This is a genomic window from Allobosea sp. CCNWLY174 (assembly GCF_037120455.1).
GTDB classification, from domain to species: Bacteria; Pseudomonadota; Alphaproteobacteria; order Rhizobiales; family Beijerinckiaceae; genus Allobosea; species Allobosea lupini.
The window spans coordinates 1-111104 of the sequence record NZ_JBBBBQ010000005.1 but is presented as its reverse complement, the minus strand read 5'-3'; the positions used below and the strand labels follow the sequence as shown (position 1 = coordinate 111104).

At 66.4% G+C, this 111104-nt stretch carries 115 protein-coding genes, 3 tRNA genes and 1 riboswitch; of the genes, 86 read left to right on the top strand and 32 right to left on the bottom strand.

Annotated features, from left to right (window positions below):
- Positions 1-50: 50 nt before the first annotated feature.
- The 8 genes from V7S63_RS16675 to V7S63_RS16640 all read right to left on the bottom strand — a co-directional run bounded on the left by V7S63_RS16675 (position 51) and on the right by V7S63_RS16640 (position 6562).
- Positions 51-377, bottom strand: a complete 327-nt coding sequence (locus V7S63_RS16675) for an NIPSNAP family protein (protein WP_091841192.1) — start codon at positions 375-377, stop codon at positions 51-53.
- A 92-nt stretch (positions 378-469) separates the two neighbouring features.
- Positions 470-1693, bottom strand: coding sequence for an MFS transporter (locus V7S63_RS16670; protein ID WP_336531017.1), 1224 nt, complete (start codon positions 1691-1693; stop codon positions 470-472).
- A 178-nt stretch (positions 1694-1871) separates the two neighbouring features.
- Positions 1872-2831, bottom strand: a complete 960-nt coding sequence (locus tag V7S63_RS16665; RefSeq protein WP_336531016.1) for an ABC transporter substrate-binding protein — start codon at positions 2829-2831, stop codon at positions 1872-1874.
- A gap of 43 nt (positions 2832-2874) precedes the next feature.
- Positions 2875-3618: an ABC transporter permease gene (locus V7S63_RS16660; protein WP_336531015.1), complete on the bottom strand. Its 744-nt coding sequence runs from the start codon at positions 3616-3618 to the stop codon at positions 2875-2877.
- 101 nt (positions 3619-3719) lie between these two features.
- Positions 3720-3816, bottom strand: a riboswitch (TPP riboswitch).
- 59 nt (positions 3817-3875) lie between these two features.
- Positions 3876-4523 (bottom strand): TenA family protein, encoded by a 648-nt coding sequence (locus V7S63_RS16655; protein WP_336531014.1) that lies wholly within the window; start codon positions 4521-4523, stop codon positions 3876-3878.
- 58 nt (positions 4524-4581) lie between these two features.
- Complete coding sequence (locus V7S63_RS16650) at positions 4582-5754, bottom strand: hypothetical protein (protein WP_336531013.1); 1173 nt, start codon at positions 5752-5754, stop codon at positions 4582-4584.
- A 246-nt stretch (positions 5755-6000) separates the two neighbouring features.
- The gene (locus V7S63_RS16645; RefSeq protein WP_336531012.1) at positions 6001-6372 is read right to left on the bottom strand and encodes a VanZ family protein; all 372 of its coding nucleotides are present in this window, start codon (positions 6370-6372) and stop codon (positions 6001-6003) included.
- 115 nt (positions 6373-6487) lie between these two features.
- Positions 6488-6562 (bottom strand) — tRNA-Asn (locus tag V7S63_RS16640).
- Positions 6563-6754: 192 nt separating this feature from the next.
- Here V7S63_RS16640 and V7S63_RS16635 point away from each other — a divergent pair.
- A tRNA-Cys gene (locus V7S63_RS16635) sits at positions 6755-6828 on the top strand.
- A 115-nt stretch (positions 6829-6943) separates the two neighbouring features.
- Here V7S63_RS16635 and V7S63_RS16630 read toward each other — a convergent pair.
- The 4 genes from V7S63_RS16630 to V7S63_RS16615 form a co-directional block, all read right to left on the bottom strand.
- The gene (locus tag V7S63_RS16630) at positions 6944-7435 is read right to left on the bottom strand and encodes a hypothetical protein (protein ID WP_336531011.1); all 492 of its coding nucleotides are present in this window, start codon (positions 7433-7435) and stop codon (positions 6944-6946) included.
- 434 nt (positions 7436-7869) lie between these two features.
- Positions 7870-8379 (bottom strand): hypothetical protein, encoded by a 510-nt coding sequence (locus V7S63_RS16625; protein WP_336531010.1) that lies wholly within the window; start codon positions 8377-8379, stop codon positions 7870-7872.
- Between the two features lie 246 nt (positions 8380-8625).
- Positions 8626-9216, bottom strand: a complete 591-nt coding sequence (locus V7S63_RS16620) for an acyloxyacyl hydrolase (RefSeq protein WP_091841248.1) — start codon at positions 9214-9216, stop codon at positions 8626-8628.
- 136 nt (positions 9217-9352) lie between these two features.
- The gene (locus V7S63_RS16615; protein ID WP_336531009.1) at positions 9353-9664 is read right to left on the bottom strand and encodes a hypothetical protein; all 312 of its coding nucleotides are present in this window, start codon (positions 9662-9664) and stop codon (positions 9353-9355) included.
- A gap of 350 nt (positions 9665-10014) precedes the next feature.
- Between V7S63_RS16615 and V7S63_RS16610 the strand changes: the two genes are divergently transcribed.
- From V7S63_RS16610 to V7S63_RS16595, 4 genes are all read left to right on the top strand, one after another.
- Positions 10015-11139 (top strand): helix-turn-helix transcriptional regulator, encoded by a 1125-nt coding sequence (locus V7S63_RS16610; RefSeq protein ID WP_336531008.1) that lies wholly within the window; start codon positions 10015-10017, stop codon positions 11137-11139.
- 130 nt (positions 11140-11269) lie between these two features.
- On the top strand, positions 11270-11911 hold the full coding sequence (locus tag V7S63_RS16605) for a protein-L-isoaspartate O-methyltransferase family protein (RefSeq protein ID WP_336531007.1): 642 nt from the start codon (positions 11270-11272) through the stop codon (positions 11909-11911).
- A gap of 240 nt (positions 11912-12151) precedes the next feature.
- Positions 12152-13543 (top strand): TolC family outer membrane protein, encoded by a 1392-nt coding sequence (locus V7S63_RS16600; protein ID WP_336531006.1) that lies wholly within the window; start codon positions 12152-12154, stop codon positions 13541-13543.
- A 267-nt stretch (positions 13544-13810) separates the two neighbouring features.
- Positions 13811-14410, top strand: a complete 600-nt coding sequence (locus V7S63_RS16595) for a PopZ family protein (protein WP_336531005.1) — start codon at positions 13811-13813, stop codon at positions 14408-14410.
- Between the two features lie 162 nt (positions 14411-14572).
- Here the strand turns inward: V7S63_RS16595 and V7S63_RS16590 are convergent, their stop codons facing one another.
- Positions 14573-14788, bottom strand: a complete 216-nt coding sequence (locus V7S63_RS16590) for a hypothetical protein (protein WP_091841260.1) — start codon at positions 14786-14788, stop codon at positions 14573-14575.
- Positions 14789-14798: 10 nt separating this feature from the next.
- On the bottom strand, positions 14799-15284 hold the full coding sequence (locus V7S63_RS16585; RefSeq protein ID WP_336531004.1) for a pyridoxamine 5'-phosphate oxidase family protein: 486 nt from the start codon (positions 15282-15284) through the stop codon (positions 14799-14801).
- Positions 15285-15416: 132 nt separating this feature from the next.
- On the opposite strand from V7S63_RS16585, the gene dps reads away from it, so the two are divergent.
- From dps to V7S63_RS16555, 6 genes are all read left to right on the top strand, one after another.
- Positions 15417-15896 (top strand): DNA starvation/stationary phase protection protein Dps, encoded by a 480-nt coding sequence (gene dps, locus V7S63_RS16580; protein ID WP_091841266.1) that lies wholly within the window; start codon positions 15417-15419, stop codon positions 15894-15896.
- A gap of 135 nt (positions 15897-16031) precedes the next feature.
- Complete coding sequence (locus V7S63_RS16575; RefSeq protein ID WP_336531003.1) at positions 16032-18860, top strand: valine--tRNA ligase; 2829 nt, start codon at positions 16032-16034, stop codon at positions 18858-18860.
- Between the two features lie 69 nt (positions 18861-18929).
- On the top strand, positions 18930-20558 hold the full coding sequence (locus V7S63_RS16570; RefSeq protein ID WP_336531002.1) for an alkaline phosphatase D family protein: 1629 nt from the start codon (positions 18930-18932) through the stop codon (positions 20556-20558).
- Positions 20559-20729: 171 nt separating this feature from the next.
- Positions 20730-21311 (top strand): YqaA family protein, encoded by a 582-nt coding sequence (locus V7S63_RS16565; protein WP_091841274.1) that lies wholly within the window; start codon positions 20730-20732, stop codon positions 21309-21311.
- A 148-nt stretch (positions 21312-21459) separates the two neighbouring features.
- The gene (locus V7S63_RS16560) at positions 21460-22404 is read left to right on the top strand and encodes a hypothetical protein (protein ID WP_336531001.1); all 945 of its coding nucleotides are present in this window, start codon (positions 21460-21462) and stop codon (positions 22402-22404) included.
- Positions 22391-23065 carry an SH3 domain-containing protein gene (locus V7S63_RS16555; RefSeq protein ID WP_336531000.1) on the top strand — a complete coding sequence of 225 codons (675 nt, stop codon included), beginning with the start codon at positions 22391-22393 and terminating at the stop codon, positions 23063-23065. The genes V7S63_RS16560 and V7S63_RS16555 overlap by 14 nt, the downstream gene beginning before the upstream one ends.
- Positions 23066-23069: 4 nt before the next feature.
- Here V7S63_RS16555 and V7S63_RS16550 read toward each other — a convergent pair whose 3' ends face one another.
- Entirely contained in the window at positions 23070-23693 is a 624-nt protein-coding gene (locus tag V7S63_RS16550) for a DUF938 domain-containing protein (RefSeq protein ID WP_336530999.1), read from the bottom strand.
- 93 nt (positions 23694-23786) lie between these two features.
- Here V7S63_RS16550 and V7S63_RS16545 point away from each other — a divergent pair, with 93 nt between their 5' ends.
- From V7S63_RS16545 to V7S63_RS16530, 4 genes are all read left to right on the top strand, one after another.
- A complete protein-coding gene (locus tag V7S63_RS16545) occupies positions 23787-25064 on the top strand; it encodes a hemolysin family protein (protein ID WP_100964871.1) in 1278 nt (425 codons plus the stop codon).
- A 329-nt stretch (positions 25065-25393) separates the two neighbouring features.
- On the top strand, positions 25394-26212 hold the full coding sequence (locus V7S63_RS16540) for a sulfurtransferase/chromate resistance protein (RefSeq protein ID WP_336530998.1): 819 nt from the start codon (positions 25394-25396) through the stop codon (positions 26210-26212).
- A gap of 10 nt (positions 26213-26222) precedes the next feature.
- Entirely contained in the window at positions 26223-27620 is a 1398-nt protein-coding gene (chrA, locus tag V7S63_RS16535; RefSeq protein WP_336530997.1) for a chromate efflux transporter, read from the top strand.
- A 95-nt stretch (positions 27621-27715) separates the two neighbouring features.
- The gene (locus V7S63_RS16530; protein ID WP_336530996.1) at positions 27716-28348 is read left to right on the top strand and encodes a pyridoxamine 5'-phosphate oxidase family protein; all 633 of its coding nucleotides are present in this window, start codon (positions 27716-27718) and stop codon (positions 28346-28348) included.
- Here V7S63_RS16530 and V7S63_RS16525 read toward each other — a convergent pair.
- The 4 genes from V7S63_RS16525 to V7S63_RS16510 form a co-directional block, all read right to left on the bottom strand.
- Positions 28345-28656: a hypothetical protein gene (locus V7S63_RS16525; RefSeq protein WP_336530995.1), complete on the bottom strand. Its 312-nt coding sequence runs from the start codon at positions 28654-28656 to the stop codon at positions 28345-28347. The two genes, V7S63_RS16530 and V7S63_RS16525, sit on opposite strands and share 4 nt — an antisense overlap.
- Positions 28657-28747: 91 nt before the next feature.
- Positions 28748-29944, bottom strand: a complete 1197-nt coding sequence (locus V7S63_RS16520; protein ID WP_336530994.1) for an FAD-dependent monooxygenase — start codon at positions 29942-29944, stop codon at positions 28748-28750.
- Between the two features lie 36 nt (positions 29945-29980).
- Positions 29981-30235 (bottom strand): zinc-finger domain-containing protein, encoded by a 255-nt coding sequence (locus V7S63_RS16515; RefSeq protein ID WP_100964863.1) that lies wholly within the window; start codon positions 30233-30235, stop codon positions 29981-29983.
- A 121-nt stretch (positions 30236-30356) separates the two neighbouring features.
- The gene (locus V7S63_RS16510; protein WP_336530993.1) at positions 30357-31331 is read right to left on the bottom strand and encodes an acetyltransferase domain-containing protein; all 975 of its coding nucleotides are present in this window, start codon (positions 31329-31331) and stop codon (positions 30357-30359) included.
- A 256-nt stretch (positions 31332-31587) separates the two neighbouring features.
- On the opposite strand from V7S63_RS16510, the gene V7S63_RS16505 reads away from it, so the two are divergent.
- Positions 31588-32355, top strand: coding sequence for an alpha/beta fold hydrolase (locus V7S63_RS16505; RefSeq protein WP_336530992.1), 768 nt, complete (start codon positions 31588-31590; stop codon positions 32353-32355).
- A 173-nt stretch (positions 32356-32528) separates the two neighbouring features.
- Positions 32529-33377, top strand: a complete 849-nt coding sequence (cysE, locus tag V7S63_RS16500) for a serine O-acetyltransferase (RefSeq protein WP_100964857.1) — start codon at positions 32529-32531, stop codon at positions 33375-33377.
- Between the two features lie 153 nt (positions 33378-33530).
- Here the strand turns inward: cysE and V7S63_RS16495 are convergent, their stop codons facing one another.
- The gene (locus tag V7S63_RS16495) at positions 33531-33842 is read right to left on the bottom strand and encodes an Rdx family protein (protein WP_336530991.1); all 312 of its coding nucleotides are present in this window, start codon (positions 33840-33842) and stop codon (positions 33531-33533) included.
- Positions 33843-34041: 199 nt separating this feature from the next.
- On the opposite strand from V7S63_RS16495, the gene tuf (V7S63_RS16490) reads away from it, so the two are divergent.
- The 10 genes from tuf (V7S63_RS16490) to V7S63_RS16445 all read left to right on the top strand — a co-directional run bounded on the left by tuf (V7S63_RS16490) (position 34042) and on the right by V7S63_RS16445 (position 42540).
- Positions 34042-35232 carry an elongation factor Tu gene (gene tuf / locus V7S63_RS16490; RefSeq protein WP_100962336.1) on the top strand — a complete coding sequence of 397 codons (1191 nt, stop codon included), beginning with the start codon at positions 34042-34044 and terminating at the stop codon, positions 35230-35232.
- Positions 35233-35374: 142 nt separating this feature from the next.
- Positions 35375-36211 carry an isocitrate lyase/PEP mutase family protein gene (locus V7S63_RS16485; RefSeq protein ID WP_336530990.1) on the top strand — a complete coding sequence of 279 codons (837 nt, stop codon included), beginning with the start codon at positions 35375-35377 and terminating at the stop codon, positions 36209-36211.
- A complete protein-coding gene (locus V7S63_RS16480) occupies positions 36204-36881 on the top strand; it encodes a GntR family transcriptional regulator (RefSeq protein WP_336530989.1) in 678 nt (225 codons plus the stop codon). The genes V7S63_RS16485 and V7S63_RS16480 overlap by 8 nt, the downstream gene beginning before the upstream one ends.
- A 100-nt stretch (positions 36882-36981) precedes the next feature.
- Positions 36982-38109 (top strand): ABC transporter substrate-binding protein, encoded by a 1128-nt coding sequence (locus V7S63_RS16475; RefSeq protein ID WP_336530988.1) that lies wholly within the window; start codon positions 36982-36984, stop codon positions 38107-38109.
- A 212-nt stretch (positions 38110-38321) separates the two neighbouring features.
- Positions 38322-38397 (top strand) — tRNA-Trp (locus tag V7S63_RS16470).
- A 203-nt stretch (positions 38398-38600) separates the two neighbouring features.
- Positions 38601-39374: a molybdate ABC transporter substrate-binding protein gene (locus V7S63_RS16465; protein WP_336530987.1), complete on the top strand. Its 774-nt coding sequence runs from the start codon at positions 38601-38603 to the stop codon at positions 39372-39374.
- A gap of 180 nt (positions 39375-39554) precedes the next feature.
- Positions 39555-39746 carry a preprotein translocase subunit SecE gene (gene secE, locus V7S63_RS16460; protein ID WP_091843803.1) on the top strand — a complete coding sequence of 64 codons (192 nt, stop codon included), beginning with the start codon at positions 39555-39557 and terminating at the stop codon, positions 39744-39746.
- A gap of 14 nt (positions 39747-39760) precedes the next feature.
- Positions 39761-40294, top strand: coding sequence for a transcription termination/antitermination protein NusG (nusG, locus tag V7S63_RS16455; protein WP_091843800.1), 534 nt, complete (start codon positions 39761-39763; stop codon positions 40292-40294).
- Between the two features lie 123 nt (positions 40295-40417).
- Entirely contained in the window at positions 40418-42013 is a 1596-nt protein-coding gene (locus tag V7S63_RS16450) for a methyl-accepting chemotaxis protein (protein ID WP_336530986.1), read from the top strand.
- Complete coding sequence (locus V7S63_RS16445; RefSeq protein WP_336530985.1) at positions 42010-42540, top strand: cytochrome b; 531 nt, start codon at positions 42010-42012, stop codon at positions 42538-42540. Before V7S63_RS16450 ends, V7S63_RS16445 begins: the two co-directional genes overlap by 4 nt.
- Positions 42541-42548: 8 nt before the next feature.
- On the opposite strand, the gene V7S63_RS16440 is transcribed toward V7S63_RS16445, so the two are convergent.
- Positions 42549-43223, bottom strand: a complete 675-nt coding sequence (locus V7S63_RS16440; protein ID WP_336530984.1) for a hypothetical protein — start codon at positions 43221-43223, stop codon at positions 42549-42551.
- Between the two features lie 360 nt (positions 43224-43583).
- On the opposite strand from V7S63_RS16440, the gene rplK reads away from it, so the two are divergent.
- From rplK to V7S63_RS16250, 38 genes are all read left to right on the top strand, one after another.
- The gene (gene rplK, locus V7S63_RS16435; RefSeq protein ID WP_091843786.1) at positions 43584-44015 is read left to right on the top strand and encodes a 50S ribosomal protein L11; all 432 of its coding nucleotides are present in this window, start codon (positions 43584-43586) and stop codon (positions 44013-44015) included.
- Positions 44016-44028: 13 nt separating this feature from the next.
- Positions 44029-44727, top strand: coding sequence for a 50S ribosomal protein L1 (gene rplA, locus V7S63_RS16430; RefSeq protein ID WP_091843782.1), 699 nt, complete (start codon positions 44029-44031; stop codon positions 44725-44727).
- A 505-nt stretch (positions 44728-45232) separates the two neighbouring features.
- Positions 45233-45748 carry a 50S ribosomal protein L10 gene (gene rplJ, locus V7S63_RS16425; RefSeq protein ID WP_091843777.1) on the top strand — a complete coding sequence of 172 codons (516 nt, stop codon included), beginning with the start codon at positions 45233-45235 and terminating at the stop codon, positions 45746-45748.
- A 51-nt stretch (positions 45749-45799) separates the two neighbouring features.
- Complete coding sequence (gene rplL, locus V7S63_RS16420) at positions 45800-46180, top strand: 50S ribosomal protein L7/L12 (RefSeq protein WP_091843773.1); 381 nt, start codon at positions 45800-45802, stop codon at positions 46178-46180.
- A 242-nt stretch (positions 46181-46422) separates the two neighbouring features.
- Entirely contained in the window at positions 46423-50571 is a 4149-nt protein-coding gene (rpoB, locus tag V7S63_RS16415) for a DNA-directed RNA polymerase subunit beta (protein ID WP_091843821.1), read from the top strand.
- Between the two features lie 128 nt (positions 50572-50699).
- Positions 50700-54884, top strand: a complete 4185-nt coding sequence (gene rpoC, locus V7S63_RS16410; protein ID WP_091843768.1) for a DNA-directed RNA polymerase subunit beta' — start codon at positions 50700-50702, stop codon at positions 54882-54884.
- A 258-nt stretch (positions 54885-55142) separates the two neighbouring features.
- Positions 55143-56249, top strand: coding sequence for a helix-turn-helix transcriptional regulator (locus V7S63_RS16405; protein ID WP_336530983.1), 1107 nt, complete (start codon positions 55143-55145; stop codon positions 56247-56249).
- Positions 56246-57412: a helix-turn-helix transcriptional regulator gene (locus V7S63_RS16400; RefSeq protein ID WP_336530982.1), complete on the top strand. Its 1167-nt coding sequence runs from the start codon at positions 56246-56248 to the stop codon at positions 57410-57412. Before V7S63_RS16405 ends, V7S63_RS16400 begins: the two co-directional genes overlap by 4 nt.
- A 207-nt stretch (positions 57413-57619) precedes the next feature.
- A complete protein-coding gene (locus tag V7S63_RS16395) occupies positions 57620-59707 on the top strand; it encodes an FAD-dependent oxidoreductase (RefSeq protein WP_336530981.1) in 2088 nt (695 codons plus the stop codon).
- A 55-nt stretch (positions 59708-59762) separates the two neighbouring features.
- Positions 59763-61763 carry an ABC transporter ATP-binding protein gene (locus tag V7S63_RS16390; RefSeq protein ID WP_336530980.1) on the top strand — a complete coding sequence of 667 codons (2001 nt, stop codon included), beginning with the start codon at positions 59763-59765 and terminating at the stop codon, positions 61761-61763.
- 396 nt (positions 61764-62159) lie between these two features.
- Positions 62160-62531, top strand: coding sequence for a 30S ribosomal protein S12 (rpsL, locus tag V7S63_RS16385; protein ID WP_057189964.1), 372 nt, complete (start codon positions 62160-62162; stop codon positions 62529-62531).
- Between the two features lie 74 nt (positions 62532-62605).
- On the top strand, positions 62606-63076 hold the full coding sequence (rpsG, locus tag V7S63_RS16380; RefSeq protein ID WP_091843752.1) for a 30S ribosomal protein S7: 471 nt from the start codon (positions 62606-62608) through the stop codon (positions 63074-63076).
- 36 nt (positions 63077-63112) lie between these two features.
- Positions 63113-65188 carry an elongation factor G gene (gene fusA, locus V7S63_RS16375; RefSeq protein WP_091843749.1) on the top strand — a complete coding sequence of 692 codons (2076 nt, stop codon included), beginning with the start codon at positions 63113-63115 and terminating at the stop codon, positions 65186-65188.
- Positions 65189-65238: 50 nt separating this feature from the next.
- Entirely contained in the window at positions 65239-66429 is a 1191-nt protein-coding gene (gene tuf / locus V7S63_RS16370; RefSeq protein WP_100962336.1) for an elongation factor Tu, read from the top strand.
- A 66-nt stretch (positions 66430-66495) separates the two neighbouring features.
- Complete coding sequence (gene rpsJ / locus V7S63_RS16365; RefSeq protein WP_043237115.1) at positions 66496-66804, top strand: 30S ribosomal protein S10; 309 nt, start codon at positions 66496-66498, stop codon at positions 66802-66804.
- A gap of 69 nt (positions 66805-66873) precedes the next feature.
- The gene (gene rplC / locus V7S63_RS16360; RefSeq protein ID WP_091842277.1) at positions 66874-67608 is read left to right on the top strand and encodes a 50S ribosomal protein L3; all 735 of its coding nucleotides are present in this window, start codon (positions 66874-66876) and stop codon (positions 67606-67608) included.
- A complete protein-coding gene (rplD, locus tag V7S63_RS16355; protein WP_091842274.1) occupies positions 67608-68228 on the top strand; it encodes a 50S ribosomal protein L4 in 621 nt (206 codons plus the stop codon). Before rplC ends, rplD begins: the two co-directional genes overlap by 1 nt.
- On the top strand, positions 68225-68533 hold the full coding sequence (locus tag V7S63_RS16350; protein WP_091842271.1) for a 50S ribosomal protein L23: 309 nt from the start codon (positions 68225-68227) through the stop codon (positions 68531-68533). Before rplD ends, V7S63_RS16350 begins: the two co-directional genes overlap by 4 nt.
- Before the next feature lie 16 nt (positions 68534-68549).
- A complete protein-coding gene (gene rplB, locus V7S63_RS16345; RefSeq protein WP_091842268.1) occupies positions 68550-69392 on the top strand; it encodes a 50S ribosomal protein L2 in 843 nt (280 codons plus the stop codon).
- Between the two features lie 8 nt (positions 69393-69400).
- On the top strand, positions 69401-69679 hold the full coding sequence (gene rpsS, locus V7S63_RS16340) for a 30S ribosomal protein S19 (RefSeq protein ID WP_091842265.1): 279 nt from the start codon (positions 69401-69403) through the stop codon (positions 69677-69679).
- A gap of 3 nt (positions 69680-69682) precedes the next feature.
- Complete coding sequence (rplV, locus tag V7S63_RS16335; RefSeq protein ID WP_091842262.1) at positions 69683-70066, top strand: 50S ribosomal protein L22; 384 nt, start codon at positions 69683-69685, stop codon at positions 70064-70066.
- 10 nt (positions 70067-70076) lie between these two features.
- Positions 70077-70793, top strand: coding sequence for a 30S ribosomal protein S3 (gene rpsC / locus V7S63_RS16330; protein WP_091842260.1), 717 nt, complete (start codon positions 70077-70079; stop codon positions 70791-70793).
- A gap of 18 nt (positions 70794-70811) precedes the next feature.
- On the top strand, positions 70812-71225 hold the full coding sequence (gene rplP / locus V7S63_RS16325) for a 50S ribosomal protein L16 (RefSeq protein WP_057193262.1): 414 nt from the start codon (positions 70812-70814) through the stop codon (positions 71223-71225).
- Positions 71226-71235: 10 nt separating this feature from the next.
- Positions 71236-71448 (top strand): 50S ribosomal protein L29, encoded by a 213-nt coding sequence (gene rpmC, locus V7S63_RS16320; RefSeq protein WP_091842257.1) that lies wholly within the window; start codon positions 71236-71238, stop codon positions 71446-71448.
- A gap of 13 nt (positions 71449-71461) precedes the next feature.
- A complete protein-coding gene (gene rpsQ / locus V7S63_RS16315; RefSeq protein WP_091842255.1) occupies positions 71462-71704 on the top strand; it encodes a 30S ribosomal protein S17 in 243 nt (80 codons plus the stop codon).
- A 111-nt stretch (positions 71705-71815) separates the two neighbouring features.
- Positions 71816-72184 carry a 50S ribosomal protein L14 gene (rplN, locus tag V7S63_RS16310; protein ID WP_091842252.1) on the top strand — a complete coding sequence of 123 codons (369 nt, stop codon included), beginning with the start codon at positions 71816-71818 and terminating at the stop codon, positions 72182-72184.
- On the top strand, positions 72184-72501 hold the full coding sequence (gene rplX, locus V7S63_RS16305) for a 50S ribosomal protein L24 (protein ID WP_057193254.1): 318 nt from the start codon (positions 72184-72186) through the stop codon (positions 72499-72501). The genes rplN and rplX overlap by 1 nt, the downstream gene beginning before the upstream one ends.
- The gene (gene rplE / locus V7S63_RS16300) at positions 72494-73060 is read left to right on the top strand and encodes a 50S ribosomal protein L5 (protein ID WP_091842249.1); all 567 of its coding nucleotides are present in this window, start codon (positions 72494-72496) and stop codon (positions 73058-73060) included. Before rplX ends, rplE begins: the two co-directional genes overlap by 8 nt.
- A gap of 36 nt (positions 73061-73096) precedes the next feature.
- A complete protein-coding gene (gene rpsN / locus V7S63_RS16295) occupies positions 73097-73402 on the top strand; it encodes a 30S ribosomal protein S14 (protein ID WP_057193250.1) in 306 nt (101 codons plus the stop codon).
- A 12-nt stretch (positions 73403-73414) separates the two neighbouring features.
- Entirely contained in the window at positions 73415-73813 is a 399-nt protein-coding gene (rpsH, locus tag V7S63_RS16290; protein ID WP_057193248.1) for a 30S ribosomal protein S8, read from the top strand.
- Positions 73814-73848: 35 nt separating this feature from the next.
- Complete coding sequence (gene rplF / locus V7S63_RS16285) at positions 73849-74382, top strand: 50S ribosomal protein L6 (protein ID WP_091842246.1); 534 nt, start codon at positions 73849-73851, stop codon at positions 74380-74382.
- Positions 74383-74393: 11 nt separating this feature from the next.
- Complete coding sequence (rplR, locus tag V7S63_RS16280) at positions 74394-74756, top strand: 50S ribosomal protein L18 (protein ID WP_336530979.1); 363 nt, start codon at positions 74394-74396, stop codon at positions 74754-74756.
- Between the two features lie 134 nt (positions 74757-74890).
- On the top strand, positions 74891-75454 hold the full coding sequence (gene rpsE, locus V7S63_RS16275) for a 30S ribosomal protein S5 (RefSeq protein WP_091842240.1): 564 nt from the start codon (positions 74891-74893) through the stop codon (positions 75452-75454).
- A gap of 10 nt (positions 75455-75464) precedes the next feature.
- Positions 75465-75659, top strand: a complete 195-nt coding sequence (gene rpmD, locus V7S63_RS16270; RefSeq protein ID WP_091842304.1) for a 50S ribosomal protein L30 — start codon at positions 75465-75467, stop codon at positions 75657-75659.
- A 13-nt stretch (positions 75660-75672) separates the two neighbouring features.
- Positions 75673-76152 (top strand): 50S ribosomal protein L15, encoded by a 480-nt coding sequence (gene rplO, locus V7S63_RS16265; protein ID WP_091842237.1) that lies wholly within the window; start codon positions 75673-75675, stop codon positions 76150-76152.
- Between the two features lie 98 nt (positions 76153-76250).
- The gene (gene secY, locus V7S63_RS16260; RefSeq protein WP_091842235.1) at positions 76251-77588 is read left to right on the top strand and encodes a preprotein translocase subunit SecY; all 1338 of its coding nucleotides are present in this window, start codon (positions 76251-76253) and stop codon (positions 77586-77588) included.
- Positions 77588-78169 (top strand): adenylate kinase, encoded by a 582-nt coding sequence (locus V7S63_RS16255; RefSeq protein WP_091842232.1) that lies wholly within the window; start codon positions 77588-77590, stop codon positions 78167-78169. The genes secY and V7S63_RS16255 overlap by 1 nt, the downstream gene beginning before the upstream one ends.
- A 76-nt stretch (positions 78170-78245) precedes the next feature.
- Positions 78246-78548: an alkylphosphonate utilization protein gene (locus tag V7S63_RS16250; RefSeq protein WP_091842230.1), complete on the top strand. Its 303-nt coding sequence runs from the start codon at positions 78246-78248 to the stop codon at positions 78546-78548.
- An 11-nt stretch (positions 78549-78559) separates the two neighbouring features.
- Here the strand turns inward: V7S63_RS16250 and V7S63_RS16245 are convergent, their stop codons facing one another.
- Both V7S63_RS16245 and V7S63_RS16240 read right to left on the bottom strand, forming a co-directional pair.
- The gene (locus V7S63_RS16245; protein ID WP_091842228.1) at positions 78560-78961 is read right to left on the bottom strand and encodes a type II toxin-antitoxin system VapC family toxin; all 402 of its coding nucleotides are present in this window, start codon (positions 78959-78961) and stop codon (positions 78560-78562) included.
- Positions 78958-79194 (bottom strand): antitoxin, encoded by a 237-nt coding sequence (locus V7S63_RS16240; protein ID WP_091842225.1) that lies wholly within the window; start codon positions 79192-79194, stop codon positions 78958-78960. Before V7S63_RS16240 ends, V7S63_RS16245 begins: the two co-directional genes overlap by 4 nt.
- A gap of 278 nt (positions 79195-79472) precedes the next feature.
- Between V7S63_RS16240 and V7S63_RS16235 the strand changes: the two genes are divergently transcribed.
- From V7S63_RS16235 to V7S63_RS16210, 6 genes are all read left to right on the top strand, one after another.
- Positions 79473-80669 carry an ABC transporter substrate-binding protein gene (locus V7S63_RS16235; RefSeq protein ID WP_100962333.1) on the top strand — a complete coding sequence of 399 codons (1197 nt, stop codon included), beginning with the start codon at positions 79473-79475 and terminating at the stop codon, positions 80667-80669.
- A 227-nt stretch (positions 80670-80896) separates the two neighbouring features.
- Positions 80897-81265, top strand: a complete 369-nt coding sequence (gene rpsM, locus V7S63_RS16230; protein ID WP_091842220.1) for a 30S ribosomal protein S13 — start codon at positions 80897-80899, stop codon at positions 81263-81265.
- A gap of 122 nt (positions 81266-81387) precedes the next feature.
- Positions 81388-81777: a 30S ribosomal protein S11 gene (gene rpsK, locus V7S63_RS16225; protein WP_043237079.1), complete on the top strand. Its 390-nt coding sequence runs from the start codon at positions 81388-81390 to the stop codon at positions 81775-81777.
- Positions 81778-81868: 91 nt separating this feature from the next.
- Complete coding sequence (locus tag V7S63_RS16220) at positions 81869-82885, top strand: DNA-directed RNA polymerase subunit alpha (RefSeq protein ID WP_091842218.1); 1017 nt, start codon at positions 81869-81871, stop codon at positions 82883-82885.
- A gap of 113 nt (positions 82886-82998) precedes the next feature.
- A complete protein-coding gene (gene rplQ / locus V7S63_RS16215; RefSeq protein WP_100962331.1) occupies positions 82999-83418 on the top strand; it encodes a 50S ribosomal protein L17 in 420 nt (139 codons plus the stop codon).
- Positions 83419-83634: 216 nt separating this feature from the next.
- Positions 83635-84591 carry a tripartite tricarboxylate transporter substrate-binding protein gene (locus tag V7S63_RS16210; RefSeq protein WP_336530978.1) on the top strand — a complete coding sequence of 319 codons (957 nt, stop codon included), beginning with the start codon at positions 83635-83637 and terminating at the stop codon, positions 84589-84591.
- A gap of 4 nt (positions 84592-84595) precedes the next feature.
- On the opposite strand, the gene V7S63_RS16205 is transcribed toward V7S63_RS16210, so the two are convergent.
- Positions 84596-85015 (bottom strand): BLUF domain-containing protein, encoded by a 420-nt coding sequence (locus tag V7S63_RS16205; RefSeq protein WP_158673445.1) that lies wholly within the window; start codon positions 85013-85015, stop codon positions 84596-84598.
- Between the two features lie 156 nt (positions 85016-85171).
- On the opposite strand from V7S63_RS16205, the gene V7S63_RS16200 reads away from it, so the two are divergent.
- Together V7S63_RS16200 and V7S63_RS16195 are read left to right on the top strand one after the other, a co-directional pair.
- Positions 85172-86605, top strand: coding sequence for a DegQ family serine endoprotease (locus tag V7S63_RS16200; protein ID WP_100962329.1), 1434 nt, complete (start codon positions 85172-85174; stop codon positions 86603-86605).
- Position 86606: 1 nt separating this feature from the next.
- Entirely contained in the window at positions 86607-87914 is a 1308-nt protein-coding gene (locus tag V7S63_RS16195) for a replication-associated recombination protein A (protein WP_336530977.1), read from the top strand.
- 165 nt (positions 87915-88079) lie between these two features.
- On the opposite strand, the gene V7S63_RS16190 is transcribed toward V7S63_RS16195, so the two are convergent.
- A complete protein-coding gene (locus V7S63_RS16190) occupies positions 88080-89342 on the bottom strand; it encodes a hypothetical protein (protein ID WP_336530976.1) in 1263 nt (420 codons plus the stop codon).
- Between the two features lie 237 nt (positions 89343-89579).
- On the opposite strand from V7S63_RS16190, the gene crcB reads away from it, so the two are divergent.
- From crcB to V7S63_RS16170, 4 genes are all read left to right on the top strand, one after another.
- Positions 89580-89963, top strand: coding sequence for a fluoride efflux transporter CrcB (crcB, locus tag V7S63_RS16185; RefSeq protein ID WP_442896480.1), 384 nt, complete (start codon positions 89580-89582; stop codon positions 89961-89963).
- Complete coding sequence (locus tag V7S63_RS16180; RefSeq protein WP_442896479.1) at positions 89960-91276, top strand: RluA family pseudouridine synthase; 1317 nt, start codon at positions 89960-89962, stop codon at positions 91274-91276. The genes crcB and V7S63_RS16180 overlap by 4 nt, the downstream gene beginning before the upstream one ends.
- 106 nt (positions 91277-91382) lie before the next feature.
- Positions 91383-91880, top strand: coding sequence for a hypothetical protein (locus V7S63_RS16175; RefSeq protein ID WP_336530973.1), 498 nt, complete (start codon positions 91383-91385; stop codon positions 91878-91880).
- Positions 91881-91952: 72 nt separating this feature from the next.
- A complete protein-coding gene (locus V7S63_RS16170) occupies positions 91953-92633 on the top strand; it encodes an HAD-IA family hydrolase (RefSeq protein ID WP_336530972.1) in 681 nt (226 codons plus the stop codon).
- Between the two features lie 23 nt (positions 92634-92656).
- On the opposite strand, the gene V7S63_RS16165 is transcribed toward V7S63_RS16170, so the two are convergent.
- The gene (locus V7S63_RS16165) at positions 92657-94033 is read right to left on the bottom strand and encodes a M20/M25/M40 family metallo-hydrolase (protein WP_336530971.1); all 1377 of its coding nucleotides are present in this window, start codon (positions 94031-94033) and stop codon (positions 92657-92659) included.
- A 323-nt stretch (positions 94034-94356) separates the two neighbouring features.
- Here V7S63_RS16165 and V7S63_RS16160 point away from each other — a divergent pair, with 323 nt between their 5' ends.
- The 5 genes from V7S63_RS16160 to V7S63_RS16140 all read left to right on the top strand — a co-directional run bounded on the left by V7S63_RS16160 (position 94357) and on the right by V7S63_RS16140 (position 99310).
- Positions 94357-94746, top strand: a complete 390-nt coding sequence (locus V7S63_RS16160; protein WP_336530970.1) for a hypothetical protein — start codon at positions 94357-94359, stop codon at positions 94744-94746.
- Positions 94747-95007: 261 nt separating this feature from the next.
- Positions 95008-97008, top strand: coding sequence for an acetyl/propionyl/methylcrotonyl-CoA carboxylase subunit alpha (locus V7S63_RS16155; RefSeq protein ID WP_336530969.1), 2001 nt, complete (start codon positions 95008-95010; stop codon positions 97006-97008).
- Positions 97009-97071: 63 nt separating this feature from the next.
- A complete protein-coding gene (locus V7S63_RS16150) occupies positions 97072-97692 on the top strand; it encodes a glutathione S-transferase family protein (RefSeq protein ID WP_336530968.1) in 621 nt (206 codons plus the stop codon).
- A 51-nt stretch (positions 97693-97743) separates the two neighbouring features.
- The gene (locus V7S63_RS16145) at positions 97744-98259 is read left to right on the top strand and encodes a lysozyme inhibitor LprI family protein (protein ID WP_336530967.1); all 516 of its coding nucleotides are present in this window, start codon (positions 97744-97746) and stop codon (positions 98257-98259) included.
- Positions 98260-98500: 241 nt separating this feature from the next.
- Positions 98501-99310, top strand: a complete 810-nt coding sequence (locus tag V7S63_RS16140; RefSeq protein ID WP_336530966.1) for a YdcF family protein — start codon at positions 98501-98503, stop codon at positions 99308-99310.
- Between the two features lie 38 nt (positions 99311-99348).
- Here the strand turns inward: V7S63_RS16140 and V7S63_RS16135 are convergent, their stop codons facing one another.
- The 3 genes from V7S63_RS16135 to V7S63_RS16125 form a co-directional block, all read right to left on the bottom strand.
- Entirely contained in the window at positions 99349-100575 is a 1227-nt protein-coding gene (locus V7S63_RS16135) for a glycosyltransferase (RefSeq protein ID WP_336530965.1), read from the bottom strand.
- 180 nt (positions 100576-100755) lie between these two features.
- The gene (locus V7S63_RS16130) at positions 100756-101040 is read right to left on the bottom strand and encodes a DUF3253 domain-containing protein (protein WP_336530964.1); all 285 of its coding nucleotides are present in this window, start codon (positions 101038-101040) and stop codon (positions 100756-100758) included.
- Between the two features lie 30 nt (positions 101041-101070).
- Entirely contained in the window at positions 101071-101766 is a 696-nt protein-coding gene (locus tag V7S63_RS16125; protein WP_336530963.1) for a DUF599 domain-containing protein, read from the bottom strand.
- Positions 101767-101876: 110 nt separating this feature from the next.
- Here V7S63_RS16125 and V7S63_RS16120 point away from each other — a divergent pair, with 110 nt between their 5' ends.
- The 3 genes from V7S63_RS16120 (at position 101877) to V7S63_RS16110 (ending at position 104604) form a co-directional block, all read left to right on the top strand.
- A complete protein-coding gene (locus V7S63_RS16120) occupies positions 101877-102287 on the top strand; it encodes a rhodanese-like domain-containing protein (protein WP_091842171.1) in 411 nt (136 codons plus the stop codon).
- A gap of 9 nt (positions 102288-102296) precedes the next feature.
- On the top strand, positions 102297-102470 hold the full coding sequence (locus V7S63_RS16115; protein WP_158673441.1) for a hypothetical protein: 174 nt from the start codon (positions 102297-102299) through the stop codon (positions 102468-102470).
- 337 nt (positions 102471-102807) lie between these two features.
- Positions 102808-104604, top strand: a complete 1797-nt coding sequence (locus V7S63_RS16110; RefSeq protein WP_336530962.1) for an ABC transporter ATP-binding protein — start codon at positions 102808-102810, stop codon at positions 104602-104604.
- Positions 104605-104672: 68 nt separating this feature from the next.
- On the opposite strand, the gene V7S63_RS16105 is transcribed toward V7S63_RS16110, so the two are convergent.
- The 3 genes from V7S63_RS16105 to V7S63_RS16095 all read right to left on the bottom strand — a co-directional run bounded on the left by V7S63_RS16105 (position 104673) and on the right by V7S63_RS16095 (position 107219).
- Entirely contained in the window at positions 104673-105182 is a 510-nt protein-coding gene (locus V7S63_RS16105) for a DUF3592 domain-containing protein (protein WP_336530961.1), read from the bottom strand.
- A gap of 146 nt (positions 105183-105328) precedes the next feature.
- Positions 105329-105877 carry a gamma-glutamylcyclotransferase family protein gene (locus tag V7S63_RS16100; RefSeq protein ID WP_336530960.1) on the bottom strand — a complete coding sequence of 183 codons (549 nt, stop codon included), beginning with the start codon at positions 105875-105877 and terminating at the stop codon, positions 105329-105331.
- A gap of 169 nt (positions 105878-106046) precedes the next feature.
- The gene (locus tag V7S63_RS16095) at positions 106047-107219 is read right to left on the bottom strand and encodes an isovaleryl-CoA dehydrogenase (protein ID WP_100962313.1); all 1173 of its coding nucleotides are present in this window, start codon (positions 107217-107219) and stop codon (positions 106047-106049) included.
- 223 nt (positions 107220-107442) lie between these two features.
- Between V7S63_RS16095 and V7S63_RS16090 the strand changes: the two genes are divergently transcribed.
- On the top strand, positions 107443-111104 hold a 3662-nt coding region (locus V7S63_RS16090), incomplete at its 3' end, for a beta strand repeat-containing protein (RefSeq protein ID WP_336530959.1).

Genomic DNA, 111104 nt, shown 5'->3' with positions numbered 1-111104 from the left:
TATCGCCCTTGCTGCTTTTGTCCTGGCACTGGCAATCGCCTGTCCGGAGCTTATTTGACCGCGGAGAAGGCCGTCGGCGCCAAAATCTGGCTGACGACGTTTTCGATGATCTGGCCGTCCGCTTCGCTCCTGGTGCGTGCCTCGGTCCACTCCGGATCGGTCGCGAACGCCGTCCATTTCGTCTCGCGCTCGGCGAGCGATTCCCAGGCCAGGAAATAGGTCAGGTCGCGATTGGACTCCCCGATCAGCGTGGTGAAGAATCCGGCTTGCCGGATACCGTGCTTGTCCCACAGCTTCAGCGTGGCCTTGTCAAAGCGGTCGAGCAAAGCCGGAAGCCGACCAGGCAGGCAGCGATACACGCGCATTTCGTAGATCATCGAAAATCACGTCCTGTCATTGGTCTTGCTGAGGGCAACTGGCCGCAAGGTTAGTCTGTCCCGATAGAGTGGCCCAGCCCCGGTCGCGCGGTCTAGCCCCGCTTGTGCTCCACCTTCGGCAGGAACCAGGCCAGGAGGCCGATCGCCGGCAGGAAGGCGCAGATCCGGTAGACCGCTTCGATGCCGATCCAGTCGGCGACCTCGCCGAGGATCGCCGCCGCGAGGCCGCCGAGCCCGAAGGAGAGTCCGTAGAACAGGCCGCCGATCAGGCCGATCCGGCCCGGCATCAGCTCCATCGCGTAGATCAGGATCGCGGCGAAGGAGCTCGCCATGATCAGGTTGATCACCACCGTCAGCACGCCGGTCCAGAACAGGTCGGCAAAGGGCAGGACCAGCGAGAAGGGCAGGGCGCCGAGGATCGAGAACCAGAGGATGCGGTTGCGGCCGATCCGGTCGCCGATGATGCCGCCGGCGAGCGCCCCGACGGCGGCGGCCGCGAGGAAGAGGAACAGCATCAGCTGCGAGCCCTGCACGGAGATGCCGAACTTCCCGATCAGGTAGAAGGTGTAATAGGAGCTGAAGCTCGACGAATAGGCGTTCTTCGAGAACAGCAGGATCACCAGGATGGTGATCGCGAAGGCGATCTGGCCCTTGGTGTGCGCAGGCGCCGCCGGGGCGGGTCCCGCGGCCTTGGCGGGCTTCGCTGCAGCGGCGGCTGCGGCCGCCTTGCTCAGCTCGGCATAGCGGCGCGCCGTCCAGACCATCAGGATCATGGCGAGCAGGGCCGCGGCCGAGAACCAGGCGACGCTGGCCTGGCCGCGCGGGACGATGATGAAGGCGGCGAGCAGCGGGCCGAGGGCGCCGCCGCTCTGGCCGCCGACCTGGAAGATGCCCTGCGCCAGTCCCTGCTGGCCGCCCGAGGCGTTGCGGGCCATGCGGGTCGCCTCGGGATGGAAGATCGACGAGCCGAGGCCGACGCAGGCAGCCGAGATCAGCAGCAGCGCATAGCTGCCGGCATAGGCGAGACCGATCAGCCCGGTCAGGGTGCAGCCCATGCCGACGACCATCGAATAGGGCATCGGGTTCTTGTCGGTGTAATGGCCGACGACCGGCTGCAGCAGCGAGGCGGTGATCTGGAAGGTCAGCGTGATCAGGCCGATCTGGCCGAAATCGAGCGCGTAGGCCGTTTTGATGATCGGGTAGATCGCCGGGATCAGCGACTGGATCATGTCGTTGAGCAGATGCGTCGCGCTGAGCACGAAGAGCACCGGCAGGTCGGCGCGGCGGGTCTGGGCGATCGGCTGGCTGACGTTCATGCGGATGATCGATCCGGGCGCAAGCTTGGATGGCGGGCGAGGGCCGCCCGATAGCTGCAAAGCCGGCTCATACCACCGCGTTCGGCTGAAAACCCAGAGCCCACAGCACAGGTCCGCCCTGATGTGGACGCGGGATCGGGCGCGGCGGCGGTCGAGGGCCGCCGCCGCGATCCGCCCGCTATTTCACTTCGCCGGCGATCTCGGCGAGCGCCGGGGCCTTCTGGATCAGGCCACGCTCGACAAGGAAGGCGCCGAAGCGCTCATAGCGGCCCTGGTCGAGGGCGCGCGGGCGCTTGGCGAAGCGCGGTAGCGTGTCTGTCCAGGCCTGGCGGTTGAGAGCGTCGTCGAGGTCGGGATGGGCGGCGACGAAGAGCTTCCAGGCCTCCTGCGGGTGGTTGGTCAGATAGAGCGCCGCTTTCTCGATCGCGTCGAGGAAACGGGGCAGGCGGCTGTCACCGACGGCGTCGCGGCGGGTGATCAGGATCAATTCGTCATAGGCGGGAACGCCGTGCTCCTCCGGATAGAAGGCGGTGCCGGGATGGCCTTCGAGCTTCATCTGGGTCAGCTCGAAATTGCGGTAGCCGCCGATGGTGGCGTCGACCTTGCCGCCGATCAGCGCGGCCGAGAGTGCGAAGTTGACGTTGACCAGCTTGACGTCGTCGAGCTTGAGGCCGGCCTTGGCCAGCATCTGGCCGAGCAGGGTGGTCTCGGTGCCGGAGACGGCATAGCCGACCGTCTTGCCCTTGAGATCGGCGAGGCTCTTGATCGGGCCATCGGCCTTGACGATGACGCTGTTGAGCGGCGTCTCGACCAATGTACCGACGCGGACGATCGGGATGCCGGCGGCGTGGTCGAGATAGAGATTAGGCTGATAGTGGACGCCGATATCGGCCTGGCCGGCGGCGACGAGGCGCGGCACGGCCGAGGGGTCGGATGGCGGCACCATCGTGACCTCGAGCCCGGCCTCCTTGAACAGCCCAAGCTTGTCGGCGACGACCAGCGGCGCGTGGTCCGGATTGACGAACCATTCGAGCATCACGGTGAGCTCATCGGCGGCGCGGGCCGGGCTGGCGAGGCCGGCGGCCAAAGCGAGGCCGGTGGCGAGCAGAGCGCGTCGGGTGAGGGCGCGGAGGGTCATCGGGCGAAATCCTTCTGCGAGATCGGCTTGAAACGAGGCGGCGTCACGGCTCGCTCGCCCAGGGAATGAGGCGCGGGCCGAGCGCATCGACGAGATGGCGCAGGACGAGGCTGAGCACGGCGAGCACGGTCATCGCGGCGAAGACCGTGTCGGTCTGCATGCGGGCATTGGCCTGGACCATGACGAAGCCGAGCCCGGCCGAGGCACCGACCCATTCGCCGATCACCGCGCCGAGCGGCGCGAGCGGGGCCGCGACCCTGAGGCCGGTGAGCAGGCTCGGCATCGCCAGCGGCAGGCGGACATAGCGCAGCGTCTGCCAGTGCGTCGCCGTGGTCAGCGCCGTGGCGTCGATCAGTTCGGGGTCGGTCCGGCGCAGGCCGTCGGTGAAGGCGGAGGCGACGGGAAAGAAGATGATGATCGTCGCCATGATCACCTTCGAGCCCATGCCGAAGCCGAACCAGACGACCAGCAGCGGCGCGATGACGAAGACCGGGAAGGATTGCAGCACGAGCAGGATCGGCCAGAGCAGGCGCCCGAGCCGCGGCAGCGCCACGATCGCTAGCCCCGTCAGCGCGCCGAACGCCGAGCCGAGCACGAAGCCGAGCGCCATCTCGGCGATGGTCGTTAGGCTATGGCCGAAGAGGAAGCCGGGCTGGCGCTGGAAAGCCAGGGCGACATCGAGCGGCGAGGGCAGGATGTAGCGCGGTGGCTGGAACAGCCAGATCGCACTTTGCCAGACGAGTAGCAGGACGAGAACCGTGCGCAAGGCAGGGGCGAGCGCGGCCATCACCGGTTTCGCGCCGGGAGCCGGCCTTCGCTCTGTCGCGTCCTGCGTCGTCAAAATCCGCCTTTCCGGTGGAAGGCGGGCGCGGGGAGAAGCGCTTGCAAGGGCTGCCCCGAGCGACTCCCTCCGCCAGCATGATCTGGTTCAGGTTCGAAGGGTGCTTCTCAGCCCGCCTTGCGGCGAACGCCCCCGTCTCTCGACCGTCCTTGTGACAGAGCGGCCGGCGGCTGTCACGCCTGTCTCAGAACAGCCGGTGCGGGTCAGGCTTTGCCGTCATAGGCCGAATCGAAGAACGCCTTCTCCAGCGCGACCGCGCGCAGGAAGAAGTCCCGGCTCGTTTCCGCCTCGCTTGGGCCAACGCGATCGAGCTCGCTCCGCAGGAAGCCGACGAAGTCGCGGAAGTCGGGATTGTCGTGCAGGGTGATCCATTCGGCATGAATGAAGCTCGCCGGCAGCGGCTGCGAGGCCTGCTGCGCCCAGTCGAGATAGAGCCATTCGGCGACGACCAGCACGGAGAGGGCGGCGGCGTAGGAGCGCGTCGCGGCGGCCTCGCGCATGATCGCCTTGAAGCCGGCGGTCGCCTTGCTGTCCGGCGGAGCCGTGCGATCCTGCTCGCTCACGCCGAGCGCCTCGAAGGAGCGCAGGAAATAGGTATTCTCCTCGCCGCTGACCATGCCGATGAAGCGGCCGAAGCGGATGCGGGCCTCGAAGCTGTCGGCGCTGGCGAGCGCGCCGCCGAGCAGGGTCAGGAAGCTGTCGATGAAGCGGTGATCCTGCACGAGATAACGGATCATGACCGCGTCGGAGACCGAGCCGTCCAGCAATTCGCGCACGAAGCGATGGCCGACGGATTGCGACCAGGCCGGCTGGCTGGCCTGGCGCAGGGTCTCGGTGAAACGTTCGGTCATGAGCTTGGCCTTTCGCTAATCGGGATTTCCCTATCAGCGTCGCCGCTACTACCGCACGCTATTTCAGCCGCGCCGCGACGATCTTGGCGAGCTCGCCGACGCGCTGCTTCGCCTGATCATGCAAAGCCTGGTCGCGCTCGCCGCCGGAGACGCGGACCTCGACCGTCGTCAGGCCCTTGCGGATATGGATGCGGTTCATGATGTCGAGCGCCGCCTCGTCGCCCAGGCCCGCAACCGGCGTCTTCGCCTCGGACACCTTGATCGCGCTCTGGAACCAGCGCTTCGAGAGATCCTCGTTGGCGGCGACATTGCGGACGCTGACCTGGATCTGGTTGAGCTCGATCGTACGCTTGCCGTCCTTCTCGACGGTGCGCTTGGCGTCGAACTGGCAGCCGATCGGGTTCGGCAGCGCTTCCTGCCGGTTCTCGCGGCTCTCATGGGTGATCTTGCCCATCAGCTTGCGGGCATCGCCGATGGTCATGCCGGGGAAGGTGGCCTTGATCTCCTCGGGCGTCAGCAGCGCGCAGGCATCCGGCCACTGCTCGACCGGGGCGACGGAAGAGGGGCGGGTGTCCGCCGGCACGGTCACGGCACTGTTCGTCGCCACCTGCTGGGTCGTGTCGACCATGCCGGTGCCGCCCTGCCAGCGTGCAGCGGCCTGCTTCGCCAAAGCGAGCGCGTTCGGCGCGGTCTGCTCGGAATAGAGGTCGACCGAGACAGCGTAGATCAGGTCGTCCTTGCGGGCGCGGATCACCACGCTCGAGGAGTTGGTTTCCTGGAAAGCCTCGTCGCCGATGCCGCTCACCGGCTCGAGCTTGAGCGTGATCTTGGGATCGGCCGCGACCTTCTCGCGCGTTCCCCTGATCGAGGCGAAGGCCTGGGCCGGCGTCTCGCGGCCCCTGGCGATGCCATCCCAGCGGATCACCGTGACCGAGGCGAAGCGGGCATGGTCGAGCTTCGAGGTCGGGCTCGGCAGCTTCACAGAATACATGCAGCTCTCGGCATATTGCGGGCCGCGGCTGATCGGGCTCAGCGTCGGCCCCTTGGCGGTTATCGGTCGGCCGGGAAAGAGCGCCTCCAGATCGGCCTGCGGCAGCAGGCGGCAGGCGTCGGGCGCCTTGCCCGCAGCAGTGGCCGGTTCGGTGGCGGGTGCCGTCGTGGTGGTCTGGGCGAGGGCGGGGCCGGCGAGCGCCAGCAGCAGCGGGGTCACGAGCACGGAACGGGCGAGCATCGGATCAGGTCTCCAGGGACGGGCGCGCCACGGTCGATCGCGGCTGCGCCGTTCGGGGACGCGTCAATCTAGGGGGAGGGTGGCGCGATCATGGCGCCGCACGGGCCGCGACAATGGTTGCTGACAAGGACTGTCAGCCGGAAGGACAGCCCGGCCGAGCCTGCGGCACGCCGGACATCCGATCGAATCTTCGGCCCAGGGTGTGCTGTTTTGCGAGCGCTGCGCCGTGCGCGGACGCGCCGGGATTCAGTTCGGCCGGCGGGCCAGCGCCAGGGCGGCGCGCTTCGACCAGAGCCGCTCGCACAGGCTCACGACGGCAAGCCCGCTGACGCCGCCCATGATCTTGACCAGCGCATCCAGCCCGCGGGCATGCCGGCTCGCCTCGAAATGCTGGGCGATCTCGAGGCCGGCGGCGCCGGCGACGATGGACAGGAGAATCGCGCCCTTGCGGGCCGGATAGGCGATAGCGAGCGCCGCCGCGGCGACCAGATAGGCGATGAAGCGTTCGAGCTGCGGACCCATATGCGCAAGATGCGGGCGCGCGCCGATCGGTGACAGCGTCGCGAACACGACGAGGGCGACGGCGCCCCAGCCGATCAGCGCAGCCCAGCGGCGCATGGAACGCTCGTCCCCGAAGAATCGCATCGCCGCCTTCTGCGTCTGCCGTTGCACCATTCCGTCCCCGGAAAGCAGAAAGGGCCCAAGCGGTCATCGCTCAAGCCCTCGAAAATGCTGGCTCCCGGAGCAGGATTCGAACCTGCGACCAATCGATTAACAGTCGATTGCTCTACCGCTGAGCTATCCGGGATCGGTGGGCGGCGTATACCGACGCTGCCGGGAACACGCAACCCCTTTGCTGGCATCCGACCGGAGAAAATCGTGGGAAGACGATCTGCCCTATCGTCAATTCACAGTGGCGCGAGAGTTTCGGTTGCGGCGCGCCGCGGCATGTGGTTATAGGCCCAGCCGTGGAGCGCGCCTTTGGTCACGCTCCCTGGATGGCCTCGTGGCGGAGTGGTTACGCAGAGGACTGCAAATCCTTGCACCCCGGTTCGATTCCGGGCGAGGCCTCCAAATTTCCTTTCATGATCATGCTCTAGTCTCGCAGAGTGCGACCGGGAGCCGGCGCGTCAACCCGGGCGGTCCGGCGGGACACCCTGCCGCAGCCGCCCAGATCGGCCTCCGCCGGCTAATTGATCGGCTTGATGCTGCCGAAGATCGCGTCCAGCGCCTTGCCGTTGGCCTCGCGCTCCGCATCGTTGCCCCAGACCGTCAGCATCATCACGCGGCCGTTGCCGGCCGGCATCAGGATCAGATCGACGGTCGTCGGCCCGTTCTCGTCGCTCGTCCGGAACTGGAAGACCGTCGAATCGATGCCGCTGATCTTCATGTCGGCCTTGATCGGCTCGACGGCCTTGATCTCGTTGTCGCGCATCCATGTCTTGGTGTCGGCCAGCATCTTGTCGATCTGGCGTGCCTCCGCGGATTCTACCGAGAAGAAGACACCCTCGTCCTTCGGGCGCGCCTGGAAGCCGTATTCGATGTCCTCGCTCGACCAGTCGTTCGGCAGCGTGATGGTGATCGAGGGGTTCTTGGCCGGGACGGCGAAGTTCTTGGCGAAAGCGGGCACCACGAAGAGGCCGAGCGCAAGGGCGCCGGCGGCAATGCGGGAGAAGAGCATCTGGAACGGTCTCTCGTGCCAAACCAAGGTGATGGTTTGCAACACGTGACGAAAATACCACCCCTGCGATTTGACGCAACGGCAAGTCCCAGAAGCCTTCATCCTCAGTGGCATCACGGGCTCGATCAGCGCCGCCTGATGCATTCGACCAATCCCAGGCACCAGTGGGCGAAACATGCCATCGGCCGCTGCAGCGGCGGTACGTCGGCCGTCGACGCTCCGGCCTCCTGCTCCCTCAGCATCCCGATGACCTGCCCTTCCGTAAATCGTGAGGGGCGCATCGTCCGTCTCCGTGAGTGACGGACTCTAGTCAAATCTGGAGGAAGATCAGGGGCTCAGGTCACACGCTAAACCATTGGCGTATCGTGGTTATTGCCTTTCGTCCGAGGCCTCAAAATTCCATCGCGGCGACGGCAGATGCGCTGCGTTGATGCTCAGACTCCGTAGACGAGATAGAGTACCGCCAGGGCCCCGCCCGAGAGCAGGCTGAGCTTGCCTGCACGGCTGCGCAGGAACGCTTCCACCGCACGGGCGAGCGCCGCAAGGGCGAAGGCCGCGGCGATGAACGATCCAACCGCGAGCGCGGTGAAGGCGATGACCTTCCAGGCGGGGGCGGCACCACCGGCGATCAGCAGCCAGTCCACCACGATGCAGAGCGCCAGCAGTTTCAGCGCGGCCTGCCAGCGCTCGGCCCGGGTCGGCGGCTTGCGTATCGTGGTCCGTTCGCGGGCGCGTGAGGAGGCGCTGCGAGCAGGAGAGCCGAAGGCGGGCAACGCTGCGGGCGCCCTGTCGGGGATGGCCCGAATATCCCGGGCCCAGCTCTCGGACATGCGGGCCTGATCGCGGAGGATCTGGTCGTTGACCCGGTTCAGGTCGTCGAAGAAGCGATCCTGCCGGTTGATCTCCGGGCTCTTGTAGGGATCTTCGCCAGGCGCATACCACATGCTCGGCCCCCGTCGTTCGGTTCTGTCGCGAATCCTCGATATCGGCAGTCGAACGCGGCTTGCGGGCCGCAGAGGCGGTTTCGCACGTTTCGCGCTGCGGCTATTCCCGACGCTGTCCGCCGATGCCGGCGCGCTCGCAGATGGGGCTGGCCGGATCGACCGGGCGTAGATGGGAAACTCCGGCTCGCGGCGGCCGGCTTGCCCGCCGAGGTGACATGCTTCCCGCCTACTAGCCTCGGCCTGCTGTCAGAAGGTATAGCCGATGCGGATGCCGTAATTGGTCAGACCCTGGTTTGCATGGCAGGTGTTCGCATTGGAGATATGCTCCACCGTCGCCATGATCGACCAGTTCGCGTCTAAACGGTAGCCGAGCGACCCCGTCGCGCGGATGAGCGGCGAGCAGCCGAGGCTCAAGCGGTCGAACCGCGGGAAACGGCCGGTCTCGCCGTTGTGCAGGGCGCCGCCGAGACTGCCCTCGACGAAGACGGAGCGCGTGATGTCGTAGGTCCAGGTGAAACCGGCATAGAGCTGGCTGGTGTCACCGGCCGTATTCAGCGTTCCGCCGAGATGCAGACGCGGGACCAGGAAAGCCATCAACGGATCGGCGGGCTGGAACGGCTTCGAAAACAGCAGCTCGCCATTGATGTCGACCGAGCCGCTTTCCCGCGTTCCTGGCCCATGTGCGAAGACGCCGCCCCGGATTTCGGAAACCAGCGATCGAGCGACGGCCGGCGGAGCGTAGGCAAGCGGGTTCGCCAAATCCGCGGCGGAGACGTCGAAAGACAGACCAGTCAGCAGGCAAAGACAGACCACAAGGCAAGTGAGCGCATGGCGCATCGGCAGAATCCCGGTGAGCCCCCCGAGGGAAGGTTAACGCGGCTTCCGGCCAAGGGAATCCTCGTAGGGGCTGGCAGATCCTATTGCGCTCACCTGTTGCCGATTTGCCGCGCCGGCGGTGGCCGGACACAACTGCTTAACTTTGGCGCCGCCGCCTGACGCGCTCCAGCAACCCAAGGCACCAGTGGGCGAAACGTGCCATCGGCCGCTGCAGCGGCGGTATGTCGGCCGCCAGCAGCATCAGGCCGAGCGGCAGCATCCAGGCGCCGAGAATCGGCAGGAACGAGAAGACGCCGCCGATCATCAGCGCGAGCCCGGCCGGAATCCTGATCAGGCGTGAATCGGGATGGCGGAGCCAGCGCATCGCCCCGGCGAGGCGGGGAGGAAGCTCGGCCTCGATCCGCCTGAAGGCGATCCGCAGTTCCTGCCGCGCGGTTGGAAAACTCATGTCACCTCGGTCATGCCGCCACCCGACGCAAACGCGCGGCCGAGGCGATGGTTCGTCGCTTACCATCATGCAGGGGATTTGGCTCGGCGACACGATCGACGCCCCGAAGGTTCATGACTTCGCGCTTGCGATGGGCGGCCGACACGTGAAGACGGGGCGGGGGCCGGTCCGAGACGGGAGGTCTCGCCAGACCGGTGACTTTGGGGAAGATTTGGGCTTTGCCTTGCGGGATCGCGAGGTTAGCCTTGCTATCCGGCCAGCATTCTGTGGTCGGTGCCGTAGCGGACGATGCCCGGCCGGGGGGAAGGCCGGGGCGCGCCGGCAAATCGCGTGGCTGGCCGAGGACTTTGATGGCGCGGGCGAATCTCGACACGGTGACCAGCGCTGTCGATGGACTTTTGGATGCGGCGCTCGATTTCGAGCAGATGCCCGGCGCGATCGAGCAGGTTCGCAAGCTGTTCAACGGCTCGAAGGCTTGTCTTGGCCACTTTGGCCCAGACACCCACCCAGCGGACTCGATCACCAACAATTCCGATCCGGAGCTCGATGCGTTCTGCTACCGCGAACTGATGACTGAAGCGCAGTCCTTCATCGCTCAAGTGGCAGGGGTGCCTGTAGGGACCGTCTATCGGGATCATGCCCTGTTCGGTGATGAGCTTCGCTCAAACCGCTTCTGGCGGGAATGGATGGCGCCGCAGGACATGTATGGCGGGATGGCCAGCCGCGTGCTGGAGGCCGGTCCCTCCTTCTGGCTTTGTGACGTGCAGCGTGGGCGCGGGCAAGAGCCCTTCGATGCCGCCGACATCGCGCTGTTCGAGCGACTGATGCCGGTGATGCGGCGTGTGACGCAGCTGCGCCAGCAACTCGGTCGCCTCAGCATCGAGCGTGACATGGCGCGGCGGGCGCTCGACGAGCTGTCGCTCGCCATCATCATCGTCGATCGCAGCCTGCAATTGGCCTATGCGAACGCCGTTGGCGAAGAGTTGCTGGCCACTCCCGACAGCCCGCTCGGTCTGCGCGGCGGCAAGCTGCATGCGCGTGCGCCCTCCGAGCAAGGTCGCCTGAAGGATCTGGTAACCGAGGCAGGCGACCGCACTGCCATGCGGGGGCAGATGCTGCTGACGGCGCGCAATCCGGACGCGCGCGACGTTTCCCTCGCGGTGACGCCGCTGTCCCCGGCTTACGCCCTGTCCGGGCGCGTGAACGATGTGATGATCGTGGCGCGCGCGGTCGAGCCGGCCAGCGGCGGTCTCATCGCGGCAAGGCAGATGTTCGACCTGACGGAGGCCGAGGCCAAGCTGGCGCTGGGGCTGGCCTCAGGACTGTCATTGGCCGAGGTCGCACAGGGACAGGGCATCAGGATGACGACGGCGCGCACCCATCTGGCGCGAGTCTTCTCAAAGACGGGGACTCGGCAGCAAAGTCAGGTCGCCGCCCTGCTGCGTGCGGCGGAGCTGCCGCTTCGCAGGCCATAGGGCGGGGCCTCCACCGCGGCTGAGGCCGGCTTGCGCTACCGCGGCGACTTGCCTTTTGCCGCCGCCTCGCCCAAAACCCGCGGGCAGGGTCGAGGCGTTCGTTCGGGCGCCTTCCTCCGGAGATTTGAGCATGAGCAGCTTCGCCGAACTGCGGCGCATGATGGTCGATTGCCAGTTGCGCACCTATGACGTGACCGATCGGGCCGTGCTCGCCGCGGCCGACACGGTGCCGCGCGAGGCATTCCTGCCTGGCGAGCTCTCGCATCTGGCCTATCTCGACCGTCAGGAGCCGCTGCCGGGCACGAGCCGGGCCTTGCCGGCGCCGATGGTGACGGCGCGGATGATCCAGGTGCTCGACCTGCAGCCGGGCGAGGAAGCCCTCGAATACGGCGGTGGCTCGGGCTATGGCGCGGCGCTGATGGCGGCGATGGGCGCCAAGACGACGCTGCTGGAGCCGGACGAGGCTGCCCTGGCACTGGCGCGCGCCGCTTTCGCGCAGCCTGGCGTGCCGGCTGTCGAACTGCTCGCGAAGCTACCGGAGCACAGGCAGTTCGACGCGGTGCTGGTCAGCGGTGCCTGCGAGACGCAGCCAGAGGCGCTCTTCCGTCATGTCCGCCAGGACGGACGGCTGATCGTCGTCGAAGGGGTGGGGCGCGCGGCGCGCGTCACGCTCCACCGCAAGGTGGGCGAATCGCTCTCCGGCAGGCCGGTCTTCGACGCGGCAGTGCCGATTCTTCGCGAGTTCCGCAAGGCTGAGGTGTTCGCGCTGTGAGGGCAAGGCCGGCCTCGAGGCCGGTTTTCCCCAGAAGGGCTAGCCCGTCGGTACTAATCCCGGCGGGAGTGTCGCATTTTTGCGGCAGTTGCGAATTGAAAAGCGGCCGGTTCCTCTCGCATCATTGGCGAGACGGGCTGCGAAGCTTATGATTTTAAATCGAGTGCCGAGGCTGGGGCGATGCCTGGGCGTGACTAGAGTCCGCACAAGAGGCGTCCAGTGATTGTAACGCGACCGACCTTGAAGAAGACCGCGAGCCGGCTGCTGCTCGCCGGCATGCTGGGAGCCGTGACGGGCTCGCCGGCGCTGGCGCAGACGATGGAAGCGGCGCTGGGGCGTGCCTACGCGTCCAATCCGACGCTGAACGCACAGCGCGCCGCAGTGCGCGCCACCAACGAGAACGTGCCGCAGGCGCTCTCCGGTTACCGGCCGCGCATCACCGCATCCGCCGATATCGGCGCCAGCATCACCGAGAGCGACACGCCGGCCGGCGCCCAGAGCAGCACGCACAGCCGCAATCTCTCCCGCCTCAACCCGCGTGGCGCCGGCGTCCAGATCGACCAGAACATTTTCGACAGCGGCAAGACCCGCAGCTCCGTCAGCCAGGCCGAATCGCAGGTGCTGGCGGCGCGCGCGACGCTGCGCAACACGGAGCAGAACGTCCTGCTCGACGCGGCGACGTCCTATATGAACGTGCTGCGCGACACGGCGATCCTCAACCTCAACCGGAACAACGTCGAGGTTCTGGAGGAGCAGCTGCGTCAGACCAGGGATCGCTTCCAGGTCGGCGAGGTGACGCGTACCGACGTAGCCCAGGCCGAGGCACGCCTGTCCTCGGCGCAGTCGCAGGCGATCCTGGCCGAATCCAATCTCAAGACCTCGATCGCGCGCTTCCGCCAGAATGTCGGTACCGAGCCCAGGCAGCTCGCGCCCGGCCGTCCGGTCGAGAACCTGCTGCCGAAGTCGCTGCCGGCCGCGCTGAACGGCGCCTTGCAGGCGCATCCGGCGATCATCGCGGCGCTGCACGGCGTCGATGCGGCAGAGCTGCAGGTCAAGGTCACCGAGGCGGATCTCGGTCCCACGGTCGGCGTACGCGGCCTGGTGACGCAGCGCTACGACAACCAGTTCTTCGGCGACAACCGCACCTCGGCCAGCGCGGTCGCGACCCTGACCATCCCGATCTACGAGGGCGGGCAGGTCTATTCGCGCACCCGGCAGGCCAAGGAGACGGCCGGTCAGCGCCGGATCGAGGTCGACACCTCGCGCGACACAGTTCGTGCCGCCGTCGTCTCGGCCTGGGGCGCGCATGATGCGGCCAAGGCGCAGATCACCGCCGCGCAGGCACAGGTGCAGGCTGCCGAGACCGCACTCGCCGGCGTGCGCGAAGAGGCCAAGGTCGGCCAGCGCACCACGCTCGACGTGCTGAACGCCCAGCAGGAACTGGTCAGCGCTCGCTCGACGCTGGTCACGGCACAGCGCGACCGGGTCGTGGCGTCCTATGCCGTCCTCTCCGCGATCGGCAAACTTTCGTCCGAAACGTTGAAGCTCAGGGCCGAGCACTACGATGCGCGCAAGCACTATGATCAGGTCAAGGGCCTGCTCTGGGGCACGCAGACGCCGGACGGACGCTGAGCCGGCGCGCTCGAGCATGTCCGCGCGTCTTCGAAACGCGGACATGATTCCGCGCTTTGCAGCGCCGTATCCTCTGCGCGCGACCGGGTATCCGCTTCGCTCGACCATGCTTTGAAGCCGGCGCGGCGCAGCGCCGGAGCAACACTCCGGATTTCTCCTGTGGGCCGGCCTCCAGGCGCCTTGCCTGCCGGTTTTCCGATGAAATACTCATGCAGCGGGGCGCACTGATTCCTGAGGCGTCTCTTGCGTCGAGTGACCGGAATCAGCATGAGCGCGCAGCCCAAGGCCAATGAACCTTCGATGGAGGAGATTCTCGCCTCCATCCGGCGGATCATCGCCGATGACGAGAAGCCTGCCGCGCCGCCGGAGGAAGCTGCTCCGGAGCCGGTCGCACTGGCGCCGCAGCCCGAGCCGGAACCCGAACCAGAGCCGGAGCTGATCGAGGACGACGTGCTCGACCTCGGTGCCGAGGCCGAGCGCATCGTCGAAGAGCCGGTCGCGGCAGCTGCGGACGACATCGACTTCGTCGAGCCGCAGGCAGCGGCATTGCCCGAGCCCGAACCGGAGCCGCCTCAGCCCCAGGCCTTCGTGCCGCCGCCGATCCAGCAGCCGCCGTTCCAGCAGCAGCCGGCACCGCCGATGGACATGGCAGCGCTGATTTCCGACCAGACCGGCGCAGCCGTGCACAACGCCTTCGGCGCGCTCGCCAACACCGTGCTCAGCAACAATGCGCGCACGCTGGAGGATCTGGTCAAGGACATGCTCAAGCCGATGCTCAAGACCTGGCTCGACGACAACCTGCCGGCCATGGTCGAGCGGCTGGTGCGTGCGGAGATCGAGCGCGTCGCCCGCGGCGGGCGACGCTGAGGCTTCTTGAGAATTGCCGCGCCTCTCCGAAGCACTGCAATTCTCCCGGTCTTTGCTTTATCGAAGTTTCTTCACGCGAGCCAGTGCCGCTTCGTTCGAAAATCCGACGCGATAAAGACGTGATAGATCATCGTGATCGCGTCGGATCAGACGTGCGATGATCTAGCGGCGCCCTTTCCGGACGGGTGCCCGGCGCGGCCCGAAGGCCCCGCCTTCGTTGAGACTCTGGATAGCGTAGCCGGCGAGCGCCATCAGCGCGGTCTGAGGGCCGAGCCGCGAGACCAGAAGCTGCATGCCGAGCGACAGGGGACGGGGGTAGCGGCCGGACGCCGCTTCCGACGCGACCCAGGCGCCGACCAGGTGAACGAGAAGTCTCATTATCGCCCCCTCAGAGCAGGACTTTGCGGTTGCTGCCGAGATCGGGCCGCGAGCCGGTGATCGCCGCGCCCGCCATCTTGACCGACGTCACGATCTTGCCGGGACTGTCCCAGAATTCAGCCAAGGTGGGCCGCACCTTGAGCACGCGAATGTTGGGATCGTCCTTGCTTTCCCAGAAGGCACGGGCAGCCGGCGACCAGAGCTCGGCCACGCGCTCGCGGTCATCCAGCAGGTTGCCCGTGCCGGTGACGGAGACATATTTGTACGATCCGTTGTCGCCGAAGCAGAGGCAGACATTCTCGTTGATCTCGATCTCGTCGTCCTTGTGAGAGCGCAGATCGGTGAGGAAATAGATCGCATCCTCGTCGCGGTGGGCGTGGGCGCTCATCGGGCGGGCGCGCAGCTGGTCGCCATTGCCGTCATGGCTGACGAGCATGCACAGGCCGATCTCCTCGATCAGCTCCCAGGCGCGGTCCTGGTCGGTCTTCCTGGTCATCGGGGCCTCCTTACATTGGTTCTATGCCCAACTGGCGTCGGGCCGGTCTGTTCCCGCGGAACGCTTGGGCAGGATCCGCGTTCGAGAGGGCATGCGGCGCCAAAGCGCGCGCCTCGTCTGGAGTGTCCCCCAATGAAGAAGCCCGCCTCGCGGATCGACATGCCGTCGAACGCCAAGAATGAAGTGATCGCCATTCTCAACGAGCGCCTGCAGGACGGCATCGATCTGGCGCTCGCCACCAAGCAGGCGCACTGGAACCTGAAGGGGCCTGGCTTCATCGGCGTGCATCTGATGCTCGACGGCTTTCGCAAGGAACTGGACGAGCATGTCGACACCGTCGCCGAGCGCGTGGCCCAGCTTGGCGGCACCGCCCTTGGCACGACCCAGACGGTGGCGTCCGGCAGTAGCCTGAAGCCCTATCCGACGGACATCCTTTCCGTGAAGGATCATCTCGATGCGCTGATCGAGCGCTACGCCGGCGCGGCGAACAGCGTTCGCGATGCGATCGACAAGACCGACGAGGCGGGGGATGCCGGCACCGCCGATCTGCTCACCGCCTACTCGCAGAGCCTCGACAAGGCGCTGTGGTTCCTGCAATCGAGCGCCGCCTGAACACCGACAAGGCCGCCATGCATCGAAATCGTTGACGGGACGCCCGTCGGTGCGCTCTTAAGACCGCAGACCTTTTTGGCTTTCGTTTTCGCGGCCGGGGCAGGTTCCCCGGCCGTTTGGCGTTCGAGCAGAGCGATGATGGACAAGACATTCGAGCCGGCCTCCGTCGAGGCGCGCATCAACAAGGCCTGGGAGGAGGCGGACGCCTTCAAGGCGGGTCGCGGGGCTGCGCCCGGGGCCGAGCCCTATTGCATCGTGATCCCGCCTCCGAACGTCACCGGCTCGCTGCATATGGGCCATGCGCTCAACAACACGCTGCAGGACCTCCTTTGCCGCTTCGAGCGCCTGCGCGGCAAGGACGTGCTTTGGCAGCCCGGCACCGACCATGCCGGCATCGCGACGCAGATGGTGGTCGAGCGCAAGCTCGCGGCCGAGAACAAGACCGATCGTCGGACCATGGGCCGCGAGGCCTTCCTGGCCGAGGTCTGGAAGTGGAAGGAGGAGTCGGGCGGGACGATCGTCAACCAGCTCAAGCGCCTCGGCGCCTCCTGCGACTGGTCGCGCGAGCGCTTCACCATGGACGAGGGGCTCTCTGCCGCCGTCCTCAAGGTCTTCGTCGGCCTGCATAAGCAGGGGCTGATCTACCGCGCCAAGCGGCTGGTGAACTGGGATCCGAAATTCCAGACGGCGATCTCCGACATCGAAGTGCTGCAGCTCGAGAAGACCGGCTCGTTCAAGTGGCAACGCGGCGGCGAGGAGGCGTTCGACGCCGGCAAGCTGGAAAAGGCGCTGGCCAAGGACCCGAACGGCCACCTCTATTATTTCGACTATCCGATCGAGGGCGCCGCCTACGATCCGGAGAATCCTGCGACCTATATCACCGTCGCGACGACCCGGCCGGAGACGATGCTGGGCGACACCGGCGTCGCGGTGCATCCGGAGAACGACAAGCTCAAGGGGCTGATCGGCAAGAACGCCGTCCTGCCGCTGGTCGGCCGCGTCATCCCGATCTTCGGCGACGAATATGCCGATCCGGAGAAGGGCACCGGCGCGGTCAAGATCACCCCGGCGCACGACTTCAACGACTTCGACGTCGGCAAGCGCAATTCGCTGAGGGTCGTCAATATCCTGGACGGGGAAGCTCGCATCCTGATTCAGGACAATGCCGACTTCCTGGAAGGCGCTGCGCCCGAAGCCGAGACGCTGGCGCTGCACGGTCGTGACCGCTTCGCGGCGCGCAAGGCCGTGGTCGGGCTGATGGAGGCGCGCGGCCTGCTGCGCAAGGTCGAGCCGAACACCCACACCGTGCCGCATGGCGACCGCTCGGACGTTGTGATCGAACCCTGGCTGACCGACCAGTGGTATGTCGACGTCCAGCCGCTGGCGCAGCGCGCGCTCGCGGCGGTCAGGGACGGCAAGACCCGGATCACGCCGGAAAGCTGGACCAAGACCTACAATGACTGGCTTGAGAACATCGAGCCCTGGTGCGTCTCGCGCCAGCTCTGGTGGGGCCACCAGATCCCGGCTTGGTACGGGCCGGACGGCGAATGCTTCGTCGCCGAGTCGGAGGCAGCGGCGCAGGCGCTGGCGCTTAGCCATTATGGCGGGCCGGTCGAGCTCAAGCGCGACGACGACGTGCTCGACACCTGGTTCTCGTCGGCGCTGTGGCCGTTCTCGACGCTGGGCTGGCCGGAGGAGACGCCGGAGCTCAAGCGCTACTATCCGACTGCCACCCTGGTCACCGGCTTCGACATCATCTTCTTCTGGGTCGCCCGGATGATGATGATGGGCCTCAATTTCATGGACGAGGTGCCGTTCCGCGACGTCTATCTCCACGCGATGGTTCGCGACGAGAAGGGCGCGAAGATGTCGAAGTCGAAAGGCAACGTCATCGACCCGCTGGTGCTCATCGACACCTATGGCGCGGATGCGCTGCGCTTCACTTTCGCGGCGATGGCGGCGCAGGGGCGCGACATCAAGCTGGCGACTTCGCGCGTCGAGGGCTACCGCAATTTCGCGACCAAGATCTGGAACGCGGCCCGCTTCGCCGAGATCAATGGCTGCCTGCGGGCGGAGGGCTTCGACCCGGCGACGGCGACGCTGCCGCTGAACCGCTGGATCCTGTCCGAGGCGGCGCGTACCGCCGAGACGGTCGCCGCCGGCATCGAGAGCTTCAAGTTCAACGAGGGGGCCGATGCGGCCTATCGCTTCGTCTGGGGCCAGTTCTGCGACTGGTATCTCGAACTGTCGAAGCCGGTGCTTCAGGCCGAGGAACTGGACGCGGCCGGCACTGCGGCGCGGGCGGAGACGCAGGCGACGGTGGCGCATGTCATCGACCTGATCTGCCAGCTGCTGCACCCGTTCATGCCGTTCCTGACCGAGGAGCTCTGGGCGCAGAAGGCCCATGCCGGTGCGGCGCGTGCAGTGCCGGCCGGCGAGGCGGGTCTGGTCTGCCTGACGCGCTGGCCGGAGTTGTCGGCGCTGGTCGACGAGACGGCCGAGGCCGAGATCGGCTTCGTCGTCGATCTCATCTCAGACATCCGCTCGATCCGCTCGGAGACCAATGTGCCGGGTGGGACGCAGGTGCCGTTGGTGCTGGTCAAGGCGAGCGCCGCGACGAAGGCGGCTGTCCAGGCCTGGGCGCCGATGATCGAGCGGCTGGCGCGGCTTTCCGCGATCGAGTTCGCCGATGAGGCGCCCGGCCAGTCGGCGCAGATCATCGTGCGCGGCGAGGTCGCGGCGCTGCCGCTGGCCGGGATCATCGATCTCGACGCCGAGCGCGGGCGTCTCAACAAGGAGCTCGCCAAGCTCGACCAGGACATCGTTGCGGTCGAGAGGAAGCTCGGCAATCCCGACTTCATGGCGCGCGCGCCGGAGGAGATCGTCGAGGAGAACCGTGAGCGCAAGGCAGCGGCGGAAGCGCGCAAGCTCAAAATCGCGGAGGCACTGGAACGGCTCGCCTGAGCGGCCACTGTCACGTGCGCGTCAGGCGAAACTTGGTATGGTTCCAGGCAACGAGCCTGGAGCCCTGCCATGTTCCGCCGCAACGCCTTCGGTCAGTTCAGCGTCGATGATTTCCTGACCGAGGCCGGCACGCCGTCGCGGCGGCGCTTCCTGACCGGGCTCGCGGCCTCCGGCCTCCTGCTGACGAGCGGTGGCGTCATCGACCAGCGCGTCTGGGCCAATCCGGTCTTCGCTGCCTATCCGTTCGGGCTCGGCATTGCCTCGGGCGACCCTTCCGCCGATGGGTTTGTGATCTGGACCAAGCTGGCGCCGCTTCCGCTCGCCCGCAATGGCGGCATGCCGATGAAGGCGGTCGAGGTCGCCTATGAGATCGCGACCGAAGCCAATATGCGCGGCAATGTCCAGCGCGGTACGGCACTGGCGCGGCCCGAGCTCGGGCATGCGGTCCATGTCGAGATCGCCGGACTCCAACCCAATCGCGACTATTTCTACCGTTTCAGCTGCGGCGGCGAGCGGACCATGATTGGCCGCGCCCGGACGCTGCCGGCTGCCGGCGCGAGCCTCGAGCGCGTCAATTTCGGCGTGCTCGGCTGCCAGCGCTACGAGGACGGCTTCTTCACCGCCTTCCGCCATGTCGCCGACGAGCGCTTCGATTTCGTCTTCCACTATGGCGACTACATCTACGAGTACCGCATGGTGAGGCCGAACGAGCGGCCGCTGCCGGTGGCACGGGTGATGCCGGGCGAACCCGACGAGATCTACACGCTCGCCGACTATCGCCAGCGCTACGCCATCTACAAGATGGACCCCGATCTCCAGCTCGCCCATGCCTCGGCCCCGTGGATCGTCTCGTTCGACGACCACGAGGTCGACAACAACTTCGCCGGGATGGTCTCGGAGGAGAACATCCCGCCGGAGATCTTCGCGCTGCGCCGCGCCGCCGGCTTCCAGGCCTGGTACGAGCACATGCCGCTGCGCCGGACCTCGCTGCCGAACGGGCCGTGGATCCAGGCTTATCGTCGCTTCCAGTTTGGTGATCTCGCCCAGATGGACGTGCTCGACACCCGCCAGTTCCGCAGCGACCAGCCTTGCGGCGACGGCTCGCACGCAGCCTGCGCCGACGCGCTGAAGCCCGAGAACACCATGCTCGGCGAGAAGCAGGAGGCCTGGCTCGGCGAAGGCCTGCGCGCCTCGCAGGCGCGTTGGAACGTTCTGGCGCAGCAGGTCATGCTCATGCGCCACGACCGCGATCCGGACCCGGAGAAGACCGGCTACAGCATGGACAAGTGGGACGGCGCCGTTGCGGCGCGCAAGCGGCTGTTCGACACGCTGGAAAGCGCCGGGATCGGCAATGCCGTGGTGCTGACCGGCGACATCCACCAGAACTGGGCGGGCGAGCTCAAAGCCGATTTCGATGATCCGAGATCGAAGACGCTCGGCGTCGAGTTCGTGTCGACCTCGATCACCTCGGGCGGTGATGGCGCCGACATGACCAAGGCGGGGCAGGCGGGGCTGAAGAAGAACCCGCATATCGGCTTTTTCAACAACCAGCGCGGCTATATGCGCCACAGCCTGTCGAAGGATCGCTGGCAGGCGGATTACCGCGTTCTCGACAAGGTCACAGTGGCCGGCGCTGCGGTTTCGACCCGGGCGAGCTTCGTCGTCGAGACGGGGCAGCCGGGTATGAAGCCGGCTTAGTGAACCGCTTGCGAGGCGCGGCAACCATCATGCCTCTGCGACGCCATGAACCTGTCGTCATATTGACTCTAGCCCAAGAGATTAGTGGCCTGACCGCGACAATTGAATTAATGCATGGGACGCAGGGCAGCCCTGCAACCGGCGCGAGAACCCAGGAACGGTTTCCCCTACATGCTCAAGCGTGCTTACGACTGGTGCGTTTCCTACGCGTCTCACCCTGCCGCGCCCTGGCTGCTCTTCGCCATCACCTTCGTCGAAAGTTCGGTGAGCCCGCTGCCACCGCTCCCGTTGCTGATCCCGATGTGCATCGCGCGGCCCGACCGCGCCTGGGTCTATGCCGGCGTTTGCTCGCTCGGCGCCGTCACCGGCGGCTATCTCGGCTATGCGATCGGGGCGCTGCTCTATGAATCGGTCGGCGCCTGGCTGATCGGCATCTACGGTCTGCAGGAGAAGGCGGCCCACCTGATCCACACCTCGCAGGACTACTGGTTCTGGGTGCTGCTGACCAAGGGCCTGACCCCGATCCCGTTCAAGATCGTCACGATCATGTCCGGCTTCCTGCATTTCGACATCTGGAAGTTCACCGTCGGCATGGTGATCTCGCGCGTCACCTTCTTCGCGATGATCGCGGTGGCGCTGCGCTATTACGGCGACGACATCCGCATCTTCATCGAGAAGCACCTGCCGATGACGGCGCTGGCGCTGGTGGTGGTCGTCGTCGGCGGCTTCTTCGTGCTGCCGATGGTGCTCTGAGCGAGCGAAAAACCCCCAGACCTCCACATTCTGCTGACGAACCTGCTGCTCGCCGCCTGCCCTTCGGGCGGCGATGCCTTATGGTCGCCCTGAACGATGCAGCGCTGGAGGGTTCGATGCGCCCACTCCAACGATCGGATGGCGAGGCATGAGCGCCCGCCGCCCGGATCTCGCCGAACTCGATTTCGCCAATTTCGCCCGGCAGTTCGACCGTTGCCTGCGGCAGGACAAGGTCATCGCCTTCTCGCGCTGGCGCGACATCGTCGAAGCGGTGCCGCCTGGCCTGAAGGATTTCTTCTGGCGCGTCGTCGAGGCCCATCTCAGCCCGGCCGCGGAGACGCGGCTGCGCGGCCTGCGCGACTGGCGCGACTTCCATGGCGAGGTCCTCGACACCCGCTTCCGGCGCCCCTCCGCCGAGCCCCCGCAGTTCCGCACGCCGAAGCAGGAATTCGATTCCTATTCGGCGATCTTCTGGCGCTTCGGCTCGACCGATGCGCGCTTCGACCAGAGGTTCGGCCGCCTCGTCCTGCTGGCGTTGCGCAAGGAAAGCAGCACGATCGCCAATCGCGGCAAGGGCTCCTATGACGACCTCGTCGTGGTGATGCGCCGGACCGGGCGCTTTCGCGAGCTCGCGAGCTTCCCGATCTGCACCGAGCCGGGCGCCCAGTACTCGCAGCGCGCCAGCGGCGGCGATGCGCGCTACAAGGGCGTCAAGTTCAGCAAGGCCGACGGCGTCGACATCAACAAGGACGGCATCAAGGATGCCGGGCGCCTGACCGAGGGCACCTACCAGTATTTCGAGAAGAAGGGCGGCTTCCTGGGCGACCGCGCCTTCCAGGTGAAGAGCACGCAGGTCGCCGAGCGCGACACCGACGGCGACGGGCGCTTCACGCAGGACGACAAGAGCCGGATCGACCCGTCGGGGGCGGGGACCAGCATGTACATTCACCGCGGCGGGGCGGACAATGTGCTGGAGCCCAACACCTGGTCGGCCGGCTGCCAGACCATCCCGAAGAATCGCTACCCGACCTTCCTCAAGGCGGTCGGGACCCCCGGCGCCTTCTACTACGTGCTGGTCAATGCTGCGTCCTGAAGCCCTTGCCGCCGGCCTGGCCATCGTCCTGCTCGCCGTTCCTGCCGTGCGGGCGCAGTCGGAGGGCGTCATGCCGGCGCCGGCCGGGCAGGTCGCCTGCTCCTTCGGCGCCTTCGTCAGCGAGACCGACCCGGCGGGGCTGAACGTCCGCGCCGGCCCGGGCACCAATCACAAGGTGGTCGGCACGCTGCCGCCGGTGAAGCTCAGCGGCGACGATCCGCCGGTGCGCGCCATGGTCGAGGTCGAGGTTTCGGCCGGGGCCAATGGCTGGTTCAGGATCGCCAAGGCGCGCGACAACGAGATGCTGACCGACGCGCCGCCCCGGCCGATGTTCAAGGGCTCGGGCTGGGTCAGCGGGCGCAAGCTGACGGTGAAGTCGCAGGCTGCCGCCGGCCGGCTGCGCCCGGACGCCAAGGCGCCGGCTGTCCTCTCCGGCCAGGACGGGCTCAGCCTCGACGGCGACGCCTTCGTCCAGAACGGTCGGCTTCTCGGCTGCAGCGGCAAATGGGTGCTGATCGAGTACGGCCTGCCGGCTGACAGCGAGGTTCTGTCCGGGCTCGAGATCAAGCCTGCCGCGAAAGCCGGAGCGGAGGCGGGCCGGTTCCGTGCCTGGGTCGACCGCATCTGCGCGACGCAGGAGACGAGCTGCGACAGCGGCTGAACGATCAGGCCTTCCGGAACACGACGCTGAGATTGTTCGCCGGCATCGGCGTCACCTGCGGCTCGCCTAAGCCGGCGGCTCGCGCGAGTTCGGCGACGGCCTCGAGCTCGCGCAGGCCCCATTTCGGATTGCGCCGGCGCAGGCTGTCGTCGAAGACGGCGTTGCTCGCCGCCAGCGGCACGTCGTGCTGGCGATAGGGACCGTAGAGATAGAGCGGCCCGCCGGTCGGCAGCAGTTCCGCTGCGTGCCGAATCAGCCCCTCGGCGGCGGCCCAGGGCGAGATATGGATCATGTTGATGCACAAGATCGCATCCGCCTGCGTGACCGGCCAGCGTGGCGCCATCGCATCGAGCCGGATGGCCGGGCGCAGGTTCGGCAGGGTGCTCGTGCGCGCCCAGGCGTCGATGCTGGCCAGCGCAGCCGGATCGGGGTCGCTCGGCTGGAAGCTCAGGCCCGGAAAGGCGGCTGCGAAGTGGACGGCATGCTCGCCGGAGCCGCTGGCGACCTCCAGCACGAGCCCTTGATGCGGAAGCACTTGGCGGAGCACGGCAAGGATCGGCCCGCGGTTGCGCTGCGTCGCCGGGGCCAGCTGGCGGGGATCACGGTGATGGAGATCGTCCTGGGGCATCGTCTTCTCCCATCGCGTTCGGCCGTCAATGCGTTATAAGCGGCAAAGAAGCAGGCCGATAGCGAGCGCGGCCCTGCAGCACCCGAGCTGGTTTTGTTAACGGAGATTCTGGTCGTCATCGTCCTCACCGTCATCAACGGTGTGCTTGCCATGTCGGAGCTTGCGGTCGTCTCATCCCGCCCGGCACGGCTGAAAGTCCTGAGCGATCAAGGCAGCAAAGGCGCCGCGAAGGCGATCCGGCTCGCCGAGAATCCTGGCCGCTTCCTCTCGACGGTGCAGATCGGCATCACGCTGGTCGGCGTGCTGTCCGGCGCCTTCTCGGGCGCAACGCTTGGTGCGCGCCTGTCGGAATGGCTCGGAACGCACGGATTGTCGAGTACGGCTGCCGATGCACTCGGCGTCGGCACCGTCGTCGTCCTTATCACCTATCTCTCGCTGATCATCGGCGAACTGGTGCCCAAGCAGATCGCCTTGCGCGATGCCGAGCGCGTCGCCGCGCGCGTCGCGCCGGCGATGGTGGTGCTGGCCAAGGTTGCCTCGCCACTGGTCTGGTTGCTCGACACGTCGGGCAAGCTGGTGCTCGCGCTGCTCGGCCAGAAGGGCGAGCCGGAGGAGACGGTGACCGAGGAGGAGGTCCGCACCATCATCGCCGAAGCCGAGAATGCCGGCGTGCTGGAGCGCGACGAGCGCGAGATGATCTCCGGGGTCATGCGCTTTGCCGACCGCTCGGCCCGTGCATTGATGACGCCGCGGCGCGAGGTCGAGGTGATCGACCTTGCCGATGCGACCGACGAGATCAAGGCCCAGGTCCGGGCCACCAAGCGCTCGCGCCTGCCGGTGCAGGACGGGGAGGCCGACGCGATCATCGGCGTCGTCACTGTCAAGGACATGTTCGACGCGCTCTCGGACGGTGACGGCCGCGACCTGCGCAGCCTCGTGCATGAGGCCCCGGTGGTGCTCGACACCAGCGGGGCGCTCGACGTGCTGCGCGCCATTCGCGCGTCAAATGTCCATCTCGCGCTGGTCTTCGACGAATACGGCCATTTCGAGGGGATCATCACTTCGAGCGATGTGCTCGAGGCGATCACCGGCGCCTTCCAGGAGGACGAGGCCGACGAGCCGGCGATCGTCCCGCGTGCCGACGGCTCCTTCCTGGTCGCCGGCTGGATGCAGGTTGACGAGTTCTCGCACGAGCTCGGCATCCATGTGCCGCGCGACGCCGACTACCAGACCGTTGCCGGCTTCGTGCTGGCCGAGATGAACCGGCTGCCGAATGTCGGCGAGAGCTTCGAAAAAGGCCATTGGCGCTTCGAGGTGGTCGATCTCGACGGCAGGCGGATCGACAAGCTGCTGGTCAGCCGGATCGATTGAGAAGCTCTCGTAATCCTCATCCTGAGCGCCCAGCCGAAACGAGGTTGGGCTCCGACATTCATCACGGTGTCATCCCGGACAAGCCGCGGAGCGGCGCCGATCCGGGATCCATTCCGGAGCCTATCCGATAAGGGTTCCGGAATGGGTCCCGGGCCTCCCTCCGGTCGCCCCGGGACGACCCGCGTTTATTTTGGCAAGAGGGAAGCGAGCGATTGTTGACCCTGTCTCAATGCAGTGATCTAAACTTTCCGCAGGGGCCAATCGCGACCGCCCCGTGAGGCGTCAGCCCAAGGATCGCGTCCACACTCCTTGCTCAAGGATGGACGCTCATGTCTTCCAACATCCAGATCACGCCTGCGCAATTGTCCCGGCTCGTCGGCCTGCCCGATGCGCCCACCCTGGTCGATGTCCGCATCGACGAGGACGTTGCCGCCGATCCGCGCCTGCTGCCGGCGAGCGAACGGCGCAGCCATCGCGACGTTGCCGCCTGGGCCTCGGCCTATGCCGGCCGCAAGGTCGTCGTCATCTGCCAGCGCGGGCAGAAGCTCAGCGAGGGCGTCGCCGCCTGGCTGAGGCATGAGGGCGTCGCGGCGGAGAATCTCGCGGGGGGCTTCGAGGCCTGGCGCGAGGCGGGCGGGCTGCTCGTCGAGACCGGCAAGCTGCCGCAGCGCGATGCAGCCGGGCGCACGCTCTGGGTGACGCGGGCGCGGCCGAAGGTCGACCGCATCGCCTGTCCCTGGCTGATCCGCCGCTTCGTCGATCCTCACGCCGTCTTCCTGTTCGTCTCGGCCTCGGAAGTCGCGGATGTCGCCGACCGCTTCGGGGCGACGCCGTTCGATATCGACGGCGTGTTCTGGAGCCATCGCGGCGAGCGCTGCAGCTTCGACACGATGATCGAGCAGTTCGGGCTGTCGTCGCCGGCGCTCGACCAGCTCGCCATGATCGTGCGGGCGGCCGATACCGCGCGGCTCGATCTCGTGCCGCAAGCGGCCGGCTTCCTCGCGGCGTCGCTCGGCCTGTCACGGATGTATCGCGACGATCTGGCACAGCTCGAGGCCGGCATGCTGCTCTACGACGCCTTCTATCGCTGGTGCCGCGACGCGGGCGACGAAACCCATAACTGGCCGTCCGCGCCGGGAAAGATCTGAGGACCGGGCGATGACGACTGTGACGAATGAAGGGGCGGCGATGGCCGCCCCCGCCACGCCGACCCTCGCCGAGGCGACGCGGGTCTGGCTCAAGATCGGCCTGCTCTCCTTCGGCGGGCCGGCCGGGCAAATCGCGCTGATGCACAAGGAACTGGTCGACGAGCGCCGCTGGATCGGCGAGCGCCGTTTCCTGCATGCGCTCAACTACTGCATGCTGCTGCCGGGCCCCGAGGCGCAGCAGCTCGCCACCTATATCGGCTGGCTGATGCACCGCACGGTCGGCGGGCTGATCGCCGGCCTGCTCTTCATCCTGCCGGGCGCGCTGGTGATGTGGGGCCTCTCGCTGCTCTATGTGCTCTATCGCCAGGTGCCGCTGGTCGATGCGCTCTTCTTCGGCGTCAAGGCGGCGGTGCTCGCCATCGTCATCGAGGCCGGCCTGAGGATCAGCAAGCGGGCGCTGAAAAACCGGGCGATGATCGTGATCGCGATCGCCGCCTTCCTGGCGCTCTTCCTGCTCAAGGCGCCTTTCCCGCTGGTGATCTTCGGCGCGGGGCTCGTCGGCTGGCTGGGCAACCGCTGGGCGCCGGCCCTGTTCGGTGGCGGTGGCCATGCCGGCAAGGACGGCGCGCCGGAGTTCAAGGGCGTGGTCGACCTGATGTTCGAGCGCGGCGAGCTCACCCATACCGAGCCCTCGGCGGGGAGGGCACTGCGGGTGCTGGCGCTCTGGTTGCCGCTCTGGCTGGGGCCGGTCGCGCTGCTCTGGGTGCTACTCGGCGGCGGCAATGTCTTCACCCAGATCGGCGCCTTCTTCAGCGCCATGGCGGTCGTCACCTTCGGCGGCGCCTATGCCGTGCTCGCCTATGTCGCGCAGGCGGCGGTCGAGACCTATGGCTGGCTCGTCGCCGGCGAGATGGTCGACGGGCTCGGCCTGGCCGAGACGACGCCGGGGCCGCTGATCCTGGTGCTGCAGTTCACCGGCTTCCTCGCCGCCTGGCGCGGGCATGGCGGGCTCGACCCACTGGTCGCCGGCAGCCTGGGCGGCCTGCTGACGGTCTGGGTGACCTTCGCGCCCTGCTTCCTCTGGATTTTCCTCGGCGCGCCCTACATCGAGGCGCTGCGCGGTAACAAGGCACTATCGGCGGCGCTGACGGCGATCACCGCCGCTGTCGTCGGCGTCATCGCCAATCTCGCGCTCTGGTTCGGCCTGCATGTGCTGTTCAAGGCCGTGCGGCCGGTCGTGATCGGCCCGCTCGCGCCGGATCTGCCGGTTTTGGCTTCGCTCGACTGGCGGGCGGCGCTGCTGGCGGCTTTCGCGATGATCGCGCTGCTTCGCTTCAAGCTCGGCATGGTGCCGGTGCTGGCGGCCAGTGCGGCAGCGGGCGCTGTGCTGGTGCGGCTGACGGCGTGATCGGATTGTTGCGCAGGTTGGAATTCTGAACTGCCCGCAGCGGTGATTGCGATCCATCGCTGAAATGGTCATCTCGACCGGCGGAGGCACCCGAGATGACCCACCGTTTCCTAGAGATCGCGACGACACCGGCCGTGAAGGCTGCCCAGGAAGCACAGGGCAGCCGGCGCAGCTATGCAAGGCAGGAGGCGGGCGAGCCGCATCATGACCGGCTCGGTGAGGCCGAGGCCGGTTTCATCGCGGCGCGCGACTCCTTCTACCTGGCGAGCGTGTCGGAGACGGGCTGGCCCTATCTGCAGCATCGCGGCGGTCCGGAGGGCTTTCTGCGCGTGCTCGACGAGACGACGCTCGGCTTCGCCGACCTGCGCGGCAACCGGCAATATCTCAGCCTCGGCAACCTATCGGCCGATGACCGGCTCTGCCTGTTCCTGATGGACTACGGCCATCGGGCGCGATTGAAGATCTTCGGCCGGGCCAGCTTTCACGATCTCGCCGCCGAGCCGGAGCTGGCGCAGCGCCTGATCGTGCCGGGCTATCGCGCCGTGCCGGAGCGCGGCGTCACCATCAAGGTCGAGGCCTTTGACTGGAACTGCCCGCAGCACATCACGCCGCGCTTCAGCGAGGCCGAATTGGCGCCGGCGCTCGCGCCGGTGCGGCAGCGTCTGGAAGAGCTGGAGGCGGAGAATGCCCGGCTGCGGGCCGAATTTGGGGCCCGCGCCGGCGCTTAACGGCGTTCGCCCGGCTCGATCACCCGGTATTCGGCGTCGACGATCTCGCCACGCGCCGTCTCGGGCCGCCTGCGCTCGAATGGGTTCTGCGGATCGATGCCGGCCGCGCGCATACGGCGGCGCATCTGCCAGGCGGCGACGGCACCGCCGGCGATGACGAGCGGCACGAGGATCAGTGCCAGGCTGGCCGCGACCAGGAAAATCAGCACGCCGACGACAAAGGCACCGGCCATGACCAGCCAGCTCGCCCAGCGGGGCAAGCGGACCAGGCGGGCGCTGGCGGCGTTGTTGAGGTCGATACGGATCATTGGCTCGTTTCGTTTCGTGTCACCCGCGGTTAATCTAGGAAGCGAATGCGGCGTTGACGAGATCGGGCGTGCCCGGGCGATGACGATTTCGTCAGGACGGCGCGCGCCAGTCATAGATCCAGGCGTGGCGCTTGCGCATGCCGTCTGGACCCATGCGGCGCATGGCGAAGTCGCGGGCGAAGCTCCAGGGCCGGCCGAGATGATAGGCCTCGCCGTTCTTGCGGCTGGCCTGCTGGACCCGCGTGGCACGTTCGGTCCGCGCCCCGGCATAGGCTGCCAGCGCCGCCGGTACCGCGGCTGATCCTTCGCGCGCCAGCCGCATCGCAAGCTCATGCGCCAGCACGGCAGCGTCCTCGATGGCGAGAGCCGCGCCCTGGGCCAGGAAGGGCAGGATCGGATGGGCGGCGTCGCCGAGCAAAGCGATGCGGCCCTTGGCCATCCTTGCGGGCGCGCGGTCGTAGAGCGACCAGATCCGCCAGTTCGGCGCGCGCTCGATCAGGTCGCGCAGGCCAGGGCCGGCATTGCCGGCGATCTCGGTCAGCTGCGAGGCGTCGCCCTCGCGCGACCAGCCGGGCCGTGCCTCGCGCGCCGCGCGAATCAGGACGAGGTTGATCTCCTTGCCGCCGGAGACAGGGTAATGCACCGCATGGCGGGCCGGGCCGAGATGCAGCGCCACCGCCGGGCGGCGCAGCGCGTCGGGCAAGCTTTCCGCGGGGATCAGCGAGCGCCAGGCCTCCCAGCCGGTGAAGCCGGGCTCGCCCGCATCGCCGACGAGGGCGCGGGCGCGCGACCAGAGCCCGTCGGCGCCGATCAGGGCCATGGCCTCGACCGTCTCGGTTCCACCGCTTTCGCTGCCGAGCGTGACGGATACGCCTTCCTCGGTCTCATGCGCATCGACGAGGCCGCGGCCGATGATCCAGCGGATGTTCGGCAGGGTTCTGGCCGAATCGAGCAGGAGCTGATGCAGATCGGCCCGCTTCAGCGAGCGCGAGGGCGTCGCGCCTTCGACCGGCGGCGCGAAGGGCATGGCGAGCAGCGGCTTGCCGCCGCCCCAATGGCCGATCGCCAGCGCCTCGGGCCGAATCGCGGCGCGGCGCAGCGCCAGGCCGAGATCGAGCGATTCGAGCACGCGCCCGGCATTGGGCGAGACCTGGATGCCGGCGCCGGCCTCGTCGAAACGGGTGCGCTTTTCGGCGATCGCGACGGGAATGCCGCGGCGGGCAAGCGCGATCGCGGCGGTCAAGCCGCCTATGCCGGCGCCCGCGATGAGGATCGGGAGAGTGGCCACGATGTCATGTCCTGCCGCGCCCCCGGCAGGATATCCTCACGCCGCCTTGGCGGCGGTGTCGTGGTATTCGCACTCGGCCGGCTTGCTGTGGCCATGGCCGACCGACGGCTCGTATTTGAACAGCGTCGAGCAATAGGGGCAGACGATCTCGTCGTCGGAACCCATGTCGAGGAAGACGTGCGGATGGTCGAAGGGCGGCTTGGCGCCGATGCACATGAACTCGCGCGCGCCGACATGGATCACGGCGACGCCGGGATCATTGTGGAAATGCGGGGTGCCGTGATCGGCCATGGTTTTCGTCCTTGCAAATTCGGCGGCACCATAATCGTTCGCCGCGGGCTGCGCCAGCGCGCGTGAAGCAGACCGACATCGCTGCTGCCGTGACCTGTCGCCGCTGCGCGCGGCGAGGCGATCAGGGCTGGCGGGCGCAGTTCTGGCCGATCCCGCGCGCCTGCTCGGTTTCCGCCGGACTGAGCGCATCGGCGAGCGCCTTGACCCAGAGATTCGCCTGCTTGAGCCCGTCCATCGAGCAGCCGCAGACGCGCTCGCAGATCTCCTTCGGCGTGCCGGTACCGGTGCAGGAGCGCTGGCAGGCGGTCAGGAACGGTGCGGCCTCGGCATCCGGAAGCTTCTGCGTGGCCACCTGGCCGGTGGCCTGCATGAACAGGAACAGCGCGCCGATGAAGAGCGGCTGGTGGACGAGATAGACGAACAGGCTGTTGCGGCCGCCGAGGACGATGACCTTGGCGGGGGCGGACGTCGCCCGCCAGTTCGCCCAGAAGCTGCCCGGCGCTTTCGGCAAAGCTGTCCGCGCCAGCACCATGCCGGCGAGCACGCAGCCGAACCAGGGGAAGACCGGGACGAAATCGGCAGTGAGCGGCCAGGGGCCGAAGCCGAGGAAGGAGAGCCAGTCCTGGGTGAAGACGTTGTGACCCAGGATGAAGGGCAGGGCGAACACGATGACTGCCGTGATGGCGATGACCAGCGTCGGCAGGAACAGGAAGGGCAGGGCCAGCACGCTCGCCAGCGCGATGTGATGCAGGATACCGAAGAAGATGAAGACATCCGGCAGCGCGAACCAGGTCGCGGAGGTGACGAGGACCGCGGCGCAGGCGATCAGGGCGACACGGCGCAGATAATTGCCGCGGTCGAAGCCCTTTTGTGTCGCCAGCACCAGGCTGAAGCCGACGATCACCAGGAAGGAGCCGGCGATCAGCCGGGCGAAGGCGCGCCAGGCCGGATCGGTGACGACGTCGACCCGGATCAGCCGGAAATAGGAGAGATCATAGGCGAAGTGGTAGACGAACATCGCAAGCAACGCGATGCCGCGGGCCAGATCGACCAGTTCGATACGGCCGCCGGCCGAGGATTGGGCTTGCTCGCTCATGGTCTCGTCATAAGCGGCGCGCGGCGTCGCGGGAAGGGGCGGCCCTTCCTCATCAACTTGCGCGAGTCATCCCGGACGTAGCGAAGCGGAGATCCGGATCCATTCCGGAGCTTGTCCGATAGAGGGGCCGGAATGGGTCCCGGGTCTCCCTCCGGTCGCCCGGGACGACCAGCGCCCAGGTGAGAGGATGCTACCCAAAGCCGCGCCGCCATGGCAGACCAACCCGACGATCAAAGCAAGCTTGGCGGCAGGGCCGATGCAGACATTCGATTCCGACGGCGTGCAGATCGCCTATCTCGACCTCGCGCCGACCGGCGAAGGCTCTGGCGATCCGATCGTGCTGATCCATGGCTTCGCTTCGAGTCATGCGGTGAACTGGGTCAACACGCAGTGGACGAAGACGCTGACCCATGCCGGCCGGCGCGTCGTGCTCTACGACAATCGCGGCCATGGCCGCAGCCAGAAGCTCTACGATCCCGAGGCCTATCACTCCAACATCATGGCCGAGGATGCGCGCCGGCTGATGGATCATCTCTCGATCGAGCGCGCCGACATCATGGGCTATTCGATGGGGGCGCGGATCTCCTCGCACCTGACGCTCGCCCATCCTAAGCGCGTGCGCTCGCTGCTGCTGGGCGGGCTCGGCATCCATCTGGTCGAGGGGGTCGGGCTGCCGCTCGGCATCGCCGACGCGATGGAGGCGCCTTCGCTCGCCGACCTGACCGATCCGATGCAGCGCATGTTCCGCGCCTTCGCCGAGAACACCGGCAGCGATCTCAGAGCCCTCGCGGCGTGCATACGCGGCACGCGCCAGACGCTGAGCAAGGAGGAGGTCGGCCATATCGCGGTGCCGACCCTGGTCAGCGTCGGCACGAAGGACGACGTCTCAGGCTCCGGCCCGGAGCTGGCGGCGCTGATCCCGGGCGCGCAAAGCTTCGCCATCGAGGGGCGTGATCATAATCTCGCGGTGGGCGATCGTACGCACAAGCAGGCAGTCGTCGAGTTCCTGGCTCGCCGGCCGTAGAACAACGTTCTCCTCAGGTAGAATATTATTCTACGCCAATGGCTTGCGACACTTGCCTCGCAAATCGATTCTTGTTCTTTGCGGCTTGATTCAGCTAGAAGGCGGCACCACGTGCTCTGGCGCGAGCTGATCGCACCAGATTGATCTACGAGCGAACCGTAGCGGAGAACGCCATGCCATCCGGGCGCCCGAATATCGAGATCCGCGATCCAGCCACCGGCCTCGACCGTGTCGATCCCGTCTGGTCCCGCCTGCGCAACGAAGCCGAGCTGGCGATCGCGAGCGAGCCGGCGATGGCGAGCTTCGTTCTGGCGACGATCTTGAACCAGCCGAGCTTCGAGGCCGCGGTCGCCCATCGCATCGCGGCGCGGCTCGGCCATGGCGCCGTGCCGGCAGAGCTGATCGCGCAGGCCTTCGACGAGGCGATCGACGCCGATCCCGAGATCGGGCAGGGCATCCGCGCCGACGTGCTCGCCGTGCTCGACCGCGATCCCGCCTGCTACCGGCTGATCGAGCCGGTGCTCTATTTCAAGGGCTTCCACGCGCTCCAGACGCACCGCCTGGCGCATTGGCTGTGGCGGCAGGACCGGCGCGACTTCGCGCTCTATCTGCAGAGCCGCTCGTCGGAAGTGTTCCAGACCGACATCAACCCGGCTGCCAAGATCGGCAAGGGCATCTTCCTCGACCACGCCACCGGCCTCGTCGTCGGCGAGACCACGGTGATCGAGGACAATGTCTCGATGCTGCAGGACGTGACGCTGGGCGGCACCGGCAAGCAGGGCGGCGACCGCCATCCCAAGATCCGCAAGGGCGTGCTGATCGGCGCCGGCGCCAAGATCCTCGGGAACATCGAGGTCGGGCAATGCGCCCGCGTCGCCGCCGGTTCGGTCGTGCTCGCGGCGGTGCCGCGCAACACCACGGTCGCCGGCGTGCCGGCCAAGGTGGTGGGCGAGGCCGGCTGCGCCGAGCCCTCGCGCTCGATGGACCAGATCCTGGCCGGCGATTGCGGCGGCGGCATCTGAGGCCGCGCCGAAACTCTATTCCAGCCCTCATCCTGAGGAGCGGACGTTGGTCCGCGTCTCGAAGGATGGTCCAGCTGTTTCCGGAGCTTCCTGAAGCATCCTTCGAGACTCCGCTGCGCGGCTCCTCAGGATGAGGGCTGCAGGCGGGGCCCCTCAGCCCTGCACGAGTTTCTTCTTGTGGTCGTCGAGATGGCCGAGATCGCGCTCGGGATCGAGCCGGTCGCGCACGCGCTGCTTGAGCTGCTTCACATCCGGGAAGCCGCCATCGACGGTGCGATCCCAGATCAGATCGCCATTGTAGTGGATCTGGAAGATGCCGCCGGTGCGCGGGATCAGCACGACCTCGCCGAGGTCCTGGCCGAAGGTCTGGAGCAGCTCCTGCGCCATCCAGGCTGAACGGAGCAGCCAGTTGCACATGCTGCAATAGGTGATGGCGATGCGCGGGCCGGGCTTGGGTTCGGTCATGGTCCACTCCGAAGCGGTGCCGGGCGAGGGCCGGCGGGTTCGAAAACGCTTCTGCCGCCATGGCATCGCCAGGGCAAGCGGCCCGCGCGGGCGACGCTCTGACGCGATACTTTGCCTTTGGCTTGCATCCTGCCCCAAAACCCCCTAATGCGACCGCGTTTTCCGGCCCTGCGCGGGCGTCGTCAGGAACTAAGGTGTCATGGCCAAAGAGAAGTTTGCTCGGACGAAGCCGCACTGCAACATTGGAACGATTGGTCACGTTGACCATGGCAAGACGTCGTTGACGGCTGCGATCACGAAGGTTCTGGCTGAGTCTGGCGGCGCGTCGTTCACGGCGTATGACCAGATCGACAAGGCGCCCGAGGAGAAGGCGCGCGGCATCACGATCTCGACGGCTCACGTCGAGTACGAGACGCCGGCCCGTCACTATGCGCACGTCGACTGCCCCGGGCACGCCGACTATGTGAAGAACATGATCACGGGCGCGGCGCAGATGGACGGCGCGATCCTGGTTGTGTCGGCTGCCGACGGCCCGATGCCGCAGACCCGCGAGCACATCCTGCTGGCGCGCCAGGTCGGCGTTCCCGCGCTGGTGGTGTTCATGAACAAGGTGGATCTGGTCGACGACGCCGAGCTGCTCGAGCTGGTCGAGATGGAGATCCGCGAGCTTCTGTCGAAGTACGACTTCCCGGGCGACGACATCCCGATCACCAAGGGCTCGGCCAAGGCGGCGCTGGACGGCGTCACCCCTGAGATCGGCCATGACGCGGTGATCGCGCTGATGAAGACGGTCGACGACTACATCCCGCAGCCTGAGCGCCCGATCGACCAGCCGTTCCTGATGCCGGTTGAGGACGTGTTCTCGATCTCGGGCCGCGGCACGGTTGTGACCGGCCGCGTCGAGCGCGGCATCGTCAAGGTCGGCGAGGAAATCGAGATCGTCGGGCTGAAGGACACGGTGAAGACGACGGTGACCGGCGTCGAGATGTTCCGCAAGCTGCTGGACCAGGGCCAGGCCGGCGACAACATCGGCGCGCTGCTGCGCGGCACCAAGCGCGAGGACGTCGAGCGCGGCCAGATCCTGTGCAAGCCGGGTTCGGTGAAGCCGCACACGAAGTTCAAGGCCGAGGCCTACATCCTGACCAAGGAGGAGGGCGGGCGCCACACCCCGTTCTTCACCAACTACCGCCCGCAGTTCTACTTCCGCACGACGGACGTGACCGGCGTGGTGCACCTGCCCGAGGGCACCGAGATGGTGATGCCTGGTGACAACATCACCATGGAAGTCCACCTGATCGTCCCGATCGCGATGGAAGAGAAGCTGCGCTTCGCCATCCGCGAAGGCGGACGCACCGTCGGCGCAGGCGTCGTCGCTTCGATCATCGCGTAAGCTTCGGCTCCGCGACAATTATGGAAAGGGCGGCGGCAACGCCGCCCTTTTTCGTTTCCGGTGACGATCGCGACGGCGGCACTGGCTTCACGATGAGGATCGTGCCAGCTTCCTGTATCTTGCATACGGACTGGAGAACGCGATGAGTCCCCGCCATTCGCTCGCCGACAGGCTGCGCCAGCCCGGCCTCGTCGTCGCGCCCGGCTGCCATGACGCCATCGGCGCAAGAGCGATCGAGCAGGCCGGGTTCGAAGCGGTCTACATGACCGGCAACGGCCTCTCCGCCAGCCTGATCGGCGCGCCCGATATCGGCCTCCTGACCATGACCGAGATGGTGGCGCGCGGCCGGGCCCTGGCCGCGGCGATCAAGGTGCCGCTGATCGCCGACGCCGATACCGGCTATGGCAACCTCAACAACGTCGCCCGCACCGTCGCCGAATACGAGGCGGCCGGCGTCGCCGCGATCCATCTGGAGGACCAGGTCACGCCCAAGCGCTGCGGCGCGATGAAGGGGCTGGCGTTGGTGACGCCCGAGGAGCATGCCGAGAAGATCCGCATCGCGGTCGCGACCCGGCGCGATCCGGATTTCCTGATCATCGGCCGCTCGGATGCCAGGCTGCCGCTCGGCCTCGACGAGGCGATCGCGCGCGGCAAGGCCTATGCGCAGGCCGGCGCCGATCTCGTGCTGCTGGAGATGCTGCAATCCGAGGAGGAGATGAAGCGGGCGCTGGGCGAGATCGCGGCACCGCTGATGTTCAACTATGTCGAGGGCAGGGTGCCGCCATTGACGGCGGCGGATTTCGAGCGGCTCGGCTTCAAGCTGCTGAGCTATCCGGTGGCCTCGACGCTGGCCTATGCCCATATGATGACGGCCTTTGCGCGCGAGCTGAAGCGCACGGGCACGACGCGCGGGCTGGAGCCTGCCATGCTCGATCTGCCGAGCTACGAGGCTTTCCTGGGTCGTGACACCTATGCCTGATCTCAAGGTCGAGCAGCCGAAATCGCTGGTCGCCATCGTCGAGGAGCGCCTGCGCGATGCGATCGTGGACGCCGAGATGCGCCTTGGCGAGACCTTGTCGGAGGAAGCGCTGAGCGAGGCGCTGGGCGTGAGCCGCACGCCGGTGCGCGAGGCGCTGGCGCGGCTGCAATTGCAGGGGCTGGTGACGATCGTGCCGAAGAAGGGCACCTTCGTCTTCGCGCCGACCGAGGAGGACGTCTCCGAGCTCTGCGTCTTCCGCTACATGCTGGAGACGCAGGCGCTGCGCGAATGCATGAGCAAGGCGCGCCAGGCGGCTCTCGCCGCGATGAAGGGCGCCCTCCTGGCGATGGAGACGGCGCAGGCGAACGGCAGCCGCCGCGACTATGCCCGGGCCGACACCGTCTTCCACGAGGTCTTCTTCCAGCATTGCGGCAACCGCTATCTCGGCAATGCCTATCGCGGGGTCTCCGGCCGCGTCGCGGCGCTGCGCACGCATCTCTCGGTCCCGCTGGAAGGCGAGCAGGAGCGCTCGATGGCAGAGCACCACCAGATGGTCGAGGCCTTCGCGGCCGGGCGCCTGGCTGATCTCGACTCGATCCTGCACCGGCACATCATGCGGGCCTGGGACGCCTATGCCGATGTGCTGCGCACCGGCGGGGTGCGGGGCTGAGCGGAGCTGGCGACCACTAAATCATCTTGCATACAGTGTCCTAGAGCCTATGCTCTTGGGCGAGAGCCTGTAACGGCCGTCGAAGCTCGGGAGGAGCCGCATGACCATCGCCCTGAAAGCTATTGCCCTGACGCTCGCACTGGCGGCGACGCCAGCCCTGGCGCAGGACAAGGTGAGGCTCGTCACCATCGCCGAACTGTCCGGACCGGGGGCGACCGCCGGCACCAATTGGAAGAGCGGCATCGAGCTTGCGGTCGAGGAGATCAACGCCAAGGGCGGCATTCTCGGGCGCAAGATCGACATGGTCGCCTATGACACGCAGACCAACCCGGCCAATGCCCGCGCCGCCGTGCAGCGCGCGATCGACGAGGGCACTCATGCGGTGCTCGGGCCGGTCTATACCGGCTCGATCATGGCCTCGATGCAGATCGCCCAGCGCGCCGAGATCGCGCAGTTGGCGGCCGGCGACGGCACGGCCTACACCGCCCAGGGCAATCCCTTCATCTTCCGGACCTCGCTCAGCCAGTCGGCGGCGATGCCGAAGATCGCCGCCTATCTGAAGGACCAGGTCAAGGCCAAGTCGGTCGCCGTGGTCTGGGTCAATAACGATTTCGGCAAGGGCGGCCACGAGGCGATCCTGAAAGAGCTGAAGAGCCGCGGCATCGAAGTGCCGGTCGATCTCTCGACCGAGCAGGGCCAGGCCGATTTCGCCGGCGAGGCGATCAAGGTGAAGAACGCCGCGGTCGATGCCGTCTTCGTCTACCTCAACGAGGAGGAGAGCGCCCGGCTGCTGGTGGCGATGCGCGACCAGAATGTCGGCAAGCCGGTGATCGGCGAGACCACGATCCTGAGCCAGAAGGTGATCGAGCTCGCCGGCAAGGCCGCCGATGGCGTGCGCGGCCATGTCGGCCAGACCGTCGATGCGCCGATCCCCGCTCTGCAGGAGTTCGGCAAGCGCTTCGAGGCACGCTTCAAGTTCGTGCCCGACCACAACGGCATCAAGGGCTACATGGCCGTGCATGCGGTGAAATGGGCGACCGAGAAGCTCGGCAAGTTCGAGCCGACCAAGGTCGCAGCGACCCTGCACGGTGCGACGATCAAGCCGGAGGAGGAGCCCGGCATCCTGATGGAGACGACCTTCGACGCGAAGGGTGACGTCCAGCGCGAGAGCTTCCTGGCCGAGGTGGTCGACGGCAAGCAGAAGATCATCGGCCGCCTGCCGAAATGAACGATAGGCCGCTCCCGCGGCGGAGCTTGAAATGGCGGTGGCGACACCGCCCTTTTCGTTGCGCCAAGGCGCATCCGCCGGCGCGCAGCGCAATGTCCCGCTACGCCAAGGCCTTGGCGTGACCGGCTGACGATTTGAGTCAACTTTGAACAGGGCGGTTGCGATTTCGACTTGAAAAGCGGGTAGGGTTCGGGCTAAGCAACCGGCGCTACAGGGGTGTAGCTCAGTTGGTAGAGTACCGGTCTCCAAAACCGGTTGTCGTAGGTTCGAGCCCTACCGCCCCTGCCAGCCGCAAATCGCGGCGATGCCGCCTGTCTCTGCGCCAGCGATCGGCTGGCGATCGAGCCGACGGCGCAGCCCCTTATTCCGTACCCTCCCGTCTCGCGAGAACGTGACCTCGGCTTCGCCGATGCCAGCTTTGCACGCGAGCGGTGGGCTTTACGCTCCGGCGCCGTCCCGCATGCCTTGGCGCATGCCGCCGGAGATTGTCGATGAAGCTGTTTTCAAGCATCCGGGTCGCAGCGCTCGCGCTTTCCAGCATTCTCACCTCGGGGCTTGCCGGGGCAGCTGACATCAAGGTCCTGACGGCCGGCGCCTTCAAGCCGGTCGTGCTGGCCGTTGCCGCCGAATTCGAAAGGTCGAGCGGGCACAAGCTGATCATCGACAACGACACGGCCGGCGGATTGCAGCGCCGGATCAGCGCGGGTGAGACCTTCGACGTCGCCGTGCTGACACCGGCCGCAGTCAAGGATCTCATCGAGAAGGGCAAGATCGCCGCGGGCACCGCGTCCGATCTGGCGCGCACGGCCGTTGGCGTCGCGGTCAAGGACGGTGAGACCCGTCCCGACATCGCGACGGTGGCGGGTTTCAAGGCGGCGCTGCTCGCCGCCCGCAAGGTCGCCTATATCGACCCGGCTGCCGGCGGCTCCAGCGGCATCTATTTCGCGAAGCTGCTCGAGACCATGGGCATCGCCGAGGAGATCAAGGCCAAGGCGGTGCTGGTGCCCGGCGGCCTGGTTGCGCAGCGGCTCGTCACCGGCGAGGCCGATCTGGCAATTCACCAGATCAGCGAGATCCTGGCCGTCCCCGGGGCGAGGCTGGTGGGGCCGCTGCCGGCCGAAATCCAGAACTACACGACCTATACCGGCGGCCTCGGCGCGGCGAGCCCGCAGCCGGAGGGCGCCCGGGCCTTGCTTGCTTTCCTGCGGAGCGAGGCGGCCATGCGCGTTCTGACGGCAAAGGGCATGGAAGCCGCGGGGCAGTGAGCCCGGCGCCGAGCGCGAGCATCGCCGCGGCGCGCAAGAAGCCGCTTGGCGAGCGGGCAAGAGCGTTGTAAGAAGCCCCTAACGACGGCGCGCGGCTCCCTGAGCCCCGCGCCGCGAATCTTTCAGGACCGCCGAATCGCTGCCCGAAAGCGGCGATCCGGAACCGAGGTGACGAGCCCGATGGCGAAGACGAATCCCTTCCAGTTCCTGCAGGAGGTGCGCAGCGAGGCCTCCAAGGTGACCTGGCCCTCGCGCCGCGAGACGCTGATCACCACCGGCCTGGTGTTGCTGATGGTGCTCATGTCGAGCCTGTTCTTCCTCTTCACCGACACGGTCATCCGTTGGGGCCTCGGCCTCATCCTCGCGCGCTGAACGGAAGCAAGAACGTGAGCACACGCTGGTATATCGTCCACGCCTATTCCAACTTCGAGAACAAGGTCGCGCAGTCGATCAAGGATCAGGCCGCGCAGCGCAACCTCTCCGACAAGTTCGATGAAGTGCTGGTCCCGACCGAGAAGGTCGTCGAGGTCCGCCGCGGCCGCAAGGTCGACACCGAGCGCAAGTTCTTCCCGGGCTATGTCCTCGTGAAGTGCGAGATGACCGACGAGGTCTATCACCTCATCAAGAACACACCCAAGGTCACGGGCTTCCTCGGCGCCGACAAGGCCAAGCCGATGCCGATCCCCGAGCACGAGGCTATGCGGATCAAGGGCCAGGTCGCCGAGGGCATCGAGCGGCCGAAGCCGACCGTGGTGTTCGAGGTCGGCGAGCAGGTGAAGGTCGCCGACGGCCCGTTCGCCTCGTTCAACGGCGTCGTCGAGGATGTCGACCACGCCCGCGCCCGCCTGAAGGTCGCGGTCTCGATCTTCGGCCGTGCCACGCCGGTCGAGCTAGAATACAGCCAGGTCGAGAAGCTCTGAGGCTCGTCGCCTATCGAGATTGCCAAGGGCGCCGGAAACGGCGCCCTTTTTGCGTGCTTTCGTAGTTAACGCCTCCTTCAGGCGTGTATGAGATTGTCCGCTCCGGCTTTCGGGCGGGCGGGCATGTTTCCCAAGACTTTCAAGGCGACGGTCGGACAGCGCCTGGCGCTGTGGGGTGTGCTGCTCGGCGCGCTGTCCTGCCTTTATGTCGCGACCGAGCTGATCGGTTCGCGCAAGCTCGAAGCCTTCACGCGCAGCCTGACGGCCCAGAGCGATCTCGCCAGCCGCCTCGAAGCGACGACCATGCTGTTCGAGCGGATCAGCGTCGCGATCTTCTCAGGTGTCCGCCCCGAATCCTCCGATCTCGAGGTGCTCGCGATCGCGGCCGAGGACATCGCCACCCGGCTCGACGGCAAGCTGCAGGCCGATACGCAGGTGATCGCGGTGCGCGCCAGGGCGATGCGCGAGGCCGCGGACATTGCCACGGCGCGGGCCGAGCTCAGGGTGATCGCCGACAGGCGCTCGGCCCTGCGGCGTGGGCTTGGCGAGGAGATCGGCCGGCTGAGTGCCGACCTGTCGCAGCATGTCGAGAGCGCCCACCAGAACAAGGTGCTGCTCTCGCTGCTCGGGTTGTTCAGCCTCGTCTTCATCGTCAGGCTGGAGCACCGCTGGCTGGTCCGCCCGATCAGCGAGATGGCGCGGGCCCTGGCGGAGAACCGCAAGGAGCGCGGGCTCGAGATGCTCGCGATGCGCAGCGACGAGATCGGCATGCTCGGCCGCGCCCTGCTGGCGCATCAGCGCGGGCTGCAGGCCGAGCAGGAGGCTGTCGAGGCGCGCGTGAGCGCATTGTCGGGCGAGGTCGCGCGCCAGGAAGCGGCCCAGGCGCGCAACGGGGCCTTCCAGGAGCGGATCGCGGCGATCGCGCAGGCGCTGGAGCAGCATGCGGCCCGGCTGTCGCAGGCCGCCGGCGAGTTCGCGCAGCTCTCCGGCGTCGTCGATGAGCGGGCCGGGGCGGCGACGCGATCGACGCAGCGCGTCTCCGGCCATGTCGATCATGTCGCCGGAGCGATCACCGAAGTGTCCTCGCTGCTGGCCACAGCCGCGAGCGAGGCACAGCGCACCTCGGATGTTGCCGATGCGGCGAAGGCGCTGGTCGAGGAGGCGACTGCCGACACGGTCGTGCTCAGCGATGCCGTCGGCAAGATCGTCCAGGTCATCGACATCATCGGCACCGTCGCCAGCCAGACCAACCTGCTCGCGCTCAACGCCACGATCGAGGCGGCACGGGCCGGCGAGGCGGGCAGGGGCTTCGCGGTCGTCGCCGGCGAGGTGAAGCAGCTCGCGCACCGCACCGCCGAGGCGACCGACGACGTTCGCAGGGGGCTGAGCCAGATCACTATCGCGGCCCAGCGCATCACCCTGCGGGTCGGTGCGCTGGTGACCTCGGTCGAGAAGGTCGACAAGGCGGCTCTCTCGATCGCCGAGCTGACCGCCCGCCAGGATGTCGGCTCGCGCTCGATCAGCGAGACCACGACGCGGACGGCGGGCGATGTCCGGCTCGTCGCCGAGCAGGTCGAGCAGCTTGCAGGCACGCTGGCGAGCTGGCGCCAGACCGCCGGCGCGGTCACCACGGCTTCGGCCGATCTCGACCGGCAGGCAGCGGAACTCCGGCAGGCCGTCGACGGGTTCATCCGGCGCAGGGAGGTTGCGGGCGCATGAGCATCGCGTTTCCGAAGCCCGGGACGGACATGGCAGACGGGCCGTCGCTGCCACTCGCCGCAAAGGTGCTGCACTGGCTGACGGCGGCTCTGGTGCTCGGCCTGTTCGCCACCGGCGTCACCATGAAGCAGCTCGGCCAGGGACCGGCTGCCGATCTTCTCTATCTCGGCCACAAGACCGCCGGTGCCCTGCTGCTTTGCCTCGTCTTGGTGCGCATAGGCTATCGGCTGTTCGCGCAGGTCACGGCGCGCTGGCAGAAGGGTGCCGCCAGCCGGCCGGTCCATGCGCTGCTTTATCTCGGCCTGCTGGTGGTGCCGCTGCTGGGCTGGGCCGGTGCCTCCAGCTATGGGGCACGGCAGCTGCTGTTCGGTCTCTCGCTGCCGGAGATCCGGTCGCCGGAGGCGGGCCATGCCGAGCTGCTGCTGCTCAGCCATGCCTGGCTCGCCTTCGGCCTGATCGCGCTCGTCGTCGTCCATATCGGCCTGGCGCTCGGCGACTATCTGGTGCGCGATCCCAGGGCCGATTGAGCCGCCCCTCAATTTCCGAGCATGTAATCCGCCAGGCTGTAGCAATGGCTCGCCTGATAGGCGTTCCGACCGCGGTTCATATGCGTCAGATTGAAGGTCCTGATGGCGCCAAGGGCGCGGCGATCCGCGAGGAAGCGGCGGATCGAGGCAGAGCTGCGCACATTGATGCCGATCATGTCAGCGCCACCGGGGAAGAAGTAGCCGACATCTTCCGGCGTCGTCACGCAGCGCTCCAGAAAAGCTTCGTCCACATGGCCCTGCTCGAGCGAACGGTCCGTCGTGAGATCCGAAAGATGCACCAGGAAACTCGCCCGGACGTCGTCGCCGTCCGCATAGAGCGTGAAGAGTTCCATCCAGCTGGCATTGACGCGTGCGAGGGGCTTGTCGGAGGTCGACGGCAGGCAGGACACGGACCAGTAGTGGCGCTCGCTCCTGCGCGGGATGGGGATGCAAGTTGCGCCGTAGAGCCCGAGGATCTCCAGGATTTCTCGCGCCTGTGGGCGACGAAGCAGCTTCTGGAACCGCGGGATGTATTTGAAGCGCAGCTCGAGCGATTCAGACCGCTCCTCGGCGTCGGGCAGGTCCGCCTTGCCTTCGATCCAGTCGCGCTGCTGCTCGGGATCCAGGAACTGGCGCAAGCCGGTGGCGGGCCGGCGGGCCGTCGTGCTCTTATCGGGGGCCATGACACTCCATCTGCGCGAGGCATTGTGGTGAACAGATCATGGACCGGTCTCCGGACAAGCCACGACCGGAGCCCGTTCTTGACCAGGGCGAAAGGCTGGCTGATCCCGCGCCTGGTCGGCAGGGCCTCGGCTCGCGCCTGCGACACGACGCCCGCTTCGCCAGGACCCATCAGGGGCTTCCCTTTCGCAGCGGCCTGTGCCATAGGGCGGCCCTCACATGCGTGGGAGGCGCGCCGGTCAGCCAGCCGGAGCTTCGCGCCGCACCACGCCCTGCAACACCCCGATCCGGAGCGATAGCAGCTCGCGGGCGGGGCGTCGTCGTTCCGGTCGGCACCGGGGCGGACGACAGGAGCAGCCATCATGGCAAAGAAGATCACGGGCTACGTGAAGCTTCAGGTTCCGGCGGGCGCGGCCAATCCGTCGCCGCCGATCGGTCCCGCGCTCGGTCAGCGCGGCCTCAACATCATGGAATTCTGCAAGGCCTTCAACGCGAAGACCGCGCAGATGGAAAAGGGCATGCCGATCCCGGTGATCATCACCGCGTATCAGGATCGCTCCTTCACCTTCGAGATGAAGCAGCCGCCGGTCTCGTACTGGCTGAAGAAGGCTGCCGGCCTGACCGCGGGTTCGAAGACCCCGGGCAAGGGTGGCAATGTCGGCAAGGTCACGTCGGCTCAGCTCAAGGAGATCGCCGAGAAGAAGATGGCGGATCTCAACTGCGACAACGTCGATTCGGCGGTGGCGATGATCCGTGGCTCGGCCCGTTCCATGGGCCTGGAAGTCGTGGGCTGAGGGGGAACTGACAATGGCACATGTCGGAAAGCGCGTCGTCAAAGGCCGTGAAGGCATTGACCGCATCAAGCTCTACCCGCTCGCCGAGGCCGTCGCGATGGTCAAGGCCCGCGCCAACGCCAAGTTCGACGAGACCGTCGAGATCGCGATGAATCTCGGTGTCGATCCGCGTCACGCCGACCAGATGGTCCGCGGCGTCTGCAATCTGCCGAACGGCTCTGGCCGTACGCTGCGCGTCGCCGTCTTCGCCCGCGGCGCCAAGGCCGAGGAGGCCAAGAAGGCCGGTGCCGACATCGTCGGCGCCGAGGATCTGGTCGAGACCGTGCAGAAGGGCGAAATCAACTTCGACCGCTGCATCGCGACCCCGGACATGATGGGCCTCGTCGGCCGCCTCGGTAAGGTGCTGGGCCCGCGCGGCCTGATGCCGAACCCGCGCGTCGGCACAGTCACCATGGACCTGACCGCCGCCGTCGCCGCCTCGAAGGGCGGCTCGGTCGAGTTCCGCGTCGAGAAGGCGGGCATCGTCCACGCCGCCGTCGGCAAGGCCTCGTTCGATGCCGACAAGCTCGGCGAGAACATCAAGGCGTTCGTCGATTCGGTCTCGAAGGCGAAGCCGGCCGGTGCCAAGGGCACCTATATCCAGCGCGTCGCGATCTCCTCGACCATGGGTCCGGGCGTCAAGATCGAGCCGAACACGGTCCTCGGCGGCTGATCTCGCGCCGCGGCCGCCTTCGGGCGGCCGCAGCCCCACCTTGCGCTTCGGCGCAGGGATTACCACTTGGCAGAAGCCGGGGGAGGGTCTATAGCCTCCTGCGTGTTTCCATAAGTGACGGGGCTTCCGCGTGCTTGGCACGAGGAGGTCCATTTCGCGTTTTTCGGTGGTTCGCCACCGAAAAAATGGGTGTCGGGTCCGAGGGGAGCGATCTCCGAGGGCGAGGCATCCAGTCCTGTCTGAGACTGCAGGTGCGCCTTTGGCTCCGGCCAGGGGGCATAATTTCGCCAAGAGGCCTGCATAGACGGTGCAAGAGCTTTTCCGGCGCCGAAAGGTGCCGAACGAGGTTCGAACCATCTCGCCCGATCACGGCTTCGGCCATGGCTGGGGACAGGGCACTGAGCGTCGCTCCGGTGAGGGGTCGGTGTCAACCGGTCACTTTTCGCGAGCGGCACGTGCAACTGGCGGCGGGTCTCAAAGCCTGTCGCCTACCGGAGAGAGCCCAGTGGATAAAGCGGCAAAATCTGATGCCGTCGCGACGCTGAACGACGTCTTCTCGAAGACGTCGGTCGTTGTCGTGGCCCACTATGCGGGCTTGACGGTGGCCCAGTTCCAGAAGCTTCGTCGCGAGATGAAGGCCAATGGCGCCACCGTGAAGGTCGCAAAGAACCGGCTGGCCAAGATCGCTCTTGAAGGCACCGACGTCGCGTCCATCAGCCCCTTGCTGACGGGTCCCACCCTGATCGCCTATTCCAGCGATCCGGTCGCGGCGCCGAAGGTCGCCGTCGCATTCGCCAAGGAGAACGACAAGCTCGTCATCCTCGGCGGCGCGATGGGCACGACCGCCCTGAACCCCGATGGTGTCAAGGCTCTGGCCACGATGCCCTCGCTCGACGAACTGCGCGCCAAGTTGCTCGGCCTCCTGCAGGCCCCTGCGACCAAGATCGCCCAGCTCTCGACCGCGCCTGCTGCGAAGCTCGCGCGCGTGTTCCAGGCATATGCCGACAAGGACGCTGCCTGAGCAGCCGACAACCCTTAATCGTTCGAACCTCTTACATCAGGAACCTGAACCATGGCCGATCTCGCCAAGCTCGTCGACGAACTCTCGTCGCTCACCGTTCTCGAGGCCGCTGACCTCGCCAAGTTGCTCGAAGAGAAGTGGGGCGTCTCCGCCGCCGCCGCCGTCGCCGTCTCCGCCGGCCCGGCCGCCGGTGGCGCTGCCGCCGCCGCCGTCGAGGAGCAGACCGAGTTCACCGTCGTTCTTGCCGCCGCCGGCGACAAGAAGATCGAGGTGATCAAGGAAGTCCGCGCCATCACCGGCCTCGGCCTCAAGGAAGCCAAGGACCTGGTCGAGGCCGCTCCGAAGCCGGTCAAGGAAGCCGTCGCCAAGGACGAAGCCGAGAAGCTCAAGAAGCAGCTCGAGGCCGTCGGCGCCAAGGTCGAGCTCAAGTGAGCTCGGGCCGGCTGATGCCGGTCCGTCTCTAGTCGACAAGGACAGTCCCGGGGCGGCTCGCCGCCTCCGGGGCTGTTGCGTCGTTTCCGGTAACCGGAACGACGCTTTGCAGGGCCTGCCACGGTGCAGGTCGATCCAGTTCGAATGTCGGCGCGCATGAAGCGCCGAGCGGCTCACCCGGCGGCCCGTTCCGCCCGCGGCCCGGACCACCGGGTGAGCCGTCCGAGATTGCGAGGAACATGATGGTAACTTCCCTCCAGGGTCGCAGGCGCGTCCGCAAGTTCTTCGGCAAGCTCAAGGAAGTGGCGGAGATGCCGAACCTCATCGAGGTTCAGAAGGCGTCCTACGACCAGTTCCTGATGGTCGAGGAACCCAAGGGCGGCCGCAGCGACGAGGGCCTGCAATCGGTCTTCAAGTCGGTGTTCCCGATCGGCGACTTCTCGGGCGCCTCGCTCCTGGAGTTCGTCAAGTACACCTTCGAGCCGCCGAAATACGATGTCGACGAGTGCCGCCAGCGCGGCATGACCTTCTCGGCGCCGCTCAAGGTGACGCTGCGCCTGATCGTGTTCGATATCGACCCGGACACCCAGGCGAAGTCGGTCAAGGACATCAAGGAGCAGGACGTCTACATGGGCGAGATGCCGCTCATGACGGACAACGGCACCTTCATCGTCAACGGCACAGAGCGCGTCATCGTCTCGCAGATGCACCGCTCGCCGGGCGTGTTCTTCGATCACGACAAGGGCAAGACCCATTCCTCGGGCAAGCTGCTGTTCGCCGCCCGCATCATCCCCTATCGCGGCTCCTGGCTCGACATCGAGTTCGACGCCAAGGACATCGTCTACGCCCGTATCGACCGCAAGCGTAAGATTCCGGTCACCTCGCTGCTGTTCGCCCTCGGCATGGACGGCGAGGAGATTCTCCAGCGCTTCTACAACCGCGTCGTGTATGTCCGCGACAAGGACGGCTGGCGCGTCCCGTACGACGCCGAGCGCATGAAGGGCTTCAAGGCGAGCGTCGACATGATCGACGCCGACACCGGCGAAGTCGTGATCGAGGCCGGCAAGAAGCTGGTCGCGCGCACCGCCCGCCAGCTCGCCGACAAAGGCCTCAAGTTCCTGCGCGCGACGAACGAGGATCTCATCGGCCAGTATGTTGCCGAGGATCTCGTCGACCCCACCACCGGTGAAGTTCACGCCGAGGCCGGCGAAGAGCTGAGCATGGCCGCCGACCCGAAGACCGGCGAGGTCAAGGGCAACCTGATCGACCTGATCAACAAGGGCTACACCGAGATTCCGGTGCTGGACATCGACCACATCACGGTCGGTCCCTATATCCGCAACACGCTCCAGGTCGACAAGAACTCGCGTCGCGAGGAAGCGCTGTTCGACATCTACCGCGTGATGCGCCCGGGCGAGCCGCCGACGCTCGAGACCGCCGAGAACATGTTCCAGTCGCTGTTCTTCGACTCGGAGCGCTACGACCTCTCGGCCGTCGGCCGCGTCAAGATGAACATGCGGCTCGACCTCGACGCCGCCGACACCGTGCGCATCCTGCGCAAGGAGGACATCTTCGCGGTCGTCAAGGCGCTGGTCGACCTGCGCGACGGAAAGGGCGAGATCGACGACATCGACCATCTCGGCAACCGGCGCGTGCGCTCGGTCGGCGAGCTGATGGAGAACCAGTATCGCCTGGGCCTCCTGCGCATGGAGCGCGCCATCAAGGAGCGCATGTCCTCGGTCGACATCGACACCGTGATGCCGCAGGACCTGATCAACGCGAAGCCCGCGGCCGCCGCGGTGCGCGAGTTTTTCGGCTCGTCGCAGCTCTCGCAGTTCATGGACCAGACCAACCCGCTCTCGGAAGTCACCCACAAGCGCCGTCTCTCGGCGCTTGGCCCGGGCGGCCTGACCCGCGAGCGCGCCGGCTTCGAGGTGCGCGACGTCCACACCACGCATTACGGCCGCATCTGCCCGATCGAGACGCCGGAAGGCCCGAACATCGGCCTGATCAACTCGCTCGCCACCTTCGCGCGCGTCAACAAGTACGGCTTCATCGAGAGCCCGTACCGGCGCATCCGCGATGGCAAGCAGACCGACGAGATCATCTATCTCTCGGCCATGGAAGAGGCGAAGTACAACGTCGCCCAGGCGAACGCCGCCGTGGATGAGGAAGGCCGTCTGACCGACGACCTGATCGTCTGCCGCCGCGCCGGCGAGGTCATCGTCGTGCCGGTCGACAAGGTCGACTTCATGGACGTCTCGCCCAAGCAGGTCGTCTCGGTCGCCGCGGCGCTGATCCCGTTCCTCGAGAACGACGACGCCAACCGCGCCCTGATGGGCTCGAATATGCAGCGCCAGGCGGTGCCGCTGGTTCGCGCCGACGCGCCGTTCGTCGGCACCGGCATGGAGGCCGCGGTCGCCCGCGACTCCGGCGCCGCCATCGCGGCCCGCCGCGCCGGCATCGTCGACCAGGTCGATGCGACCCGTATCGTCATCCGCGCTTCGGACGAGATGGACCCGACCAAGCCGGGCGTCGACATCTACCGCCTGCAGAAGTTCCAGCGCTCGAACCAGTCGACCTGCATCACGCAGCGTCCGCTGGTCCGCGTCGGCGACGTCATCAAGAAGGGTGACATCGTCGCCGACGGCCCGTCGACCGAGTTCGGCGAGCTCGCGCTCGGCCGCAACGTGCTCGTCGCGTTCATGCCGTGGAACGGCTACAACTTCGAAGATTCGATCCTGCTCTCGGAGAAGATCGTCTCGGACGACATCTTCACCTCGATCCATATCGAGGAATTCGAGGTCATGGCCCGTGACACCAAGCTGGGTCCCGAGGAAATCACGCGCGACATTCCGAACGTGTCGGAAGAGGCGCTGAAGAACCTCGACGAAGCCGGCATCGTCTACATCGGCGCGGAAGTGGCGGCGGGCGACATCCTCGTCGGCAAGATCACGCCGAAGGGCGAGAGCCCGATGACCCCGGAAGAGAAGCTGCTGCGCGCCATCTTCGGCGAGAAGGCTTCGGACGTGCGCGATACCTCGCTGCGCGTGCCGCCGGGCGTCCAGGGCACGATCGTCGAGGTCCGCGTGTTCAACCGCCACGGCGTCGACAAGGACGAGCGCGCCCAGGCGATCGAGCGCGAGGAGATCGAGCGTCTCGCCAAGGACCGCGACGACGAGCAGGCGATCCTGGACCGCAACACCTTCGCGCGTCTGGCCGAGATCCTGACCGGCAAGACCGGCCTCGCCGGTCCGAAGGGCTTCAAGAAGGACACGGTCATCACCCGTGAGGTGATGAGCGAGTTCCCGCGCTCGCAGTGGTGGCTGTTCGCCACGGCGGACGACGCCCTGATGACCGAAATCGAGGCGATGCGGAAGCAGTACGACGAGTCGAAGAAGCGCCTCGAGCAGCGCTTCCTCGACAAGGTCGAGAAGCTGCAGCGCGGCGACGAGCTGCCTCCGGGCGTGATGAAGATGGTCAAGGTCTTCGTCGCGGTGAAGCGCAAGATCCAGCCCGGCGACAAGATGGCGGGCCGCCACGGCAACAAGGGCGTGGTCTCGCGCATCGTGCCGGCGGAGGACATGCCGTTCCTCGAGGACGGCACCCATGCCGACATCGTGCTGAACCCGCTCGGCGTGCCCTCGCGCATGAACGTCGGCCAGATCCTGGAGACGCATCTGGGCTGGGCGGCCGCCGGTCTCGGCAAGCAGATCGGCAAGGCGATCGACGCCTATCGCAAGGCACACGACTCCAAGGCCCTGCGCGCCTCCTTCGACGCCGTCTACGAGGACAACGAGATCATCGCCTCGATGGACGACGCCGAGCTGATCGAGATGGGCCAGAACCTGCGCCGCGGTGTTCCGATCGCGACGCCGGTGTTCAACGGCGCCAAGGAGTCCGACATCGAGCGGCTGCTGGAGCAGGCGGGCCTGCACTCGTCCGGTCAGTCGACGCTCTATGACGGCCGTACCGGCGAGCCCTTCGACCGCAAGGTCACGATGGGCTACATCTACATGCTGAAGCTGCACCACCTGGTGGACGACAAGATTCACGCCCGCTCGATCGGCCCGTACTCGCTGGTCACCCAGCAGCCGCTCGGCGGCAAGGCCCAGTTCGGCGGCCAGCGCTTCGGCGAGATGGAGGTCTGGGCGCTGGAAGCGTACGGCGCCGCCTACACGCTGCAGGAGATGCTGACGGTGAAGTCGGACGACGTCGCCGGCCGTACCAAGGTCTACGAGTCGATCGTACGCGGCGAGGACAACTTCGAAGCGGGCATCCCCGAGAGCTTCAACGTGCTCGTCAAGGAAATGCGCTCGCTCGGCCTCAACGTCGAGTTGATCAACACCAAGCCGAAGCAGGGCGACGTGCCCGCCGAGGCAGCCGAGTAAGGCGTCACGCCCGCAAGGGCGCGACGGCGTTCGTTACTCATGCCGGCGGCAGTGGCGCCGCCGGCCGATGGACAAAGGCCGGGCAGGGCGGTTTTCCCTAAAACCCCACCGGCCAGAGGAGACAGGCTATGAAGCAAGAGGTCATGAACCTTTTCGGCCAGCAGCCGGTGCAGCAGGCGTTCGACGCGATCAAGATCTCGATCGCGAGCCCTGAGAAGATCGCATCCTGGTCGTTCGGCGAGATCAAGAAGCCCGAGACGATCAACTACCGCACGTTCAAGCCGGAGCGCGACGGCCTGTTCTGCGCCCGCATCTTCGGGCCGATCAAGGACTACGAGTGCCTGTGCGGCAAGTACAAGCGCATGAAGTTCAAGGGCGTGATCTGCGAGAAGTGCGGCGTCGAGGTGACGCTGGCACGGGTCCGGCGCGAGCGCATGGGTCATATCGAGCTCGCCGCCCCGGTCGCGCATATCTGGTTCCTGAAGTCGCTGCCCTCGCGCATCGGCCTGCTGATGGACATGCCGCTCAAGGACCTCGAGCGCATCCTCTACTTCGAATCCTACGTCGTCCTGGAGCCGGGCCTGACCCCGCTCAAGGACCGTCAGCTGCTGACCGAAGAAGAGTATGTCCGCGCTCAGGAAGAGTACGGCGCCGACACCTTCACGGCGATGATCGGCGCGGAAGCGATCCGCGAGATGCTGCGCGCGCTCGATCTCGACCAGATCAACGCCGACCTGAAGCATGAGATCGCGACGACGACGTCGGAGCTCAAGCCGAAGAAGCTGATGAAGCGCCTCAAGATCATCGAGGCCTTCCAGGAGTCGGGCAACAAGCCGGAATGGATGGTGATGACCGTGATCCCGGTCATCCCGCCCGATCTGCGTCCGCTCGTGCCGCTCGACGGCGGTCGCTTCGCGACCTCGGACCTGAACGACCTCTATCGCCGCGTCATCAACCGCAACAACCGCCTGAAGCGGCTGATCGAGCTGCGCGCGCCCGACATCATCATCCGCAACGAGAAGCGGATGCTGCAGGAGTCGGTCGACGCCCTGTTCGACAACGGCCGTCGCGGCCGCGTCATCACCGGCGCCAACAAGCGCCCGCTGAAGTCGCTCGCCGACATGCTGAAGGGCAAGCAGGGCCGCTTCCGGCAGAACCTGCTCGGCAAGCGCGTCGACTATTCCGGCCGCTCGGTCATCGTCGTCGGCCCGGAGATGAAGCTGCACCAGTGCGGCCTGCCGAAGAAGATGGCGCTCGAGCTGTTCAAGCCGTTCATCTATGCGCGCCTCGACGCCAAGGGCTACTCGACCACGGTCAAGCAGGCCAAGAAGCTGGTCGAGAAGGAGAAGCCCGAGGTCTGGGACATCCTGGACGAGGTCATCCGCGAGCATCCGGTGCTGCTGAACCGCGCACCGACGCTCCACCGCCTCGGCATCCAGGCCTTCGAGCCGGTTCTGATCGAGGGCAAGGCGATCCAGCTGCACCCGCTGGTCTGCGCCGCGTTCAACGCCGACTTCGACGGCGACCAGATGGCCGTGCACGTCCCGCTGTCGCTGGAAGCGCAGCTGGAAGCGCGCGTCCTGATGATGTCGACCAACAACATCCTGCACCCGGCGAACGGCATGCCGATCATCGTGCCGTCGCAGGACATCGTGCTCGGGCTGTACTACCTCTCGATCATCTCGGATGGCGAGCCGGGCCAGGGCAAGATCTTCGGCGATTTCGGCGAGCTCGAATACGCGCTGCACGAGAAGGTCGTCACGCTGCATTCGAAGATCAAGTATCGCTGGACCGGCGTCGGCCGTGACGGCCAGTCCTACACCAAGATCTACGACACCACGCCGGGCCGCGTCATTCTCTCGACCGCGCTGCCCGAGCATCCGGCCATGACCTTCGACGTCGTCAACAAGCTGATGACCAAGAAGGAGATCTCCAACATGATCGACGCCGTCTATCGCGGCTGCGGTCAGAAGGAATCGGTGATCTTCTGCGATCGCGTCATGGGCCTCGGCTTCAAGCACGCGTTCAAGGCCGGCATCTCGTTCGGCAAGGACGACATGGTGATCCCCGAGAACAAGTGGGAGATCGTCGATGCGACCCGCGTGCTCGCCAAGGACTACGAGCAGCAGTACCAGGACGGCCTGATCACCCAGGGCGAGAAGTACAACAAGGTCGTCGACGCCTGGGCGAAGTGCTCCGACAAGCTCGCCCAGGAGATGATGGCCCGCATCTCGACCGTGAAGAAGGACGATGCCGGTCGCGACAAGCCGATCAACTCGATCTACATGATGAGCCACTCGGGCGCCCGCGGTTCGCCGGCGCAGATGCGCCAGCTCGCCGCCATGCGCGGCCTGATGGCCAAGCCGTCGGGCGAGATCATCGAGTCGCCGATCATCTCGAACTTCAAGGAAGGCCTCGACGTTCTCGAGTACTTCAACTCGACGCACGGCGCCCGCAAGGGCCTCGCCGACACGGCGCTCAAGACGGCGAACTCGGGCTACCTGACCCGTCGTCTCGTCGACGTGGCGCAGGACGCGATCATCTCCGAGGTGGATTGCGGCTCGGATAACGGCATCAAGATGCGCGCCATCGTCGATGCCGGCCAGGTCGTGGCCTCGCTCGGCATGCGCATCCTGGGCCGTTCGGCGGCCGAGGACGTGGTCGATCTCGATGGCAACGTCCTGGTCGCCAAGGGCGCGGTGATCGAGGAAAGCCACATCGCCAAGATCAACGCCGCCGGCGTCCAGGAGGTGAAGATCCGCTCGGTCTTGACCTGCGAGACCAAGAACGGCGTCTGCGCGACCTGCTATGGGCGCGATCTTGCCCGCGGCACGCCCGTCAACATGGGTGAGGCCGTCGGCGTCATCGCGGCGCAGTCGATCGGCGAGCCGGGCACGCAGCTCACCATGCGTACCTTCCACATCGGCGGCGCGGCCACGATCGCCGACCAGTCCTTCGTCGAGTCGAACTTCGAGGGCACGGTCAAGATCCGCAACCGCAACGTCGCGCGGAACTCGGATGGCGATCTGATCGCGATGGCGCGTAACCTCGCCATCGTCATCACCGGCCCGGACGGCGCCGAGCGCGCGGTGCACCGCGTCCAGTTCGGCTCGAAGCTGCGCGTCGACGAGGGCGACAAGGTCAAGCGCGGCCAGCGCCTGATCGAGTGGGACCCCTATTCCCGCCCGATCCTGGCGGAAGTCGACGGCAAGGTCGGCTACGAGGACCTGGTCGACGGCATGTCGATGACGGAGACGACCGACGAGGCGACCGGCATCAGCAAGCGTCTCGTGATCGACTGGCGCGGTTCTGCCCGGACGTCGGACCTGCGTCCGGCGATGACGCTGAACGGACCGGACGGCAAGATCGCCAAGCTGCCCCGCGGCGGCGAGGCGCGCTACATCCTGCCCGTCGATGGCATCATCTCGGTGGAGCCGGGCTCGTCGGTGAAGGCCGGCGACGTGCTGGCGCGTGTCTCGACCGACTCGGCCAAGACACGCGACATCACCGGCGGTCTGCCGCGCGTCGCCGAGCTCTTCGAGGCGCGGCGTCCGAAGGATGCCGCGATCATCGCCGAGAAGGCCGGCGTCATCGGCTTCGGGCGCGACTACAAGAACAAGCGTCGCGTCACGCTGACTCCGCATGACGGCACCGATGGCGTCGAGTACCTGATCCCGAAGGGCAAGCACATCCACCTGCAGGATGGCGACGTCGTCGAGATCGGGGACTACATCCTCGACGGCAACCCGGCGCCGCACGACATCCTGGCGATCAAGGGCGTCGAGGAACTTGCCGCTTACCTGGTCAACGAGATCCAGGAGGTCTATCGCCTCCAGGGCGTGACCATCAACGACAAGCACATCGAGGTCATCGTCCGGCAGATGCTGCAGAAGGTCGAGATCACCGAATCCGGCGATAGCGACATTCTCACCGGCGACCAGGTCGACCGGATCGAGCTGGAAGAGGTCAACGCCAAGCTGCGCGAAGAGGGCAAGAAGCCGGCCTCCGGCGTTCCGGTCCTGCTCGGCATCACCAAGGCCTCGCTGCAGACCCGCTCGTTCATCTCGGCCGCCTCCTTCCAGGAGACGACCCGCGTCCTCACTGAGGCGGCGGTCAACGGCAAGATGGACATGCTGGAAGGCCTCAAGGAGAACGTCATCGTCGGCTCGCTGATCCCGGCCGGCACCGGCGCGCAGGTTGCCCGCATCAAGCAGGTGGCGACGCGTCGCGACGATCTCATCGTCGGCCAGAAGGCGGATGCTGCGGCCAAGGCCGCGGCTGCCGCTGCGGCGGTGCTGCCTGCAGCCGAGTAATACCGGCGAACTTGCTGACTTTGTGGAACGGCCGCCTTCGGGCGGCCGTTCTCGTTTCAGCACTCTTGACCTTTTCTAGTACAATTGGGCTAAGCTTACGTTGCGAAACCTGTCGGGGGGCAGCGATGCGCCAGGGTGTCTTTCTTTGTGCGGCTGGAAGCGGCCGAGCGACGAAGGGCATGCTGCCACGCCATGCGGAGGCATGGTCGGCGAATGGAAGCTCCGTTCTGCGGACCATGCCTGGGTGCGACCGGGGCTATGGACGAAAAGTTTCTCGACAGTCTCTACGAAGCGGCGGTGGTGCCGGAACTATGGCCGCAGGTTCTGCGGCGTTTCCAGGAGATCGCGCGTGGCGCCGGCGCAGTGCTGGTCGCGGTGACGCCGAGCTCCAGTCGCTGGATTTCCTCGACGGCCGAGTTCGATCAGGTCGTCGCGACGCATTTCAATAACTTTCCCGGCAATGAGCGGACGCGGCGCCTGCTCGAGCGCCGCCATGCCGGCTTCCTGCGCGACATCGACATCTTCTCGGAAGGCGAGATGGCGAACGAGCCGGTCTATCGCGATTTCCTGCTGCCGCAGGGCCTGGGGATCGGGGTCGCGACCTCGATCGCGTCGCCGACCGGCGAGGCCTTCATCCTGCATGCCGAGCGCCAGCGGGAGGAGGGCCATGTCGAGGACAAGCTGATCGCGCGTTTCGACCTGATGCGGCCGCACCTGGCACGGGCCATGCTGCTCTCCGCCCGGCTCGAATTCGAGCGGGCGCAGGGCGCGGCCCGGGCGCTGGAGGCGATCGGATTGCCGGCTGCCGTCCTCGATCGAGAAGGGCGGGCGCTCGCGCTCAATCCCCGCTTCGAGGCGCTGATCCCGTCGGTCGCCGTCGACCGCCCGTCGCGCCTGGGGCTCGTCGATGCTGCGGCGGACGGCCTCCTCGCGGCGGCCCTGCAGGCGAGGGGACGGATCGCCAGCGCGACGGTGCGGTCGATCCCGGTCGCGCGTCGCGAGAGCCAGCCGCCCCTGATCCTGCACCTGACGCCGATCCGCGGCGCCGCCCACGACATCTTCTCGCGTGCCGCGAGCATCCTCGTCGTGACGCCGGTGGTGGTGAAGGACGTGCCGACTGCCGATGTCGTGCAGGGGCTGTTCGACCTGACGCCGGCCGAGGCCAGGCTCGCCGCGCTGATCGCCGCCGGGCATCGCCCGCGAGAGGCGGCCGCGGCCCTCGGCGTGATGGAGGAGACCGCGCGCTCGACTTTGAAGCGCGTCATGGCCAAGACCGGCCTGCATCGCCAGGCCGACCTGATCGGCCTGCTGCGCGGCGCCGGCGTGACGAGCGACCTGCCGGGCTCTGGTGAGCGGACGCCATGAGCGGGGACATCATTCCGCGCGACGCAGTGCCTCCGCCGCGCGATGGTTTCGTCGCCGCGGTCGAGGCGATCTACGATGCAGCCGCCGTCCCCGAGCGCTGGCCGCAGGCTCTGCAGGAGATCGCCGACAGCTTCGGAGATGTCGGCGCCATCATGATCTATCAGCGGGAGGATGGCGGTTTCGGCTCGATCTGCTCGCCTCTCCTCGAGGCGGCACAGCGCGACTACGAAGTTGGCGAATGGTGGCGGCAGGACGTGCGGTTCTCGCGCTCGATCGAGCGCGGCGCCATCGCGCGTCATGACGCTGTGACCGATCGCGACATCGCATCGCCCGAAGAGATGCGGACCCTGCCGTTTTACACGCAGTTCCTGCGCGGCCATGGCCTCGGTTGGTTCGGCGGCGTCGGCATCTCGCCCGATCCGCGCGTCTCCGTCGCCCTGTCGATCCAGCGCTCGGACCAGAAGCAGGCCTGGACGGAGGAGGAACTCGACAGGCTGAGCCGGATCGGCCGCCATGTCGAGAATGCCTTGCGGCTCGGCATCCGCCTGATCAATGCCGAAGCCTCGCAATTGGCCCTGTCGGATGCGCTGGCGCGGGTCGGCGTCGGCGTTTTCCTGCTCGCCGGCGATGCCCGCGTGCTGTTCGCCAATCCCGCCGGGCAGGCGCTGCTCGGGGACGGGCTGGTCGTCGCTCATGGCCGGCTGACGGCACGGAGCGAGACGGCGCGCGAGGCCTTGCAGGCACGGATCGCGGAGGCGGCGTTCGGCGACGCGGTGGCGCGCAGCGGTCCGCCGCAGCCCGTGCTCGTGCCGCACCCCCAGCGCGACGGCTTCCTCGCTGTGCACATCCTGCCGGTGCGGCCTGCCGGTGGCGGCCCCGTCGAAACCCTGCTGGCTGAGGCCGTCGCCATCGCGGTGGTGACCAGTTCCAAGGCTGATGCGCCGGCCGACCCTGCCCTGGTGCGCGATCTGTTCGGCCTGACTTTGGCCGAGGCGCGGCTCGCGGCGCTGGTCGGCGCCGGCCGCCCGCCGCGCGAGGCCGGGGAGCAGCTCGGCATCACCGAGGCAACCGCGCGGACCACGCTGAAGCGCGTCTTCCAGAAAACCGGCACCACCCGGCAGAGCGAGCTCACGGCGCTCCTGGCGCGGATGGTGGTGCGTTAAAGCCTTCAGGCCACCTGCCGGCGGGCGCGGGCTCTCTTGCCGGGTGCTCAGCCGGCACGCACACCCATTACTTTTCGGAAAGATGTGGCGAGATCGGCTCACAGCGAAACAGAGGCATGGTCGCGGCAGTAAAATTATGGCAACTCCGTGGCGCTATAGGTCTCACAATACGGCGCGAAGCGCGAGACGCTGGGGCAGGGCTGGCAGATGCTGGAAGTTGCGATTGTCGGGGGTGGTCCCGGCGGGCTGATGACGGCCTGGCAGGTCCGCAAGAAGATGCAGGGCCTGTGCCGGGTGACACTGTTCGAGGCGTCCGAGCGGCTCGGCGGCAAGATCGTCACGCGCCGCTTCGACAACGCGCCGGCCCTCTACGAGGCGGGGGTCGCCGAGATCTACGGCTATTCCCAGCTCGGCCACGACCCGTTGCGCGAGCTGATCGAAGGCTTCGGCTTTCAGACCATCCCGATGGATTCGCAGGCTCTCCACCTCGACGGCAAGCTGGTCGACGGCGTCGAGGGCATGCGCCGGCGCTATGGCGATGCGACCGCTGACGCCATCCTGGCGTTCCGGGCGCGCTGCGCCGAGCTGATGTCGGAGCAGGCCTATTACGAGGGCGCCGGCAAGCACGACAACAACCATCCCTGGATGTTCATGAGCGCCGACGAGGTGCTCGAGCAGGAGGTGGCCGATCCCGTGGCGCGGCGCTTCTTCCGGGCGATGGCACGCTCCGACATCGCCTCCGAAGGGCACATCAGCAATGGCCTCAACGCGCTGAAGAACTATCTGATGGATGTAGACGGCTATATCGACGTCTATTCGATCCAGAACGGCAATGAGCAGCTGGTCGAGGGCCTGAGCGCCAATCTCGACGCCGAGGTCTTCCTGAACCATCGCGTCCTTCGTGTCGGCAAGGCGGATGGCGGCCGCTACCGGCTCGACATGATGAACGGGAAGGGGCCGGAGACGCGCGAATTCGACTTCGTGCTGATGTGCCTGCCGCACAACTGGCTCGGCACCATCGATTTCGGCGAAGGCCGGTTGCGCCAGGGCATGAGCCGCCATCTCGCCCATTTCGACCGGCCGGCGCATTACCTGCGCGTCGCCGCGCTGTTCGACAAGCCGTTCTGGGAGGGGCAGATCGAGGGCGCCTGGTTCATGTCGGAGAGCTTCGGCGGCTGCTGCGTCTATATCGAGGGCGCCCGGCACGATGTCGGCCGCCACGGCGTGCTCAACTGGCTGATCGCCGGCATCGACGCGCTGTCCTATGCCAATCTTGACGACGAGGCGCTGATCAAGGCGGCGCTGAAATCGCTGCCGGCCTCGCTGGGCGATCCCTTCCCGCATCTGATCGAGGCGAAGGTGCATCGGTGGATGGCCTCGGTGAACGCCATTCCGGGCGGCGTCCCAGTGCGCGACGTGGTGACGAACCACATGCCGGAGCCAAAGGAGCATGACGGGCTGATCGTCGTCGGCGACTACCTGTTCGACTCGACGCTGAACGGCGTGCTCGATTCCGCCGACATCGCCAGCGACCTGATGCTGGGCAAGGTGATGCGCCAGCGCTACGCGACCGGGCTCGCCAAGAGTGCTGGCGAGGTGAGCGGCGTCGTCGTGCCAGAGCCGTCGCTGCGCATCGACCGCGGCTATTTCGACGCCTATCGCGGCGCGGGCCCCTATGGCGAGGTCTGGCGTCGCTTCAGCGATCCCGCCTATATCCGCGACCTGATCGACATGGTCTGGCAGCCGAAGCCGGGTTTCAAGCTGCTGGTCACGGGCTCTGCCTCGGGCGAACTCGTCGGCGCGCTGCGCGAGCTCGGCATCGACGCCTGGGGGATCGAGAACAACCGCTACATCCATGGCCGCACGCCGGCGCATCTTGCGCAATACAATCTGTTCGGCACGGTCGCGGACCTGCCCTTCGAGGACGGTTCCTTCGACATCGTCTATGAGAGCTGCCTTGCCCATCTCGGCACGCGCGGCGTCAAGGATGCGCTCGGCGAGCTGCATCGGGTGGCCAGGCGGGGCGTCTATTTCGGCTCGGTGACGGCCGACCTCACGTCGGAGGTCTGCGACATGTACGACCTGCTGCGCGGCGTAAAGAAGCTCGCGACCTGGTGGGAGTGGTCGGAGCTGTTCTTCGACGAGGATTTCGACATGGCGGTCCAGGGCCAGGAAATGCTCGACGCGCTCTGGGAGCGCACGCTCGCCGCCGGCAAGGGCCCCGGCCGCTGGTACGAGGATGCGGAAAGCCTGCGCTACTGCTTCTTCAACCGAATCGCGCCCGATAGCGCCTGAGCCAATCCGATCCGAGAGGGAGCGGCGGGCGCTGGTCCAGCCCCGCCGGTGATCAGTGAGCGACGACGAGGTCAAGCCGGGCACGGGCGAGAATGGTGCCGCGCCCGATCCGGCGACGAAGGCCACCGGCGCGGCGAAGCGGCCGGCGGCGCGCCCGCCCGAGGAGCCGAAGCGGCGCGCGCTGTCCGGCGCGGCAGCGGCGGATGACGATGAGGACGAAGACGACGACGACGAGGATGATGAGGAGGAGGACGACGAGGACCATGACGGCCCGGTCGTCTACACCGCCGGCGAAGCCGCGGGGGCGCTGAGGGGCGTCCTCTCTTTCACCTGGCCGCATCTCGGCCCGCACCGGCTCGGCATCGCCCTGGTCGGGCTCGGCCTCCTGGTCGAGATGGCCTTCAACGTGCTGATGCCGCTCTCGCTCAAATACCTCCTGGACGAGGTGTTCGAGGACAAGGATCGCAGCGAGCTGATCTTCATCCTCAGCGTGCTCGGCATCGCCGGCATCGTCACCTCGGTGGTGGCGATCTGGTACGAATGGATCGACGCGAAGGTGACGGCGGCGATCACCACCGACGTGCGCCGCTCGCTGTTCGAACATATCCAGAAGCTGCCGCTGAGCTTCTACGAGCGGCATCGCCGCGGCGAGATCCTGTCGCGCTTCTCCAATGACATGACCACCTATGAAGAGTCGGTCATCCATTTCGCCAATTGGGGCGCGCTGCCGCTGCTGGAGCTGCTGGCCGGCATCGCCCTGCTGATCTACCTCAACACCGAGCTCGGCCTGCTGGCGCTGCTGATCATCCCGATCGCGCTGATCGGGCCGCGGCTGCTCACGCCGAAGGCGGTCGCCGCCAGCTACGAGGTCAAGCGGGCGCAGGCGGGCGAGCTCGGCGTCGTCCAGGAGAATATCGGCGCCCAGCCGGTGGTGAAGGCCTTTGGCCTCATCGGCATCTCGCAGCGCTGGTTCGGCCAGCGCAACAGCGTGCTGCGGGCGGCTCAAAGCCGCTCGACCTTCCTCAACACCATGGTCGAACGCTCGATCACCATCGTGGTGCTCTGGCTGCACCTGATCGTGCTGGCGATCGGCGCCTATCTAACCTTCAACGACGTGATCACGGTGGGAACCTTCGTCGCCTTCGAGGCGGTGTTCTGGGAGATCACCTACAATCTCAACCACCTGACCCAATACATCCCGGTGGTCATCGACGCGTCCGGCGCCGTCAGGCACATGCGCGACATCCTCGACGAGCCGATCCGGGTCTCCGACCGGCCCAACGCAGTCGAGTGCCCGCGCATCGCGCACGAGATCGGTTTCCAGGGCGTGCGATTCTCCTATGGCGGGGAGGGCGCCCAGATCGACGGCCTCGACCTTGCGATCCCTGCCGGCTCGCGCGTCGCCATCGTCGGGCCGAGCGGGGCGGGCAAGAGCACGCTGCTCAGCCTGCTCCTGCGCTTCCATGACCCGCAGCGCGGCAAGGTGACGATCGACGGCGTCGATATCGCCAGCGTCACCCGCGATTCGCTGCGGGCCCAGATGGCGGTGGTGTTCCAGGACAATGTCCTGTTCAACACCTCGCTGCGCGAGAACATCCGGCTCGGTTCATTGGACGCGTCCGACGCCGAGGTCGAGGCCGCCGCCAAGAAGGCCGAGATCCATAAGTTCATCATCAGCCTGCCGGATGGCTACGACACCATCGTCGGCGAGCGCGGCGAGACCCTGTCAGGCGGACAGCGTCAGCGTATCGCCATCGCCCGCGCCTTGCTGCGCGACCCGGCGATCCTGCTCCTCGACGAGGCGACCTCGGCGCTCGACCAGACCACCGAGGCTGCGATCAACCGCACGCTGAAGAAGATCGGCCGCGGCCGCAGCCTGCTGTTCGTGACGCACCGGCTGACCTCTGTCGCGGATATGGACGAGATCATCGTGATGGACGCCGGCCGAGTCGTGCAGCGCGGCGACCACGCTACGCTGATGCGCAAGCGCTCCGGCCTCTATCGCAAGCTCTGGAACGACCAGATGCGGGCGAGTGCCGAAGATGACGACGATTGAAGCTGAATCCGTCTGTCACTTTTAGTCTAGAGACTGCTTCGCCGGTCAGCTTCCAGAATAAGCTGACCGCCACAGGCCCAAAGGGGCAAATCCGGGGTTGACGCGAATCCTTACCTGAGTCATAAGCGCGCCACTGTCGATGGCTGTCGGACACGTTTGTCGCTTGCCTTTGTTGCAAGCGAGGTTCGCGACCGAAACTCCATCGGAATTCCAGCGTCTAACGACGACATGGCAGGACGCATGAATGCGGGCTCGTTCCGTGTTCCTCTGCATGGCGAACGCGCCTGAGGCCCCGTAAATGGGCGCCGATGGCGCGGCTTCGTTTGGTCATGGCCTCTTGCGGCGCCGGAATGGACACGAAATTCATCTAGCGCTCAAGGGAGCGAGAGGCCTTAAATGCCGACAATCAGCCAGCTGATCCGCAAGCCGCGTTCGCCGGTCAAGGCGCGTAACACTGCTCCGGCGCTCGAGAATTGCCCGCAGAAGCGCGGCGTCTGCACGCGTGTCTACACGACGACCCCGAAGAAGCCGAACTCGGCGCTCCGCAAGGTCGCCAAGGTGCGCCTGACCAACGGCTTCGAGGTCATCGGCTACATTCCGGGTGAAGGCCACAACCTTCAGGAGCACTCGGTCGTCATGATCCGTGGCGGCCGCGTCAAGGACCTTCCCGGCGTGCGCTACCACATCCTGCGCGGCGTGCTCGACACGCAGGGCGTCAAGAACCGCAAGCAGCGCCGTTCGAAGTACGGCGCCAAGCGTCCGAAGTAATTTTCCTGCCCGACCGGCGGGGCAAGATGCCTCAGCCGGTTCGCAGCTTTTGAGATTTGACCGGAGACTAGACGATGTCCCGCCGCCACAGTGCCGAAAAGCGCGAGATCATCCCGGACGCCAAGTTCGGCGACGTGATCGTGACCAAGTTCATGAACTCGGTCATGTACGAGGGCAAGAAGTCGACTGCCGAAGGCATCGTCTACGGCGCCTTCGAGATCATCGAAGGCAAGCTGAAGAGCGATCCGCTCGCCGTCTTCAAGACCGCGCTCGAGAACGTCGCCCCGGCGATCGAGGTCCGTTCCCGCCGCGTCGGCGGCGCGACCTATCAGGTCCCGGTCGAGGTCCGCACCGAGCGCCGCCAGGCTCTCGCCATCCGCTGGCTGATCGCCGCCGCCCGCGGCCGCAACGACCGCACCATGGTCGAGCGCCTTTCGGCCGAGCTGATGGATGCTGCCAACAACCGTGGCAACGCCGTCAAGAAGCGCGAAGACACGCACCGGATGGCGGAAGCCAACCGCGCCTTCTCGCACTACCGCTGGTAATTCGTCCGTTCGGACCCGGAAAGACAGAGCATCTCCATGCCCCGTTCTCATCCCATCGATCGCTATCGTAACTTCGGCATCATGGCCCACATTGATGCCGGCAAGACGACGACGACCGAGCGCATCCTGTTCTACACCGGCAAGAGCCACAAGATCGGCGAAGTCCATGACGGCGCCGCCACCATGGACTGGATGACGCAGGAGCAGGAGCGTGGCATCACGATCACCTCCGCCGCGACGACCTGCCTGTGGCGGGATCACCGCCTGAACATCATCGATACCCCCGGCCACGTCGACTTCACCATCGAGGTCGAGCGTTCGCTGCGCGTGCTCGACGGCGCCGTCTGCGTGCTCGACGGCAACCAGGGCGTCGAGCCCCAGACCGAGACGGTCTGGCGCCAGGCCGACAAGTACGACGTCCCGCGCGTCGTCTTCGTCAACAAGATGGACAAGATCGGCGCCGATTTCTATCGCTGCGTCCAGGACATCATCGACCGCGTCGCCGGCAAGCCCGTCTGCCTGCAGCTTCCGATCGGTTCGGAGTCGAATTTCGCCGGCGTCATCGACCTCATCAAGATGAAGGCGATCGTCTGGAACGGCGAGGCGCTCGGCGCTTCGTTTGAAGAGCAGGAGATCCCCGCCGATCTCGCCGACAAGGCTGTCGAGTATCGCTCGAAGCTGGTCGAAGCCGCCGTCGAGATGGACGATGCGGCGATGGAAGCCTATCTCGACGGGACCGAGCCCGATGCTGCCACGCTGCGCCGCCTGGTGCGGACCGCCGTGCAGCGCCGCGCCTTCCACCCGGTTCTTTGCGGCTCGGCCTTCAAGAACAAGGGCGTTCAGCCGCTGCTCGACGCCGTCGTCGACTTCCTGCCGTCGCCGGTCGATCGCGGCGACATCAAGGGCATCGACTTCAAGACTGAAGAAGAGACCGTTCGTCACCCGACGGACGAGGATCCCTTCGCCATGCTCGCCTTCAAGATCATGGACGACCCCTTCGTCGGCACCATCACCTTCTGCCGCGTCTATTCCGGCAAGGTCGAGGCCGGCCAGGGCGTCATCAACTCGACGCGCGACAAGAAAGAGCGTGTCGGCCGCATGCTGCTGATGCACGCGAACAATCGCGAGGACATCAAGGAGGCTTTTGCCGGCGACATCGTCGCCCTGGCCGGCCTCAAGGACGTCCGCACCGGCGACACGCTGTGCGATCCGGCCCACGCCGTGATCCTCGAGCGCATGGAGTTCCCCGAGCCGGTCATCACGATCGCGATCGAGCCGAAGTCCAAGGCCGACCAGGAGAAGCTGGGCCTCGCCCTGTCGAAGCTCGCGAACGAGGATCCGTCCTTCCGCGTCTCGACCGACCAGGAGAGCGGCCAGACCATTCTCAAGGGCATGGGCGAGCTGCATCTCGACATCAAGGTCGACATCCTGCGCCGGACCTACAAGGTCGACGCCAATATCGGCGCGCCGCAGGTTGCGTATCGCGAGACGCTGACCAAGAAGGCCGAGATCGACTACACCCACAAGAAGCAGACCGGCGGCACGGGCCAGTTCGCCCGCGTCAAGCTCGTCATCGAGCCGAACGAGACCGGCAAGGGCTTCGAGTTCGAGTCGAAGGTCGTCGGCGGCGCGGTGCCGAAGGAGTACATCCCCGGCGTCGAGAAGGGCCTCAACTCGGTCATCGGCTCCGGCGTGCTCGCCGGCTTCCCGGTCGTCGACGTCAAGGTCACGCTGATCGACGGCGCCTTCCACGAAGTCGACTCCTCGGCCCTGGCCTTCGAAATCGCCTCCCGCGCTGCTCTGCGCGAAGGCCTGCAGAAGGGCGGCTCGGTCCTGCTCGAGCCGATCATGAAGGTCGAGGTGGTGACGCCTGAAGACTATACCGGCTCGGTCATCGGTGACCTGAACTCCCGGCGCGGCCAGATCCAGGGCCAGGACATGCGCGGCAACGCGGTCGTCATCAACGCGATGGTGCCGCTGGCGAACATGTTCGGCTATGTGAACCAGCTGCGCTCGTTCAGCCAGGGCCGCGCCAACTACACGATGCAGTTCGACCATTACGAGCAGGTGCCGTCCGCGGTGGCTGCCGAGGTTCAGGCCAAATACGCCTGATCGAACAACGCATTACACGGAACAATTGAGAAGATCTGACGGAGGCTGACATGGCCAAAGAGAAGTTTGCTCGGACGAAGCCGCACTGCAACATTGGAACGATTGGTCACGTTGACCATGGCAAGACGTCGTTGACGGCTGCGATCACGAAGGTTCTGGCCGAGTCTGGCGGCGCGTCGTTCACGGCGTATGACCAGATCGACAAGGCGCCTGAGGAGAAGGCGCGCGGCATCACGATCTCGACGGCTCACGTCGAGTACGAGACGCCGGCCCGTCACTATGCGCACGTCGACTGCCCCGGGCACGCCGACTATGTGAAGAACATGATCACGGGCGCGGCGCAGATGGACGGCGCGATCCTGGTTGTGTCGGCTGCCGACGGCCCGATGCCGCAGACCCGCGAGCACATCCTGCTGGCGCGCCAGGTCGGCGTTCCCGCGCTGGTGGTGTTCATGAACAAGGTGGATCTGGTCGACGACGCCGAGCTGCTCGAGCTGGTCGAGATGGAGATCCGCGAGCTGCTGTCGAAGTACGACTTCCCGGGCGACGACATCCCGATCACCAAGGGCTCGGCCAAGGCGGCGCTGGACGGCGTCACCCCTGAGATCGGCCATGACGCGGTGATCGCGCTGATGAAGACGGTCGACGACTACATCCCGCAGCCTGAGCGCCCGATCGACCAGCCGTTCCTGATGCCGGTTGAGGACGTGTTCTCGATCTCGGGCCGCGGCACGGTTGTGACCGGCCGCGTCGAGCGCGGCATCGTCAAGGTCGGCGAGGAAATCGAGATCGTCGGGCTGAAGGACACGGTGAAGACGACGGTGACCGGCGTCGAGATGTTCCGCAAGCTGCTGGACCAGGGCCAGGCCGGCGACAACATCGGCGCGCTGCTGCGCGGCACCAAGCGCGAGGACGTCGAGCGCGGCCAGATCCTGTGCAAGCCGGGCTCGGTGAAGCCGCACACGAAGTTCAAGGCCGAGGCCTACATCCTGACCAAGGAGGAGGGCGGGCGCCACACCCCGTTCTTCACCAACTACCGCCCGCAGTTCTACTTCCGCACGACGGACGTGACCGGCGTGGTGCACCTGCCCGAGGGCACCGAGATGGTGATGCCTGGTGACAACATCACCATGGAAGTCCACCTGATCGTCCCGATCGCGATGGAAGAGAAGCTGCGCTTCGCCATCCGCGAAGGCGGACGCACCGTCGGCGCAGGCGTCGTCGCTTCGATCATTGCGTAACGGCTGATCTGAGGGCGGAAGCCCTTCGGGGCTTTCGTCTTTTCACGTCACGGAGATAACACGACCATGAACGGTCAGAATATCCGGATCCGCCTCAAGGCGTTCGACCATCGTATCCTCGATGCGTCGACGCGCGAGATCGTCTCGACTGCCAAGCGCACCGGCGCTCAGGTCCGCGGCCCGATTCCGCTGCCGACCCTGATCGAGAAGTTCACCGTCAACCGCTCGCCCCACATCGACAAGAAGTCGCGCGAGCAGTTCGAGATGCGGACCCACAAGCGGGTTCTCGATATCGTCGATCCGACCCCGCAGACGGTCGACGCCCTCATGAAGCTCGATCTCGCCGCCGGCGTCGACGTCGAAATCAAGCTCTGATCCGATTAAACGGGTCCTCTGTTTCCGGTGCCCCCGGATGGACATGACCCCAAAGGAAGGTATGCACCGATGCGTTCCGGTGTGATTGCACAGAAAGTCGGGATGACCCGCATCTTCACCGATGCCGGCGAGCACATCCCGGTCACCGTGCTGAAGCTCGACAACTGCCAGGTTGTCGCGCACCGCACGAAGGACAAGAACGGCTATGTCGCCGTGCAGCTCGGGACGGGCCGTGCCAAGGTCAAGAACGTCTCGAAGGCGCAGCGCGGCCATTTCGCCGTTGCCAAGGTCGAGCCGAAGCAGAAGCTGGTCGAGTTCCGCGTCAGCGACGACGCGTTGATTCCGGTCGGCGCCGAGCTGACCGCCGACCACTTCGTCGTCGGCCAGTTCGTCGACGTGTCGGGTACGACCACCGGTAAGGGCTTCGCCGGCGGCATGAAGCGCTGGAACTTCGGCGGTCTGCGCGCCACGCACGGCGTCTCGGTCTCGCATCGTTCGATCGGTTCGACCGGTGGCCGTCAGGACCCGGGCAAGACCTTCAAGAACAAGAAGATGCCGGGCCATCTGGGTGCCGAGCGCGTCACCACGCAGAACCTGCGCGTCGTCCAGACGGACGCCGAGCGCGGGCTGATCCTGGTCGAGGGCGCCGTCCCCGGCGTTGCCGGCGGCTGGATCCATGTCCGCGACGCGGTCAAGCGCTCGCTGCCGAAGGACGCGCCCCTGCCGGGCAAGTTCAAGGTCTCCGGCGAGGGCAAGGCCGAGAGTGTCGAGGCTCCTGCGGCCCAGGCTGAGGAGAACGTGTGATGAAACTCGATATCGTCACTCTTGAAGGCGGCAATGCCGGCTCGCTCGAGCTGTCCGACGCGATCTTCGGCCTCGAGCCGCGCGCCGACCTGCTCGCCCGCATGGTGCGCTACCAGCTCGCCAAGCGCCGCGCCGGCACGCACAAGTCGAAGGGCCGGTCGGAAGTCGACCGCACCCGCAAGAAGATCTACAAGCAGAAGGGCACCGGCGGCGCTCGTCACGGTGCAGCTTCGGCTCCGCAGTTCCGCGGCGGCGGCAAGGCCTTCGGTCCGGTCGTGCGCGACCACGCCCATGACCTGCCCAAGAAGGTCAAGGCGCTCGCTCTGCGCCATGCGCTCTCGGCCAAGGCCAAGGACGCCGGCCTGATCATCATCGACGACGTCAAGCTCGCCGAGCCGAAGACCAAGATCCTGCTCGGCCATTTCGGCAAGCTGGACCTGTCGAGCGCACTGGTGATCGGCGGCGCCGAGATCGATGTGAATTTCGGCCTGGCGGCGCGTTCGATCCCGAATGTCGACGTCCTGCCGGTTCAGGGCATCAACGTCTATGACATCCTGCGTCGCGACAAGCTCGTGCTGACGCGCTCGGCTGTCGATGCGCTGGAGGCGCGCTTCAAATGAGCCAGTCCAAGAACCTGGATCCGCGCCACTACGACGTCATCCGTGGCCCGGTCATCACCGAAAAGGCGACCATGCTCTCCGAGCACAACAAGGTCGTCTTCAAGGTCGCGAAGACCGCGACCAAGCCGCAGATCAAGGCGGCGATCGAGAAGCTGTTCGACGTCAAGGTGATCAGCGTCAACACGATGGTCACCGAGGGCAAGATGAAGGTCTTCCGGGGCCGTCTCGGCCAGCGCTCGGACGTCAAGAAGGCGGTCGTGACCCTCGAGGAAGGTCACTCCATCGACGTGACCACTGGGCTTTGAGGGAAGGATCGTCATCATGGCTTTGAAGAGTTTCAAGCCGATCACGCCGAGCCTTCGCCAGCTCGTGATCGTCGACCGCAGCGAGCTCTACAAGGGCAAGCCGGTCAAGGTGCTGACCGAGGGCAAGTCGTCCTCGGGCGGCCGCAACAATCTCGGCCGCATCACCGTCCGCTTCCGCGGCGGTGGTCACAAGCGCACGCTGCGCCTGATCGATTTCAAGCGTCGCGGCAAGGCCGGCATCCCGGCTGCCGTGGAGCGGATCGAGTATGATCCGAACCGCTCGGCCTTCATCGCGCTGATCAAGTATCAGGACGGCGAGCTCGCCTACATCCTGGCGCCGCAGCGCCTGGCGGTCGGCGACAGCGTCATCGCCGGCGACAGCGTCGACGTGAAGCCCGGCAACGCGGCCCCGATGGGCACGCTGCCGATCGGCACGATCGTCCACAATGTCGAGCTCAAGATCGGCAAGGGCGGTGCGCTGGCGCGTTCGGCGGGCAACTACGCCCAGATCGTCGGTCGCGACCAGGGCTACGTCATCGTCCGCCTGAACTCGGGCGAGCAGCGCCTGATCAGCGGCCTGTGCTATGCGACGGTGGGCGCGGTCTCGAACCCCGACCACATGAACCGGAATGACGGCAAGGCCGGGCGCTCGCGCTGGCTGGGTCGTCGTCCGCACAACCGTGGTGTCTCGATGAACCCGGTCGACCATCCGCACGGCGGCGGCGAAGGCCGCACTTCGGGCGGCCGTCATCCGGTCACGCCCTGGGGTCTGCCGACCAAGGGCAAGAAGACCCGCTCGAACAAGCGGACCGATACGTTCATCGTGTCGAGCCGTCACGCCCGCAAGAAGAAGAACTGAGGTCCGTCATGGCGCGTTCGCTTTGGAAAGGTCCGTTTGTCGACGGATACCTCCTGAAGAAGGCCGAGGTCGCCCGTTCGGCGAGCCGGTCGGAAGTCATCAAGATCTGGAGCCGCCGCTCCACGATCCTCCCGCAGTTCGTCGGTCTGACGTTCGGCGTCTACAACGGCCACAAGCATGTGCCGGTGAACGTCTCCGAGGAGATGGTGGGCCACAAGTTCGGCGAGTTCTCGCCGACGCGCACCTTCCCCGGCCACGCTGCCGACAAGAAGGCGAAGAGGAAGTAAGCCATGGGTAAGCCCTCAGCCCCCCGTGCGCTGCCCGAGAACGAGGCCAAGGCGGTAGCGCGCAACCTGCGCGTCTCCCCGCAGAAGCTGAACCTTCTCGCCCAGCTCATCCGCGGCAAGAAGGTCTCGACCGCGCTCGCCGACCTCGAGTTCTCGCGCAAGCGGATCTCGACCGATGTGCGCAAGTGCCTGCAGAGCGCGATCGCCAACGCCGAGAACAACCATGATCTCGACGTCGACGATCTGGTCGTGTCCCAGGCTTTCGTCGGCAAGGCGCTGGTCATGAAGCGCTTCCATGCCCGCGCTCGCGGCCGTGGCGCCCGCATCATGAAGCCCTTCGCCAACATCACGATCGTGGTGCGCGAAGTTCAGGCTGCGAAGGCCTGAGGAGAGAACGATGGGTCAGAAAATCAATCCGATCGGCCTTCGTCTCGGCATCAACCGGACCTGGGATTCGCGCTGGTTCGCCGCCAAGGGCGAGTACGGCAAGCTGCTTCATGAGGACATGGCCATCCGCGCCGCCCTGATGAAGCTGCTGAAGCAGGCCGCCGTCTCGAAGATCATCATCGAGCGTCCGCACAAGAAGTGCCGCGTCACCATCCACTCGGCTCGTCCGGGCGTGGTGATCGGCAAGAAGGGTGCCGACATCGAGAAGCTGCGCAAGACGGTCGCGAAGCTGACGAACGCCGACGTGACGATCAACATCGTCGAGGTGCGCAAGCCCGAGATCGACGCGACCCTGGTCGCCGACTCGATCGCGCAGCAGCTCGAGCGCCGCGTCGCCTTCCGTCGCGCCATGAAGCGCGCCGTGCAGTCGGCGATGCGTCTGGGCGCCGAGGGCATCCGCATCAACTGCTCGGGCCGTCTCGGCGGCGCGGAAATCGCGCGCCTCGAATGGTATCGCGAGGGCCGCGTGCCGCTGCATACGCTGCGCGCCGACGTCGACTACGGCGTCGCCACTGCCTTCACGACCTATGGCACGTGCGGGATCAAGGTCTGGATCTTCAAGGGCGAGATCCTCGAACACGACCCGATGGCCCAGGACAAGCGCCTCTCGGACGAGGGCGGCCGCTCCGGTGGTGAGCGCCGCGAACGTCGCGAGCAGGCTGCGTAAGGCTGATCGAGAAGAGCCATGCTGCAACCAAAGCGCACTAAGTTCCGTAAGCAGTTCAAGGGACGCATTTCCGGCGTCGCCAAGGGCGGTACGGACCTCAACTTCGGCCAGTTCGGCCTGAAGGCCCAGGAGCCGGAGCGCGTCACGGCCCGCCAGATCGAGGCGGCCCGTCGTGCCATCACCCGCGCCATGAAGCGCGCGGGTCGAGTCTGGATCCGGATCTTCCCGGACGTGCCGGTCTCGAAGAAGCCGACCGAAGTCCGCATGGGTAAGGGCAAGGGTTCGCCCGAGTTCTGGGCGGCCAAGGTCAAGCCTGGCCGGATCATGTTCGAGCTCGACGGCGTGCCGGAGGATATCGCCCGCGAGGCGCTCCGTCTGGGCGCCGCCAAGCTGCCGATCAAGACCCGCTTCATCCAGCGCATCGCCGAGTAAGGAGGGCGAGATGAAATCGACTCAACGCCTGTCCGATCTCAAAGTGATGAGCGCGGACCAGCTCCAGGACGAGCTTCTCAAGCTCAAGAAGGAGCAGTTCAACCTGCGTTTCCAGCGCGCCACCGGCCAGCTCGAGAATACCGCTCGGGTCACCCTGGTGCGCAAGGAGATCGCCCGCATCAAGACACTGCAGCGGTCGAAGACCGCAGCAGTGAGCGCCTGAGGAGTAGGGGACCATGCCGAAGCGCGTGCTGCAGGGCGTCGTCGTTAGCGACAAGCAAAACAAAACTGTTGTGGTCAAGGTCGAGCGGCGTTATACGCACCCGCTCCTCAAGAAGACGGTGCGCCGTTCGAAGAACTATCACGCCCATGACGAGGCGGGATCGTTCAAGGTCGGTGACTCGGTCTGGATCGAGGAGTCGAAGCCGATTTCCAAGCTGAAAAGCTGGGTTGTGCTCGACAACGCTCCCAAGGCGTAAGTCGAATCATTGAGGCCAGGGGGCGATCGACCCCCGTCAGTCGTAGTCCGGGCTTAGGCAATCCGCCTTTGTCCGGAAACCGCGCTGATATGGAATGGAAGGATCAAGGCCATGATCCAGGTGCAGACGAATCTCGAGGTCGCCGACAATTCCGGTGCCCGCCGCGTGATGTGCATCAAGGTTCTCGGCGGCTCGAAGCGGCGCTATGCCCGCATCGGCGACATCATTGTGGTTTCGATCAAGGAAGCCATCCCGCGCGGCCGCGTGAAGAAGGGCGACGTCATGAAGGCGATCGTCGTGCGCACCGCCAAGGACATCAAGCGCGCCGATGGTTCGGTGATCCGCTTCGACCGCAACGCGGCCGTGCTGATCAACAACCAGAAGGAGCCGGTGGGCACCCGCATCTTCGGACCGGTTCCGCGCGAGCTGCGCGCCAAGAACCACATGAAGATCATTTCGCTCGCTCCCGAGGTGCTGTGATGGCTGCGAAAATCAAGAAGGGCGACAAGGTCGTCGTGCTCGCCGGCCGCGACAAGGGCAAGAACGGCGAAGTGCTCCAGGTCCTGCCGAAGGACGCCCGCGCCGTCGTGCGCGGCGTGAACCTGGTGAAGAAGCACACCAAGGCGACCGCCCAGTCCGAGGGCGGCATCATCAGCAAGGAAGCCACGATCGACCTGTCGAACCTGGCCGTCGCCGATCCGAAGGACGGCAAGCCGACCCGCGTCGGTTTCAAGGTGCTCGATGACGGCCGCAAGGTTCGTTTCGCCAAGCGTTCGGGGGATCTGATCGATGGCTGACAATCAGCAGGCGGCTCTCTCGCCGCGTTTGAAGAAGCATTACGAGGACGTCGTCCGTCCCGCGATGATCGCCGAGTTCGGCTACAAGAACGTCATGGAAGTGCCGACCCTCGAGAAGGTCGTCATCAACATGGGCGTGGGCGAAGCCACGGCCGACCGCAAGAAGGTCGACAACGCCGCCGGCGACCTCGCCATGATCGCCGGCCAGAAGCCGGTCATCACCAAGTCCCGCCTCGCCATCGCCGGCTTCAAGCTGCGCGAGAACATGGCGGTGGGTGCCAAGGTCACGCTGCGCAAGACCAAGATGTTCGAGTTCGTCGATCGGCTCGTCACCATTGCTCTGCCGCGCGTGCGCGACTTCCGTGGCCTCAACCCGAAGTCGTTCGACGGGCGCGGCAATTTCGCGCTCGGGATCAAGGAGCACATCGTGTTCCCCGAGATCAACTACGACAAGGTCGACCAGGTCTGGGGCATGGACGTGATCGTCTGCACGACTGCGAAGTCGGACGACGAGGCACGCGCTCTGCTCAAGCACTTCAACTTCCCGTTCCGGCAGTGAGCCTTCGGGCTCATACGCGGAAACCAGGAGATATCGATGGCTAAGAAAAGCTCCGTCGAGAACAACAACCGCCGCAAAGCGCTCGTGAAGAAATTCGCGGGCCGTCGTGCGCGTCTTCTCGCGATCGCTAATGACGAGAACCAGTCGATGGACGAGCGCTTCCTCGCTCGCCTGAAGCTGGCCGAACTGCCGCGCAATTCCGCCGGCATCCGCGTGCGCAACCGTTGCGAAGTCACCGGCCGCCCGCGCGCTTTCTATCGCAAGTTGAAGATGTCGCGCGTTGCTTTGCGCGAGCTCGGCAACAAGGGGCTGGTTCCCGGCCTCGTCAAGTCGAGCTGGTGAGGAGGTAGCATCATGGCGATCATCGATCCGCTTGGCGATATGCTGACCCGCATCCGCAATGCGCAGATGCGGCGCAAGTCGCGCGTTTCCACCCCGGGCTCGAAGCTGCGCGCCCGCGTTCTGGACGTGCTGCAGTCGGAAGGCTACATCCGCGGCTATTCGACCACCGAGTTCGGCAACGGCCGCACGGAGTTCGACATCGAGCTGAAGTACCACGAGGGACAGCCGGTCATCCGGTCGATCTCGCGCGTGTCGAAGCCCGGCCGTCGCGTCTACTCCTCGGTCGAGACCATGCCTCGCGTGGCCGACGGCCTCGGCGTCACCATCGTCTCCACGCCCCGCGGCGTGATGTCCGATCACCTTGCCCGCGAGCAGAACGTGGGCGGCGAAGTGCTCTGCAAGGTCTTCTGACCTTTCGCGCACAGCTGCTCATCAGGAGAGATCCAATGTCTCGTATCGGTAAGAAGCCCGTTCCGGTCCCCGCTGGCGTCACCGCCAACGTCTCGGGCCAGCTGGTCAAGATCAAGGGCTCGAAGGGCGAACTGTCCTTCGAGGTTCCCGAAGAGGTTTCGGTCGCACTGGAGAACGGCGCCATCGCCGTCCAGCCGCGCTCGCAGACCAAGCGCGCCCGCGCGCTCTGGGGCACCTCGCGCGCCCGCATTAACAACCTGGTCGTCGGTACGACGGCCGGATTCGAGAAGAAGCTCGAGATCAACGGCGTCGGCTACAAGGCCGCGGTCGCCGGCAAGGTCCTCAAGCTCTCGCTCGGCTACAGCCACGACATCGACTATCCGATCCCGGCCGGGGTCGCGATCGTCACGCCGAAGCCGACCGAGATCGTGATCTCCGGCATCGACAAGCAGGTCGTTGGCCAGACCGCCGCCGAGATCCGCGATTATCGCGGTCCCGAGCCCTACAAGGGCAAGGGCGTCAAGTACGCCGGCGAGTTCATCTTCCGCAAGGAAGGCAAGAAGAAGTAAGGACGGCAGCCATGAGCAAGCAGACAGTTGTGACTGCGCGCCGCAAGGCCCGCGTCCGCCGCGCGATCAAGAAAGTGGCCAATGGCCGCGCCCGCCTGTCGGTGCACCGCACCGGCAAGCAGATTTATGCGCAGGTCATCGACGACACCAAGGGGCTGACGCTCGCTTCGGCGTCGTCGCTCGACAAGGACATCCGCGCCGACATCAAGTCGGGTGCGAATGTCGAGGCCGCGGCGCAGATCGGCAAGATCCTTGCCGAGCGCGCCATCAAGGCCGGCGTCAAGGAGGTCGTGTTCGACCGTGGCGCCTATATGTACCATGGCCGCGTCAAGGCGCTGGCCGAGGCCGCTCGCGAAGGCGGGCTGAGCTTCTGATCGGTTGACTATCGCGGGATGCGGGAGGCCTCACGGGCTTCCCGCATATCGCATTTGGAAAGTCGCTCCATTCCGGAGCGCTCGAGCGAGCGGCGGGCCACGATCGGTACCGTCCGCGCAAGTAAGAGGAAGATATGGCGAGAGAACCTCGTGACCGTCAGAACCGCGAAGAGCGTGATTCTGAATTCGTGGACCGCCTCGTCCACATCAACCGCGTCGCCAAGGTGGTGAAGGGCGGCCGTCGCTTCGGCTTCGCTGCCCTCGTCGTCGTCGGCGATCAGAAGGGCCGCGTCGGCTTCGGCCACGGCAAGGCCCGTGAAGTGCCGGAGGCTATCCGCAAGGCGACGGAAGCCGCCAAGCGTGGCCTCGTCCGCGTCCCGCTGCGCGACGGCCGCACGCTGCACCATGACGTCCACGGCCGTCACGGCGCCGGCAAGGTCATCCTGCGCGCTGCCCCGGCCGGTACCGGCATCATCGCCGGCGGCCCGATGCGCGCCGTCTTCGAGGCGGTCGGCATGCAGGACGTGGTTTCGAAGTCGCTCGGCTCTTCGAACCCCTACAACCTCGTGCGCGCCACCTTCGATGCGCTGAAGAACGAGGATTCGCCGCGCAGCGTCGCCGCGCGTCGCTCGCTCAAGGTTTCGGCCCTGCAGACCCGCCGCCGCGATGCCGGCGCGGATGCCGGCGCGGACGCGTGAGGAGGTTTCGATGGCAAAGGCTGAGAAGACCTTCACCGTCGAGCAGATCGGTTCGCCGATCCGCCGCGACGCCTCGCAGCGCCAGACCCTGATCGGTCTCGGCCTGAACAAGATCCGCCGCCAATCGACCCTGCAGGACACGCCGGCTGCGCGTGGCATGGTCGAGAAGGTCAAGCACCTCGTCCGCGTCGTCGACGCGAAGTGAGGAGGGCGAACCGATGAAACTCACAGACATTCGTGACAACGAAGGCGCAACCAAGTCGCGCATCCGCGTCGGCCGCGGCATCGGCTCCGGCAAGGGCAAGACCGGCGGACGTGGCGTGAAGGGCCAGAAGGCTCGCGCCGGCGTGGCGGTCAAGGGCTTCGAAGGCGGCCAGATGCCGCTCTATCGGCGCCTGCCGAAGCGCGGCTTCCACAACCTGTTCTCCAAGGATCTGAACGAGGTCAACCTCGGGCGCATCCAGCAGGCGGTCGAAGCCGGGAAGCTCGATGCCAAGGGTGCGGTGACGGTCGAGGCGCTGGTCGCCGCCGGCGTCATCACCCGGCAGGCCAAGGACGGCGTCAAGATCCTCGGCGTCGGCGAACTCAAGGCGAAGCTCGCCTTCGAGGTGGCCGGTGCGTCGAAGTCGGCCGTCGAGGCGATCGAGAAGGCCGGCGGCACGGTCAAGATCCTGGCGGCTGCCGCTTCACAGGCGTGACTTCCACGCTTACATGACTAACGCGAGCGGCGGCCGGGCCCGAAGCCTTGGCCGCCGTTCGACTGTCTAGACCAGAGAATCACCCAAGGACCGGACGCATGGCATCGGCGGCTGAACAGCTTGCGGCAAACCTGAACTTCGGCGCGCTGGCCAAGGCCGACGAGCTGAAGAAGCGGATCTGGTTCACGCTGGGGGCGCTGATCGTCTACCGGCTCGGCACCTATATCCCGCTGCCCGGCATGAACCCGGATGCGGTCGCCGACCTGTTCAAGCAGACCCAGTCGGGCGTGCTCGGCCTGTTCAACATGTTCTCCGGCGGCGCGGTCGGCCGGCTCGCGATCTTCGCGCTGGCGATCATGCCTTACATCTCGGCCTCGATCATCATCCAGCTGCTCTCCAGCGTCGTCCCGACCTTCGAGGCGCTGAAGAAGGAGGGCGAGGCGGGCCGCAAGATCCTCAACCAGTACACGCGCTATCTGACCCTGGTGCTGGCGCTGTTCCAGGCCTGGGGCATCGGCGTTGGTCTTCAGGGCTCGGGCAATCTCGTGCTGGAGCCGGGGCCGTTCTTTCTGATCTCGACCACCATCACGCTGGTCGGCGGCACCATGTTCCTGCTCTGGCTCGGCGAGCAGATCACCAGCCGCGGCATCGGCAACGGCACGTCGATGATCATCTTCGCCGGCATCATCGCCGAATTCCCGGCCCAGCTGGCGCAGACGCTCGAGCTCGGCCGTCAGGGCGCCATCTCGACCGGCCTGCTGCTGCTCGTCATGGTGATGGCGGTCTGCGTCATCGCCTTCGTGGTCTTCGTCGAGCGCGCCCAGCGCCGCCTGCTGATCAACTATCCCAAGCGCCAGGTCGGCAACCGGATGTATGAGGGCCAGACCTCGTTCCTGCCGCTGAAGCTCAACACCGCCGGCGTGATCCCGCCGATCTTCGCCTCGTCGCTGCTGCTGCTGCCGACCACGATCGCCAGCTTCTCGCAGGCTTCGGGCGGCACCGGCATCCTGGCGACGATGGCGACCTACCTCGCGCATGGCCGGCCGCTGTTCATGTTCCTCTATGCGGCGCTGATCATCTTCTTCTGCTTCTTCTACACCGCGATCGTATTTAATCCGGTCGAGACGGCGGACAATCTCAAGAAGCATGGCGGGTTCATGCCCGGCATTCGCCCGGGCGAGCGCACCGCCGAACACATCGACCGGGTGCTGACGCGCATCACCGTGCTTGGCGCCGCCTATTTGACTATCGTCTGCTTGATCCCGGAGTTCATGATCACCTATGCCCAGATTCCGATCATCCTGCTCGGCGGCACCTCGCTGCTGATCGTGGTGACGACGACCATGGACACGGTGGCTCAGGTCCATGGTCATCTCCTGGCCCATCAATATGAGGGGCTGGTCAAAAAAGCGAAGTTGAGGGGGGCAAGGCGCTGATGAGGCTGATTTTCCTGGGGCCGCCGGGGGCGGGCAAAGGCACTCAGGCGACACGGATCGTCGCAAAGCACGGCATTCCGCAGCTCTCCACCGGCGACATGCTCCGCGCGGCAGTCGCCGCCGGCACGCCGGTCGGCCTCAAGGCCAAGGCGGTGATGGATGCCGGCGGGCTCGTCTCGGACGAGATCGTCATCGGCATCGTCGCCGACCGCATCGAGGAAGCCGACGCCAGGAAGGGCTTCATCCTCGACGGCTTCCCGCGCACGCTGGCGCAGGCCGAGGCACTCGACTCGATGCTGGCCGGCAAGGGACTGAAACTCGACAAGGTGCTGGAGCTGCGCGTAGACCAGAGCAAGCTGGTCGACCGGATCGTGCGCCGGGCCGAGGAGGCCAAGGCCGCCGGCCAGCCGGTGCGCAAGGACGACGACCCGGAGGTCTTCAAGACCCGGCTCGAAGCCTATAACCGCGATACCGCGATCGTCGCGCCCTATTACGACAAGCGCGGCCAGCTGACGCCGATCGACGGCATGCAGCCGATCGAGCAGGTCGCGAGTGCGATCGACGAGGCGCTGGCGGGCTGATATCCAGCCTGATCGGTCATTCAGACGCCGCGCGGCCTTCGCCGCGCGGTTTTTTCTTGGCGAAGGAGCCGGGCCCATGGCCGATGGCGATGACGACTATGTCTATGACGAGGCGACCGGCGAGTGGCGCCCGGCTTCGGAACTGGCGGCGGCTGCGGCGCAGCAGCGCGAGGTCCGCGACGCCTCCGGCAACATCCTGGTCGACGGCGATGCGGTGACGCTGATCAAGGACCTCAAGGTCAAGGGCGCCAACCAGACCCTGAAGCAGGGCACGGTGATCCGCTCGATCCGGCTGACGGACAATCCCGAAGAGATCGACTGCCGGCACGAGACCATCAAGGGATTGGTGCTGCGCACGGAGTTCGTGCGCAAGCGGTGAGGGCGCTCAGGTCAGGCTAGCCAGTTCTCGACTTCGAGCCCGTCGACGTGGGCGAATTCATCGATGTTCGCCGTGACCACGATGCAGCCGAGCGCGAGAGCCTGTGCAGCGATGAGCATGTCGTTACCGCCGATCGGTTTCCCCCTTGCCTCAAGGGCCGTGCGCAGATCGGCATAGGTACGCGAGGCAGCTTCGTCGAAAGGAATGGTCTCGATCTCGGAGAGTAACGCCTCGACTGTTGCCGACAGGCGCGCCGAGCCGGCTTTCCTGCAGCCATAGCGCAATTCGGCCGCGACGATCACGCTCGTCAGGATCTGGCGATCACCGATCTCGGCGATGCGTTTTGCGGCACGGCCCTGCGGTTGCCGCACCAGATCAGAGATGATGTTGGTGTCGAGCAGATAACGCGTCAAATGTCGCGCTCCGGCGCCGGAACGGGATCGCTGATCTCCGGGAAGACACCGTCGAGCGGCTCGAGGCTTTCGAGCAGGGCGGACAGGCCTCGTTTAGCCAGCGGCTCGATGACGAGGCGGTCGCCGTCTCGGCGCATCAGAGCCTCGTCGCCGGGAAGCTCGAATTCGACAGGGATGCGAACAGCCTGATTGCGGCCATTGCGAAACAGCCTGACATGCCGGATTTCGTTCATGTGCGCCGCTCCGGATAGTTGGCATATGCCACAGCATATGCTCAGCCCCTGCTTACGGCAAGGCTCACGCCAAGCTCTCGTTACAGCTGGCACACTGGTGCGCTTTTGCGCCGGCGCAGGCGCGATTTCGCGCGCCGCGGTTGCAATTGACACATCTCCTCCCGCCGACTGAACTCCGCCCCAGGCCGATGACGGCCAAGACACGGGACGACGGCAGCCTATGCCGGTGGCACGCGCCATCGCCGGTGATCCGATCGGCCGGCAAACGGGAGGACGACATGAAACGGGTTGCTTGCCTTGTGGCGGCTGCGCTGCTGGCGACGGCTTCGACGGTGCTGGCGCAGGACGCGGTCAAGATTGGCGTCCTCAACGACCAGTCGGGCAATTACGCCGAATTCGGCGGGCTCGGCTCGGTCGAGGCGGCCAAGCTCGCGATCGAGGATTTCGGCGGCTCGGTGCTAGGCAAGCCGATCGAGATCGTCTCGGGCGACCACCAGAACAAGCCGGATGTCGCCGCGGGCCTGGCGCGGCGCTGGTACGATGTCGACGGCGTCACCGCCATCGCCGACCTGACCAATTCGGCCGTGGCGCTCGCCGTAGCCGGCATCGCCAAGGAGAAGCAGAAGGTCGCGCTCTACAACGGCCCGGCGACGACGCGCCTCTTCAACGAGGACTGCATGGCGACCGGCTTCATGTGGACCTTCGATACGGCGACCTCGGCCAAGGGCACGGCGCTGTCGATCCTGCGCGAGGGCGGCGACAGCTGGTACATCATCGCTGCCGACTACGCCTTCGGCCATCAGCTCACCGCCGACATCGAGAAGGTTGTTGCCGCCAATGGCGGCAAGACACTCGGTACCGTGCGGGCGCCGCTCTCGACGCCCGACTTCTCCTCCTTCCTGCTGCAGGCGCAGGCCTCCAAGGCCAAGATCGTCGCCTTCGCCAATGCCGGCAGCGACACGATCAATTCGATCAAGCAGGCCGGCGAGTTCGGCCTCGTCGATGGTGGCCAGAAGCTCGCCGCCATGGTCGTGGTCCTGAGCGACGTGCATGGGCTCGGCCTCGACAAGGCCAAGGGGCTGATCACCACCGCTGCCTACTACCATGACGCCGACAAGCCGAGCCGCGCCTTCGCCGACCGCTACATGGCGCGGACGAAGAAGATGCCGGGGATGATCCAGGCGAGCGTCTACTCGTCGGTGCTGCACTATCTCAAGGCGGTCAAGGCGGCCGGCACGGCGGCGGGTCCTGCTGTCGCGGCCAAGATGAAGGAACTGCCTGTCGACGACTTCTACGCACCCGGCGCCAGGATTCGCGAGGACGGTCGCCTGATGAACGACATGTTGCTCGTCGAGGCCAAGGGCCCCTCCGAATCGAAGGCGCCCTGGGACTATTTCAAGGTGGTCCGCAAGATCCCGGCGGCCGAGATCATCGCGCCGCTGTCGGAGAGCAAGTGCCCGCTGGTGAAGAAGTAAAGGCAGCCGGGGCGAGCGCGCCCGGGTTGACAGGGCGCGCTTAACCGACTACCAGCGCGCCATCCGGTTTCAGCTGAGCGATGCCGATGCCTTCGCAAGAAGGATCGACGTCGCTTTCTCGCGTGGACTGGATTCAACGCTCCGCAAGGGCCGGCCTCCACCGGACGCGGAGTTCTTGTCATTGTCATGGCGCCCGGCGTCATGGCCGCAATGGAGAGGTGAAGACCATGGCTCGTATCGCGGGCGTCAACATTCCGACCGGCAAGCGCGTCGTCATCGGTCTGCAGTACATTCACGGCATCGGCGCCCACAAGGCCAAGGAGATCTGCGATAAGGTCGGCATTGCCGCCGAGCGCCGGGTCAACCAGCTGACCGACGCCGAGGTCCTGCAGATCCGCGAGACGATCGACCGCGACTATCTCGTCGAGGGCGATCTGCGTCGCGAAGTCTCGATGAACATCAAGCGCCTGATGGACCTCGGCTGCTATCGCGGCCTGCGCCATCGCCGCTCGCTGCCGGTGCGCGGCCAGCGTACCCACACCAACGCCCGCACCCGCAAGGGCAAGGCGAAGCCGATCGCCGGCAAGAAGAAGTGAGTTTCGGCGGGCCGGGCGACCGGCTCGCTGCAGTATTTTGCGTCGCCTGACCCGCTCGCGGGCAGGCGATATCCCCAGCGCCTGGCATCACGGGCGCGCCTGAAGGATGGAAGAAAGAGACTATGGCCAAGGAAGCCCAGCGCGTCCGTCGTCGCGAACGCAAGAACATCGTCTCCGGCGTCGCGCATGTGAACGCCTCGTTCAACAATACCATGATCACCATCACCGACGCGCAGGGCAACACGATCTCGTGGTCGTCCGCCGGCACGATGGGTTTCAAGGGCTCGCGCAAGTCGACCCCCTATGCAGCCCAGGTCGCCGCCGAGGACGCTGCCCGCAAGGCTGCCGAGCACGGCATGCGCACCCTCGAGGTCGAGGTCACCGGTCCGGGTTCGGGCCGCGAGTCGGCGCTGCGCGCGCTGCAGGCCGCCGGCTTCACCGTCACTTCGATCCGCGACGTGACGCCGATCCCGCACAATGGCTGCCGGCCGCGCAAGCGTCGCCGCGTCTGAGCCTTAGCCGGATCGAAGCGGCGTCCGCAGGGGCGGACGCCGGTACGGGGCGGCCCGCCGCCGCCATTATTGAATCACCAGGAGTGCGGTCGTGATCAGCAAGAATTGGCAGGATCTGTCCAAGCCTAACAAGCTCGAAGTCAAGGTCGGCGACGACCCGAAGCGTCTGGCCACCGTGATCGCGCGTCCGCTCGAGCGCGGCTTCGGCATGACGCTCGGCAATGCGCTGCGTCGCGTGCTGCTCTCCTCGCTCCAGGGTGCCGCCGTCACCGCCGTCCAGATCGACGGCGTGCTGCATGAGTTCTCCTCGATCCCGGGCGTGCGCGAGGACGTCACCGACATCGTCCTGAACATCAAGGCGATCGCCATCAAGATGCAGGGCGAGGGTCCCAAGCGCATGACCCTGCGCAAGACCGGCCCGGGCGCTGTCACCGCCGGCGACATCAACACCATCGGCGACGTGTCGATCCTCAACCCCGAGCTCGTGCTCTGCACGCTGGACGACGGGGCCGAGATCCGCATGGAGTTCACGGTCAACACCGGCAAGGGCTATGTCCCCTCCGAGCAGAACCGTCCCGAGGACGCGCCGATCGGCCTGATCCCCGTCGACAGCCTCTACTCGCCGGTCAAGAAGGTCTCCTATCGCGTCGAGAACACCCGCGAGGGCCAGAACCTCGACCGCGACATGCTGACCATGCAGATCGAGACCAACGGCTCGGTTTCGCCCGAGGATGCCCTGGCGCTCGCCGCCCGCATCCTGCAGGACCAGCTCGCCGTCTTCATCACCTTCGAAGAGCCGCGCAAGGAAGAGGCCGTCTCGACCGCGCCGCAGCTGCCGTTCAACCCGGCCCTGCTCAAGAAGGTCGACGAGCTCGAACTGTCGGTCCGCTCGGCGAACTGCCTGAAGAACGACAACATCGTCTATATCGGCGACCTCATCCAGAAGTCGGAGGGCGAGATGCTGCGCACCCCGAACTTCGGCCGCAAGTCGCTGAACGAGATCAAGGAAGTGCTGGCCACCATGGGCCTCCATCTCGGCATGGACGTGCAGGGCTGGCCGCCGGAGAACATCGAAGAGCTGGCCAAGCGCTTCGAAGAGCACTACTGAGACCCCGGCGCGGGACTGCGTCCCGCGCCACTTCCCGCCCGGCGCATGAGCACCGGAGCATAAAGGACGGCCGTTCCGTGGCACGGCGGCCGTAAGCAACGAAGGAGCCAAACATGCGTCACGGTTTCCGCGGTCGTCGTTTCAACCGCACTGCCGAGCATCGCCAGGCGATGTTCGCCAACATGGCCCAGGCCCTGATCAAGCACGAGCAGATCACCACCACGCTGCCGAAGGCCAAGGACCTGCGTCCGGTCGTCGAGAAGCTGGTCACGCTCGGCAAGCGCGGCGACCTGCACGCCCGCCGCCAGGCGATCGCGCAGATCAAGGACGTCGCTTTGGTCGGCAAGCTCTTCGCGGTCCTCGGCCCGCGCTACAAGGAGCGCAATGGCGGCTATCTGCGCATCATGAAGGCGGGCTTCCGCTTCGGCGACAACGCCCCGCTCGCCGTCATCGAGTTCGTCGATCGCGACGTCGACGCCAAGGGCAAGGATTCCGGCCCGGTCTTCACGGCGGATGACGAGCAGGCGGCCTGAGCCGCGCCGACATCAAGCATTTCGGAAGGGCGGTCTTCGGGCCGCCCTTTTTGTTTTGCCTGTGCAGGTCAGAGGCGAGAGGGGATTGCTGCGCGAGATTGTTGCGCCCGCTTGCGCTTCTCCCCGCGTCAGGTGGGTGCTAGCGTCTGCCCGAACCGGGCAGGGCGGTTCCGAAGACCGCTTTGGAGAAAGCCCGGCGTCGAGGGAGATATTCGCATGAAGCGCGCTGCTCTGGCCATTTTAGCCGCCATCGCCATCCTGCCCGCAGCAGCCCAGGACAAGTATCCGTCGAAGCCGATCAACATGCTGGTGCCCTTCGCGGCCGGCGGCTCCTCCGACGTGATCGCCCGCCTCGTCGGCGAGGAAATGGCGCAGGTTCTCGGGCAGCGCATCGTGATGGAGAACATGGGCGGAGCGGGCGGCGCGACCGCCTTGACGCGGGCGGCCCGGGCCGAGCCCGACGGCTATACCATCGTGATCGGCAACAGCGGCACCAATGCCGCCTCCTATACGATCTACAACGACCTGAAATACACGCCCGCCGATTTCGTGCCGGTCGGCCTGGTCGCCAAGACCTCGCCGATGATCGCGCTGAAGCTCGACTTCCCGGCCAAGGACCTCAAGGAGTTCCTCGCCTACGCCAAGGCCAATCCCGGCAAGCTCAGCCTCGGCCATGCCGGCGTCGGCTCGTCGAACTATCTGATCTGCCGCAACTTCCTGAAGGCGTCCGGCCTCGACGTGGCGCTGGTGAGCTATCGCGGCGCGGGCCCGGCGCTGAACGACCTGATGGGCGGACAGATCGACGGCGTCTGCGATGCAGCGACCTCGCTCTCCGGCGCGGTCCAGGGCAACAAGGTCAAGGCGCTGGTGGTGGCGACGCCGCAGCGCCTGCCGAGCCTGCCCGATGTGCCGACCTCGGCCGAAGCCGGGCTGCCGGCGTTCCAGGCGCAGGGCTGGAACGCGATCTTCGCGCCGAAGGGCACGCCGCAGCCGGTGATCGACAAGCTCAATCAGGCGCTGCGCACAGCGCTTTCCAGCGAAAAGCTTCATGCGCGCTTCAAGGAGCTCTCTTCGGTGCTGCCTGAAAAGGACGAGATGTCGCCCGAGTTCGTCGCCAAGATGGTTCCGGCCGAGATCGAGAAGTACAAGGTGCTGCTCAGCGACGCCAAATAGGCTTTCAGGCCCGGGCGCTGGCGAGTTCTGTGGCGAGGTCGAGCAGAACGTCCAGCGGCTGCTCGAAGATCTCGGCGTCGGGAGAGACGCCATAGAGCCCGAAGATGAACGCAGTCGTCTCGTTACGCTCGGCAAGGGCCATCGCCCAGCCGGCGAACTGCCTGTGAGCGATGGCATCCTGCGCCAGCAGGCGCAGATCGCCATGGCGCGGATCGACCATGATCCGGCCATAGGTTTCCGCGATAGACCCGGCCTCGCCTTCGAGGACCTGGGCGAATCCACCCGGTGTCGCCATCAGGAAACCTGTGAGATGCCTTTGCGCATTGTGTCGCCGCGCCGTCTCGAGAATGCGCGCGAGCTCGACACGTCGATCCGCCTCGACGAGTCGGCTGCGGCTGGCATAAACAAGGCGCACGAGGCTCACGTCGACATTCCTTCCGGGGGTGAGATGAAGGGTTTCGCGACCCGGAACGGAAGCACGCAGCGCGTGTTTCGCAGACTATCCGGGCTGCTGCCGTGGAGGGATAGTTCGGGAAACGAACGCCCGGGGCAGTCGTTTTGTTTCAAGAAGGAGATCGGCATGCGCCGTTCCATCGTGCCGAACCGCAGTCAGCTCGTCGCTCTGACCCTCGGCCTTGCACTGTCCGCGGGCGCCTCGACGCTGGCCCTCGCCCAGGCCCGGCAAGTGCCGGAGGCGCGGCAGCAGATCACGCTGTCCTTCGCGCCGGTCGTGCAGAAGACCGCGCCTTCGGTCGTCAACGTCTATGGCGCGCGTGTCGAGCGGCGGCCGCAGAACCCGTTCATGGACGATCCGTTCTTCCGCCGCTTCTTCGGTGATGGCGGTTTCGGCCTGCCGCGCGAGCAGGTGCAGCGCTCGCTCGGCTCGGGCGTCATCGTCGATGCCGGAGCGGGGCTCGTCGTCACCAACAACCACGTCATCGAGGGGATGACCGAGGTCAAGGTGGCGCTGGCCGACAAGCGCGAATACGAGGCGACGATCCTGCTGCGCGATCCGCGCACCGATCTCGCCGTGCTCAAACTCAAGGGCGCCAAGGAGCTTGCGGCGATCGAGGTCGGCGATTCCGATGCGCTGCAGATCGGCGATCTCGTGCTGGCGATCGGTAATCCCTTCGGCGTCGGCCAGACGGTGACGCAGGGCATCATCTCGGCGCTGGCGCGCACCCAGGTCGGCGTCGGCGACGCCCAGTCCTTCATCCAGACCGACGCCGCGATCAACCCCGGCAATTCCGGCGGCGCGCTCGTCGACATGCAGGGCCGGCTCACCGGCATCAATACCGCGATCTTCTCGAAATCGGGCGGCAGCGTCGGTATCGGCTTCGCCATTCCCTCGGCCATGGTCCGCGTCGTCGTCGACAGTGCCAAGACGGGGGCGACGACGGTTCGCCGGGCCTGGTTCGGGGCGCGGCTGCAGGCGCTGACCCAGGACGTCGCCGACGGGCTCGGGCTCGACCGGCCGGCCGGTTCCGTGGTCGCCAGCGTCGTCGATTCCGGGCCTGCGGCCGAAGGCGGCCTCAAGCGCTCGGACGTGATCCTCGCCGTCGACGGCGTCGGCGTCGACGATCCCGAGAGCTTCGGCTATCGCTTCGCGACCCGTCCGATCGGCGGCACGACGCAGCTCACCGTGCTCCGCGGCGGCAAGCGCATCACCGTCCCCGTCAAGCTGACGCCGGCGCCGGAGACGCGACCGCGCGAGCCGGTCAAGGTCGCCGGCCGCTCGCCCTTCACGGGGCTCACCGTGCTGAACCTGTCGCCGGCGGTCGCCGAGGAGCTCTCGATCGACCTCTCGACCGAGGGTGTCGTCGTCGGCAATATCGAGGAAGGCAGCCCGGCCGCGCGCGTCGGCTTCCAGAAGGGCGATCTCATCCTCGCCATCAATGGCGAGCGCATCAATGCCTCGCGCGAGATCGAGCTGGCGACGCGCGAGCGCAAGCGCTCCTGGGAGGTGACGATCTCGCGCGGCGGTCAGACCGTGACGTCCGTGTTCGGCGGGTGAGGTGACCGACCTCTTCTCCGCCTCCGGCCTCGACAAATCCGGTCCGCGCCCGCTCGCGGACCGGGTGCGGCCGACGACGCTCGGGGAGGTCTCCGGCCAGGATCACCTGACCGGCGAGGACGGCGTGCTGACCCGGCTGATCGCCTCGGGCTCGCTCGGCAGCCTGATCTTCTGGGGGCCGCCCGGCACCGGCAAGACCACGGTGGCGCGCCTGCTCGCGGGGCAGACCGATCTCGGCTTCGAGCAGATCAGCGCGATCTTCTCAGGCGTAGCCGATCTGAAGAAAGCCTTCGACGCCGCCCGCGGCCGCCGGCTCGGCGGCAAGGGCACCTTGCTGTTTGTCGACGAGATCCACCGCTTCAACCGGGCCCAACAGGACGCCTTCCTGCCGGTGATGGAAGACGGCACGATCACGCTGGTCGGCGCCACCACCGAGAACCCGTCCTTCGCCTTGAACGCCGCGCTGCTGTCGCGCGCCCGCGTCCTGACCTTCAAGGCGCTCGACGAGGGCGCACTGCTCTTCCTGCTCGGCCGGGCCGAGGCGCTGGAGAATCGCGAATTGCCGCTGACGCCGGAGGCGCGGCTCGCGCTGGCGCGCTTCGCCGATGGCGATGGGCGGGCGGTGCTGACGCTGGCCGAGGAGACCTGGCGCGCCGCCAAGCCGGGCGAGATCTTCGACGAGGCCGGTCTTTCCGAGGTGATCCAGCGCCGTGCGCCGATCTACGACAAGGCGCAGGACGGCCACTACAATCTGATCTCGGCCCTGCACAAGACGATCCGCGGCTCCGATCCGGACGCGGCGCTCTACTATTTCGCCCGCATGCTCGATGCCGGCGAGGACCCACGCTTCCTGGCGCGGCGGCTGGTGCGCATGGCGGTCGAGGATATCGGCCTCGCCGACCCGCAGGCGCTGGTGCATGCCCGCGCCGCCGCCGAGACCTATGAGCAGCTCGGCTCGCCCGAGGGCGAGCTCGCTTTGGCCAATACGGTAATCTATCTCGCCACCGCGCCAAAATCGAACGCGGCCTATGTCGCCTACAAGGCGGCGATGAGCACCGCCAAGCAGGCGGGCTCGCTGACGCCGCCCAAGACGATCCTGAACGCCCCGACCAAGCTGATGAAGGAAGAGGGCTACGGAGCGGACTACGCCTATGACCACGACGCCCCCGACGCCTTCTCCGGCCAGAACTACTGGCCGGACGCACTCGGCCGGCAGCGCTTCTACGATCCGCCCGAGCGCGGCTTCGAGCGCGAGATCAGGAAGCGGCTGGAATACTGGGAGAAGCTCCGGCAGGAGCGGGGGGAGTAGGGCGCTCTTCTGCCGATCGCAGGAGAATGCCAGCTATTCTCCGTCATGGTCGGGCTTGTCCCGACCATCCACGTCTTCCTTCGGACGGCGCGGTGTCCAGGACGTCGATGCTCGCCACAAGCGCGAGCATGACGGCATTGGCAGCTCTGTAAAAAGCAATTGCTTCTAAAAACTCCGCTCGATGAACACCTGCGTCGAGATCTGTCGCCCGGCCAGTCCAACCGGGATCTCGCGGCCTGTCAGTGCGATCTTCGCCCAGGCGACCGAGCTCTCGATGCCGGCCTTGAAACCCTCGACCGGCGTCCAGACCAGATTGGCGGCGAAGCGGTCGATCCTGACCTCGCCGCGGATCTGGCCGGCGAGCGGCACTTCGAGCCAGTAGCGGCTGAGATAGGCGTTGCTGGCGAGCTCGTCGGTCCATTCGAAGCGGCCGGAGACGACGCCGGAGAAGCCGCGCGTGGCATCGCTCGCCACCAGCACGCGGTTGACGGTGCGGGCGTCGAGCACCGAGCCGAGATAGGGCGCCCCGTCTATCGCGCCGGCGAGCTGAGCGGTCAGGCTCCAGCCATGGCCCAGCGCCTCGCCTTCATAGGTCGCGCCGACGATGCCGGCCCGGCCGAAGCGCGCGGGCGTGCCGGGGATCTCGCGCAAGGCGAGCGCGCCATGAATGGTCCAGCCGTCCTGCTCGTAAACGAGGCGGCCGATTGTGTCCGGTATGCGCCGCCCGGTCGGGACCGGTGCGCTCGAGGCGGTGTTGCCGAGCGCGGGATCTTCGAGGGCCAGCGTGGCCGTCCAGCTCTCGGTCAGCGGCAGTTCCAGCGCGATGATGCCGACGGTGCGCGAGGGTACGCGCGCCGAGAAGATGAACTCGTCGCCGGTCCAGAACGAGAAGCGCGAGGCATCGAGGCCGAAGGTCCAGGGGCCGACCAGGATGGTCGCCTCGTCGATCGAAGGATCGCTGGCGCCGTCGACCGGGCTGTACAGAGTGAAGCCGAAGGCCGTGCCGACGCGCAGGCCCGAGGCGAGCTCATGCGAGGTCGCGATGCGGAAAGCGGCGCTCAGGGGGAAGGAGGTCGCGGCCGGTGGGGCCGGTGGGCCGTTGCGCGAGGCGCGGAAGGAATCGCGCTGCATGCCGGCGCTGACAGTGCCGGAGATGGCAAGGCAAGTGGCCGACCCCGGCAGGACGAGGCCGCGCTCCGGCGGGTCTTCGTCCTCCTCATCGTCATCATCGTCGTCGCTGTCGTCGTCCGCCTCCTCGCTCGAATCCGCGGGCTTGGCCGGCCCGCCGGTGAAAAGCGGCTGGATTTCGGGAGGCGCGATCGTGCAGGCGCGAGCGAAGCTTGGCGCCTGCGCCGGGCGGGACGGCAGGCGCAGCGGCGCGGCGAGGGCGGTCTGCGAGAGGAGGGCGAGGCCGAGGCCGGCAGGCAAGATCGCGCGCCAAGCCGCGCCGATACGCTCGCCTCCCGGTTCGGAACCGCATGCCATCGGCGCGACGACCACCCCTTGCGTCTCGACTTTTCTGCCGGGCGGGGAGGCGGCAAGTCAATCGTTCCGAGGAAGGAGCGTACGGCATCCTCGATGAAAGCGGCCTGCTGGCGATCGCAGACCACCGGATTGCAGCGGATTTCGTTTGTGCGCGATGACGCGGCGCTCTATGCCTCGGGAATGCTTTCCACCGCTCTCGTCTTCCTCGGCGCCGGCATCGGCGGCGTGCTCCGGCACGGCGTCAACATCGTCTCGCTGAAATGGCTCGACATGTCGTTCCCGTATGGGACGATGGCCATCAACATCATCGGCTCCGGGGTGATGGGCCTCGTCGCCGGTTTCCTCGCCTTCAAGGCGGGCGAGGGCTGGACGCAGAATGCCCGGCTCTTCCTCGCCACCGGCATTTTGGGCGGCTTCACGACCTTCTCGGCCTTTTCGCTCGACGCGGTGCTGCTCTGGGAGCGCGGCGAGATGATGCTGGCCGCATTCTACGTGCTGTGCTCGGTCGTCCTCTCGCTCATGGCGCTGGTCGCGGGGCTCGCTCTGGTCAGGGGGCTATCATGAGAACCGGGGGCAAGGGACCGAGCGGTCCTCCACGCGGCAACAGTTCCAAGCGTGGCGGCAGGCCGCCTGCCTCAGGCGCGCCGAAAGGCAAGCGCCCGAGCCATGACGCGCGCCGCTCGGCCCGAGCCAGGCCGCGGCCGGCGGAGGACGAGGTCGTGCGTACCGAACCGACGCGCAACCCGAAGCCACATCATCCAGCGCCGAGGGCCGCAGGTGCGCGCACGCCAGCACCGCGCACGCCCGCGACACGCAAGCCGCCGATCACGGATGCGCCGACGCGCGCCGAGGTCAAGGCCGTGACCGCCGAGGTGCTCGCGACCGGCGTGCAGCAGCTCGTGGTGACGCCGGACGAGAACGAGATGCGGATCGACCGCTTCCTCGAAGCGCGTTTTCCGCAGCTCTCCTTCAGCCATATCCAGCGCATCGTCCGGAAGGGCGAACTGCGCGTCAACGGCAAGCGCGCCGACAGCAAGGACCGGCTCGAAGCCGGCCAGACCGTGCGCATCCCACCGCTCAAGCTCGAGCAGGCGGCGGAGCGGCCGCGCTCGGCCAAGGCCGATGGCGACACGATCGGCTTCCTGCGCTCGATCACGCTCTACGAGGACGACGACGTCATCGTCCTCAACAAGCCGGCGGGCCTGGCTGTGCAAGGCGGCTCCGGCACGACGAGGCATGTCGACGGCATGCTCGATGCCCTGACCGGCAAGGACGGGCAGAAGCCGCGCCTCGTCCATCGCCTCGACAAGGATACGGCCGGCTGCCTCGTCATCGCCAAGTCGCGCTTCGCCGCGGCGACTTTGGCCAAGACCTTCCGCTCGCGCTCGGCCCGCAAGGTCTACTGGGCTCTGGTCGCCGGCGTGCCACGTGTGCGCCAGGGCCGGATCTCGACCTATCTCGCCCGCGAGGAGGCTTATGACGGCGACCAGCGCATGGCCGTCGCCCAGCATGGCGACGACGGCGCGATGCATGCGGTGACCTATTACGCCGTGGTCGAGACCGCGGCGCAGAAGCTCGCCTGGCTCTCGCTCAAGCCGGTGACGGGACGCACCCACCAATTGCGCGCCCACGCCGCCCATATCGGCCATCCGATCGTCGGTGATCCCAAATACTTCAACATCCAGAACTGGGAGCTGCCCGGCGGCATCCAGAACAAGCTGCATCTGCTCGCCCGGCGCATTGTGCTGCCGCATCCGCGCGGCAAGGGCACGATCGACGTCAGCGCGCCGCTGCCGCCGCATATGCGCCAGAGCTGGAACCTGCTCGGCTTCGAGGATGCGCCCTACGATCCGATCGTCGATGCGCCGGACGAGTGAGGTTTGCACGAAAAAGTTGCGTAACCTAGCGTGAGAACACTTGTCGAACAAAACGCGATATGTTCTAAGTTTGTTCCTGTGAACCCTTTGTCACGGGAGGCTTTCCATGTTGCGCATCGCCTTGCTTGCCGCCGGCTTCGTTCTGTCGTTCTCCTCCGCCGGCTTTGCCCAGTCGCAGCCGGCCCCAGTTGCCCCGAAACCGGCTGCTGCGGCGCCTGACGAGCCGGTGCCGCGTGCCGCCCGGGCCGAGGCGCGACGCGACTGCTATGCCGAGAACGTCGCGCTGTCAGGCGATGACCTGCGCCGCGCCATGCGCGAGTGCATGCAGGAGCGTTTTCCCAGCGTGAAGCTCTATGCCAGCGATGGCCTGACGCGCGACGGCAAGCCGACAGCCGAGACGGCGCGGGCCGTCTGCAAGCAGGAAGCCGATGCGACCGGGCTCAAAGGGGCCGAACGGACGGCAGCGCTGGTCGCCTGCTTCAACGGCAAGCGGCCGGACCTCGCCCAGCGGGCCGAATGCCGCAAGGAGGCACGCGGCAAGGGGCTTGATGGCGAGGCCCTGAAGGCTGCCATCGTCGAATGCGGCCGCAGCCCGCAAGGGTGAGGCCATGACGGCATGAGGGCCTTGCGCCGGCGGAGATGGCGGGCTGCCGCCAACTCCTGTAGAGCGCGGCACATGGACCTCATCATCTTCGATCTCGACGGCACGCTGGTCAATTCCGAGGCGATCATCCTCGGCGCGCAATACGAGACCTTTGCGCGCTGTGGCCGACCGCACCCGGGCCGCGAGGCCGGGCTCGGCGTCATCGGATTGACCCTCGACATCGCGCTGATGCGAGTCGCCGGGCTCACCGAGCCGGACGATGTGCTGACGCAGACCTATCGCGAGGTCTTCAACGGCATGCGGCAGCAGGCGGAGACCGACCCAGCGCTGGCCGAGCCGCTCTTCCCCGGTGTGGTCGAGCTGCTGGCGGGGCTGTCGCAGCGGCCTGCCACCGTGCTCGGCATCGCCACCGGCAAATCACGCCGCGGCGCCGACTACATCGTCGAGCGCCATGGTTGGGCGCCGATGTTCAAGACGATCCAGACTGCTGATGATGCGATCTCGAAGCCGCATCCGGAGATGATCCTGCGGGCGATGGCCGAAACCGGAGCCAGGCCAGAGCGGACGCTCATGGTCGGCGACAGCACCTTCGACATGGAGATGGCGGTGGCGGCTGGTGTGACCCCGGTCGCGGTCTCCTGGGGCTTCCAGCCGGTCGCGGCGCTGCGGGCGGCCGGCGCGCGGCATGTGATCGAAGCTTGCGCCGAGCTGACCGGGATCGTCGACGGGCTGACGGTGACCGAGCCGGCCTGAGGGCGAGTGGCCCTGGCAGGCGTTCAGGGCGCTTCGAGCTGGCCGAGTTCGTACAGCAGCGCCGCGCCGGTGCGCAGCCCGCTATAGAAGCAGTCGAGCGTCAGGTTCTCGTTCGGCGCGTGGTTCGCCTCGTCCGGATTGGCATAGGGCGTGACGAAGGCGGGAATGCCGAGGATCTTGGTGAAGACGTAGCCGGGCAAGCTGCCGAAGCCGGCCGGGATCAGCAGCGGCTCGACGCCCTGCGCCGCGACGAAAGCTCGGCGCAAAGGCGCGGTGAAGGGTGAGGCGATCGGCGTCTTCGAGGGCTGCATGCCGGCATCAGCAGCGATGAACTCGACCTCCGGCGCATGCTGCGCCACATGCGCGGCGACCTTGCGCAGGATGTCCTCAGGGTCCTGCGCCTCGACCAGGCGGATGTCGCATTTCACCATGGCTTCGTTGGGCAGCACCGTCTTGGAGCCGGGGCCGCCATAGCCGCCATGGAAGCCGTTGATGGTCAGGGTCGGCCGGAAGCAGAGGCGCTCGTAGAAGGGCCGATCGGCCGGCGCGTCGAGCCTGGTCAGACCCAGGCTGTGCTTCACCGCCTCGATGTCGAGCGGCAGGGCGTCTATCGCGGCGAGTTCCTCGGTTGTCGGCGCTTCGATGTCGTCGTGCAGCCCGGGAATCGTGATCTCGCCTTCGGCATTCTTCATGGTGCCGAGCAGATGCACCAGCGTCCAGATCGGGTTCGGCACGACGCCGCCGAAATTGCCGGAATGCACGTCGCGGACGGCATGCCGGCAGCGCAATTCGAAAGAGACGACACCGCGCGAGCCGAACTTGATCGCGGCCGCGCCGCTGGCATGGCGCGGGCCGTCCGCGGTGACGGCGAGATCGGCCCTGAGCATCGCCCTGTTGGCCTCGACGAAGCCGGCGATGTTCGGGCTGCCGATCTCCTCCTCGCCCTCGAGCAGCAGGATGACGTTGCAGGGCAGGGTGCCGTGCACCGCAAGATGGGATTCGATCGCGAGGATCTGGGCGAAGTGCTGGCCCTTGTTGTCGCCGACGCCGCGCGCATAGATCCGGCCGTCGCGGATCGTCGGCTCGAAGGGCGGCGAGAGCCATTTGTCGAGCGGGTCCGGCGGCTGCACGTCGTAATGGCCGTAGAGCAGCACCGTCGGCTTGCCAGGCGCCTTCTGCCAGCGGGCGACCACCATCGGGTGCCCGTCGGTCGGTACCAGGCTGGTCTCCAGCCCGATCTTCGTCAGCATCTCGACCAGCAACGCGCCGACCTCGGCGATGCCGATATTCTGCGCGCTGATGCTGGGGTGACGCAGATAGGCGAGCAGGCGATCGAGGAAGGCGCTGCGGTTCGCCTCGATATGCGCGAAGACGGCAGCCAGCGTGTCGGAAGAAGCCATGGTCGCGCCGCCTGCCCGAGTTCTGATCCTGCGGCACGGTAGAGTGCCATGCTTGGCCGCGTCCAATGCGCCAAACGCAGTCCGGAAAACCGCTTGCCGGCACGCGGTCCAGGTGGGCCAGTAATATCCTCGCAACCACGCTGACTCAGGACCGTTTAACCTGAACAGGCGTTCAGATTTGCGTGTTAACCACCTGCTGACTGGCCTGGTCGCATCGTCTTCACACGACAGGGACAAACCGACACGAAACAACGTCGGACAGGGGTTGAACGATGATTGGCCACGAACTTCGCGAATTCGTCGATCACGTGATGGACAGGCGCGTGATCGACGATGAAGACGTCCGAATTCTTCAGCGTGAAATCTTGCACGAGGTCGTCCTGACCCGTGACATCATCGATGTGCTGGTGGCGCTCGACCGTGCCGTCGCCGACAAGTCGCCGCTCTTCGCCGATGTATTGCTGGCCTTCTGCGTCGACTTCTCGGTCTGGGAAAGCCGCCCGACCGGCCGGATCGACCGTGACAAGGCGCACTGGCTGGTGACGACGCTCTCGGCCGGCGACGGTCCGACGCCTCTGGCGCAGAAGATCGCCTTCGAGGTCGTCCGCGAAGCCGAGTCCTGCGACGAGGCCCTGGTCAGCTTTGCCCTGCGCAAGGCCGATGCCCGGATTTCCACCGCCCCGATCGCCCAGCGCGTGACCCTGGCGAGCTGAGATCGATTGACTGATTGGAGCACAAGAGCCGGATCCGACCAGATTGGATCAATCTGGTCGGTGAATCCGTCTCTCACTTTAAAATGGAGAACGCTTTTCCGATCAGCTTGCGGTGCAAGCTGATCGGAGCGTGCTCTAGCGCCCGGCCGCCGCCGGGCGTTTGCGCACGTTACAAAACTTTCGCATCAGTGGACGGATGCGCTTGCCTCCCGTAAAGCCCGCACTGCACAATCAAAGCTCCGGGCCGGGGGGACGCCACGCATGTTCTCGAAGATCCTGATCGCGAACCGTGGCGAGATCGCCTGCCGCGTCATCAAGACGGCAAAGCGGATGGGGATCGCGACGGTTGCGGTCTATTCTGACGCCGACCGCGATGCCTTGCATGTCGAGATGGCCGACGAGGCCGTGCATATCGGCGCCGCCCCAGCCGCCGAATCCTATCTCCAGATCGACAAGATCATTGCCGCCTGCAAGCAGACGGGTGCGCAGGCCGTGCATCCCGGCTATGGCTTCCTCTCCGAGCGCGAGGCCTTCGCGAAGGCGCTGAAGGAGAACGGCATCGTCTTCATCGGCCCCAATCCGGGCGCCATCGCTGCGATGGGCGACAAGATCGAATCGAAGAAGGCGGCAGCTGCCGCCGAGGTCTCGACGGTTCCAGGCTATCTCGGCGTGATCGAGAACCCCGAGCACGCCGTGAAGATCGCCGACGAAATCGGCTATCCCGTGATGATCAAGGCCTCGGCCGGCGGCGGCGGCAAGGGCATGCGCATCGCCCATTCGGCCGGCGAGGTGGCGGAAGGCTTCGCCCGCGCCAAGTCGGAGGCGGCGTCCTCCTTCGGCGACGACCGCGTCTTCGTCGAGAAGTTCATCGTCGATCCCCGCCATATCGAGATCCAGGTGCTGGGCGACAAGCACGGCAACGTCATCTATCTCGGTGAGCGCGAATGCTCGATCCAGCGCCGCAACCAGAAGGTCCTCGAGGAAGCGCCGTCGCCGCTGCTCGACGAAGCCACGCGCCGCAAGATGGGCGAACAGGCGGTCGCGCTGGCCAAGGCCGTGAACTACGACAGCGCCGGCACGGTCGAGTTCGTCGCCGGCCAGGACAGGTCCTTCTACTTCCTTGAGATGAACACGCGCCTCCAGGTCGAGCATCCGGTGACCGAGATGATCACCGGCATCGACCTGGTCGAGCAAATGATCCGCGTCGCCTATGGCGAGGAGCTCGCGATCAGCCAGGCCGATGTGAAGCTCAATGGCTGGGCGGTCGAATCCAGAGTCTATGCCGAAGATCCGACCCGCAACTTCCTGCCCTCGACCGGCCGGCTCGTCACCTATCGCCCGCCGAGCGAGGGGCCGGATGGCGACGCCACCGTGCGCAACGACACCGGCGTGTTCGAGGGCGGCGAGATCTCGATCTACTATGATCCGATGATCGCCAAGCTGGTGACGCATGCGCCGACGCGCGAGGCGGCGATCAAGGCGCAGGCGCGGGCGCTCGATGCCTTCGCCATCGACGGCATCCGGCACAACATCCCCTTCGTCGCAGCGGTGATGCAGCATCCGCGCTGGATCTCGGGCAACCTCTCGACCGGCTTCATCGCCGAGGAGTTCCCGGAAGGCTTCTCGCTGCCGCAGCCGGAGGGCGAGATCGCCTTGCGCATGGCGGCGATTGCGATCGCCTGCGACCATCGCCTGAACAGCCGCAAGCGCCACGTCTCGGCGCAGATGGAGGGCTGGCGCAAGGTCGAGTTCGAACGCACCCGCATCGTCTCGCTCGGCGGCGAGCGCTTCGAGGGTGAAGTCACGGAGCAAGGCGGGGCGGTGACGATCGCCTTTCCCGAGCGCAGCCTCACCGTCGCCAGCGACTGGCGGCCGGGCGAGTCGGTCTGGCGCGGCACGATCGACGGCGTTTCGATCGCCGCGCAGGTCCGGCCGATCCTGAACGGCGTCGCGCTCGGCCATGCCGGCGCCTATGCCAACGCCCATGTCTACACGCCGCGCGAGGCGGAACTCGCCGCGCTGATGCCCGAGAAGGTTGCTGCCGACACCGGCAAGTTCCTGCTTTGCCCGATGCCCGGCCTGGTCAAGGCACTGCTCGTTGCGGTCGGGCAGGAGGTCAAGGCGGGCGAGCCGCTCGCCATGGTCGAGGCGATGAAGATGGAGAACGTGCTGCGCGCCGAGAAGGACGTCACCATCGCCAAGATCCTGGCGAAGGAGGGCGATTCGCTGGCGGTGGACGCCGTCATCATGGAATTCGCCTGAGGCGCTTGCCTTCGCGGGGCGGCCGGATGATTGTCGCCGCCCTATCATGCGAAGGTGGCGACCATGCTGACGATCTGGGGGCGGATCAGCTCCATCAATGTGCAGAAAGTGGTCTGGGCCGCCGGCGAAGTCGGCCAGCCCTTCGAGCGGATCGATGTCGGCGGCCAGTTCGGCGGCAATCACGAGCCGGCCTATCTCGCCAAGAATCCGAACGGCCAGGTGCCGACGCTTGAGGATGGCGAGATCGTCATCTGGGAATCGACCAGCATCGTGCGCTATCTCGCGGCCCGCTACGGCGCCGGCTGGATCTGGGAGGAGGACCCGGCCAGACGCGCCGAGGCCGATCGCTGGATGGACTGGATGCTGTCAGAATTGCAGCCGTCGATGACACCGGCCTTCTGGGGGCTGATCCGCAAGACGCCGGGCTATACCGACGAGGCGGTGATCGCTGCCTCGGTCGCCAAGGCCGAAGCCAAGCTCGATATCCTCGAAGCGCATCTGGCGGGGCGGTCCTACGTCGCCAACGAGCGCTTCGGCATGGGCGACATCGCGGTGGCGCTCGGCGCGCATCGCTGGCTCCACATGCCGGTGGCGCAGAAGGACTGGCCCAATATCCGCCGCTGGTATGCGCAGGTTTCGGCACGGCCGGCGGCGGGACCCGCCATGCCGTTGCCGATCACGTGAGGACGGCAGCCCGCGCTTGACCCGCCCGATTTGGCGGTCATGATCGCCGCCATGCGCGGTTTCCTCGTCATTCCCGTCCTGATAGCGCAATTTTCCTGTGCGGCAGCGCTCGCGCAGGTGCCGACCAATCCGGTGCAATCCGGCGATCGCATGCAGGTGGCGAATTGCGTCAGACAGGGCCTTGCCGCCAGTCCCGCCTGCATCGGCCTCGTCGCGGTGCCCTGCGTCAGCGCCGCGTCGGGCAATGATCGCGCCCAGGCCGAGATCTCCTGCGCGAGGCGTGAGGAGGCGGTCTGGCGCGAGCGGCTGACATTGGCGGGCACGGCCTTGGAGCGCTCGCTCGACGCCGGGGCGCGCAGCCAGTTCGCGGCACTGCAGCTGGCCTGGCAGAGCTACGCCGTCCAGAAATGCGCTTTCTATGGCGCCTCGCAGCCGCCGGCGCGCTCGGCCGGGCTGCAGGCGGGCTGCGAACTGCGCGAGGTGGCGGAGCGGGCGCTGGAGATCGAGCGCCTGGCGGCACGGCAGACCCGCCGCCCGCCGGCGCAGCCGCCGCAGATCATCCGGTAATATCGCGTCATGGTCGGCCTTGAGCGACCGTCTCAGGCCGGATAGGGCGCTGGGCAGCGTCGTCTTGCCCTGAGATTCTCGGGTCTGCGCTTCGCTCCGCCCGAGAATGACGGCTGGAGCCGCACGGCCTTCACCGCAACGTGAATGCGATCCCTTATCGAACTCCCGCCGCCCTCAGCCGTTTCCTAACGGCCTGTCAGCTTTCTGCGCGTAAGGGGAGGCGGGTCTGTTCAAGAAAGCCATGTTCTTCACCCTCTCAAAGATCCTCTGGTTCCTGGCCTCGCCGGTGAATCTCGCCATCCTCGGGCTGGTGCTGGCGAGCCTGCTCGCCTTCACGCGCTTTTCCGGGCCGGGGCGCTGGCTCGGGCTGATCTGCGTCGTCGTGCTCGGTCTGCTCGCCTTCAGCCCGTTGCCGCGCATCGTCGTCAGGCCGTTGGAGGATCGTTTCCCGCAGCAGGCGGTCAACTCCGGCAAGGTCGACGGCATCATCGTGCTCGGCGGCGCAATCGGCGTGGCGCGCGAGGACATCGTGCTCAACTATGCCGCAGCGCGGATGACCAAGGCGGTGGAGCTTGCCCGCGCCCATCCCGAGGCGAAGCTGGTCTTCGCCGGAGGGGGCGGCAATCTGCTCTCGCCGGTGGTGCGGACCGAGGCAGACGGGGCGCGGCTGCTGTTCCTCGGGCTCGGCCTGCCGGAAAGCCGCCTCGTCCTCGAGGACAAGTCGCGCAATACGCTGGAGAATGCGGTGTTCACCCGCCGGCTGGTCGATCCCAAGCCGGGCGAGCGCTGGCTGCTGGTGACCTCAGCCTGGCACATGCCGCGCGCCATGGGCGTGTTCCGCAAGGCAGGATTCCAGGTCGAGGCCTTCCCGGTCGACTTCCTCTCGGCCGGCACGTCGGCAGACTATGTTCAGCCTTACCGCAAGGCGTCGCGCGGTCTCGATATCGCCGACGACGCCTTCAAGGAATGGGTCGGGCTCGTCGCCTATTATCTCGCCGGCTACAGCGATGCGCTGTTTCCGGGTCCGAGGCCAGCAGGTGCCGCCCGATAAGGAACGGCGCCTGCCGACCGGATCGTCCGGTGCAATGATTACCGGCCCGTCGCTTCGATCAGCAGCTTCGCGGCAACTTGCGCTCCATCGGTGCGGATCGTGCGTGCCACTGCGGACGCCCGTGCTCCAGTCTCGGGTGCAAAGGCGATGGCCAGCGCTGCGGACAAGGACTCGCGGGTCGGCGTCGAGCCGTCATTGGCCGCGCCGATGCCCAGCTCCGCCACGCGGACAGCCCAACAGGGCTGATCCACGACTTGGGGGACGATGAGCTGCGGCACGCCGGCGCGGGCGGCCGCGACCGTCGTGCCCGCGCCGCCATGGTGCACGACGGCCGCCATGCGCGGAAACAGCGCCTGCTGATTGACGTCGCCGGCGATGGAGAAGCAGTCGTCCCGATCTTCGCCGGGCGCAAGCCCTGCCCAGCCTCCAAGCACCACGATGCGGCGCCCTTGCGCCCGGATGACGTCGGTCGCGACGTGTGCAGCCTCCTTGACGGATGGTAGCGACATGCTGCCGAAACCCACATAGATCGGACGTTCGCCCTCCTCGAGGAATGCCATCAGTTCTGCGGAGAGCGGCCGCTGATCAGGCAGGATCCAGGCGCCGGTCTGAACAGCGTCGCAAAGATCGGTCGGCTGCCATGGCCATAGCACCGGGTCGGAGGCCAGCAGCGGCCGCTCGCCGAGAACAAGATCGCGAGCGCTGTCCACGGGCGGCAGGCCCACCGATACGCGATGGGTCGTAAGCGCCTCGCCGAACAGCGCATTCACTGTCCCGGCATTGAAGTCCCACAATGCCCGGTTGTCGGTCACGCCCGCGGGCAGAGGATGGCCCGGATAGAAGAACGGCCGATGGTGATGCGACGGCAGGAAGAACGGGCAGAAGGTGACGTGCCGATAGGCAAGGCCCCTGAGCTCGGCGACAGACCGTGCAGCGCCTACGGACGGAAACAGGCCGGTCGCGACGATCGCATCGCATCCTTCGGCCGCTTCGGAGATGGCGGCGAACTGCGCAGCCATCATGTCGGATGCCAGGCTATGGAAATCCGCGGCCGCCCGAGGCTTTGCCCGATCAGCTACCCATTGGCGGATCGGCATGAAGGCCGGTGCGAGCGGCACGCCGGCGCGCGCCAGCAGGTCGATGAATTCCTGGTCCGGAGGGGCCGAAACGATGGCCTCTACGCCGAGCGTCTGCAATTCAACGGCCAGCGCAACCATGGGTTCGACGTCGCCGCGCGAGCCGTAAGTCGATAGCAGTACACGCATTTTTCTACTCCCTTCGGCCTGGGGATCAGGCCGAGGGCAGCGTTGCTAGTCCATGGAGGGGGGCTTGCCGCAAGTCCCGGGGTGCGTTAGACGATGATAGTGGCAAAGGGCGGAGGCATTCCTCGGCCCTTTTTTGTTGCCTCACCGCGGCACGATGCAAGCAGGCCGCCTTGGCACGCCCTAGTCCTGCTCCGCCCCTTCATGTCCCGGCAGGCGCAGGCGATAGACGCCGCGGAAATCGTCGGGATCGACCGGACGGCCTTTCCGGGTGATGACCAGCCTGCCGTCCTTCATCAGCTGCACCGCGACGCGGCGGATCGGCTGCATCAGCGGACCCCAGCCATCGGGATGGTCGCCGCCTAGGGCGCGGGCGACGTCCATCGGCCCGAGCGTACGCTCGTCGCCGCGTTCGGCCGCGAGGCGCAGGATGGTCTCGGCGAGGTCTTCATCGGTCGGTCTGGTCATGCCGCTTGCTGGGCCGGCGGCGGAGCTTCGTCAAGCGGCCTTGCTTCCCGCGCCGACCGCTGCGGCCGAATCCGAGGCGAATTGCCGGCGCCACATCACCGTCAGCACCGCCGCGGTGGCGATCAGGAAGAGCCAGGGCGAGATGAACCAGCCGAGATAGGCGAGCGCGAAGAAGAAGGCGCGCTGGCCGCGGTTGAAGTGCAGCCCGGCCGCGACGTTCATCGCCACCGCCTCGCGCGCCGCCGCGAGCGTCTCAGGCTTGTCGGCTTCGGTATGAGGCGGGATCGCACCGATCAGGATGGCGCAGTAGTTGAACAATCGGTAGGCCCAGCCGAACTTGAAGAAGGCATAGGCGAAGATCACCGCGAGTCCGATGACCTTGATCTCCCAGGCAGTGCGCGTCGTCTGCGTGGCGAAGGGCAGGTCGGCGAAGATCTGGACGACGCGGTCGGCCGATTGCAGCAGCGTCAGCGAGCCGCCGATGGCGATCAGCGAGGTCGAGGCGAAGAAGGCGGTGCCGTTCTGCAGGCCGTTCATCACCTGCGTGTCGATGATCCGGTTCTCACGCCTGACCGATTCCATGATCCAGCGCTCGCGGCGCTCGTTCATCAGCGCGTTGAGGCTGCGCCGCGCATGCGGGCCGACTTCGACGGCTAGGAGATAGCCGACCCAGGCGGCGGCGAAGAAGGCGATCGCGATCAGGTCGAGCGGTCCGAATCCGGCCATGAGCCCCTCCGACCGGCAGATTGGCGAGGCCAGCGCGTACCTGCAAGCCTGTCGATTGACGCCGGCCGTCGCAGCCGCCACTTTGCCGGCCTCGCAAGGGAGGGCCGGCCGTGCCGCAGACGATAACCAAGGGCTACAAGGCGCTGCTGGCCGAGGCGGAAGCTGCTGTGAAGACGCTCTCGGTCGACGAGGCGAAGGGCCTGGTCGGGCGGGGCGATGTCGTCTTCGTCGATCTGCGCGATCCGCGCGAGCTCGAGCGGGAAGGGCGCATGCCCGGTGCCTTCCATTGCCCGCGCGGCATGCTGGAATTCTGGATCGATCCGGACAGCCCCTATGCCAAGCCGGTCTTCCAGGAGGACAAGCAGTTCGTCTTCTTCTGCGCCGGCGGCTGGCGCTCGGCGCTGGCGGCCAAGACGGCACAGGATATGGGCCTGAAACCGGTCGCGCACATCGAGGGCGGCTTCGGCGCCTGGAAGAAGGCCGGCGCTCCGTTCGATGCGCCTGAGCCGAAGCAAGGCTGAGCGCGCCGCTTGTCCCATTACGTCGTCGTTTTTCTTGTCATCTGCTTTCTCTTCCGCAAGCCGCTCGGACGCCTGCTGGCGAAGCAATTCCCCGACCGGGGCAAGCGCCAGCGCGTGCTCGGCACGATCATCGCGGCGTTCCTGCTGGTGATCGGGATGAGGCTGCTGGCTCTGTTCTGGTGACGCGCGCGCGGCCCGCGCGTCATTCAAGATCATGACTGCAATGCGAAGACCCATCGGTCTTCATTGCAACCGTCCCATGCATCGGACGCAGCTTGCACACTAAGCGGGCATCAGGCATCTTGCCTGCCTTGGCTCCAACTCAGGAAAGGGAGGGCTGAATGGAATTCGCAACCATCGTCGCTCCCGCCATGCGATCCCGCCTCCACTAGGTCGGATCAGCACGAGGCCCGCCTCTTCGGCGGCCCGAGCCATCATTTCCAGACACGTTTTCTGAAGCCGCGGCCTTTGCTGCGCTTCGCCTGAATTTGGAGCCGGTCTCTCGGGACCGGATGCTTTCATGTCTCTTTCTCCCAAGACGGAGCGGCAGGAGCCGTTCCGTGCCGTTCTCGGCTTCACATTTTCGCATTGGGGCCGCCAACGCTGGCGCGTCGCCGGCGTGGTCTTCACCGTGATGGCGGCGACGGCCGCCGACCTGTTCATGCCGCTCTACGCCGGGCGGCTGGTCGATGCGGTCGCCGGCGAGAAGGCGAGCGGGCTCCAGGCCGCGCTCGTCGCGCTCGCGATGATGATCGCGCTCGGCGCGGGCACGGTGTTCTTCCGGCACCTGTCCTTCATCGGCATCACCGCGATGACGCTGCGCACCATGAGTGACGTGGCACGCGAGGCTTTCGCCCGCCTGCAGCGCTTCTCGACCGACTGGCATGCCAACAACTTTGCCGGCTCGACAGTGCGCAAGATCACGCGCGGCATGTGGGCGCTCGACCTGCTGACCGACACGATCGTGATCGCGCTCTTGCCGTCATTGATCGTGCTGCTCGGCACGACGGTGCTGCTGGCCTGGCACTGGCCGGCGATGGGCGCGGTCGTCCTGGCCGGCGCGCTGATCTACTGCGCCGTGACGATCCTGCTGTCGCTGCGCTTCGTCGCGCCGGCGGCGACGCTCGCCAACAGCTGGGACACGAGGCTCGGCGGCGCGCTGGCCGACTCGATCTCGTGCAACCCGGTGGTCAAGGCGTTCGGTGCCGAGGCGCGCGAGGACAGCCGCCTGACCGGCGTGCTGGCGAAGTGGGCCGGGCGGACGCGGCGGACCTGGGTGCGTGGAACCTGGTCGGGAACCGCGCAACAGATCGTCCTGCTGGCGCTGCGGGCCGCGGTGATCGGCCTGGTGATCTGGCTCTGGGCCAATGGCCAGGCCTCGCCCGGCGACGTCGCCTTCGTGCTGACCAGCTATGCCGTCGTGCATGGCTATCTGCGCGATGTCGGCCAGCACGTGCATAACCTCCAGCGTTCGGTGAACGACATGGAGGAGCTGGTCGCGATGCATTCGCTGCCCTTCGGCGTGCCGGATCGTCCCGGCGCGACGGCGATGGACGTGACCGCCGGTGAGATCGCCTTCGAGCGGGTGACCTTCCACTATGGAGGCCACATCGAGCCGCTCTATCGCGATTTCTCGCTGACGATCAAAGCGGGCGAGAAGGTCGGTCTGGTCGGGCGCTCCGGCTCCGGCAAGACCACCTTCGTCAAGCTGGTGCAGCGTCTCTACGACGTCACCGACGGGCGCATCGCCATCGACGGGCGCGACATCGCCTCGGCGACGCAGGCATCCCTGCGGGCGCAGATCGCGATCGTGCAGCAGGAGCCGGTGCTGTTCCACCGCTCGCTGGCGGAGAACATCGCCTATGGCCGGCCGGGCGCCAGCATGGCGCAGATCGAGCAGGCGGCGAAGCTCGCCAACGCGCATGAGTTCATCATGCGCCTGCCGAAGGGCTACGGCACGCTCGTCGGCGAGCGCGGCGTCAAGCTCTCGGGCGGCGAGCGGCAGAGGGTGGCGCTGGCACGCGCCTTCCTGGCCGATGCGCCGATCCTGATCCTGGACGAGGCGACCTCGAGCCTCGATTCGGAATCGGAGGCGCTGATCCAGGAGGCGATGGAGCGGCTGATGGAAGGCCGCACCACCATCGTCATCGCCCACCGGCTCTCGACGGTGCGCGCCATGGACCGCATCCTGGTCTTCGACCGCGGCAAGGTCGTGGAAGAGGGCCGGCATGAGGCGCTGCTGAGCCATGACGGCGGCATCTACCGGGCGCTGTTCGAGAAGCAGGTCAGCGAGCTGGCCAAGGGGCTGGTGGTGTAGAGCCACTGCCTTCGCAACAAGGGAAAGGGCCGTGTGAGCGGCCCTTTTTCATGTCGGTGTCGCTGCGATCAGGCGGCCTGCTCTTCACCCTCCGAGCGCCGCCGCCCGAGCAGGAAGAACAGCCCCGAGCCGAGGATGCCGATCGCGCCGGCTCCGGCGCCGACATAGATCATCTCGCTGTCCTGTTCGGCCTGCCTGGCGGCATCGTCGGCGATGATCACGGCGTCCTTGCCGGGCTCGTCCGGCAGGTACTTGATCTTCAGCGTGTCGACCGTGAGCTTGTCGTTCCTGACGATGCGATTGGCGAACTCGTTCGAGACCGAGACCTTCTCGGCGCTGCGGTCCTTGCCCGCTGCATCCTTCCAGGCGAGGTCGACAGAATAGCTGGTACCCCCGCGGCGGCGCTTGGTCCGGGTCGCGCCCTCGACCGAGGCCTGTGCCTCGATGCCCTTCGCCGCGATCGTCCTGACACGCTCGCCATCCTGCCAGCTGAAGAAGGCGAGGACCGGCCCTCCGATCGCTGCGATCAGCAGCAGCCATTTGATCTTGCCGGTGATCCAGCCGACGATTCCGCTCATTGGGGCCTCCATCGAGACAGTTCGGGAAAGGAGCCCGGCACTTCCGGCCGGACGCCTGCCGCCTGTCCCAGCCAGCGCGATTTTCGCGGTCCGGAGGGCCTCGCGCATGGCGTGCATGCGCCTGCGTCAATCTTTCGAAAGTCGAACTATTTCGATGCCTTGGCGGCGCGGATCGCCGAGCTCGGCGCGGCCGCGCGCGGCCTCACCCCGGCGACCGGGCCGGCAGGCAGCGGCTCATCCAGATCGCGAGCCGGCGGCTTGTCATCCTGCATCGGCTTGCTCAGAAAGCGATTCATGCCGGTCAGGTAAGTCTCTGGCAAAGCCCAGTTTCTGGCACTGGCGATGACGCTCTCGAGATAGCCGGGGCGGGGCTTTCCGATCTGCGCACTGCGCCCGACATAGATCAGAGCGCGCTTGGCGCCGCCCTCGACCACGACCGGCTGATTGATCTTGATGTAGAGACCGCTCGCCAGCTCCTCGAACTTGTCGAGGGTGCGGATATCGCCGAGCGCGCAATCCCAGAGCACGCCATGGACGCTCTCGCGCGGGTCGCGGAGCACCGAGGCATAGCCGTCCGTGGTGACGATGAAGCGATGGCGCGGCAAGCGGGCGAGGCCGAGCGGCTTCGAGCGCGGGCAGCGCTCGCGCATCGCGGCGACATCCATATTGGCGCCATAGGCGAAATAGAGGGGCATTGGTGCGGGTTACCGAAGTGGCCTCCTTCTCCCCTCGGGGGAGAAGGTCCGGCAGGGGATGAGGGCGGTTCGACCGGGTGAGGCGGGACAGGTCTATGCCTTCCTTCCCTCATCCGTCAGCGCTTCGCGCTGCCACCTTCTCCCCCGAGGGGAGAAGGAAGAGGCCTCCTCACTTCGTCTTGTTGAACAATTCCCGCCCGATCAGCATGCGGCGGATCTCGCTGGTGCCGGCGCCGATCTCGTAGAGCTTGGCGTCGCGCAGCAGGCGGCCGGTCGGGTAGTCGTTGATGTAGCCGTTGCCGCCGAGCAGCTGGATCGCGTCGAGGGCGAGCTGCGTCGCCTTCTCGGCGGCGATCAGGATGGCGCCGGCGGCGTCCTCGCGCGTGGTCTCGGCGCGGTCGCAGGCCTTGGCGACGGCGTAGACATAGGCCTTGCAGGAGTTCATCGCGACATACATGTCGGCGACCTTGCCCTGGACGAGCTGGAACTCGCCGATCGGCTGGCCGAACTGCCTGCGCTCGTGGATATAGGGCAGGACGATGTCCATCGCCGCCTGCATGATGCCGAGCGGGCCGGCCGAGAGCACGACGCGCTCGTAGTCGAGCCCGCTCATCAGCACGTTGACGCCGCGGCCGACCGAGCCGAGCACGTTCTCCTCGGGAACCTCGCACTCCTCGAAGACGAGCTCGCAGGTGTCGGAACCGCGCATGCCGAGCTTGTCGAGCTTCTGATGGGTCGAGAACCCCTTCATGCCCTTCTCGATCAGGAAGGCGGTGATGCCCTTCGGACCGGCTTCCGGATCGGTCTTGGCGTAGACCACCAAGGTCTCCGCGATCGGGCCGTTTGTGATCCACATCTTGTTGCCGGTCAGGACATAGCGGTCGCCCTTCCTGACCGCCCTGGTCTTCATCGAGACGACGTCGGAGCCCGAGCCCGGCTCGGACATGGCGAGCGCGCCGACATGCTCGCCCGAAATCAGCTTGGGCAGGTACTTCTTCTTCTGCGCATCGTTGCCGTTGCGGGCGATCTGGTTGACACAGAGATTGGAATGGGCGCCGTAGCTGAGGCCGACCGAGGCCGAGGCTCTGGAGACCTCCTCGATCGCGACGCAATGCTCGAGATAGCCGAGGCCGGCACCGCCATATTCCTCCGGAACGGTGATGCCGTGCAGGCCGAGCGCGCCCATTTCCGGCCAGAGATCGCGCGGGAACTGGTTGGTCCGGTCGATCTCCTCGGCGCGCGGCGCGATCTTTTCCTGCGCGAAGGCATGGACGGTGTCGCGGATCGCGTCGGCGGTCTCGCCGAGGTCGAAATTGAAGGGGCGGGGCGCGTTGGCGAGCATGATGTCCTCCCGGCTCGGATGAGGCCTTTGCCCGGTTATAGCGCGGTTGGGCCTCAAGTCAGCGGGCATGCGCCGATAGTTGGTTCTGCACTGATGCGCAGGCTTTCGGGAGCGGTTCGCGGCAAATCCGCCACAGCGGATCGATTTGCCGGGTTGTGAACGGCTGTTCATTGCCTTGCCGGTGCCCTGGCGTAAGCCTTCCGCAGCGGCCGGGGAACACGACGTGACTGGACTGATTTTCGACGGCAGATGGGGCGGCTTGGCCCTTCGGCTGGCGCTCCTCGCCGGCACGGCGCTCGTTGCGCCTGCCCACGCTCAGAATGCGACCTGGCACACGGCGCCGGTCTCGACCAATTTCAATGCCGGCCTGAACTGGGACACCGGGGTGCGGCCGACCGGCACCGCCTTCTTCGGCACGTCGACGATTACGAACCTGTCGTTCGCGAACGATGTCACCATCGGCGGGTGGACGTTTAACGCCAATGCCGCGAACTACAGCTTCAGCAACAACCGGATACTGGAATTCACCGGAGCGGGTATCGTCGTCAACGGCGGCAGCGCGACCATCAGCAACAGCGGCGACCTCTATTTCCGGAACGCCAGCTCGGCGGGCAGCGCCTCGATCACGAACAGCTTCTTCACGGAGTTCCACGGCACCAGCTCGGCCGGCAACGCCGCCATCACCAACACGGCTTACCTGCTGTTCTATGACGACAGCACGACCGGCAACGCGACGATCGTCAACAATGGTGCTGGCCTGATCAACTTCCACACGTCGAGCACGGCTGGAAGCGCCACCATCACCAACAACGCCAGCCTGAGCTTCTACGACACGAGCAACGCGGGCAGCGCCACCATCACCAACACGAGCAGCCTGATCTTCTATGACAGCAGCTCGGCCGCAAGCGCGAGCATCGTCAACGAGAGCAGCCTGATCTTTCGCGGCTTCAGCACGGCCGGCTCCGCGACGATCACGACGGCGGCCGGCGCGACGACCCAGTTCATCGCCGCCGGCAGCAGCGCCGGAGCGCGCTTCATCACCCAGGCCGGCGGCACGGTTGATATCTCGGATCCCACCGGATTGGCCGCGATGACGGCCGGCTCGATCGAGGGCGTCGGCAACTATGTCATCGGCGCCAAGCAGTTCACGGTCGGCTCTAACAATCTCTCGACCGAAGCGAGCGGCGTCATCTCCGGCAGCGGCTCGCTGGTCAAGACGGGCACAGGCACGCTGACCTTATCTGGGGTCAACACCTATAGCGGCGGCACGACGATCTCCGGCGGCACATTGCAGCTTGGCACTGCCGGTGCGGTCGGCTCCATTCTGGGGACGGTCACCGTCGGCAACGGGGCGATATTCAATATCGTCAACGCCGACACGAGCGGCGTCACGACGATCTCGAATAATGGGCGCATGAATTTCCGCGGCACCAGCAGCGCCGGCACGAGCAGCTTCACCAACACCGGCTACGGCCTGACGCAGTTCTATGACACCAGCACGGCGGGCAATGCCACCATCATCAACGACGGCTCCTGGGGGTTCAACGACACCAGCACCGCCGGCAACGCCACCATCACGAACACCTACAGCATGGCTTTCGACGGCAGCAGCACCGCGGGCAGCGCCACAATCTTCAACAATTATGGATTGTCCTTCAACGGCAACAGCACAGCCGGCAGCGCCACCATCACGAACAATTCCAGTGGAATTCTCTATTTTTCCGGCAACGCTACGGCAGGCAATGCTGTCATCGCCAACAACGGCAGCCTGTCGTTCAACGGGAGCAGCATGGCGGGCAGCGCCACTATCACCAACACCCACAATGTATACTTCTATGGAACAAGCACGGCGAGCAATGCTGTCATCACCAACAGAAAATACCTGAGCTTCAACAACGCCAGCACGGCTGGCAGCGCCACCATCACCAACAGCAGCAGTGGCACTCTGTACTTCTATGATACGAGTACGGCCGGCAACGCCACCATCACCAACAACAACCTTCTGGAATTCTTGGGCACCAGCACGGCAGGGAACGCCACTATCGACAACAGATTCGGGGTTCTGAAATTCTACGCCGCCAGCACGGCAGGCAGCGCCACGATCATCAATGGCGGCTCCGGCTCGATAGATTTTTACGGAGGCAGCACGGCGGGCAGTGCGACCATCGACAACAGCCGCGATCTATATTTCTTCGACAACAGCACGGCGGGCAATGCCACCCTCGTCAACGATGCCGGAGGAACGGTCAATTTCTCGAACAGCACCGGCCCGAACGGCGATGGCAAGCTGAGCGCGGGCTCGATCGCGGGCGCCGGCAATTACGTTCTCGGCGCCAATGAGCTCACCGTCGGCTCGAACAATCTCTCGACCGAGGTGAGCGGCGACATCTCCGGCGCCGGCGGCTCACTGGTCAAGACCGGCACGGGCACGCTGACCCTGACCGGCTCCAAAACCTATACCGGCGGCACGACGATCTCGGCCGGCACGCTCCAGTTCGGCAACGGCATATCGGGCGGCAGCATCAATCTGGCCGGCAGCATCAACGTCACCGGCGGCACGCTGGCGATCCAGGCGCCGACGACGCTGAACGTCGCGCAGACCGTGACCTTCGGCGACACCACCACGCTGTCCATCGCCGCCGGCACGGGCAGCCCCGTGCTCTCCGCCAACAGCGTCACGATCGGCAACGGCGTCACCTTCAACCTCAGCGGCATCAGTGACGCGAGCCAGCTCGACCTGGTGCTGATCGATACCACCTCCGGCATCGGCGGCGACTTTGCCAGCATCAGTGTCGGCGGCTTCAGCGGCGCGGTGGACTACCTCACCCTCTCCACCCGCAAATCGGCTGACGGCCTGCAATATCTCGCCAGCTACAACCTGGCCTGGAACGCCCACAACACTCTCGCTCATGGCACCTTCACGTTGACCAATGCCACCGACAGCTTCACGGTCGGCGCGGTGCTGGCCGATCAGGCTGCGAACCCTGCGACCGGCTGGAACGGCACCGCGCTTACCAAGGCGGGCGCGGGCACGCTGATCCTGACCGGAACCAACACCTATACCGGCGGCACGACGATCTCGGGTGGCACGCTCCAGATCGGCAATGGCGGCACGACCGGCTCGATCCTCGGAGACGTCGTCAACAATGGCCAGCTCGTCTTCAATCGCAGCAATGCGATCAGCTTCAATGGCGCCATCAGCGGCACAGGCGGCCTGACCAAACAAGGTTCCGGCGTGCTGATCCTGTCCGGCACCAACAGCTATTCCGGCGAGACCTCGATCGAGGCCGGCGCGGTCGTCATCGACGCTGCCCGGGCGATGTCGGCGGCGTCGGGCTACATCATCGCAACCGGCGCGCAATTACAGATCAGCGATGGGCTGGGTGCCGTGACCGCCGCATCGATCGCCGGCGCGGGCGCGATCCAGATCGGCAACGGCACGACACTGAAGGCTGGCGGCAGCAACGCCTCGACGACCTTCTCCGGGTCGATCAGCGGCAATGGCGGGTTCGACAAGACCGGCACCGGCACGCTGACGCTGACGGGAGCCAACACCTATACCGGCACGACCAAGGTCTCGTCCGGTAAGCTCGTCGTCAACGGCTCGCTGGCGAGCAGCGTCACGCTCGACGGCGGCACGCTCGGTGGCTCCGGCACGGTCGCCGGTGTGAGCGTCGCCAGCGGCGCGACGGTGGCACCGGGCAATTCGATCGGGACGCTCACCGTCTCGGGCAATGTCTCCTTCGCCTCGGGCTCGACCTATCAGGTCGAGATCAACGCCGCCGGGCAAAGCGACAGGATCGTCGCCTCGGGCTCGGCGACGCTCTCGGGCGGTACGGTGCAGGTCCTGGCCGAGAGCGGCAACTACGCGGCGTCGACGAGCTA

Bases quoted from the DNA above. Each gene is read 5' to 3' on its own strand.
- V7S63_RS16675 (WP_091841192.1), bottom strand. From the start codon at position 377: ATGATCTACGAAATGCGCGTGTATCGCTGCCTGCCTGGTCGGCTTCCG.
- V7S63_RS16670 (WP_336531017.1), bottom strand. From the start codon at position 1,693: ATGAACGTCAGCCAGCCGATCGCCCAGACCCGCCGCGCCGACCTGCCG.
- V7S63_RS16665 (WP_336531016.1), bottom strand. From the start codon at position 2,831: ATGACCCTCCGCGCCCTCACCCGACGCGCTCTGCTCGCCACCGGCCTC.
- V7S63_RS16660 (WP_336531015.1), bottom strand. From the start codon at position 3,618: ATGGCCGCGCTCGCCCCTGCCTTGCGCACGGTTCTCGTCCTGCTACTC.
- V7S63_RS16655 (WP_336531014.1), bottom strand. From the start codon at position 4,523: ATGACCGAACGTTTCACCGAGACCCTGCGCCAGGCCAGCCAGCCGGCC.
- V7S63_RS16650 (WP_336531013.1), bottom strand. From the start codon at position 5,754: ATGCTCGCCCGTTCCGTGCTCGTGACCCCGCTGCTGCTGGCGCTCGCC.
- V7S63_RS16645 (WP_336531012.1), bottom strand. From the start codon at position 6,372: ATGCGCCGCTGGGCTGCGCTGATCGGCTGGGGCGCCGTCGCCCTCGTC.
- V7S63_RS16630 (WP_336531011.1), bottom strand. From the start codon at position 7,435: ATGCTCTTCTCCCGCATTGCCGCCGGCGCCCTTGCGCTCGGCCTCTTC.
- V7S63_RS16625 (WP_336531010.1), bottom strand. From the start codon at position 8,379: ATGTGGTATGCGCCTGGCGAAGATCCCTACAAGAGCCCGGAGATCAAC.
- V7S63_RS16620 (WP_091841248.1), bottom strand. From the start codon at position 9,216: ATGCGCCATGCGCTCACTTGCCTTGTGGTCTGTCTTTGCCTGCTGACT.
- V7S63_RS16615 (WP_336531009.1), bottom strand. From the start codon at position 9,664: ATGAGTTTTCCAACCGCGCGGCAGGAACTGCGGATCGCCTTCAGGCGG.
- V7S63_RS16610 (WP_336531008.1), top strand. From the start codon at position 10,015: ATGGCGCGGGCGAATCTCGACACGGTGACCAGCGCTGTCGATGGACTT.
- V7S63_RS16605 (WP_336531007.1), top strand. From the start codon at position 11,270: ATGAGCAGCTTCGCCGAACTGCGGCGCATGATGGTCGATTGCCAGTTG.
- V7S63_RS16595 (WP_336531005.1), top strand. From the start codon at position 13,811: ATGAGCGCGCAGCCCAAGGCCAATGAACCTTCGATGGAGGAGATTCTC.
- V7S63_RS16590 (WP_091841260.1), bottom strand. From the start codon at position 14,788: ATGAGACTTCTCGTTCACCTGGTCGGCGCCTGGGTCGCGTCGGAAGCG.
- V7S63_RS16585 (WP_336531004.1), bottom strand. From the start codon at position 15,284: ATGACCAGGAAGACCGACCAGGACCGCGCCTGGGAGCTGATCGAGGAG.
- dps (WP_091841266.1), top strand. From the start codon at position 15,417: ATGAAGAAGCCCGCCTCGCGGATCGACATGCCGTCGAACGCCAAGAAT.
- V7S63_RS16575 (WP_336531003.1), top strand. From the start codon at position 16,032: ATGATGGACAAGACATTCGAGCCGGCCTCCGTCGAGGCGCGCATCAAC.
- V7S63_RS16570 (WP_336531002.1), top strand. From the start codon at position 18,930: ATGTTCCGCCGCAACGCCTTCGGTCAGTTCAGCGTCGATGATTTCCTG.
- V7S63_RS16565 (WP_091841274.1), top strand. From the start codon at position 20,730: ATGCTCAAGCGTGCTTACGACTGGTGCGTTTCCTACGCGTCTCACCCT.
- V7S63_RS16560 (WP_336531001.1), top strand. From the start codon at position 21,460: ATGAGCGCCCGCCGCCCGGATCTCGCCGAACTCGATTTCGCCAATTTC.
- V7S63_RS16555 (WP_336531000.1), top strand. From the start codon at position 22,391: ATGCTGCGTCCTGAAGCCCTTGCCGCCGGCCTGGCCATCGTCCTGCTC.
- V7S63_RS16550 (WP_336530999.1), bottom strand. From the start codon at position 23,693: ATGCCCCAGGACGATCTCCATCACCGTGATCCCCGCCAGCTGGCCCCG.
- V7S63_RS16540 (WP_336530998.1), top strand. From the start codon at position 25,394: ATGTCTTCCAACATCCAGATCACGCCTGCGCAATTGTCCCGGCTCGTC.
- chrA (WP_336530997.1), top strand. From the start codon at position 26,223: ATGACGACTGTGACGAATGAAGGGGCGGCGATGGCCGCCCCCGCCACG.
- V7S63_RS16530 (WP_336530996.1), top strand. From the start codon at position 27,716: ATGACCCACCGTTTCCTAGAGATCGCGACGACACCGGCCGTGAAGGCT.
- V7S63_RS16525 (WP_336530995.1), bottom strand. From the start codon at position 28,656: ATGATCCGTATCGACCTCAACAACGCCGCCAGCGCCCGCCTGGTCCGC.
- V7S63_RS16515 (WP_100964863.1), bottom strand. From the start codon at position 30,235: ATGGCCGATCACGGCACCCCGCATTTCCACAATGATCCCGGCGTCGCC.
- V7S63_RS16510 (WP_336530993.1), bottom strand. From the start codon at position 31,331: ATGAGCGAGCAAGCCCAATCCTCGGCCGGCGGCCGTATCGAACTGGTC.
- V7S63_RS16505 (WP_336530992.1), top strand. From the start codon at position 31,588: ATGCAGACATTCGATTCCGACGGCGTGCAGATCGCCTATCTCGACCTC.
- cysE (WP_100964857.1), top strand. From the start codon at position 32,529: ATGCCATCCGGGCGCCCGAATATCGAGATCCGCGATCCAGCCACCGGC.
- V7S63_RS16495 (WP_336530991.1), bottom strand. From the start codon at position 33,842: ATGACCGAACCCAAGCCCGGCCCGCGCATCGCCATCACCTATTGCAGC.
- tuf (WP_100962336.1), top strand. From the start codon at position 34,042: ATGGCCAAAGAGAAGTTTGCTCGGACGAAGCCGCACTGCAACATTGGA.
- V7S63_RS16485 (WP_336530990.1), top strand. From the start codon at position 35,375: ATGAGTCCCCGCCATTCGCTCGCCGACAGGCTGCGCCAGCCCGGCCTC.
- V7S63_RS16480 (WP_336530989.1), top strand. From the start codon at position 36,204: ATGCCTGATCTCAAGGTCGAGCAGCCGAAATCGCTGGTCGCCATCGTC.
- V7S63_RS16475 (WP_336530988.1), top strand. From the start codon at position 36,982: ATGACCATCGCCCTGAAAGCTATTGCCCTGACGCTCGCACTGGCGGCG.
- V7S63_RS16465 (WP_336530987.1), top strand. From the start codon at position 38,601: ATGAAGCTGTTTTCAAGCATCCGGGTCGCAGCGCTCGCGCTTTCCAGC.
- secE (WP_091843803.1), top strand. From the start codon at position 39,555: ATGGCGAAGACGAATCCCTTCCAGTTCCTGCAGGAGGTGCGCAGCGAG.
- V7S63_RS16450 (WP_336530986.1), top strand. From the start codon at position 40,418: ATGTTTCCCAAGACTTTCAAGGCGACGGTCGGACAGCGCCTGGCGCTG.
- V7S63_RS16445 (WP_336530985.1), top strand. From the start codon at position 42,010: ATGAGCATCGCGTTTCCGAAGCCCGGGACGGACATGGCAGACGGGCCG.
- V7S63_RS16440 (WP_336530984.1), bottom strand. From the start codon at position 43,223: ATGGCCCCCGATAAGAGCACGACGGCCCGCCGGCCCGCCACCGGCTTG.
- rplK (WP_091843786.1), top strand. From the start codon at position 43,584: ATGGCAAAGAAGATCACGGGCTACGTGAAGCTTCAGGTTCCGGCGGGC.
- rplA (WP_091843782.1), top strand. From the start codon at position 44,029: ATGGCACATGTCGGAAAGCGCGTCGTCAAAGGCCGTGAAGGCATTGAC.
- rplL (WP_091843773.1), top strand. From the start codon at position 45,800: ATGGCCGATCTCGCCAAGCTCGTCGACGAACTCTCGTCGCTCACCGTT.
- rpoB (WP_091843821.1), top strand. From the start codon at position 46,423: ATGGTAACTTCCCTCCAGGGTCGCAGGCGCGTCCGCAAGTTCTTCGGC.
- rpoC (WP_091843768.1), top strand. From the start codon at position 50,700: ATGAAGCAAGAGGTCATGAACCTTTTCGGCCAGCAGCCGGTGCAGCAG.
- V7S63_RS16405 (WP_336530983.1), top strand. From the start codon at position 55,143: ATGGACGAAAAGTTTCTCGACAGTCTCTACGAAGCGGCGGTGGTGCCG.
- V7S63_RS16400 (WP_336530982.1), top strand. From the start codon at position 56,246: ATGAGCGGGGACATCATTCCGCGCGACGCAGTGCCTCCGCCGCGCGAT.
- V7S63_RS16395 (WP_336530981.1), top strand. From the start codon at position 57,620: ATGCTGGAAGTTGCGATTGTCGGGGGTGGTCCCGGCGGGCTGATGACG.
- rpsL (WP_057189964.1), top strand. From the start codon at position 62,160: ATGCCGACAATCAGCCAGCTGATCCGCAAGCCGCGTTCGCCGGTCAAG.
- rpsG (WP_091843752.1), top strand. From the start codon at position 62,606: ATGTCCCGCCGCCACAGTGCCGAAAAGCGCGAGATCATCCCGGACGCC.
- fusA (WP_091843749.1), top strand. From the start codon at position 63,113: ATGCCCCGTTCTCATCCCATCGATCGCTATCGTAACTTCGGCATCATG.
- tuf (WP_100962336.1), top strand. From the start codon at position 65,239: ATGGCCAAAGAGAAGTTTGCTCGGACGAAGCCGCACTGCAACATTGGA.
- rpsJ (WP_043237115.1), top strand. From the start codon at position 66,496: ATGAACGGTCAGAATATCCGGATCCGCCTCAAGGCGTTCGACCATCGT.
- rplC (WP_091842277.1), top strand. From the start codon at position 66,874: ATGCGTTCCGGTGTGATTGCACAGAAAGTCGGGATGACCCGCATCTTC.
- rplD (WP_091842274.1), top strand. From the start codon at position 67,608: ATGAAACTCGATATCGTCACTCTTGAAGGCGGCAATGCCGGCTCGCTC.
- V7S63_RS16350 (WP_091842271.1), top strand. From the start codon at position 68,225: ATGAGCCAGTCCAAGAACCTGGATCCGCGCCACTACGACGTCATCCGT.
- rplB (WP_091842268.1), top strand. From the start codon at position 68,550: ATGGCTTTGAAGAGTTTCAAGCCGATCACGCCGAGCCTTCGCCAGCTC.
- rpsS (WP_091842265.1), top strand. From the start codon at position 69,401: ATGGCGCGTTCGCTTTGGAAAGGTCCGTTTGTCGACGGATACCTCCTG.
- rplV (WP_091842262.1), top strand. From the start codon at position 69,683: ATGGGTAAGCCCTCAGCCCCCCGTGCGCTGCCCGAGAACGAGGCCAAG.
- rpsC (WP_091842260.1), top strand. From the start codon at position 70,077: ATGGGTCAGAAAATCAATCCGATCGGCCTTCGTCTCGGCATCAACCGG.
- rplP (WP_057193262.1), top strand. From the start codon at position 70,812: ATGCTGCAACCAAAGCGCACTAAGTTCCGTAAGCAGTTCAAGGGACGC.
- rpmC (WP_091842257.1), top strand. From the start codon at position 71,236: ATGAAATCGACTCAACGCCTGTCCGATCTCAAAGTGATGAGCGCGGAC.
- rpsQ (WP_091842255.1), top strand. From the start codon at position 71,462: ATGCCGAAGCGCGTGCTGCAGGGCGTCGTCGTTAGCGACAAGCAAAAC.
- rplN (WP_091842252.1), top strand. From the start codon at position 71,816: ATGATCCAGGTGCAGACGAATCTCGAGGTCGCCGACAATTCCGGTGCC.
- rplX (WP_057193254.1), top strand. From the start codon at position 72,184: ATGGCTGCGAAAATCAAGAAGGGCGACAAGGTCGTCGTGCTCGCCGGC.
- rplE (WP_091842249.1), top strand. From the start codon at position 72,494: ATGGCTGACAATCAGCAGGCGGCTCTCTCGCCGCGTTTGAAGAAGCAT.
- rpsN (WP_057193250.1), top strand. From the start codon at position 73,097: ATGGCTAAGAAAAGCTCCGTCGAGAACAACAACCGCCGCAAAGCGCTC.
- rpsH (WP_057193248.1), top strand. From the start codon at position 73,415: ATGGCGATCATCGATCCGCTTGGCGATATGCTGACCCGCATCCGCAAT.
- rplF (WP_091842246.1), top strand. From the start codon at position 73,849: ATGTCTCGTATCGGTAAGAAGCCCGTTCCGGTCCCCGCTGGCGTCACC.
- rplR (WP_336530979.1), top strand. From the start codon at position 74,394: ATGAGCAAGCAGACAGTTGTGACTGCGCGCCGCAAGGCCCGCGTCCGC.
- rpsE (WP_091842240.1), top strand. From the start codon at position 74,891: ATGGCGAGAGAACCTCGTGACCGTCAGAACCGCGAAGAGCGTGATTCT.
- rpmD (WP_091842304.1), top strand. From the start codon at position 75,465: ATGGCAAAGGCTGAGAAGACCTTCACCGTCGAGCAGATCGGTTCGCCG.
- rplO (WP_091842237.1), top strand. From the start codon at position 75,673: ATGAAACTCACAGACATTCGTGACAACGAAGGCGCAACCAAGTCGCGC.
- secY (WP_091842235.1), top strand. From the start codon at position 76,251: ATGGCATCGGCGGCTGAACAGCTTGCGGCAAACCTGAACTTCGGCGCG.
- V7S63_RS16255 (WP_091842232.1), top strand. From the start codon at position 77,588: ATGAGGCTGATTTTCCTGGGGCCGCCGGGGGCGGGCAAAGGCACTCAG.
- V7S63_RS16250 (WP_091842230.1), top strand. From the start codon at position 78,246: ATGGCCGATGGCGATGACGACTATGTCTATGACGAGGCGACCGGCGAG.
- V7S63_RS16240 (WP_091842225.1), bottom strand. From the start codon at position 79,194: ATGAACGAAATCCGGCATGTCAGGCTGTTTCGCAATGGCCGCAATCAG.
- V7S63_RS16235 (WP_100962333.1), top strand. From the start codon at position 79,473: ATGAAACGGGTTGCTTGCCTTGTGGCGGCTGCGCTGCTGGCGACGGCT.
- rpsM (WP_091842220.1), top strand. From the start codon at position 80,897: ATGGCTCGTATCGCGGGCGTCAACATTCCGACCGGCAAGCGCGTCGTC.
- rpsK (WP_043237079.1), top strand. From the start codon at position 81,388: ATGGCCAAGGAAGCCCAGCGCGTCCGTCGTCGCGAACGCAAGAACATC.
- rplQ (WP_100962331.1), top strand. From the start codon at position 82,999: ATGCGTCACGGTTTCCGCGGTCGTCGTTTCAACCGCACTGCCGAGCAT.
- V7S63_RS16210 (WP_336530978.1), top strand. From the start codon at position 83,635: ATGAAGCGCGCTGCTCTGGCCATTTTAGCCGCCATCGCCATCCTGCCC.
- V7S63_RS16200 (WP_100962329.1), top strand. From the start codon at position 85,172: ATGCGCCGTTCCATCGTGCCGAACCGCAGTCAGCTCGTCGCTCTGACC.
- crcB (WP_442896480.1), top strand. From the start codon at position 89,580: ATGCTTTCCACCGCTCTCGTCTTCCTCGGCGCCGGCATCGGCGGCGTG.
- V7S63_RS16180 (WP_442896479.1), top strand. From the start codon at position 89,960: ATGAGAACCGGGGGCAAGGGACCGAGCGGTCCTCCACGCGGCAACAGT.
- V7S63_RS16175 (WP_336530973.1), top strand. From the start codon at position 91,383: ATGTTGCGCATCGCCTTGCTTGCCGCCGGCTTCGTTCTGTCGTTCTCC.
- V7S63_RS16170 (WP_336530972.1), top strand. From the start codon at position 91,953: ATGGACCTCATCATCTTCGATCTCGACGGCACGCTGGTCAATTCCGAG.
- V7S63_RS16165 (WP_336530971.1), bottom strand. From the start codon at position 94,033: ATGGCTTCTTCCGACACGCTGGCTGCCGTCTTCGCGCATATCGAGGCG.
- V7S63_RS16155 (WP_336530969.1), top strand. From the start codon at position 95,008: ATGTTCTCGAAGATCCTGATCGCGAACCGTGGCGAGATCGCCTGCCGC.
- V7S63_RS16150 (WP_336530968.1), top strand. From the start codon at position 97,072: ATGCTGACGATCTGGGGGCGGATCAGCTCCATCAATGTGCAGAAAGTG.
- V7S63_RS16145 (WP_336530967.1), top strand. From the start codon at position 97,744: ATGCGCGGTTTCCTCGTCATTCCCGTCCTGATAGCGCAATTTTCCTGT.
- V7S63_RS16140 (WP_336530966.1), top strand. From the start codon at position 98,501: ATGTTCTTCACCCTCTCAAAGATCCTCTGGTTCCTGGCCTCGCCGGTG.
- V7S63_RS16135 (WP_336530965.1), bottom strand. From the start codon at position 100,575: ATGCGTGTACTGCTATCGACTTACGGCTCGCGCGGCGACGTCGAACCC.
- V7S63_RS16130 (WP_336530964.1), bottom strand. From the start codon at position 101,040: ATGACCAGACCGACCGATGAAGACCTCGCCGAGACCATCCTGCGCCTC.
- V7S63_RS16125 (WP_336530963.1), bottom strand. From the start codon at position 101,766: ATGGCCGGATTCGGACCGCTCGACCTGATCGCGATCGCCTTCTTCGCC.
- V7S63_RS16110 (WP_336530962.1), top strand. From the start codon at position 102,808: ATGTCTCTTTCTCCCAAGACGGAGCGGCAGGAGCCGTTCCGTGCCGTT.
- V7S63_RS16105 (WP_336530961.1), bottom strand. From the start codon at position 105,182: ATGAGCGGAATCGTCGGCTGGATCACCGGCAAGATCAAATGGCTGCTG.
- V7S63_RS16100 (WP_336530960.1), bottom strand. From the start codon at position 105,877: ATGCCCCTCTATTTCGCCTATGGCGCCAATATGGATGTCGCCGCGATG.
- V7S63_RS16095 (WP_100962313.1), bottom strand. From the start codon at position 107,219: ATGCTCGCCAACGCGCCCCGCCCCTTCAATTTCGACCTCGGCGAGACC.